114 protein-coding genes, 2 pseudogenes and 2 riboswitches (1 of these 118 running past the window's edge) are annotated in these 115,343 nt (G+C 39.2%); of the genes and pseudogenes, 83 read left to right on the top strand and 33 right to left on the bottom strand.

Going from position 1 to position 115,343, the window contains the following annotated elements:
• A protein-coding gene (gene ligA / locus ACERCF_RS00580) for an NAD-dependent DNA ligase LigA (RefSeq protein WP_373624255.1) crosses the window boundary here: on the bottom strand, window positions 1–715 show its 5' portion. The gene continues 1,343 nt to the left of window position 1, outside the view; only the first 715 of its 2,058 coding nucleotides appear in the window; its start codon is at window positions 713–715; its stop codon lies off the left edge, out of view.
• Between the two features lie 65 nt (window positions 716–780).
• A complete protein-coding gene (gene zipA, locus ACERCF_RS00575; protein ID WP_373624254.1) occupies window positions 781–1,707 on the bottom strand; it encodes a cell division protein ZipA in 927 nt (308 codons plus the stop codon).
• A 113-nt stretch (window positions 1,708–1,820) separates the two neighbouring features.
• On the opposite strand from zipA, the gene cysZ reads away from it, so the two are divergent.
• Window positions 1,821–2,699: a sulfate transporter CysZ gene (cysZ, locus tag ACERCF_RS00570; RefSeq protein WP_373624253.1), complete on the top strand. Its 879-nt coding sequence runs from the start codon at window positions 1,821–1,823 to the stop codon at window positions 2,697–2,699.
• Window positions 2,700–2,777: 78 nt separating this feature from the next.
• Window positions 2,778–3,518, top strand: coding sequence for a nicotinamide riboside transporter PnuC (gene pnuC / locus ACERCF_RS00565; RefSeq protein WP_373624252.1), 741 nt, complete (start codon window positions 2,778–2,780; stop codon window positions 3,516–3,518).
• Window positions 3,519–3,576: 58 nt separating this feature from the next.
• On the opposite strand, the gene malQ is transcribed toward pnuC, so the two are convergent.
• Window positions 3,577–5,445 carry a 4-alpha-glucanotransferase gene (gene malQ, locus ACERCF_RS00560; protein ID WP_373624316.1) on the bottom strand — a complete coding sequence of 623 codons (1,869 nt, stop codon included), beginning with the start codon at window positions 5,443–5,445 and terminating at the stop codon, window positions 3,577–3,579.
• Between the two features lie 328 nt (window positions 5,446–5,773).
• Here malQ and ACERCF_RS00555 point away from each other — a divergent pair, with 328 nt between their 5' ends.
• Window positions 5,774–6,562, top strand: a complete 789-nt coding sequence (locus tag ACERCF_RS00555) for a Slam-dependent surface lipoprotein (protein ID WP_373624251.1) — start codon at window positions 5,774–5,776, stop codon at window positions 6,560–6,562.
• 58 nt (window positions 6,563–6,620) lie between these two features.
• Here ACERCF_RS00555 and purD read toward each other — a convergent pair whose 3' ends face one another.
• The gene (purD, locus tag ACERCF_RS00550) at window positions 6,621–7,907 is read right to left on the bottom strand and encodes a phosphoribosylamine--glycine ligase (RefSeq protein ID WP_373624250.1); all 1,287 of its coding nucleotides are present in this window, start codon (window positions 7,905–7,907) and stop codon (window positions 6,621–6,623) included.
• Between the two features lie 232 nt (window positions 7,908–8,139).
• Between purD and rpsF the strand changes: the two genes are divergently transcribed.
• The 4 genes from rpsF to rplI are packed head-to-tail and all read left to right on the top strand — an operon-like array spanning window position 8,140 to window position 9,530.
• Complete coding sequence (rpsF, locus tag ACERCF_RS00545) at window positions 8,140–8,514, top strand: 30S ribosomal protein S6 (protein WP_005598107.1); 375 nt, start codon at window positions 8,140–8,142, stop codon at window positions 8,512–8,514.
• Window positions 8,489–8,863 (top strand): primosomal replication protein N, encoded by a 375-nt coding sequence (gene priB / locus ACERCF_RS00540; protein WP_373624249.1) that lies wholly within the window; start codon window positions 8,489–8,491, stop codon window positions 8,861–8,863. The genes rpsF and priB overlap by 26 nt, the downstream gene beginning before the upstream one ends.
• Window positions 8,838–9,065, top strand: coding sequence for a 30S ribosomal protein S18 (gene rpsR, locus ACERCF_RS00535; protein WP_005598105.1), 228 nt, complete (start codon window positions 8,838–8,840; stop codon window positions 9,063–9,065). The genes priB and rpsR overlap by 26 nt, the downstream gene beginning before the upstream one ends.
• A gap of 15 nt (window positions 9,066–9,080) precedes the next feature.
• Window positions 9,081–9,530: a 50S ribosomal protein L9 gene (gene rplI / locus ACERCF_RS00530; protein ID WP_373624248.1), complete on the top strand. Its 450-nt coding sequence runs from the start codon at window positions 9,081–9,083 to the stop codon at window positions 9,528–9,530.
• 60 nt (window positions 9,531–9,590) lie between these two features.
• Here the strand turns inward: rplI and dnaQ are convergent, their stop codons facing one another.
• The 5 genes from dnaQ to ACERCF_RS00505 form a co-directional block, all read right to left on the bottom strand.
• A complete protein-coding gene (gene dnaQ, locus ACERCF_RS00525; RefSeq protein WP_373624247.1) occupies window positions 9,591–10,364 on the bottom strand; it encodes a DNA polymerase III subunit epsilon in 774 nt (257 codons plus the stop codon).
• A 14-nt stretch (window positions 10,365–10,378) separates the two neighbouring features.
• Complete coding sequence (locus ACERCF_RS00520; protein WP_373610503.1) at window positions 10,379–10,657, bottom strand: type II toxin-antitoxin system RelE/ParE family toxin; 279 nt, start codon at window positions 10,655–10,657, stop codon at window positions 10,379–10,381.
• Window positions 10,658–10,664: 7 nt separating this feature from the next.
• Window positions 10,665–10,856, bottom strand: a complete 192-nt coding sequence (locus tag ACERCF_RS00515) for a hypothetical protein (RefSeq protein WP_373610407.1) — start codon at window positions 10,854–10,856, stop codon at window positions 10,665–10,667.
• A 70-nt stretch (window positions 10,857–10,926) separates the two neighbouring features.
• Window positions 10,927–12,597: an energy-dependent translational throttle protein EttA gene (gene ettA, locus ACERCF_RS00510; protein WP_373624246.1), complete on the bottom strand. Its 1,671-nt coding sequence runs from the start codon at window positions 12,595–12,597 to the stop codon at window positions 10,927–10,929.
• Between the two features lie 81 nt (window positions 12,598–12,678).
• Complete coding sequence (locus ACERCF_RS00505) at window positions 12,679–13,587, bottom strand: AraC family transcriptional regulator (RefSeq protein WP_373624245.1); 909 nt, start codon at window positions 13,585–13,587, stop codon at window positions 12,679–12,681.
• Window positions 13,588–13,686: 99 nt separating this feature from the next.
• Here ACERCF_RS00505 and ACERCF_RS00500 point away from each other — a divergent pair, with 99 nt between their 5' ends.
• From ACERCF_RS00500 to ACERCF_RS00430, 15 genes are all read left to right on the top strand, one after another.
• Window positions 13,687–14,028 carry a carboxymuconolactone decarboxylase family protein gene (locus tag ACERCF_RS00500; protein WP_373610410.1) on the top strand — a complete coding sequence of 114 codons (342 nt, stop codon included), beginning with the start codon at window positions 13,687–13,689 and terminating at the stop codon, window positions 14,026–14,028.
• A gap of 42 nt (window positions 14,029–14,070) precedes the next feature.
• Window positions 14,071–14,403 carry a rhodanese-like domain-containing protein gene (locus ACERCF_RS00495; protein WP_373610504.1) on the top strand — a complete coding sequence of 111 codons (333 nt, stop codon included), beginning with the start codon at window positions 14,071–14,073 and terminating at the stop codon, window positions 14,401–14,403.
• A 263-nt stretch (window positions 14,404–14,666) separates the two neighbouring features.
• Complete coding sequence (gene rsxA, locus ACERCF_RS00490) at window positions 14,667–15,248, top strand: electron transport complex subunit RsxA (protein ID WP_373610411.1); 582 nt, start codon at window positions 14,667–14,669, stop codon at window positions 15,246–15,248.
• Complete coding sequence (gene rsxB, locus ACERCF_RS00485) at window positions 15,248–15,865, top strand: electron transport complex subunit RsxB (protein WP_373624244.1); 618 nt, start codon at window positions 15,248–15,250, stop codon at window positions 15,863–15,865. The genes rsxA and rsxB overlap by 1 nt, the downstream gene beginning before the upstream one ends.
• Window positions 15,852–17,972, top strand: coding sequence for an electron transport complex subunit RsxC (gene rsxC / locus ACERCF_RS00480; protein WP_373624243.1), 2,121 nt, complete (start codon window positions 15,852–15,854; stop codon window positions 17,970–17,972). The genes rsxB and rsxC overlap by 14 nt, the downstream gene beginning before the upstream one ends.
• Complete coding sequence (locus ACERCF_RS00475) at window positions 17,965–18,600, top strand: trimeric intracellular cation channel family protein (protein WP_373624242.1); 636 nt, start codon at window positions 17,965–17,967, stop codon at window positions 18,598–18,600. The genes rsxC and ACERCF_RS00475 overlap by 8 nt, the downstream gene beginning before the upstream one ends.
• Window positions 18,601–18,861: 261 nt before the next feature.
• Window positions 18,862–19,473: a hypothetical protein gene (locus ACERCF_RS00470; protein ID WP_373624241.1), complete on the top strand. Its 612-nt coding sequence runs from the start codon at window positions 18,862–18,864 to the stop codon at window positions 19,471–19,473.
• Between the two features lie 103 nt (window positions 19,474–19,576).
• Window positions 19,577–19,849: a DUF1016 N-terminal domain-containing protein gene (locus tag ACERCF_RS00465; RefSeq protein WP_373624240.1), complete on the top strand. Its 273-nt coding sequence runs from the start codon at window positions 19,577–19,579 to the stop codon at window positions 19,847–19,849.
• Between the two features lie 58 nt (window positions 19,850–19,907).
• Complete coding sequence (locus ACERCF_RS00460) at window positions 19,908–20,639, top strand: PDDEXK nuclease domain-containing protein (RefSeq protein ID WP_373624239.1); 732 nt, start codon at window positions 19,908–19,910, stop codon at window positions 20,637–20,639.
• Window positions 20,640–20,655: 16 nt separating this feature from the next.
• Window positions 20,656–21,711, top strand: a complete 1,056-nt coding sequence (gene rsxD / locus ACERCF_RS00455; protein ID WP_373624238.1) for an electron transport complex subunit RsxD — start codon at window positions 20,656–20,658, stop codon at window positions 21,709–21,711.
• Window positions 21,711–22,343 (top strand): electron transport complex subunit RsxG, encoded by a 633-nt coding sequence (rsxG, locus tag ACERCF_RS00450; protein WP_373624237.1) that lies wholly within the window; start codon window positions 21,711–21,713, stop codon window positions 22,341–22,343. Before rsxD ends, rsxG begins: the two co-directional genes overlap by 1 nt.
• Window positions 22,344–22,351: 8 nt before the next feature.
• Entirely contained in the window at window positions 22,352–23,035 is a 684-nt protein-coding gene (locus ACERCF_RS00445) for an electron transport complex subunit E (RefSeq protein ID WP_373610418.1), read from the top strand.
• Window positions 23,036–23,474: 439 nt separating this feature from the next.
• Window positions 23,475–24,425, top strand: coding sequence for a lauroyl-Kdo(2)-lipid IV(A) myristoyltransferase (gene lpxM, locus ACERCF_RS00440; protein ID WP_373624236.1), 951 nt, complete (start codon window positions 23,475–23,477; stop codon window positions 24,423–24,425).
• 184 nt (window positions 24,426–24,609) lie between these two features.
• Window positions 24,610–24,903: a type II toxin-antitoxin system RelE/ParE family toxin gene (locus ACERCF_RS00435; protein WP_373624235.1), complete on the top strand. Its 294-nt coding sequence runs from the start codon at window positions 24,610–24,612 to the stop codon at window positions 24,901–24,903.
• 3 nt (window positions 24,904–24,906) lie between these two features.
• Window positions 24,907–25,209 (top strand): helix-turn-helix domain-containing protein, encoded by a 303-nt coding sequence (locus ACERCF_RS00430; RefSeq protein ID WP_373610420.1) that lies wholly within the window; start codon window positions 24,907–24,909, stop codon window positions 25,207–25,209.
• A gap of 43 nt (window positions 25,210–25,252) precedes the next feature.
• On the opposite strand, the gene ACERCF_RS00425 is transcribed toward ACERCF_RS00430, so the two are convergent.
• On the bottom strand, window positions 25,253–26,707 hold the full coding sequence (locus tag ACERCF_RS00425; protein ID WP_373624234.1) for an aminoacyl-histidine dipeptidase: 1,455 nt from the start codon (window positions 26,705–26,707) through the stop codon (window positions 25,253–25,255).
• Between the two features lie 214 nt (window positions 26,708–26,921).
• Here ACERCF_RS00425 and ACERCF_RS00420 point away from each other — a divergent pair.
• The 6 genes and pseudogenes from ACERCF_RS00420 to tdeA all read left to right on the top strand — a co-directional run.
• Window positions 26,922–27,542, top strand: a pseudogene (locus ACERCF_RS00420) (factor H binding protein domain-containing protein); the annotation flags it as partial.
• A gap of 189 nt (window positions 27,543–27,731) precedes the next feature.
• Window positions 27,732–28,460: a factor H binding protein domain-containing protein gene (locus ACERCF_RS00415; RefSeq protein WP_373624315.1), complete on the top strand. Its 729-nt coding sequence runs from the start codon at window positions 27,732–27,734 to the stop codon at window positions 28,458–28,460.
• Between the two features lie 124 nt (window positions 28,461–28,584).
• Window positions 28,585–29,994 carry a surface lipoprotein assembly modifier gene (locus ACERCF_RS00410; RefSeq protein WP_373624233.1) on the top strand — a complete coding sequence of 470 codons (1,410 nt, stop codon included), beginning with the start codon at window positions 28,585–28,587 and terminating at the stop codon, window positions 29,992–29,994.
• A 145-nt stretch (window positions 29,995–30,139) separates the two neighbouring features.
• Window positions 30,140–30,613: a xanthine phosphoribosyltransferase gene (gpt, locus tag ACERCF_RS00405; RefSeq protein WP_373624232.1), complete on the top strand. Its 474-nt coding sequence runs from the start codon at window positions 30,140–30,142 to the stop codon at window positions 30,611–30,613.
• Window positions 30,614–30,722: 109 nt separating this feature from the next.
• On the top strand, window positions 30,723–31,346 hold the full coding sequence (gene gmk / locus ACERCF_RS00400; RefSeq protein WP_373610424.1) for a guanylate kinase: 624 nt from the start codon (window positions 30,723–30,725) through the stop codon (window positions 31,344–31,346).
• Between the two features lie 110 nt (window positions 31,347–31,456).
• Window positions 31,457–32,851, top strand: a complete 1,395-nt coding sequence (gene tdeA / locus ACERCF_RS00395; protein WP_373624231.1) for a toxin/drug exporter TdeA — start codon at window positions 31,457–31,459, stop codon at window positions 32,849–32,851.
• Between the two features lie 71 nt (window positions 32,852–32,922).
• Here the strand turns inward: tdeA and ACERCF_RS00390 are convergent, their stop codons facing one another.
• The gene (locus ACERCF_RS00390; RefSeq protein ID WP_373624230.1) at window positions 32,923–33,906 is read right to left on the bottom strand and encodes an amidohydrolase family protein; all 984 of its coding nucleotides are present in this window, start codon (window positions 33,904–33,906) and stop codon (window positions 32,923–32,925) included.
• Between the two features lie 231 nt (window positions 33,907–34,137).
• Window positions 34,138–34,281: riboswitch (TPP riboswitch) on the top strand.
• A 42-nt stretch (window positions 34,282–34,323) separates the two neighbouring features.
• Between ACERCF_RS00390 and thiB the strand changes: the two genes are divergently transcribed.
• The 4 genes from thiB (at window position 34,324) to folK (ending at window position 38,108) form a co-directional block, all read left to right on the top strand.
• A complete protein-coding gene (gene thiB, locus ACERCF_RS00385; RefSeq protein ID WP_373624229.1) occupies window positions 34,324–35,277 on the top strand; it encodes a thiamine ABC transporter substrate binding subunit in 954 nt (317 codons plus the stop codon).
• Window positions 35,278–35,511: 234 nt separating this feature from the next.
• Window positions 35,512–35,961: an RNA polymerase-binding protein DksA gene (dksA, locus tag ACERCF_RS00380; protein WP_373610428.1), complete on the top strand. Its 450-nt coding sequence runs from the start codon at window positions 35,512–35,514 to the stop codon at window positions 35,959–35,961.
• Window positions 35,962–36,027: 66 nt separating this feature from the next.
• Window positions 36,028–37,542, top strand: a complete 1,515-nt coding sequence (gene pcnB, locus ACERCF_RS00375; protein ID WP_373610505.1) for a polynucleotide adenylyltransferase PcnB — start codon at window positions 36,028–36,030, stop codon at window positions 37,540–37,542.
• A gap of 92 nt (window positions 37,543–37,634) precedes the next feature.
• Window positions 37,635–38,108 (top strand): 2-amino-4-hydroxy-6-hydroxymethyldihydropteridine diphosphokinase, encoded by a 474-nt coding sequence (gene folK / locus ACERCF_RS00370; protein ID WP_373610429.1) that lies wholly within the window; start codon window positions 37,635–37,637, stop codon window positions 38,106–38,108.
• On the opposite strand, the gene ACERCF_RS00365 is transcribed toward folK, so the two are convergent.
• Genes ACERCF_RS00365 through ACERCF_RS00355 form a run of 3 tightly spaced genes read right to left on the bottom strand, consistent with a single transcriptional unit; the run spans window position 38,105 to window position 41,844 of the window.
• A complete protein-coding gene (locus ACERCF_RS00365) occupies window positions 38,105–38,308 on the bottom strand; it encodes a YnbE family lipoprotein (RefSeq protein WP_373610430.1) in 204 nt (67 codons plus the stop codon). The two genes, folK and ACERCF_RS00365, sit on opposite strands and share 4 nt — an antisense overlap.
• A gap of 1 nt (window position 38,309) precedes the next feature.
• Complete coding sequence (locus tag ACERCF_RS00360; protein WP_373624228.1) at window positions 38,310–41,021, bottom strand: YdbH family protein; 2,712 nt, start codon at window positions 41,019–41,021, stop codon at window positions 38,310–38,312.
• Between the two features lie 4 nt (window positions 41,022–41,025).
• A complete protein-coding gene (locus tag ACERCF_RS00355) occupies window positions 41,026–41,844 on the bottom strand; it encodes a hypothetical protein (protein WP_373624227.1) in 819 nt (272 codons plus the stop codon).
• Window positions 41,845–41,935: 91 nt separating this feature from the next.
• Between ACERCF_RS00355 and gloA the strand changes: the two genes are divergently transcribed.
• The 4 genes from gloA (at window position 41,936) to ACERCF_RS00335 (ending at window position 47,868) form a co-directional block, all read left to right on the top strand.
• Complete coding sequence (gene gloA, locus ACERCF_RS00350; RefSeq protein ID WP_373610433.1) at window positions 41,936–42,343, top strand: lactoylglutathione lyase; 408 nt, start codon at window positions 41,936–41,938, stop codon at window positions 42,341–42,343.
• An 81-nt stretch (window positions 42,344–42,424) separates the two neighbouring features.
• A complete protein-coding gene (rnt, locus tag ACERCF_RS00345; protein ID WP_373624226.1) occupies window positions 42,425–43,090 on the top strand; it encodes a ribonuclease T in 666 nt (221 codons plus the stop codon).
• Between the two features lie 134 nt (window positions 43,091–43,224).
• Window positions 43,225–44,982, top strand: coding sequence for a transferrin-binding protein-like solute binding protein (locus ACERCF_RS00340; protein WP_373624225.1), 1,758 nt, complete (start codon window positions 43,225–43,227; stop codon window positions 44,980–44,982).
• 87 nt (window positions 44,983–45,069) lie between these two features.
• Entirely contained in the window at window positions 45,070–47,868 is a 2,799-nt protein-coding gene (locus ACERCF_RS00335) for a lactoferrin/transferrin family TonB-dependent receptor (protein ID WP_373624224.1), read from the top strand.
• Window positions 47,869–47,972: 104 nt separating this feature from the next.
• Here ACERCF_RS00335 and fis read toward each other — a convergent pair whose 3' ends face one another.
• The 3 genes from fis to sixA form a co-directional block, all read right to left on the bottom strand.
• A complete protein-coding gene (gene fis / locus ACERCF_RS00330; RefSeq protein WP_006247967.1) occupies window positions 47,973–48,269 on the bottom strand; it encodes a DNA-binding transcriptional regulator Fis in 297 nt (98 codons plus the stop codon).
• Between the two features lie 30 nt (window positions 48,270–48,299).
• Window positions 48,300–49,262 carry a tRNA dihydrouridine synthase DusB gene (gene dusB / locus ACERCF_RS00325; RefSeq protein ID WP_373610437.1) on the bottom strand — a complete coding sequence of 321 codons (963 nt, stop codon included), beginning with the start codon at window positions 49,260–49,262 and terminating at the stop codon, window positions 48,300–48,302.
• A gap of 219 nt (window positions 49,263–49,481) precedes the next feature.
• Complete coding sequence (gene sixA, locus ACERCF_RS00320) at window positions 49,482–49,970, bottom strand: phosphohistidine phosphatase SixA (protein ID WP_373610438.1); 489 nt, start codon at window positions 49,968–49,970, stop codon at window positions 49,482–49,484.
• A 125-nt stretch (window positions 49,971–50,095) separates the two neighbouring features.
• Between sixA and pyk the strand changes: the two genes are divergently transcribed.
• The 5 genes from pyk (at window position 50,096) to ACERCF_RS00295 (ending at window position 57,320) form a co-directional block, all read left to right on the top strand.
• On the top strand, window positions 50,096–51,535 hold the full coding sequence (gene pyk, locus ACERCF_RS00315) for a pyruvate kinase (protein WP_373624223.1): 1,440 nt from the start codon (window positions 50,096–50,098) through the stop codon (window positions 51,533–51,535).
• Window positions 51,536–51,631: 96 nt separating this feature from the next.
• A complete protein-coding gene (locus tag ACERCF_RS00310; protein WP_373624222.1) occupies window positions 51,632–52,669 on the top strand; it encodes a glycosyltransferase family 9 protein in 1,038 nt (345 codons plus the stop codon).
• 37 nt (window positions 52,670–52,706) lie between these two features.
• Window positions 52,707–53,768 carry a 3-deoxy-7-phosphoheptulonate synthase gene (locus ACERCF_RS00305; protein ID WP_373624221.1) on the top strand — a complete coding sequence of 354 codons (1,062 nt, stop codon included), beginning with the start codon at window positions 52,707–52,709 and terminating at the stop codon, window positions 53,766–53,768.
• A gap of 145 nt (window positions 53,769–53,913) precedes the next feature.
• Window positions 53,914–55,035, top strand: a complete 1,122-nt coding sequence (tyrA, locus tag ACERCF_RS00300; protein ID WP_373624220.1) for a bifunctional chorismate mutase/prephenate dehydrogenase — start codon at window positions 53,914–53,916, stop codon at window positions 55,033–55,035.
• A gap of 428 nt (window positions 55,036–55,463) precedes the next feature.
• Window positions 55,464–57,320, top strand: coding sequence for a hypothetical protein (locus ACERCF_RS00295; protein ID WP_373624219.1), 1,857 nt, complete (start codon window positions 55,464–55,466; stop codon window positions 57,318–57,320).
• 29 nt (window positions 57,321–57,349) lie between these two features.
• Here the strand turns inward: ACERCF_RS00295 and ACERCF_RS00290 are convergent, their stop codons facing one another.
• The 3 genes from ACERCF_RS00290 to recF form a co-directional block, all read right to left on the bottom strand.
• Entirely contained in the window at window positions 57,350–57,883 is a 534-nt protein-coding gene (locus tag ACERCF_RS00290; protein ID WP_373624218.1) for a hypothetical protein, read from the bottom strand.
• Window positions 57,884–58,105: 222 nt separating this feature from the next.
• The gene (locus ACERCF_RS00285; RefSeq protein ID WP_373624217.1) at window positions 58,106–58,417 is read right to left on the bottom strand and encodes a hypothetical protein; all 312 of its coding nucleotides are present in this window, start codon (window positions 58,415–58,417) and stop codon (window positions 58,106–58,108) included.
• Window positions 58,418–58,763: 346 nt separating this feature from the next.
• On the bottom strand, window positions 58,764–59,858 hold the full coding sequence (recF, locus tag ACERCF_RS00280) for a DNA replication/repair protein RecF (protein WP_373624216.1): 1,095 nt from the start codon (window positions 59,856–59,858) through the stop codon (window positions 58,764–58,766).
• A 140-nt stretch (window positions 59,859–59,998) separates the two neighbouring features.
• On the opposite strand from recF, the gene ACERCF_RS00275 reads away from it, so the two are divergent.
• The 6 genes from ACERCF_RS00275 to ACERCF_RS00250 all read left to right on the top strand — a co-directional run bounded on the left by ACERCF_RS00275 (window position 59,999) and on the right by ACERCF_RS00250 (window position 63,442).
• Window positions 59,999–60,328, top strand: coding sequence for a YbaB/EbfC family nucleoid-associated protein (locus ACERCF_RS00275; RefSeq protein WP_373624215.1), 330 nt, complete (start codon window positions 59,999–60,001; stop codon window positions 60,326–60,328).
• 6 nt (window positions 60,329–60,334) lie between these two features.
• Window positions 60,335–60,940, top strand: coding sequence for a recombination mediator RecR (gene recR / locus ACERCF_RS00270; RefSeq protein ID WP_373610444.1), 606 nt, complete (start codon window positions 60,335–60,337; stop codon window positions 60,938–60,940).
• 67 nt (window positions 60,941–61,007) lie between these two features.
• Complete coding sequence (gene grxD / locus ACERCF_RS00265; RefSeq protein WP_373610445.1) at window positions 61,008–61,334, top strand: Grx4 family monothiol glutaredoxin; 327 nt, start codon at window positions 61,008–61,010, stop codon at window positions 61,332–61,334.
• 148 nt (window positions 61,335–61,482) lie between these two features.
• Window positions 61,483–62,520 (top strand): branched-chain amino acid aminotransferase, encoded by a 1,038-nt coding sequence (locus ACERCF_RS00260; RefSeq protein WP_373624214.1) that lies wholly within the window; start codon window positions 61,483–61,485, stop codon window positions 62,518–62,520.
• A gap of 69 nt (window positions 62,521–62,589) precedes the next feature.
• On the top strand, window positions 62,590–63,096 hold the full coding sequence (locus ACERCF_RS00255; protein WP_373610447.1) for a hypothetical protein: 507 nt from the start codon (window positions 62,590–62,592) through the stop codon (window positions 63,094–63,096).
• 1 nt (window position 63,097) lies between these two features.
• Window positions 63,098–63,442 (top strand): RidA family protein, encoded by a 345-nt coding sequence (locus ACERCF_RS00250; protein WP_373610448.1) that lies wholly within the window; start codon window positions 63,098–63,100, stop codon window positions 63,440–63,442.
• Window positions 63,443–63,520: 78 nt separating this feature from the next.
• Here ACERCF_RS00250 and ACERCF_RS00245 read toward each other — a convergent pair whose 3' ends face one another.
• Together ACERCF_RS00245 and ACERCF_RS00240 are read right to left on the bottom strand one after the other, a co-directional pair.
• Window positions 63,521–64,090, bottom strand: coding sequence for an elongation factor P hydroxylase (locus ACERCF_RS00245; RefSeq protein ID WP_373624213.1), 570 nt, complete (start codon window positions 64,088–64,090; stop codon window positions 63,521–63,523).
• Between the two features lie 9 nt (window positions 64,091–64,099).
• The gene (locus tag ACERCF_RS00240; RefSeq protein WP_373624212.1) at window positions 64,100–65,845 is read right to left on the bottom strand and encodes a protein-disulfide reductase DsbD; all 1,746 of its coding nucleotides are present in this window, start codon (window positions 65,843–65,845) and stop codon (window positions 64,100–64,102) included.
• 207 nt (window positions 65,846–66,052) lie between these two features.
• On the opposite strand from ACERCF_RS00240, the gene artP reads away from it, so the two are divergent.
• From artP to artM, 4 genes are read left to right on the top strand one after another with little or no spacing between them, the layout of a single operon-like run.
• The gene (gene artP / locus ACERCF_RS00235) at window positions 66,053–66,784 is read left to right on the top strand and encodes an arginine ABC transporter ATP-binding protein ArtP (RefSeq protein ID WP_373610451.1); all 732 of its coding nucleotides are present in this window, start codon (window positions 66,053–66,055) and stop codon (window positions 66,782–66,784) included.
• 19 nt (window positions 66,785–66,803) lie between these two features.
• Complete coding sequence (locus ACERCF_RS00230; RefSeq protein WP_373624211.1) at window positions 66,804–67,532, top strand: transporter substrate-binding domain-containing protein; 729 nt, start codon at window positions 66,804–66,806, stop codon at window positions 67,530–67,532.
• A 4-nt stretch (window positions 67,533–67,536) separates the two neighbouring features.
• A complete protein-coding gene (gene artQ / locus ACERCF_RS00225; RefSeq protein ID WP_373624210.1) occupies window positions 67,537–68,208 on the top strand; it encodes an arginine ABC transporter permease ArtQ in 672 nt (223 codons plus the stop codon).
• A 1-nt stretch (window position 68,209) separates the two neighbouring features.
• On the top strand, window positions 68,210–68,893 hold the full coding sequence (gene artM / locus ACERCF_RS00220; protein WP_373610454.1) for an arginine ABC transporter permease ArtM: 684 nt from the start codon (window positions 68,210–68,212) through the stop codon (window positions 68,891–68,893).
• A 105-nt stretch (window positions 68,894–68,998) separates the two neighbouring features.
• On the opposite strand, the gene pgi is transcribed toward artM, so the two are convergent.
• On the bottom strand, window positions 68,999–70,639 hold the full coding sequence (pgi, locus tag ACERCF_RS00215) for a glucose-6-phosphate isomerase (protein WP_373624209.1): 1,641 nt from the start codon (window positions 70,637–70,639) through the stop codon (window positions 68,999–69,001).
• Window positions 70,640–70,678: 39 nt separating this feature from the next.
• Window positions 70,679–70,927, bottom strand: a complete 249-nt coding sequence (gene ubiK / locus ACERCF_RS00210) for a ubiquinone biosynthesis accessory factor UbiK (RefSeq protein ID WP_373610456.1) — start codon at window positions 70,925–70,927, stop codon at window positions 70,679–70,681.
• Between the two features lie 176 nt (window positions 70,928–71,103).
• A riboswitch (PreQ1 riboswitch) is annotated at window positions 71,104–71,148 on the top strand.
• A gap of 3 nt (window positions 71,149–71,151) precedes the next feature.
• Here ubiK and queC point away from each other — a divergent pair.
• From queC to ACERCF_RS00195, 3 genes and pseudogenes are all read left to right on the top strand, one after another.
• The gene (queC, locus tag ACERCF_RS00205; RefSeq protein WP_373624207.1) at window positions 71,152–71,820 is read left to right on the top strand and encodes a 7-cyano-7-deazaguanine synthase QueC; all 669 of its coding nucleotides are present in this window, start codon (window positions 71,152–71,154) and stop codon (window positions 71,818–71,820) included.
• Window positions 71,813–72,235 (top strand): 6-carboxytetrahydropterin synthase QueD, encoded by a 423-nt coding sequence (gene queD / locus ACERCF_RS00200; RefSeq protein WP_373624206.1) that lies wholly within the window; start codon window positions 71,813–71,815, stop codon window positions 72,233–72,235. Before queC ends, queD begins: the two co-directional genes overlap by 8 nt.
• Window positions 72,235–72,860 (top strand): annotated as a pseudogene (locus ACERCF_RS00195) (7-carboxy-7-deazaguanine synthase QueE). Before queD ends, ACERCF_RS00195 begins: the two are co-directional and overlap by 1 nt.
• A 98-nt stretch (window positions 72,861–72,958) precedes the next feature.
• On the opposite strand, the gene ACERCF_RS00190 reads toward ACERCF_RS00195, so the two are convergent.
• Together ACERCF_RS00190 and ACERCF_RS00185 are read right to left on the bottom strand one after the other, a co-directional pair.
• Window positions 72,959–73,942: a hypothetical protein gene (locus tag ACERCF_RS00190; RefSeq protein WP_373624205.1), complete on the bottom strand. Its 984-nt coding sequence runs from the start codon at window positions 73,940–73,942 to the stop codon at window positions 72,959–72,961.
• A gap of 229 nt (window positions 73,943–74,171) precedes the next feature.
• Window positions 74,172–75,476 (bottom strand): isochorismate synthase, encoded by a 1,305-nt coding sequence (locus ACERCF_RS00185; RefSeq protein WP_373624204.1) that lies wholly within the window; start codon window positions 75,474–75,476, stop codon window positions 74,172–74,174.
• A 186-nt stretch (window positions 75,477–75,662) separates the two neighbouring features.
• On the opposite strand from ACERCF_RS00185, the gene ACERCF_RS00180 reads away from it, so the two are divergent.
• From ACERCF_RS00180 to priA, 4 genes are all read left to right on the top strand, one after another.
• Window positions 75,663–76,880, top strand: coding sequence for a pyridoxal phosphate-dependent aminotransferase (locus ACERCF_RS00180; protein ID WP_334238778.1), 1,218 nt, complete (start codon window positions 75,663–75,665; stop codon window positions 76,878–76,880).
• 226 nt (window positions 76,881–77,106) lie between these two features.
• Entirely contained in the window at window positions 77,107–78,006 is a 900-nt protein-coding gene (rarD, locus tag ACERCF_RS00175; protein WP_373624203.1) for an EamA family transporter RarD, read from the top strand.
• Window positions 77,999–78,619 carry a LysE family translocator gene (locus ACERCF_RS00170; protein WP_021280142.1) on the top strand — a complete coding sequence of 207 codons (621 nt, stop codon included), beginning with the start codon at window positions 77,999–78,001 and terminating at the stop codon, window positions 78,617–78,619. Before rarD ends, ACERCF_RS00170 begins: the two co-directional genes overlap by 8 nt.
• Window positions 78,616–80,829, top strand: a complete 2,214-nt coding sequence (priA, locus tag ACERCF_RS00165) for a primosomal protein N' (protein ID WP_472853088.1) — start codon at window positions 78,616–78,618, stop codon at window positions 80,827–80,829. Before ACERCF_RS00170 ends, priA begins: the two co-directional genes overlap by 4 nt.
• Before the next feature lie 75 nt (window positions 80,830–80,904).
• Here priA and ACERCF_RS00160 read toward each other — a convergent pair whose 3' ends face one another.
• A complete protein-coding gene (locus tag ACERCF_RS00160; protein ID WP_373624202.1) occupies window positions 80,905–81,651 on the bottom strand; it encodes a YdcF family protein in 747 nt (248 codons plus the stop codon).
• A 142-nt stretch (window positions 81,652–81,793) separates the two neighbouring features.
• On the opposite strand from ACERCF_RS00160, the gene ACERCF_RS00155 reads away from it, so the two are divergent.
• Genes ACERCF_RS00155 through ACERCF_RS00110 form a run of 10 tightly spaced genes read left to right on the top strand, consistent with a single transcriptional unit; the run spans window position 81,794 to window position 91,816 of the window.
• Window positions 81,794–82,438, top strand: a complete 645-nt coding sequence (locus ACERCF_RS00155; protein WP_373624201.1) for an acetyltransferase — start codon at window positions 81,794–81,796, stop codon at window positions 82,436–82,438.
• Window positions 82,438–83,475, top strand: coding sequence for an N-acetylneuraminate synthase (gene neuB, locus ACERCF_RS00150; protein WP_373624200.1), 1,038 nt, complete (start codon window positions 82,438–82,440; stop codon window positions 83,473–83,475). Before ACERCF_RS00155 ends, neuB begins: the two co-directional genes overlap by 1 nt.
• 58 nt (window positions 83,476–83,533) lie before the next feature.
• On the top strand, window positions 83,534–84,793 hold the full coding sequence (locus ACERCF_RS00145; protein ID WP_373624199.1) for a cytidylyltransferase domain-containing protein: 1,260 nt from the start codon (window positions 83,534–83,536) through the stop codon (window positions 84,791–84,793).
• Window positions 84,794–85,954, top strand: a complete 1,161-nt coding sequence (gene neuC, locus ACERCF_RS00140) for a UDP-N-acetylglucosamine 2-epimerase (RefSeq protein WP_373624198.1) — start codon at window positions 84,794–84,796, stop codon at window positions 85,952–85,954.
• A 33-nt stretch (window positions 85,955–85,987) separates the two neighbouring features.
• A complete protein-coding gene (locus ACERCF_RS00135; RefSeq protein ID WP_373624197.1) occupies window positions 85,988–87,193 on the top strand; it encodes an oligosaccharide flippase family protein in 1,206 nt (401 codons plus the stop codon).
• Window positions 87,190–88,128 (top strand): glycosyltransferase family 52, encoded by a 939-nt coding sequence (locus tag ACERCF_RS00130; protein WP_373624196.1) that lies wholly within the window; start codon window positions 87,190–87,192, stop codon window positions 88,126–88,128. Before ACERCF_RS00135 ends, ACERCF_RS00130 begins: the two co-directional genes overlap by 4 nt.
• Window position 88,129: 1 nt before the next feature.
• The gene (locus ACERCF_RS00125) at window positions 88,130–88,906 is read left to right on the top strand and encodes a glycosyltransferase family 25 protein (protein ID WP_373624195.1); all 777 of its coding nucleotides are present in this window, start codon (window positions 88,130–88,132) and stop codon (window positions 88,904–88,906) included.
• Between the two features lie 18 nt (window positions 88,907–88,924).
• The gene (locus tag ACERCF_RS00120) at window positions 88,925–90,139 is read left to right on the top strand and encodes a hypothetical protein (protein WP_373624194.1); all 1,215 of its coding nucleotides are present in this window, start codon (window positions 88,925–88,927) and stop codon (window positions 90,137–90,139) included.
• Window positions 90,132–91,016 carry a glycosyltransferase family 2 protein gene (locus ACERCF_RS00115; RefSeq protein WP_373624193.1) on the top strand — a complete coding sequence of 295 codons (885 nt, stop codon included), beginning with the start codon at window positions 90,132–90,134 and terminating at the stop codon, window positions 91,014–91,016. The genes ACERCF_RS00120 and ACERCF_RS00115 overlap by 8 nt, the downstream gene beginning before the upstream one ends.
• On the top strand, window positions 91,016–91,816 hold the full coding sequence (locus ACERCF_RS00110) for a glycosyltransferase family 2 protein (RefSeq protein WP_373624192.1): 801 nt from the start codon (window positions 91,016–91,018) through the stop codon (window positions 91,814–91,816). Before ACERCF_RS00115 ends, ACERCF_RS00110 begins: the two co-directional genes overlap by 1 nt.
• 43 nt (window positions 91,817–91,859) lie before the next feature.
• Here the strand turns inward: ACERCF_RS00110 and msrA are convergent, their stop codons facing one another.
• Window positions 91,860–92,366, bottom strand: coding sequence for a peptide-methionine (S)-S-oxide reductase MsrA (gene msrA / locus ACERCF_RS00105; RefSeq protein ID WP_373610473.1), 507 nt, complete (start codon window positions 92,364–92,366; stop codon window positions 91,860–91,862).
• A 191-nt stretch (window positions 92,367–92,557) separates the two neighbouring features.
• On the opposite strand from msrA, the gene ACERCF_RS00100 reads away from it, so the two are divergent.
• The 13 genes from ACERCF_RS00100 (at window position 92,558) to napF (ending at window position 104,834) form a co-directional block, all read left to right on the top strand.
• Window positions 92,558–93,820, top strand: coding sequence for a NupC/NupG family nucleoside CNT transporter (locus tag ACERCF_RS00100; protein ID WP_373610474.1), 1,263 nt, complete (start codon window positions 92,558–92,560; stop codon window positions 93,818–93,820).
• Window positions 93,821–93,967: 147 nt separating this feature from the next.
• Window positions 93,968–94,744 (top strand): deoxyribose-phosphate aldolase, encoded by a 777-nt coding sequence (deoC, locus tag ACERCF_RS00095; RefSeq protein ID WP_373610475.1) that lies wholly within the window; start codon window positions 93,968–93,970, stop codon window positions 94,742–94,744.
• 26 nt (window positions 94,745–94,770) lie between these two features.
• Entirely contained in the window at window positions 94,771–95,490 is a 720-nt protein-coding gene (deoD, locus tag ACERCF_RS00090; protein WP_373624191.1) for a purine-nucleoside phosphorylase, read from the top strand.
• Between the two features lie 183 nt (window positions 95,491–95,673).
• The gene (gene argC / locus ACERCF_RS00085; protein ID WP_373610477.1) at window positions 95,674–96,615 is read left to right on the top strand and encodes an N-acetyl-gamma-glutamyl-phosphate reductase; all 942 of its coding nucleotides are present in this window, start codon (window positions 95,674–95,676) and stop codon (window positions 96,613–96,615) included.
• A gap of 76 nt (window positions 96,616–96,691) precedes the next feature.
• Entirely contained in the window at window positions 96,692–97,546 is an 855-nt protein-coding gene (argB, locus tag ACERCF_RS00080; protein ID WP_373624190.1) for an acetylglutamate kinase, read from the top strand.
• A 33-nt stretch (window positions 97,547–97,579) separates the two neighbouring features.
• Complete coding sequence (locus tag ACERCF_RS00075) at window positions 97,580–97,708, top strand: hypothetical protein (protein ID WP_373624189.1); 129 nt, start codon at window positions 97,580–97,582, stop codon at window positions 97,706–97,708.
• Between the two features lie 117 nt (window positions 97,709–97,825).
• The gene (locus ACERCF_RS00070) at window positions 97,826–98,422 is read left to right on the top strand and encodes a hypothetical protein (RefSeq protein ID WP_373624188.1); all 597 of its coding nucleotides are present in this window, start codon (window positions 97,826–97,828) and stop codon (window positions 98,420–98,422) included.
• 8 nt (window positions 98,423–98,430) lie between these two features.
• On the top strand, window positions 98,431–99,612 hold the full coding sequence (locus ACERCF_RS00065) for an aspartate aminotransferase family protein (protein WP_373624187.1): 1,182 nt from the start codon (window positions 98,431–98,433) through the stop codon (window positions 99,610–99,612).
• Between the two features lie 166 nt (window positions 99,613–99,778).
• Window positions 99,779–102,193 (top strand): DmsA/YnfE/YnfF family dimethyl sulfoxide reductase, encoded by a 2,415-nt coding sequence (locus ACERCF_RS00060; RefSeq protein ID WP_373624186.1) that lies wholly within the window; start codon window positions 99,779–99,781, stop codon window positions 102,191–102,193.
• 9 nt (window positions 102,194–102,202) lie between these two features.
• Window positions 102,203–102,820 (top strand): DMSO/selenate family reductase complex B subunit, encoded by a 618-nt coding sequence (locus tag ACERCF_RS00055; protein WP_373624185.1) that lies wholly within the window; start codon window positions 102,203–102,205, stop codon window positions 102,818–102,820.
• Between the two features lies 1 nt (window position 102,821).
• A complete protein-coding gene (locus ACERCF_RS00050) occupies window positions 102,822–103,658 on the top strand; it encodes a DmsC/YnfH family molybdoenzyme membrane anchor subunit (protein ID WP_373610483.1) in 837 nt (278 codons plus the stop codon).
• A 52-nt stretch (window positions 103,659–103,710) separates the two neighbouring features.
• Window positions 103,711–104,310 (top strand): Tat proofreading chaperone DmsD, encoded by a 600-nt coding sequence (gene dmsD / locus ACERCF_RS00045; RefSeq protein WP_373624184.1) that lies wholly within the window; start codon window positions 103,711–103,713, stop codon window positions 104,308–104,310.
• 5 nt (window positions 104,311–104,315) lie between these two features.
• Window positions 104,316–104,834 (top strand): ferredoxin-type protein NapF, encoded by a 519-nt coding sequence (gene napF / locus ACERCF_RS00040; RefSeq protein WP_373624183.1) that lies wholly within the window; start codon window positions 104,316–104,318, stop codon window positions 104,832–104,834.
• 47 nt (window positions 104,835–104,881) lie between these two features.
• Here the strand turns inward: napF and rho are convergent, their stop codons facing one another.
• The 4 genes from rho to thrA form a co-directional block, all read right to left on the bottom strand.
• Window positions 104,882–106,144, bottom strand: coding sequence for a transcription termination factor Rho (gene rho / locus ACERCF_RS00035; RefSeq protein ID WP_373610486.1), 1,263 nt, complete (start codon window positions 106,142–106,144; stop codon window positions 104,882–104,884).
• Between the two features lie 180 nt (window positions 106,145–106,324).
• The gene (gene cysK, locus ACERCF_RS00030; protein WP_373624182.1) at window positions 106,325–107,272 is read right to left on the bottom strand and encodes a cysteine synthase A; all 948 of its coding nucleotides are present in this window, start codon (window positions 107,270–107,272) and stop codon (window positions 106,325–106,327) included.
• 175 nt (window positions 107,273–107,447) lie between these two features.
• Window positions 107,448–108,395 carry a homoserine kinase gene (thrB, locus tag ACERCF_RS00025; RefSeq protein WP_373624181.1) on the bottom strand — a complete coding sequence of 316 codons (948 nt, stop codon included), beginning with the start codon at window positions 108,393–108,395 and terminating at the stop codon, window positions 107,448–107,450.
• A complete protein-coding gene (thrA, locus tag ACERCF_RS00020) occupies window positions 108,395–110,851 on the bottom strand; it encodes a bifunctional aspartate kinase/homoserine dehydrogenase I (protein WP_373624180.1) in 2,457 nt (818 codons plus the stop codon). The genes thrB and thrA overlap by 1 nt, the downstream gene beginning before the upstream one ends.
• A 396-nt stretch (window positions 110,852–111,247) precedes the next feature.
• Here thrA and sodA point away from each other — a divergent pair, with 396 nt between their 5' ends.
• Window positions 111,248–111,889 carry a superoxide dismutase [Mn] gene (sodA, locus tag ACERCF_RS00015; RefSeq protein ID WP_373624179.1) on the top strand — a complete coding sequence of 214 codons (642 nt, stop codon included), beginning with the start codon at window positions 111,248–111,250 and terminating at the stop codon, window positions 111,887–111,889.
• Window positions 111,890–111,967: 78 nt separating this feature from the next.
• Here the strand turns inward: sodA and alr are convergent, their stop codons facing one another.
• Entirely contained in the window at window positions 111,968–113,092 is a 1,125-nt protein-coding gene (alr, locus tag ACERCF_RS00010) for an alanine racemase (RefSeq protein ID WP_373624178.1), read from the bottom strand.
• 115 nt (window positions 113,093–113,207) lie between these two features.
• Between alr and recD the strand changes: the two genes are divergently transcribed.
• Window positions 113,208–115,175, top strand: coding sequence for an exodeoxyribonuclease V subunit alpha (gene recD, locus ACERCF_RS00005; protein WP_373624177.1), 1,968 nt, complete (start codon window positions 113,208–113,210; stop codon window positions 115,173–115,175).
• Window positions 115,176–115,343 lie beyond the last annotated feature (168 nt).

The raw sequence follows: 115,343 nt of genomic DNA, 5'->3' as shown, positions 1-115,343 counted from the left end.
CATTTAGCACAAGTGGGCGTTGGCGAGTAATTTTCGGATCTAACTGGCGTAACGACCCAGCAGCCGCATTACGAGGGTTAGCAAAAACTTTCTCACCTTTGGCTAAGGCTTTTTCATTTAACTCATTGAAACCAACTTGGGGCATAAACACTTCGCCACGAATTTCTAAGCGAGCTGGTGGATTAAGCGTATTGAGTTTTAACGGAACATTACGAATGGTGCGGATATTTGCCGTAATGTCTTCGCCTGTTGTGCCATCGCCTCGAGTTGCCGCACGGGTAAGCAAGCCATTTTCATACAAAATACTCACGGCTAGGCCGTCTAATTTTGGCTCGCAGCAGAAGACTAATTCGTTTGGATTAGCCGTAATATAGCTCTCCATTCGGCGTAAAAAACCGTCTAAATCTTCATCGCCAAAGGCATTATCTAACGAAAGCATTGGGATTTCGTGCGTAACTTGAGCAAAACCAGCTAATGGTTTTGCACCCACTCGTTGCGTTGGAGAATCGGCGGTAATCAGCTCTGGGTGTTGCCATTCAATATTTTTCAGCTCGTTCATTAAGCGATCATATTCTGCATCTGGCACACTTGGATTATCTAAAACGTGATATTCAAATTCGTATTGACGTAATTTTTGGTGAAGTTGTTCGATTTGTTCAACTAACGTTGGCGTTGTATCTTCTTCAAATAAAGAGCCTTGACTAAATAAAGACATTGGTAAAATTCTCTACAAAAAAGACCGCTTGTAACAAGCGGTCGGAAAAACAATTATTTTTGCAATTAGTGCATTACTTGTTGCATATAACGTTGGCGAGATTCTTCGCTAAATGGCTGCTGAGCATCGTCATATAAATAACCGCCGAGCGATGATGCCAAGTGTTCCGCATTGCTTAGTAATAATTTCATATTCACAATATCATTGCCTTCAGTTGGTAATTGCATAAATAGCACCAAGCCTGCGGTCGAGAAGTTAGCAATATTGTGTAAATCAAATGTACCCGGGTTCATTAAGTTTGCTGCACTGAAAATAATCGGGCTGAGCGAATCGTCAATGTGTTGATGGCGGTGGAAAATTTGGTGTTCGCCAAAACGCAATCCAACTTCTTCCAAGTAGTGAACCACATAGTCGCCACGAAATAGCTCATTTTGCGGTGCATAAACATAGAGCGTTACAAATGGATTTTCTTCTTCTGTTGCTTGCACTGCATCGGTTTGTTCTACCGCTGAAACTTGAGCTTCTTCCTCAGGCACAAGTTCAGGGGTTATTGAGACATTAATCGTTGGGTTCGCAAAATCAGGCGTATTTTGAATATGTTGCTGATTAGAAATTTGCTGACCATAAGTACTACCGGCAGGTTCTGCCATAAGTTGCTGGATAGGCTGCTGAAAAGGCTGTACGGGCTGAATTTGAGGCTCTCCCGGTAAGCTGATTTTGATATTTTGCAATGAGCTTTCCACTTCCTGTTGGATTTGTTGTGGATTTTCTTCTGGCACAGACATTGCTTGATATTCATTCGCTTGTGGTTGCAATGAAGCAGGAATAGGGCTATTTAGCTCATTACTTGGTGGAGGCACAACAACAGGTCTACTTGAAAATGTATTTGAGAAAATGTTCGATTTTTCACGGCGGGCAGACCAAATACTAAAGCCGATTAAGATCGCAATCAATAATCCGGCTAGAATAAAGAAAATAATATGTAGTTCCATTGTGTCCTCTTTATTTTAAATAATTAGTAAAAAATACATTTTCATATTTGCGAAAATAATGTGCGTAGCTTACCATATTCTAACAAATTTTTGATAAAAAATAAGGAATGATTATGTCTTCTGCTTTTTCACAGCCACAAACCCAAGTAGGGCTTGGTTTCCACTACTTTATTTATGGCTGGAAGTTGTTACTACAACGTGAATTTTTACCCTTTGTAATTTTTCCGATTTTGATTAATACGGTGCTAATGGTGGGGTTAATATGGGCATTTTTTGCCAATATTGGGGGCTTATTGGCAATGTTATTACCTGCTTGGCTGGATTGGCTAAGTTTTATTTTAATTCCGCTGATTTTTTTAATGATTTTAGTTGGATTTTATTTTGCCTTTACCACATTGGCAAACTTCATAGCAGCTCCTTTTAACGGTTTACTGGCTGAAAAAGTAGAGCTGCAACTTACGGGCGAGCCATTGGGCGATATGTCTTTCGGAGCAATGCTAAAAGATGTGCCACGAATGCTAAAACGTGAATGGCAAAAAATGATGTACAGCATTCCAAGATTAATTGCCCTTTTTGTGCTTGGATTTTTGCCTGTGGTAGGGCAAACCATTGTGCCTATTCTTACCTTTATGTTTGGGGCGTGGTTGATTGCAATTCAGTATTGCGACTATCCGTTTGATAACCACAAAATCAGCTTTCAACGTATGAGAAATGCACTTGCACAATATCGTACCCTTAATTTTACCTTCGGTGCGTTAGTGAGCCTATTTACGATGATCCCATTTGTGAATTTAGTGGTAATGCCTGTGGCAGTTTGTGGAGCAACGGCGTTATGGGTAAATGAATATCGCCGTTTCTTCTTAAATAATCAAACAGGCGAGTTTAGCAAAGCCGACTACACTTTTAAACGCTCAGGAACGGCAGTCAGTACAGAAACTCGTTCAGGCGAGGTAAGTGCAGAGGTGAGAAAAGGCGATATTCAGCCTAAGTAAAATTCCCTTTACTTAATTTTGCTTTTTTGGTTTTTATGCTCTATGATTTGAAATGTATTTTTTACATCGGAGGCAGGTATGCACGACTCATCATTTTCAACAAAATTAAAACAAGAATTTTTTGGTGGCTGGACTAAATTTGAAGCGGGGTGGTTATTAACTTTCCTTGCGATACAAATTGCCATTTTTATTTATCAACCAGATAGCTGGATTGCCACCATTGCAGCAATCACTGGTATCTTGTGTGTTGTTTTTGTGGGTAAAGGGAAAATCAGCAACTACTTTTTCGGCTTAATCTCTGTTTCTCTTTATGCTTATATTTCATATACTTTTCAGCTTTATGGAGAAATGATGCTAAATTTACTGGTTTATGTGCCAGTGCAATTTATCGGCTTCTATTTCTGGCGTAAAAATATGACCAGCCAAAATACGGTAAATAACGCAGGGGTAGAGGAAGTGATTGCAAAAGCCTTAACCGCTAAGCAATGGGGGATTGTGATTATTTCCGCTATTGTTGGGACTTTCCTGTATGTTGAATTACTGAAATACTTAGATAGTGCTTTACCTGTGCTTGATGGGGCAACGGTAGTGATTTCAATCGTGGCTCAAATCTTAATGGTGCTACGTTACCGTGAACAATGGGCATTGTGGATTATCGTGAATATTATGACGATTTCACTTTGGGCGGCAATGTACTTCCAAAACGGCGAAACCAGCTTGCCATTGTTAGTGATGTATGTGATGTACCTGTGTAACTCCATTTACGGTTATTACAACTGGATTAAACTACATAGAAATCATCAGAAAGAGATTAGATGATGAAATACAAGCGGTTGTTTTTTGGTAAAAATTTACGAAAAAACAACCGCTTGTTACACTATTTCTTGCGAATGGCGTTGATGTCCGTAAGCAATTTTTGGATATCAGAGTTTGCAAAAATCTGATCGGTTGTTGCGGATAATTTTCTTCGCCAGTTTGGATACTCTGTACTTGTTCCCGGAATGTTCACAGGCTCTAACATATTCAGCCAATCTTCGGGCTGCGTGCCAAATAATGCACTGTTGGTGTGAGCCACATAGCGTTGTAATTGATGAGTAAATTTCATTGTTACCCCCACTTCATTCGGCTCAAGTTCCATTATCTTTTCCACTGCGGTGCGGATATTTAAACGGTCATAAGAGCGATCTTCTTTCAGCTTTCTCACCACTGCTTTACTTGGGTAAGTATCAAATTTTTCGCCTAACTCAAAATCATAACCTTTCCAATAGCCTTGAATAGTGGGTAAATCGTGCGTGCTAAGGGTAGTCATTGCTTGATAAGGGTAATCTTCCAGCGGTTTGACAGCATTTTCTGCTTTTTCAAAATAGAAAATGTTATAAGCAAAAATGCCTTTTTGCTCAAGAGCCTCTAAAATCCCTTCCGGCACAATGCCTAGTGCTTCAGCAATCACTAAACATTGGTGGCGTTGGCTCTCTAACGCCAAAATGGAAAGCAGAGCATCTAACGGGTAGCGAACATAAATCCCTTCTTTAGCCGATTCGCCATTTGCTACCCACCACATACGGGCAAAGCCAAGAATATGATCGATGCGTAACGCACCACAATATTTCATATTAGCACGCACTAAATCAATAAATGGCTGATAACCACGACTTTGTAAAATATGCGGGTGCATTGGCGAAAGCCCCCAACCTTGTCCATTCGGAGCAAGCATATCAGGCGGTGCTCCGATGGAAGCCTCTTGCACAAATAATGCCTTATCTGCCCACGTTTCTGCTCCATTATTGGTTACGCCCACCGCTAAATCACGGTAGAATCCAATCGGCATATTTAATGATTTGGCGAAACGATCACATTCGGCTAATTGCTGAATAGCGATGAATTGTAGCCACATATAAAAACGGACAAGTTCGGCTTGAGTTTGCTGAAATTCGGCAACTTTAGGCGCGTGATAATCTTGATATTCCTCCGCCCAATCAGCCCAACCACCGTGCTGACCAAGTTGTTCCGAAAAGTGTTGATGTAAGGCATCAAAAGTGGCTTGAATTTTTAACGATTCTCCCGATTGCTCAATAAAATCATCAAATTTTGCTTGGTTTTGGGTTGAAAATTGCTCAAAAGCAAAACGTAATGCGGTTAATTTGAGCTTGGTTACTGCACTATAATCCACATAATCTTTAGCCCTTAAGCTGGCAAGTTGCTGTTGAATATCCGTAGAGTTAAACCATTCTTGGGCTTTTTTTGATTGCTTGAATGCCTCAACGGCGTTGATATCAATATAGAGAATATTTTGCCATAAGCGAGAAGATGGGCTGTAAGGGCTTGCCCCTTCAGGATTAGCTGGAAAGAGAGCGTGAATTGGATTAAGCCCAACAAAATCTGCACCGTAATTGGCAATATTCGCAAGAAATTGCTTTAAATCGCCAAAATCACCCACGCCCCAGTTTTGGGCAGAGCGTAGGGTATAAAGCTGTAAAAACGCTCCCCATAATTTTTTCTGCTGCTGTAATGGAGCAGGTTGGAAAGCTTTTTCAGGAGTAACAATTAGAGAGCAATTTTCCTCTGTATTTGCTATTTTAAGGGAAAGTGTGTGATAGCCCAAAGGAAGATCTTTTGGTAGAGCTAAAATCGCGTCTTCACTTGTTTCAATTTCGCCTGTTAATTGGTCGCCATTTTCAAGTGTGATTGTCCAATGTGCTTTATCACCTGCAAAAGAAAGTGGAATTTCGACCGCTTGTTCCTCCATTGTTTGTGTAATCACTTTTACAAGCGGTAGGATTTTGTTATTTTTTGCAAATCGGGAACGTTATTTAGAATTTGCTCGATTTTTTCAAATACGGCAGGGGTAGCTTGTTCCTTAATGTTAGGGTCGTAGAAGTATTGGGTTATGGTAAGATTTCCCATCTTATTCCTCAGTTATTTATTATTTTTTAATGACTACTCATAGCATAATAAAAATTTGTGAAAGAATAAATCTTAGTGAACTAAAAAAGAATGTTTATAAGATTGTTATTTAATATTTTTTATGCTATTACTTCAACTAATAGAGTATCTTTAATAACTAGAGGAAATTTATGATGAAAATGGCTAAATTTAGTTTAAGTCTTGTTGCTTGTGCAATGATCGCGGCTTGTGGTAGTAGTGGAGGCTCGAGTGAAAAATCGGCTCAACTACCAAGTGTAGGTGTTAATAGCTCTCCATCAACAAATGTAAGTGGAGCGCTGACTACATCACCATATACGGGAAATGTTCTTGTTATTAAAGCCAAAGGCGATGAAGATAGCGTAAGTATTTCAAAATCAAGATTATTGGATCCTAATTTGAATAAAATTAGCGTAGATGGGAAAGATATTCAAATTAACTATCCTGGTATTAGCAGTGGGGGCTGGAGTGATATTTTAGTTCGTGATACAGCATTACATAGCTGTTGTAGTACATATAGCGATGTGAAGTTTGGAGCTTATGAAGGTGGAGAAGATGGCAATGCTTATTTCTTCCATAATGGTAACCCAACCAAAGATATGCCAACAGCAGGTACAGCAAGTTATAGTGGGCATGTAATTATTGCAGGGCAAACAGAACATTTTGAAGATGAAGATTATTTAAAAGGGCATTCACAATTCACAGCAGATTTCTCAAACAAGAAATTATCAGGCACGCTGAATGTTGATACTATGAAGCCAATTAATGTGAATGCAAATATTAGTAATAATAATTTCACAGGAACGGCATCATCAAGTGATTTTGCAAAATCTGCCTCTGTGGATGGTAAATTCTATGGAGATAATGCGAAAGAATTAGGTGGTGTGTTTACTGATAACGAAAGTTGGGCAGGTTCATTTGGCGCTGCTCAAGCTAAGTAATTAAGTAGCTTAAAATATTTAAGGCATATAACAATTATATGCCTTAATTTTTTATCATTTATTTTACTTGCTCTCTCGCAACAGCCCGATAACCAATATCTCTACGGTAGAATTTATCTTGCCATTGAATTTGCTCGGCAAGCTCTAAGGCTTTTTGTTGAGCCTCAAACACGCTGTTTCCTAAAGCGGTGGCACAAAGCACACGCCCGCCATTAGTGAGCAATTTGCCCTCTTTTTGTTCCACGCCGGCTAGGAATACTTTTTTATCTTGCGTAGCAGTTGGAATACCTGTGATTTCATCGCCTTTGCGGTAATCAGCAGGGTAGCCTTCGGCAGCTAACACAATGCCAAGAGCGGCTTGTTCACACCATTTTGATTGAATGGTATCTAATTTGCCCTCACAGGCTTTCAAGCAAAGTTCGACTAAATCTGATTCTAAACGCATCATAATCGGTTGGGTTTCAGGGTCACCAAAGCGGCAGTTAAATTCAATCACTTTCGGCTGACCATTTGGCATAATCATTAAACCTGCATATAAAAAGCCGGTGTAAGGATTATTTTCGCTTGCCATACCACGCACTGTTGGGTAAATAATTTCTTCCATTACACGGTTATGAATTTCAGCGGTTACAACTGGAGCTGGAGAGTAAGCCCCCATTCCGCCTGTGTTCAAGCCTTTATCGCCTTCGCCCACACGTTTATGATCTTGCGAGGTTGCCATTGGCTCAACATGTTCGCCATCAACCATTACGATGAAACTAGCTTCTTCTCCATCTAAAAATTCTTCAATTACTACACGGCTTCCAGCCTCGCCAAAGGCGTTGCCTGAAAGCATATCACACACAGCATCTTCGGCTTCTTGTAATGTCATTGCAACAATCACGCCTTTGCCAGCAGCTAAGCCGTCCGCTTTAATCACAATAGGCGCACCTTTTTCTTTCAGATAAGCAAGGGCAGGTTCAACTTCGGTAAAGTTTTGGTATTCAGCGGTTGGAATATGATGGCGAGCCAAGAAATCTTTGGTAAATGCCTTTGAACCTTCTAATTGTGCGGCAGCTTGGGTTGGTCCGAAAATCGTTAAACCGTTGGCACGAAAAGCATCAGCCACGCCTACAACTAATGGGGCTTCAGGGCCGACAATGGTTAAGCCGATATCGTTTTCTTTGGCAAAAGCGACTAATGCGTTTAAATCTGTACCTGAAATCGCCACATTTTCAATGCCGTTTTCGGTGGCTGTTCCTGCATTACCTGGTGCAACAAAAACCTTGTCTGCTAATGGAGATTGGCGGACTTTCCACGCAAGAGCGTGTTCACGCCCACCATTGCCGATAATTAAAATGTTCATATAATTCCTTGATAAAATGAGAAAGCAAACGTTTGCGTATTGTACTTTATTTATTTGTTTGATGACAAGCGGTCGTTTTTTGCCAAAATTTTGCAAAAAGATGAATTGTTGCTTGCAAAATAGGCTTTTTCCAGTATAATTCCGCCGTTCAGTCACATCCGTTTTTTAATCCTTGCTTCCACAAGTTGGTGACTGGCTAAAGTTGGAGGCTGCTAACCCGTAAGGATAGTCAATGCGTCACTACGAAATCGTTTTTATGGTTCACCCGGACCAAAGCGAACAAGTACCAGCAATGATTGAGCGTTACACAGCATCTGTTAAAGAAGCTGGCGGTCAAGTTCATCGCTTAGAAGATTGGGGTCGTCGTCAATTAGCATACCCAATCAACAAACTTCACAAAGCACATTATGTGTTAATGAATGTAGAAGCACCTCAAAGTGTAATCGACGAGTTAGAAACTAACTTCCGTTATAACGATGCTGTTCTTCGTAACTTAATCGTTCACACTAAAGCGGCAGTAACTGAAGCATCACCAATGGTGAAGGCAAAAGAAAGCAAAGTTGCTGAAGCGGTAGCTGAAGTTGAATCAGAGGAAGCAGGCGAATAATTCGCCGATTGATAATTGTTTAACCTTAAGTGGCACAGTTTCCACAATGGTTAAGCAAAGCCTAAGCCCTCTTGGAGTTCCACATTACAGCTTTTGGTTGGAACATCGTTCAAATCAAATAGAAGTGAATTTAGAACGCCAAGCGTGGTGCAAAATCAAAGTGGTTTTGGCAGGCAGTCAATTTAGTTATTTAACCCAACAAATTAAGCTCGGTAAGCAAGTGAGAGTTAAAGGTTTTATTCATACTCACAAAGACTTTAACGGTTTAAATCAGTTAGTCTTACACACCGAACAGATTGAATTTATAGATCAGGAGAAGCCAAATGGCACGTTATTTCCGTCGTCGTAAGTTCTGCCGTTTCACAGCGGAAAATGTTGTTGAAATCGATTACAAAGATATCGCTACATTAAAGAACTACATTTCTGAAAGCGGCAAGATTGTTCCTAGCCGTATTACTGGTACTCGTGCGAAGTATCAACGTCAATTAGCTCGTGCAATCAAACGCGCTCGCTACCTTGCGTTACTTCCATATACTGATAACCACCAATAATCAGGAGAGAGTACAATGCAAGTTATTTTATTAGATAAAGTTGCTCACTTAGGTTCTGTGGGCGACCAAGTAACCGTTAAATCTGGTTTTGCTCGTAACTTCTTAATCCCACAAGGTAAAGCAGTTATGGCAACTGCAGCAAACATTGCTCACTTTGAAGCTCGTCGTGCTGAATTAGAAGCGAAAGCAGCTGATGCGTTAAACGCAGCTCAAGCTCGTGCAGCTAAAATTGCTGAAATCGCATCTGTATCAGTATCTGCAACAGCAGGTGAGGATGGTCGTTTATTCGGTTCTGTTTCTGCGAAAGATATTGCTGAAGCATTAACAGCAGCTGGTGTTGAAGTGGCTAAATCTGAAGTTCGTTTAGGCGAAGGTCCACTTCGTACAACTGGCGAACACGAAGTTAAAGTACACTTACACCCAGAAGTGAATGCAAAAGTAACTGTAAACGTAGTTGCTGAATAATCAGTAAAGATGTTAAAAAACCCAGCTTATGCTGGGTTTTTTGATTTCTAACTCAGTCAGTTAGTGAAGTTGTTCGGCTTCTCCAGTGGCTTTCGCCCACAAACAATTCCCTTTAGATTTCTTTTCAATGATCTTTAATAAAGCTAAGTGTGATTCTTCCTCTTCATCGCTGGCTCTGAGAATAATTGCCTCATCAGGATTTAGGGTGATTACTGAAAATTCTTCTTCAATTTCAATAACTTCTGAAGTTGTTTCTACTTCTTCCTCGCCTAATAATGAAATCTGACCGCCTGTCATCATTAAGAAAACATCAGCAAGAATTTCCGCATCCAGTAACGCCCCGTGTAATACACGTTTGCTGTTATCAATGCCTAAACGATCACACAACGCATCTAAATTGTTTCTTTTGCCCGGGTACATCTTCCGAGCCGTTTGTAGGCTATCAGTAACAGTACACATCTCAGCCGTTTTTGCAGGCGGATTTGGCAAGTAGGAAAATTCTTGATCCATAAATGCCACGTCGAAGGGAGCATTGTGGATAATCAGCTCAGCCCCTTTGATAAATTCCAAAAATTCATCGGCAATTTCAGCAAAAGCAGGTTTATCTTGCAGAAATTCATTAGTAATACCATGAACCGCAATCGCTTCTTCATCAACTTCACGGGGTGGCTTGATGTAAACGTGATAAGTTCTACCTGTTAATCGGCGGTTAATTACTTCAACCGCCCCAATTTCAATAATATTATGTCCTATCTGTGGAGGCCCGCCTGCCATATTCATACCTGTGGTTTCGGTATCCAGAACCACTTGGCGGACAATTTTTTCTTCTGTCATTTTAGTTTAATAAATTATGAATTTTCTAGACGTGGGTAAAGCCTAGATGAGTGAATGACGGTTAAAATATAAACATCATCGCCATACAAGCGGTAAATTATGCGGTAATTTCTGCAAAAAGTTTCAAAACGTTCATTATCTCGCCTTTTACCAATAGTTGGCATATAGGCAATTAAATCAAATTTTTCGTTCAGATCTTGCCACAGCGATACAGCACTAGTCCAGAAACCCGTAAAGTTTGAAACATCTCGTAAAATCTGTTCCACTTCTTTTTCAGCTTCTGGTGAAAGTATTCAATATCTAGCCATATACAGTCTCTGTGGAAAAAGATTTATACTGCTCGTTTTGTTCCCTTTCTAACTCTGAAAGTAATTTTTGCATTTTGAGTTGCATTTGGGCTTTACTTACACCTTTACCCTGTTCCATTGATAATTCTGCTTGGCGAATTTTTTCTGCTAAAAATTCATCATAGCCTTTTTCTTTGAAAATCATCGCTGCTCCTTTTTGCAAAGTTTTTCGATTATTTGACCGCCTGTATAAGGTGGGATAAGCTCCCACCTACCTATTTAGCAATCCGTTTATATTTCACACGGTGCGGTTGAGTGGCTGTTTCGCCAAAGGTTTTCTTCTTCCACCCTTCGTAGTCGGAGAAGTTACCCTCGTAGAAAGTGACTTTGCCTTCATCGCCGTAGTCTAAAATGTGGGTGGCGATACGGTCTAAGAACCAGCGGTCGTGAGAAATCACCATTGCACAGCCTGGGAATTCTAAGATCGCATTTTCCAAGGCTCGTAGGGTTTCCACGTCTAAGTCGTTGGTCGGTTCGTCCAGTAACAGCACGTTACCGCCACGTTGTAGTAGTTTCGCCAAGTGTAAACGACCACGTTCACCGCCTGAAAGCTCGCCAACACGTTTTTGCTGATCTACGCCTTTGAAGTTAAAACGCCCTACATAAGCACGACTTGGGATCTCAAAATTGCCTATGTTGAGAATATCCTGCCCGTTAGAGACTTCTTCCCACACGGTTTTCTTATCGTCCATCGCATCACGGAACTGATCCACGCTTGCCAATACAACCGTTTCGCCCATCACGATAGAACCGCTATCTGGCTGTTCTTGCCCTGAAAGCATACGGAATAGGGTAGATTTACCCGCACCATTCGCCCCGATAATACCCACGATCGCCCCTTTCGGAATGCTGAATGAGAGATCGTCAATTAAAGTGCGGTCGCCGTAAGATTTCGTCAGGTTTTGCACTTCAATCACTTTATCACCTAGGCGTGGGCCCGGTGGAATAAAGAGTTCGTTGGTTTCGTTGCGTTTTTGGTATTCGCCGCTGTTAAGTTCTTCAAAGCGAGCCATACGAGCCTTGCTCTTCGCTTGACGACCTTTCGGGTTTTGACGCACCCATTCCAATTCTTTCTCAATCGATTTTTGACGAGCCGATTCCGCCGCTTGCTCTTGGGCTAAGCGTTTCTCTTTCTGCTCTAACCAAGAAGAGTAGTTACCTTCCCAAGGAATACCCTCACCACGGTCAAGCTCTAAGATCCAGCCTGCGACATTGTCTAAGAAGTAACGGTCGTGGGTAATTGCCACCACAGTGCCTTCATAGTCGTGTAAGAAGCGTTCTAACCACGCCACTGATTCCGCATCTAAGTGGTTGGTTGGCTCATCTAATAACAGCATATCCGGTTTTTCAAGCAATAAACGGCAGAGTGCCACACGGCGGCGTTCCCCTCCGGATAAATGCTCGATTTTTGCGTCCCAATCCGGTAAACGAAGAGCATCGGCTGCTCGCTCTAATTGGTTTTGCAAATTATGACCGTCGTGAGCTTGGATAATCGCTTCCAGCTCTGCCTGCTTTGCAGCAAGTTTATCAAAATCTGCATTTTCATCGGCATATTGAGCATAAACTTCATCAAGCTGAGTTAAAGCATTTTTCACTTCGGCAACCGCTTCTTCTACCGCTTCACGTACGGTCTGTTGCGGATCGAGTTTTGGCTCTTGCGGTAAATAACCGATTTTAATTCCCGGTTGTGGACGAGCTTCGCCCTCAAATTCTTTATCAACACCTGCCATAATGCGAAGTAAGGTTGATTTACCTGCACCATTTAGACCAAGTACCCCGATTTTCGCCCCCGGGAAAAAGCTCAGGGAAATATCTTTAAGAATATGACGCTTTGGCGGCACAACTTTGCCGACTCGGTGCATCGTATAGACAAATTGACTTGACATTGTTTGTATTCCTCACAAAAAAATTCGCCCTATTTTACTTGAATTTTAGCGTGAAATATAGGGTAAAAGAGAGCCCGGCAGTTAATCTATACCATTTCTTCGATAGCGGCTTGGTGTAGTGCCATATAGGTTTTTAAAGGCTTTGCTAAAATGTGTCTCTGATAGAAATCCGCAGGAAAGGGCAATCGTCAATACTGATGATGAGGAATTTTTTAACATCATTGCTGCTAATTGTAAGCGGATATTATGGACAAAGGCGTGAGGCGTTATTCCTATTTTTTGCTTAAATATCCGCATTAATTGCGCTCTTGAAATATGTGATATTTCTACCATTTTTTCAATAGTCCAATCTTGTTCAGGGCAAGATATAATTTGGCTGACAAGTGTACTGAGACGGTGATCTTGAATACTTTTGAGTATGCCTGAAACTGCTTCAGGTTTCTGTATCAAATAATTGCGTAGAAGATGAATTAGCAGCACATTAGATAGACTGTCTATAGCTAATTGTGAAATTTGTTCAGCTTTATCTACTTCTTGATGTAATAAATTAAGGATAGGCTGTAAAATTTGGTCAGAAAGATGAATGTAGATACAATCGGGTAAATTCATAAAGAGATCTGAATGTGGCTCATAGTAAAAATGTGCACAAAATAATTTAAGCTCATTGCCTTGACCATTAAAAATTTTGCGAATTTGTATCCCGCCTTTTTGCTCTATATCCGGCGAGCTCGGAAAAGGGTTAACATCTTTTGAGCTACTTAATTGATGAGCCGCTGAACGGCTAAGCAGTACAATATCGCCTTTCTGTAATTGCCGGCTTTCTCCATTTTCTAATTTCAACCAACCACAGCCTTCTGTAACGATATGCACTACTGCTTGATTGGCATGGTCGTGATGCTGAACCGCCCATTTTCCTTGAAAATGGCATTGTACATTCACTCCTCCTCGAATTTGTGCTAGCTGAACTAATTTATCAATATTTCCAATCATACGATTTCACCATACATTGAGACTTTTTAATAAAAAATACATTCTAAAAATAGCAATAATAGCATTGCATTTTATTTAATCTAGAGGAGAAATGAGATAATGCAACAATTTACTGATTGGAAAGCCCATACTACTCACGTTAAAAAATCGTTTGGCAAGCTTGCGCAAGAACACCCAAAAATGTTTGAGGCTTATCGAGCATTAAATACCGCAGCAGCGGCAGAAGCTCTTGATGCGAAAACTCGTGAATTGATCGCTCTTGCTGTTGCAATTACCACCCGTTGTGAAAGTTGTATCAGTGTTCATGCAGAAGAAGCGGCAAAAGCTGGGGCGACAGAGAGCGAAATTGCCGGTGCATTGGCTACAGCTATCGCTCTGAATGCAGGTGCTGCTTATACTTATGCACTTCGAGCAATGGAAGCCGTCGAAACACAAAAATAGAATGGAGGAAATATGCGAAAGATTCGATTACTCTCTGTATTAATGGCGTTATCCGCTTTACCTTTTGCCACTTTTAGCTATGCGGAGAAAGCACAAATTCAGCAACAGCAAACCAAAGCTGCAGGAGTATGGATTGATGTGCGTTCTGCTGAAGAATTTGCTCAAGGGCATTTGGAAAATGCAGTAAATATTCCGCATACAGAGATTTCAACACAAATTACTAAACTTAATTTGAGTAAAGATGAACCTATTCACGTTTATTGCCGTTCAGGCAGACGTTCTGAAATCGCATTAGATGAACTGAAAAAACTTGGTTATACGAATGTTACTAATCAGGGCGGATACAATGATCTTATCAAGAAAGGGTTGAAATAACCCCATACTCTAAAGGCAGGTTTTCATTTTCAGTTGATTATACTAAAAATGGAACCTGCTTTTCCTAATCTTAAGCCATAACCACCTACCTATTTGATCGATAACATTCTACCTCTGATTTTTTATTGTGAATGATGTAAAAACAGGGGATAATATCACGTTATTTTTTATTGAAATTTTCATAGCAAGCGGTCGAATTTTGCCAATTTTTTGCAAAAAATCACTCAAATTTAACCGCTTGTTCTCTTTATGTTGTGGAATTTATGGTCGATTATATTCTGTTAATCATCAGCACGGCACTTATTAACAACTTTGTTCTAGTGAAATTTCTAGGGCTTTGTCCGTTTATGGGCGTGTCGAAAAAAGTGGAAACCGCCATTGGAATGGGGTTGGCAACAACTTTTGTACTAACGGTTGCCTCACTCTCTGCCTATTTATTGGAAACCTACTTACTTGTGCCGTTAAATGCACAGTTTTTACGCACACTCGTATTTATTTTAGTGATTGCGGTGATCGTGCAATTAACCGAGATGATCGTACACAAAACCAGCCCAACTCTTTACAGATTACTAGGCATTTACTTACCGCTAATTACGACTAACTGTGCCGTACTTGGAGTGGCATTGTTAAACGTGAATTTGGCGAATAATCTCGTGGAATCTGTGCTTTATGGCTTTGGTGCCGCAGCCGGTTTCTCCCTCGTTTTAGTATTATTTGCAGCACTGCGTGAACGCTTAGCGGCAGCCGATGTGCCTCGCCCGTTTCAAGGGGCATCTATCGCCTTAATTACCGCAGGCTTGATGTCGCTTGCCTTTATGGGTTTTACAGGATTGGTGAAACTCTAATGCTCGATTTACCAATTATCGCTTATATTCTTATTGCTATTGCTGTTATCGCACTGATTTTCGGGGCGATTTTGGGCTATTCCTCGATTAAACTGAAAGTTGAAGCTGATCCCATTGTTGAGCAGATTGATGCTTTATTGCCGCAAAGCCAATGCGGACAATGCGGCTATCCGGGCTGTAAGCCTTACGCTGAGGCGATTGCCAATGGCGATGTCATCACAAAATGTGTGCCGGGTGGGCAACCTTTGGTGGTTAATCTTGCCGAACTGTTAGGGGTAGAAGTGCCGCCGATGGAAGGAATGGAAGAACCCGAAGTCAAAGTGGCTTTTATCATTGAAGATCTTTGCATTGGCTGTACTAAATGTATTCAGGCTTGCCCTGTTGATGCGATTATCGGCACAAATAAGGCAATGCACACCATTATTCCAGATCTGTGTACAGGCTGTGAGCTTTGTGTTGCTCCTTGTCCGACAAACTGTATTGAAATGATCCCTGTTAAACAAACCACGCAATCGTGGAATTGGAAGTTCGACCAAAATTTAATTATTCCTGTGGTAAATACAACCGAATTACAGAAAAAATTACTTACCGGCGGAGGCAAAAATGAGCAATCCTAATTTAGTGATTGAACGAATCCGCCAAAATAAAGAAACAGGTAAACTGTGGGATTTCCCGGGTGGTATTCACCCAATGGAAAACAAAGATCAATCCAACAGTAAGCCAATCCGTACCCTTAATTTACCTCGCTTTTTCTATGTGCCAGTTGTGCAGCATTCAGGTGTGGCGGGCGAGCTATTAGTCAAAGTAGGCGATTTGGTACTAAAAGGGCAACCGCTCACTAAAGGTGATCATTACCGCCAACTGCCCGTACACAGCCCAACGTCAGGGCGAGTGATTGGCATTGAGCCTTATGTATCTACCCACGCTTCAGGCTTACCTGAAACGACGATTATCATTGAAACCGATGGCAAAGATGAATGGATAGAACGCCAGCCGATAGAAGATTTCTTAAGCCTTACAAGCGATCAAATTATCCAAAAAGTTTACCAATACGGCATTGCTGGCTTGGGCGGAGCGGTGTTCCCAACCGCAACAAAATTAAGTCTTGCGGATAAACGCTGCAAATTGCTCGTGATTAACGGGGCGGAATGTGAGCCTTACATTACTTGTGATGATCGATTAATGCAAGATTACACCCACGATCTGATTGAAGGCATTCGGATCTTGCGTTATGTACTTCGCCCTGAAGAAGTAGTGATTGCGATTGAGGACAACAAACCGCACGCCATTAAAGCCCTAGAAGATGCTCTAAAAGGCTCGAATGATATGTTTGTGCGAGCCATTCCGACTAAATATCCGTCAGGGGCGTCTGATCAGCTAATCCAAGTATTGACCGGGCTTGAAATCCCCGCAGGGCAACGCACCATTCAAATGGGCATTGTAATGCATAATGTCGGCACAGCTTATGCGGTTAAACGTGCGATTATTGATGACGAGCCGTTAATTGAACGAGTGGTTACGCTTACGGGCGATAAAATTCGCAATAAAGGCAATGTATGGGCAAGGCTCGGCACGCCAATTCAACACTTATTAGAGCAAGTGGATTATCAAGCTGACAAGCGTTTCCCTGTGTTTTTAGGTGGGCCGATGATGGGATTTATTCTGCCTTCATTGCAAGCACCTGTTACCAAAACGGTAAACTGTTTAATTGCCCCAGATCATTTTGAATATGCTCCGCCAGAGCCTGAGCGTAACTGTATTCGTTGTTCAAACTGTTCTGATGCTTGCCCAGTTGGTTTATTGCCACAGCAGCTTTACTGGTTTGCTCGTGCAGAAGATCACGATAAGTCTAAAGAATATAATCTTGATGCCTGCATTGAGTGTGGCGTTTGTGCTTACGTTTGCCCAAGCTATATTCCGCTTATCCAATATTTCCGCCAAGAAAAAGCAAAAATCAATGAGATTGAGGAAAAAGCTCGCAAGGCAGAAGAAGCAAAAATCCGCTTTGAGGCAAGAGAAGCCCGTTTACAAAAAGAACGAGATGCAAGAACGGCTCGCATCACACAAGCCGCTGAAAAACGTCGTGAAGAAGTGGCAAATGCAGGTGGCGTTGATCCTGTAAAAGCCGCTCTGGAACGTTTGAAAGCGAAAAAAGCGGCTGAAACAGCCCAAGAAAAACCAACAGAAGTAAAAGCAAAACCTAACGGCGAGCCAGATAACAGCGATTTAATGGCACAACGCAAAGCCAGACGTTTAGCCAAACAGGCAGAACAAGCGGTCGAAAAATCAGAAAATATTACAAATGTAGGGGCGAATAATCATTCGTCCGAACCAACAGGAAATGTGGAAACAGACCCACGCAAAGCGGCTGTTGCCGCAGCATTAGCACGAGCTAAAGCGAAAAAAGAAGCCCAACAAGCGGTCGAAAAATCGGAAAATATTGCAACTGTAGGGGCGAATAACCATTCGCCCGAACCAACAGAAAATACAGAAGCCGACCCACGCAAAGCCGCCGTTGCCGCAGCATTAGCACGAGCGAAAGCGAAAAAAGAAGCCCAACAAGCGGTCGAAAAATCGGAAAATATTGCAACTGTAGGGGCGAATAACCATTCGCCCGAGCCAACAGAAAATACGGAAATCGACCCACGCAAAGCGGCTGTAGCCGCTGCTATTGCAAGGGCAAAAGCCCGTAAGCAAGCTCAACAGGAGCAAAAAGATGTTTAGCGAGCTAATTCCACCGCTGCCGTGGTCGTTCCTGTTTATTCAGGATTTAATCGGCACAATCGTGTTTGCGATTTCAGGGGCGATTGCGGCTCGCCAACACAAAATGGATATTTTCGGCATGTTTATTTTGGCATTTGTAACGGGCGTAGGCGGTGGCACATTGCGGGATATGATGATTGGCTCAACCCCTGTATTCTGGATGAAACAGCCGATTTATGTGTTGATGATTACTTTGGCAGTTGTGATTACTGCTATTTTCCGCAATCAAATTTCCCGCAAAAGTTGGCAAACTGGTTTGCTTGTGTTCGATGCGATTGGGCTTGGCGTGTTTACTGTCATCGGTGTGCAAAAAGGTTTAGATTTTGGGCTTCACCCACTTATTTGCGTAGCACTTGGCGGTGTAACAGGCTGTTTTGGTGGTGTAATTCGAGATATTTTACGAAACGAAGTACCGATTGTGCTACAAAAAGAGGTTTATGTCACTGCAAGCCTGATTGGCGGTGTGATTTTTGTAATGGCAAATTCATTTGGACTAGATAGCGATTGGGTTTATCTCGCTACTGTTTTTACGGTGATTATTATCCGTTTACTGGCGATTAGATTTAATTTGAATTTACCGAAGGTGTAACAAGCAGTCACAAAAAGCATCGCTTTTTGAACGTTGGCAAAGCCAACGGCAGCGAAGCTGTGAACAATCCTTCCAAGGATTGTGAATAATTTTTATCTGATTTTTGCAAACTGGATAAGTAAACGAGATGAAGAAATACCTTTTTCTAATTGCAATATTTTTTAGTGCTTCTAGTTGGGCGGAAAGTTGCGAGCAACAAGATAGTCATCTTGCTCAGATCTATAAAAAGATGGAAGAGTTTGGTAGCTATGTAAGAATGAATTGGAAAAATTAGATGTGGCTACTGAACAGCTCTATCATTACACCGAGCATTATTTGAGCAAGAAAAATTCATTTGAGTGTGATTTTCCGTTAGCTAAAGAAGTAGGGCTTACAATAAGCCAAAGTGTAGATAAAAAAGTACGAACCTTCTCTTGGGATTTAAAGAGTGGCGGTACATTGCACGAGTTTGATTCATTATGGCAATATCAGGATCAGCAAGGCAATGTGAAGTTGAAATCAGGAGATGGACATAACATTATTGATATTTTTACCGCTCACTTAAATGATAAAACTTACTATTGGTTAGTGGATTACCAAATTGGCTATGGGCGACTACACGGCACGACAGCAAGAGTTTATCAGCTTGAACAAAGAATAAAACCTGTAAAATTACTTAAAACATCAAGTTTGACTGATGAAATTGGCTATGAGTTTGACCCATCCTCAGAATATGATTTACCAATGGAAAAACGAAATCGCCTCATTCAATATGATGATAAGTTAAAAATACTGAGCTTGCCTGTTGTTGTTCAAACAGCGGAATATCCAAACGGAAAAGTAACCAATAAGCGAATTGAGTATAAATTTGACGGGCAATATTTTGTTCGGTAGTAAGTTTTGCAAATAATCAGATAAAATTGTTCACAGCTCTGCTGTTGTTAGCAAACCAAGATTCAAAAACGATACTTTTGTAACCACTCGTATGGGAGAAAAGATGACAGAATTAGTTAGGAATAAACTCTTTGAACAGATTGCTATATTGTTAGATATGGCTCGCCAAAAAGTGATGACTACTGTTAATCATACAATGGTGCAGACTTATTTTGAAATCGGAAGAATGATTGTTGAAGATGAATTACAAGGCAATGAAAGAGCAAAATATGCACAAAGTCAGTTGAAAGGATTATCTGAAAAACTCACAGAGCAGTTTGGGAAAGGATTTTCGGTTTCTAATTTGAAAAATATGCGTCAGTTTTATTTGACATAGCGAACAATCCCAATTTTTAGAGAAAGAGTTTGCTAAATTAGAGCCAATTCGCCAGACAGTGTCTAGCGAATTGATTAAAAAAGATACTGAAAAACAGACTTTTCCATTGAGTTGGTCGCATTATCAAAAGCTAATTCGTATTTCTGATCCCTATGAGCGTCGATTTTATGAAATTGAGGCAGAGAAAAATCATTGGAGTTTACGAGAGTTAGAAAGGCAATATGATTCAGCTCTCTTTACTCGCTTGGCATTAAGTAAAAATAAAGATGAAATTCGGGCTTTAGCTTTAGAAGGGCAAAAAATAGAAAAACCAGCAGATTTAGTTAAAGATCCTTATATTTTAGAATTTCTTGGTTTATCAGAGATGCCTAGTTATTCTGAAAATGAATTAGAACAACACTTAATTGATAAACTCGAACATTTTTTATTGGAACTTGGTTCAGGTTTCGCTTTTGTCGGACGGCAGAAGAGAATTAGTTTTGATGAACAACATTTTTATATTGATCTAGTATTTTATAACCGATTATTGCGTTGTTTTGTCTTGATTGATTTGAAAATAGGAAAGCTCAAACATCAAGATATTGGACAAATGCAGATGTATGTGAATTATTATGATCGTGAAATGCGGTTAGAGGGCGAAAATCAAACAATTGGCTTGATTTTATGTCAGGATAAAACTGAATCACTTGTTAAATATACATTACCAGAAGATAACGATCAGATTTTTGCCAGTAAATACCAAACTGCTTTACCAAGCAAAGAAGCATTATTAGCACTGCTTCAGGAATAGAATTTAAGGAAAATTAATGTTCAAAGTTGTAAGTTCCCCTCATATGCACTCAAGCAATCTCACCGCTAATGTGATGCTATGGGTAATTGCGATGATGCTGCCCGCACTCGGGGTTCAGTTTTATTATTTTGGTTTTGGGGTGCTCATCCAAATTGTAATTGCGGTGGGGTTGGCAATTATCATTGAGGTTGGAATTGCAAAATTACGCAAAAAAACGACCGCTTTCTATTTAGCGGATATGTCGGGTATTTTAACCGCCTTGATTTTAGCAATGTCGATTCCACCTTATGCTCCTTATTGGATTATTGTGATTGGCGTTATTGCCGCTCTGCTATTGGCAAAACATAGCTATGGTGGTTTAGGGCAGAATTTGTTTAACCCTGCGATGGTGGGCTATGCGGTGCTGTTGGTCTCTTTCCCTGTACAAATGACTTCGTGGATTGTGCCGATTGATTTATTAAACGAACCACCTACATTGAGCGATGCGATTTCATTAATTTTCAGCGGGGTAACTAGCGATGGCTTTAGTCTTCATCAACTGGTTAATAGTGTTGATGGCATTGCACAAGCCACACCGCTAGACAGTATGAAAAGCAGCCTAGCTAAATCTGGCTTTGAGGCGGTAATGAATACGCCGATTTTTAACGGATTATTCGCAACAGGCTGGCTACAACTGAACATTGCCTTTTTATTAGGTGGACTTGTGCTGATTTATAAACGCATTATCCATTGGCAAATTCCTGTTTCAATGCTTGCCACCTTTATCGTGTTAAGCGGTATTACTGATCTGGTAACAGATCAAGCACATCTTCATTTTGTCAGCCATTTATTCAGCGGTGCGATGATGTTCGGGGCGTTTTTTATCGCAACTGATCCTGTCAGTGCTTCTATTACGCCAAGAGGCAAATTGATTTTCGGAGCATTGGTCGGCACTCTGCTTTATGTGATCCGCTATTACGGCAATTACCCTGATGCGATTGCGTTTTCCGTATTATTGGCAAATATCTGTGTGCCGCTAATCGACCACTACACACAACCAAGACTTTACGGCACAAAATTGGATAGAAAATAATGAATACCTCAAAAATCACGTTAAAATATGCCCTAATTTTGGGTTTGATTGCATTGTTAAGTACCGCCGTTTCTACCGCTGTGTATCTACTTACAAAGGGCAGAATTGATGATGTAACCGCAATGCAACAGCGTAAATTATTGGAAGAAGTTGTGCCGAAAACCTATTTTGATAATGATGTGTTAGCCACTTGTAAAATGATTGATTTAGAAAATCACGCTTACCTAAATCGTCTTTATTTTGCAAAAAAATCAGAAAAAACGACCGCTTACTTAATTCAAAGTACCGCACCAGATGGTTATTCGGGTAACATCATCTTATTAATGGGGATTGAGCCAAACGGTAATGTGTTAGGTGTTCGTATCCTTGAACATAAAGAAACGCCGGGCTTAGGTGATAAAATTGAAACTCGTGTGTCAGACTGGATTTTATCTTTCACAAACAAACTATTTAGCTTAGAAAATGAAGCAGAGTGGAATGTGAAAAAAGATGGTGGACAGTTCGACCAATTTACTGGTGCGACCATTACGCCTCGTGCAGTAGTGAATAATATTCGCCAAAGTGCCAAATGGGCGATCACAGAGCTTGCACAAAATCCGCAAATGATTGACCAATTTAACGATTGTAAATAGGGCATAAAATGGAAAGAAAAAACCAAATCCCTGTCACCAATATTGAAGTAGAGCCAAAACAGGCAACAGTGTGGAAAGATCTGTTTACCGATGGCGTGTGGAAAAATAACGGTGCGTTAGTCCAACTTTTAGGGCTTTGCCCATTGCTTGCGGTTTCAAACAGCGTAACCAATGCGTTGGGTTTAGGTCTAGCGACAATGTTTGTGCTGATTTGCACCAATGTAACGGTATCGCTTTTCCGCAAAATTACACCGCACGATATCCGCATTCCAATTTATGTGATGATTATTGCAACGGTTGTAACGGCGGTACAGCTTCTAATGAATGCCTTTGCATTCCCTGTGTATCAATCGCTCGGTATTTTTATTCCGCTGATTGTAACCAACTGCATTGTAATTGGGCGAGCTGAAGCCTACGCCTCGAAAAATGAAGTCAAATTCTCCGCCTTTGATGGATTTTCAATGGGGCTAGGTATGACATTAAGCCTTGTGGTGCTAGGTGCATTGCGTGAAATTATCGGCAATGGAACGCTTTTCTACGGTTTAGATTTACTGCTCGGCGACTGGGCAAAAGCGTTATATATTAACGTATTGCATATTGATTCAGGATTATTACTAGCCATTTTACCACCAGGGGCGTTTATAGGGCTGGGGATAATATTGGCGGTGAAGAATATTATTGATAAGAGATGAGATGGTATGTCACTTTCTTTGCTTCGCCAAAGAAAGTAACCAAAGAAAGGCGACCCTACTTCACCGCTGTCTTCGCTTGGTTTGAATTTGCTTAACGAAAAAATTCCAAACTCGCAGCTTCGCTGCTCAAACAAGGAATTTTTCCTACAAATTCAAAGTCGCTCAGGCGGTTCAGAAGGGAACCCAACAAAGCATCATTTTGCAAAATTTTTCAAAAAAATCACCGCTTGTATGGTCGGATCGGGGCCCCTTCTGAGTTGTCCGAGCGACTTGAAATTTTTAGGAAAATAACCCGAGCGAGAGCGAAGCGAACATCAGGGTTATTTTTCGTTAAGAAAATTTCAACCAAGTGAGGATAGCAACGAAGCAGGGTGTGCTTTCTTTTGGTTACTTTTCTTTGCACAAGCAAAGAAAAGTGACAAACAAGAGGAATTATATAATGACACGAATTACCGCCCAAGACGGTTACACTCACAAATTCCGATGGTCTTTCTTTCACCCAAAGTATTGGGGCGTGTGGTTAGGCGTATTGGGGCTTGTGATTTTGGCGTATGTGCCAGCAAGGATAAGAGATAAATTTGCTACTTTTGTGGGTAAAACTGCCTATCAATACCTCAAAAAGAAAAATAAAAAAGGCTATCATCGTGCAAAAGTTAATTTACGCTATTGCTTCCCTGAGTGGAGCGAGCAAAAGCGTGAAGAGGTGGTGGAAAAAATGTTCATCACGGTGGCTCAAACAATGTTAGCGATTGGCGAAACGGCAATCCGCCCAGTGTCGTATTTACAAAAACGTTGTGAATTTACGGGTTTTGAGTATGTGATAAAAGCTAAAGAGAGCGGAAAAAACGTGATTATGCTTGTGCCGCATACTTGGTCGATTGATATGGCTGGGGTGGCGATGTTCTCTTTGGGCTATCCGATGACATCAATGTATAATCCACACCGTAATGCATTGGTGGATTGGCTCTGGAACATTACCCGTGAGCGTTTAGGTGGGCGAATGCACACTCGTCAAAACGGCATTAAAGCCTTTTTAGCCGATGTAAGAAAAGGCGATGTGGGTTACTTCTTGCCAGATGAAGACTTTGGCGCAGAATTAAGTGTGTATGCAGATTTCTTTGCAACTGAAAAAGCAACACTGCCGGGCTTGAATAAAATGGCGAGAGTGGCGAATGCGGAAGTGATCCCGATGTTCTCGATTTATAATGCGCAAAAAGCAAAATATGAAATGGAAATTTTGCCACCGCTTGAATTTTCAGGCGATCCAATTCAATCCGCCCGAGAAATGAACCGAGTGATTGAATATTTTGTGGAGAAAAACCCAGAGCAATATGTTTGGATTTTACGGCTACTCAAAACCAGACGAAATGGGGAAGATATTTATAGATAATGAAAGGCGGAGATTTATCCGCCTTTATTGTATTTAAGAAATTATTTAATTTACAGTTTATTGCTTATTAGATAAAATCATCATAAATGATTATTTTGAGGTTGCTATGGTTGAGATAAATGAGGACGTAAAGCCTAATTTTACAGTACATATTTTAGCTCAAACGAAAAAAGCGATCTCTAAAATGCCTCTATCATTACAAGAGAAAATCTATTTTGATTTAGATGATCTTGCAGTTTATGGCAATGATTTACAAGAGCCTAAAGTAAGAGATTTAGGAGATAGTCTTAAGGAATTAAGAACCTCTGCTAAAGATGGCATTGCTCGCAGTTTCTTCTTTTTTCATGTTGGTAAACAGATTTATGTAATCCACGCCATACAAAAGAAAACGCAGAAAACCCCAAAACAAGATTTACAGCTAGCCAAAGAGAGAATGCGGCAAGTTAAATTACAGCTTGCTCAGCAAAATAAGGAGTAACGAATGGAAAATGAAAAATTAGAGTTTGTGTCTTTAGAGGAATTTAAACAGGAGTTACTAGAACAAGATCCAACTTTTATAGAGCGTTTGAAAGTGCATAAATTGCAACAAGCGATGATTCAACAACTAAAACAAGATCGCCTAGCTCAAAAACTTTCTCAACAAGAAATTGCACAACGAACAGGTATTAAAACCCAAAATATCAGTCGTCTTGAAAGAGGTTTGGTTATTCCGAAAGCAGATACTCTAATAAAGTATGCTCAAGCTCTAGGTGGGTCATTCCAATATATTCCAAGCCGTAGCTAGTGAAATGCCCTCCAGTTGAGGGCATTTTTTAATATATCTTAGATTATTTCTTTGGAGTTTGTGCCAAAATCTGTGTTAATAATTTCCAATACGTTTCCACCGCCGGAATATGCACTTTTTCGTCCGGAGAATGAGCGTTGAGAATAGTTGGTCCAATCGAGACAAAATCCATATTTGGGTAGATTTTGTTAATTAAGCCGCATTCTAAGCCCGCGTGGATAACCTTAATTTGAGCTTCATAGCCTAAAATATCGTCATAAATCGCTTTGGTTAATGGAGTGATTTTTGACTCTGGATTTGGCTCCCAGCCCGGATAATTGCCGGAAAAATCAACCTCCGCTCCCACAAGGGTAGCTAATGAGCGGATTTTACTGCGAATATCGGCTTTACCGCCTTCAATTAATGAACGAGCGAGAATGGTCGCTTTTACATCGTTCTCTTCAGTGGTTAGTACACCAATGCTTAATGAGGTTTCCACCACATTTTCTACTACATCGCTATTACGCACCACGCCATTTGGCAGAGCATTAAGGAAATGAATAACACGAGTAGTGCTTGCTTGGTCGAATGCTTGTTCAGGCAATTCCGCCTCTTCAATGAAAAAGTTGAAGTTTGGCTCTGCAATGCGAAGTTCTGTTTTTAATTGTTCGGCAGTTTGAGTTAAACAAGCGGTCAATTTTTCTTTATTTTCTGCAGAAACAACCAATGTTGCGTGTGCTTCACGGGGAATAGCATTACGCACAGAGCCACCTTGAACGGTTGAAATTTGAAATTCTACTTTGTTATAGGCTTCTTCCAAAATACGAGCGAACACTTTAATCGCATTGGCACGATTAGTGTGAATATCACAGCCTGAATGCCCGCCTTGTAAGCCTTTAAGCGTAACAGTAAGTGCAGCGTCTTGTTGATGTGGCACTAAGAAAACAGGTAGTGTGATATTCACATTTTCACCACCGGCACAGCCGATATAAATTTCGCCGTTTTCTTCGGTGTCGGTATTAATCATAATATCGGCAGTCAGCCAGTTTGGACGTAAACCAATCGCCCCTTCCATTCCTGCTTCTTCTGTCATAGTCAGTAGCACTTCAATGTTTGGGTGAGCTAAATCATCACTATCCAACACTGCTAAGCACGAGGCTAAACCAATGCCGTTATCCGCCCCAAGCGTTGTGCCTTTAGCTTTTACCCATTCGCCATCAATATAAGGCTGAATTGGGTCTTTGGTAAAATCGTGAACTGTGCCTGCGTTGGCTTGTGGCACCATATCTAAATGAGCTTGTAGGGCGACGGTTTGGCGGTTTTCCATACCTGCGGTTGCAGGCTTACGGATTAATACATTGCCCGCTTCATCACGTTCTACGAAGAAATTTTTTGATTTTGCCCAATTTACAATAAATTCAGCCAGTTCATTTTCGTGGTAAGACGGGTGCGGAATAGCACAAACTTTATCAAACCATTGCCAGAGCAGTTGAGGGGCGAGAGTTGAAATTTCAGACATAATAAGCTCCTTTTGTAAAATTTTAAGAAAAAATAACCGCTTGTATTCAAGCTGGATAGCTATCTCTACCATTGTAGAATAATTTGAGATGAATTTAATAAAAAAATCTTAAAAAAATGAAAAAAGAACTTGATGACTGGTTGTTTTTTTTTTGTACAATCTGCGTGTGTTTTAAACACAAAAATCATCTTTTATCTTACAAAAGGAACATTCTATGTCTATCAAAAAAGTAACTTTAGCCAGTTTGATTTTATTGAGTTTAACGGCGTGTAGTAGTGGTGGTTCGGACGGAAGCTCAAACAATGTAGCAAAACCGAATACTAAACCGCAAACTACTCAGCAACAAACCGATAAAGCGGCAGCAGAAAAAGCAGCAAAAGACAAGGCAGCGAAAGAGAAAGCGGAAGCAGACCGTTTAGCAGCGGAAAAAGCAGCGAAAGAGAAAGCCGAAGCAGAACGTTTAGCAGCAGAAAAAGCAGCTAAGGAGAAAACCGAAGCGGAACGTTTATCGGCAGAAAAAGCAGCTAGAGAGAAAGCCGAAGCGGAGCGTTTGGCAGCGGAAAAAGCAGCTAAGGAGAAAGCAGAAGCAGAACGTTTAGCAGCAGAAAAAGCAACGAAAGAGAAAGCAGAAGCAGAACGTTTAGCGGCGGAAAAAGCAGCTAGAGAGAAAGCAGAAGCGGAACGTTTAGCGGCAGAAAAAGCAGCGAAAGAGAAAGCGGAAGCAGAACGTTTAGCAGCGGAAAAAGCGGCGAAAGAGAAAGCGGAGGCAGAGCGTTTAGCGGCAGAAAAAGCAGCGAAAGAGAAAGCGGAAGCAGAACGTTTAGCAGCGGAAAAAGCGGCGAAAGAGAAAGCGGAAGCGGAGCGTTTAGCGGCAGAAAAAGCGGAGAAAGAGAAAGTAGAAGCGGAGCGTTTAGCAGCAGAGAAAGCGGAAGCGGAACGTTTAGCGGCAGAAAAAGCAGCTAAGGAGAAAGCGGAAGCGGAGCGTTTGGCGGCAGAGAAAACTCGTTTTGATCAATTAGTTGAAATGGCAAAATCAGAAGGATTACCAGATTCAAAAGCTCAGATTTTTGCAAAAAATAATCTAGAAAGTGCTAGCGATATTGCAAAAGCAAATCTTGGTGTAATGGTCATTGATAATGCTAAAGGTATTACCAGTGCAAATTGGCAGAATGGTTTGACAGAGTACAATAAATCATTTTCTCCAATTAGTAGTTCTAGTACAAGCTGTAGTAGCAATCGTGGATGTACAACTTACACCGAAGATACTGTAAATACATCCGGCTCATTACTTTATAATCAACAATATTCTGTAGTAGTTGGAAATTATTCTTCTAAAACAGGCACTATTAATGGTGGATTTGTATCTGAGAATTCATTTAATCCTAGTGCTAGAGGTTTAAAAACTAAAGTAGATTCTATCCCTACTGAAGGTAATGCAACTTATTTAGGACACGCCTTCAATGCTTATCATACAGGTAGCGAAGGGCAGGGTAAATTGAGTTATAATGTAAATTTTGATACTCGTACTGGCTCAGGTAAAGTAACTGGCTTAGCATTTGAACCAAATGTTGTCTTAGCACAAGGAAAAATTTCTAAAGGGGGAATTAGTGGAAATGCTTCCTCAAGTTTTGATTCAGATGGCTCTTATCGAATTGAATTCTTTGGACCAAATGCAGAAGAAATTGGCGGCAAAATGACATTAGGTAAAGATAATTACGGTCTTGCCGGCACTCGTGGCGATATCCAACAATAATCTTTTCTAACGTTCAATGCCGTTTAACGAAAAATTAAGTGGCATTTTTATTAATACCTAGCACGCTAAGCGTACTAGGTTAAGCATAATTGAGTGGCTCTGCCACTCTGTTTAATCTGATACTATGAAAAAATATCCCCTTTTATTTTCGCTTTTCAGCCCTGTTGTATGGGCAGAAACGGTAATTGAACACAACACTGACCCGATTTCCTTTGAACGCCATTCACAAGCGGTCAAATTTGAGCAAAATGTTGTAAAAAATTCACAAAAACCGACCGCTTATCAGCCTGCATATTCATTCAATCAAAATGTTGAACAGCAAATTAACCAAGCGATTTTAGCTCAAGATTGGCAAACGCTAGAGCCACTTTTAAGCCATTATCAGCAAAATGCGAATTTTGATCCTTTACTTTGGCATTACGCTCACGCAGCACTTGCTTATGCGAAAAAAGATCATCACTCAGCCATTTTTCACTATCGCCAATTACTCGCCAGAAATCCCAATTTGGTTTATCCACGTTTTGATTTAGCGTTGATTTTGGCGGAAGATCAGCAATTTCGTGAGGCAGTGCGTGAATTTAGCCATATTCAAGCCGGTTTACCGCCTGATTTACGCCAAATTGCCGAGCAAACACAAATGCAAATTGCAGAAAGTGAGCGCTGGCAGCCTGATTTTTATCTGCAATATACGCAAACAGATAATGTGAATAATGCTTCATCTTCGCCAATTGTGAATGTAAATGGGCGTATCTTCCGCAAAAATGCAGATAGTTTGCCACAATCGGCAAAAGGCGTGCGTTATGGCTTAGGATTGAGTAAATTGCACAACGTGAAAGGCAATCATTTTGCCGGTTTAACGCTCAATTATAGCGGGATTTACTATTGGGATAACCGAGATTACCGTGAGCAATCCGTGTCCGTTTCGCCGAATTATAGCTACCGCACCGCCGCTTATCGGCTGACTTTTTCGCCTTTTATTGAACAAAATTGGCTGGGGAGTAGCCGTTATAATTACCAATTTGGAGCAACTGTAAGTGGCTTGCGTTATCTCAATTCGCAATGGTTGATGTCAGGTAGTGTTACCCATTTGCAAAAACGCTATTTTGATGAGTTAACAGCCAGTCGTTATAACAGTTATCAGAACCAAATCAGTGGCGGATTGCAGTGGCAAGCGGTCAAAAATTGGCGATTTTTTGCAAATTTAGACGGCAGCCGTGAGATTGCTCGTGAGAAAGCTCAAACTTCAAATAAGTGGTTAGTAAGAGTTGGAGCGTTTTATCAGGGAGAAAAATGGGCAACTCAGGCAAGTTTAGGTTTTGGCAAACGTTATTTTGCCGATAAGCACTATTTGTTTGGCTATAAACGGCAAGATAAGGAATATCAGGCTAATCTGTCGGTTTGGAACCGCACTTGGCATTGGCGGGGCATTGTACCGAAGCTTAATTTCCGTTATCAAAAAATTGACAGCAATATTGCCGATTTTTACTCTCGCCAAAACAAGGAAGTCTTTTTTACCTTAGAAAAGCTATTTTAGTGTTGGTTTTTTATGCTAAGCATACGTTTGCGTAACCAGCCGCACAAAAAAATAAATGAAATGATAGCGAAAAAAGCATTTTCGGGTTATCCTAGTGCAATTTTTTATATCGGGGTAGCCCCCAATTTTATATTAGGTTGTTTCTATGAGTGAAAAATACACAAATGAAAAATATGTCGTGACGTGGGATATGTTCCATATGCACGCTCGCAAGTTGGCAGAAAATTTATTACCTGCCACACAGTGGAAAGGGATTATTGCGGTGAGCCGTGGCGGCTTGTTTCCGGCAGCCGTTTTAGCACGTGAGTTGGGTATTCGCCACGTAGAAACAGTGTGCATTGCCAGTTACGATCACGATAGCCAAGGTGAGTTAAGCGTATTACACGCAGCCGATACCGATGGCGAAGGCTTTATTGTGGTTGATGATTTAGTGGATACCGGCAACACAGCAAAAGAAATTCGCAGAATGTACCCTAAAGCCCGTTTTGTAACGGTGTTTGCGAAACCGCAAGGTGCCCCGTTGGTTGATGATTATGTGATTGATATTCCGCAAGAAACTTGGATTGAACAACCTTGGGATTTAGGCATTACCTTCGTTCAACCTTTGGCTCGTAGATAATTTTGTGTAATGGACAATGAAAGTTGTCCATTATTTTTATTTATTCCTATGTAAAAATGTAGGTCGGATTATTATTCGCCCTACTCTAAAAAACAAATAGCTATACACAATGAGTTTAGGCAATCTTTATATTATTTCTGCCCCAAGTGGTGCAGGAAAATCTTCCTTAATTAACGCCTTATTGGCGGATTTACCCCGTTCGGAAGTACAGCTTTCGATTTCACACACTACCCGTCAGCCTCGTCCGGCAGAGCAGGACGGCGTGCATTATTATTTCACTTCGCACGATGAGTTTAAACGGCTGATTGAGCAAGGGCATTTTTTAGAATGGGCAGAGGTGTTTGACAATTATTACGGCACATCATTACCGATGATTGAACGTAGCCTAGAGCAGGGCATTGATGTCTTTTTGGATATTGATTGGCAAGGGGCTAGACAAATTCGGGAAAAAGTGCCGAATGTGAAAACTATTTTTATTCTGCCACCGTCAAAAGCCGAGTTGGAAAAACGCTTAATCGGGCGTGGGCAAGATTCCGCTGAAACCATTGCCAAACGTATGGCAGAGGCGGTGTCGGAAATGAGCCATTACAATGAGTTCGATTATGTGATTATTAATGATGATTTCCAACAGGCATTGAAAGAGCTAAAAGCGATTTTAATTGCTGAGCGTTTGAGCTTAGGCTCGCAACAAATTCGTCATCAGCATTTGATTACTGATTTGTTAAATAATTAAATGAACAGTCGTTCATTTAACTGGAAAGGCAATCTGTTTTTGGGTAGAATACGCCAGTTTTCTACCCAAATTTTTTCCCAAAATTATTTTATCCTAAATAAGGACATAGAATGAAACTCTCAAAATTAGCCTTTTCTGTGGTGTTAGCCTTAACGGTAACGGCTTGTACCACAGGAAATATGAGTAATGATGGCACTTTGCAACAAGCACAAGCAACCTACCAAAGCTATGATGAAATCACAAAGCAATATCAAATTAATGGGCAATGGTGGCAAGGTTACAATGATGCAGAATTAAACCGTATTGTGGATTTAGCCATTAGAAATAACCTTGATTTAGCGAAAAGCGGTATTGCAGTAAATAAAGCGCTTTATAACGCTAATTTAGTGGGGGCAAATTTAGTGCCAACCTTTAGTGGCTCAGGCTCAGCTTCTGCGGCAAAAGGCATTGGCTCTTCGTCTAATGATATTTCAACAGGTGTTTCAACTACCGCAGCTCAAGCTGCATTTAATTTAAGCTATACCATTGATTTGTGGAGACGTTTAGCCGATACCGCAAGTGCCGCAGAATGGGCTCATAAAGCAACAATGGAAGATTTAAAAGCGACCCGTTTATCTATTATCAACTCTGTAGTAACCACTTATTACCAATTGGCTTATTACCGTGATGCCATTCGTATCACTGAAGAAAGCATCAAAAACTACGAGCAAATCAGCCGTATTTTAACGAACAAGATGAATGCAGGTGCAATTGACCGTTTAGCAGTAGATCAAGCTCAACAAGCCGTTTTAACTGCTCGTAATAAAGTGATTGAGCTACGCACTATGCAAAAAACAGCAGAACAAACGTTACGCAATTTGCTAAATATTCACCCAAATACACCGCTTAATATCCGTTATCCGAATATTATGAATGTGAAATTACAAGGCGTAGATTTAAATGTGCCTGTTTCAGCTATTGCAAATCGCCCTGATGTAGTAGGTTCATTACAACGTTTACAAAGTGCGTTTAAAACTTTAACCGCAACAGAGAAGAGTTGGTTCCCAACTTTAACTATTGGTGGTTCAATTACCGGTAGTGGTGCTAACATTGGTAATGTGGCCGATAATCCGGTAGGAAGTGGTGTTGTATCACTTGCGTTACCATTTTTAGATTGGAATCGTGTAAAAAATAACGTGAAAATTTCAGAAGCGGATTATGTAACGACTCGTTTAAATTATGAGCAAAAAATTACTGCGGCATTAAATGAAATTGACCGTTATTATTATGGCTATACGCAATCAAGAAGCTCGTTAAAAGTGCTACAAGATGCGTATAATCAAGATAAACGCATAAGTACATACTATAAAAACCGTTATGAACAAGGTGTTTCAGAATTCCGTGAATGGATAGCAGCAATGAATACAGAGCGTAATTCCCAATTGGCAATTTTAAATGCCAAATACACCATCTTAGCGAATGAAAATGCGGTTTATCAAGCAATGGCGGGTAAATATAGAAGATAAGGTAGCACTAAAAAAGAGTTGATATTTAGCATATCAACTCTTTTTTGTTTTTGCATAAATAAAGCTATTAATTATAAGCCTAATACTTTTCGTCCATTAATACTGGCGATATTTGCCATTTCTTCTAAGTTAGTAAAACGGCAGCCCGCAGAGAGCAGACTTAACTCCTGCCACATATCGCCTTCACATAATGGCACCATATAATCGCAGATGTTGTCTGTACCAATTGCAACAGTAATACCTTCAGGAATTAGTTCATCAGCAGGAGTTAGAGCATTATGGAAAGGTTGCAAATCTTCTTTACGACCACTATCAATCCACGCCATCGGGCAAGCAATGACCATCATTTGACTATTACGCATTTTTTGATACAACATTTTACGGTAATCTTTTGGGTGGGCCCCAATTGAAATACCGTGAATTGCCACAACACGTCCTTGCATTCCGTGTTCTACCGATTTATCACAGAGTTGCTCGGTTTCTTTTTCTTTTGGCGAGTTAAATTGATCGACGTGAACGTGCAGCATTTTACCTTGTGACTTAGCTGTCTCCATTAAAATATCCATCGCCTCTAAGCCTTTGCCGTAATCTACTTCATCACGGTAAGGTAAGCCGCCGATAATATCTACCATTTCAGAGCCAATATCGAACCATTTTTTCGCCGTTGGTTCAATCACACCTTTTAACGTTTGGTTAGCAAATTTTAAGACAATATCATTTTTATACACTTCACGGGCTTTATGAGCGGCAATAATCGCTCTGTCTTCACATACCTGATCGATATCCACAAAAGTCCCGAATGCGGTAACCCCTTGTGAAATCATCAATTCAATGGCTTGCGAGAAGCGGCGGTAGTAATCTTCTACGCTTGAATTGCGTTTTACTTCATCTACCAAGTCCCATTTTTGTTGTAGATTCGCATTTTGGTAAACAGTGATTTTCTCTGGCGTCATTGTAAATGCACGGTCTGCGTGAGCGTGTGCATTTACCCAGCCGCCTTGCTTGATGATTTCATCACGAATATGACCTTTTAGGGTACGAATCAACTGGCTCATTTGTTATTTTCCTCTTTAATATTCTTGCAAATTTAAGTCTGTAAAATAAATAAAAAAACAGCTACGCATCAGAAAACGATGCGTAGCTGTTATTTAGAATTCGGTTTAAGGGATTTTATCTGTTTCATCTCTAGTTCCTTGTTTGGACTAGGGCGATAGTATAATGATTTTTTAACTAAATAGCAAACGTTTGCGAATATTGAAATTCAGCAACAAACTTTTTACAATAAAGCGTTCTCATTGGGGTGCAACAAGCGGTCTAATTTGCCTAAAAATTTGCAAATTTTCGCTAAAATCCAACCGCTTGTAGCTGAGAAATACCCATAGAACCTGATCTGATTAATATCAGCGTAGGGATTTGAGATAGCAAACTTGCCTCTTAAATCCTTCTATCAACGTAATTTAGAAGGGCTTTTTATGAAACTGATTTTATCTTCATTGGCACTACTTACCGCCACCGCTTTTGCCAACCAACCAACACTTACCGTTTACACTTATAGTTCGTTTGCCTCTGAATATGGTCCGGCTGCAAAATTAGAGCAAAATTTTGAGAAAGAGTGTAACTGTGATTTAAAATTTATGCCGTTTGATAATGGTGTAACAATGTTCAACCGTGTGCGTTTAGAAGGTGAAAAAACCAAAGCCGATGTGGTGTTAGGCATTGATAATTTCTTGCAAGCCGAAGCAGAGAGTTCAGGGCTATTTACTGAGTTTGATGCAAAAACCAAATTAGAGATGAAAGATAAAATTTTCTTTCCGTATGATACAGGCTCTTATGCCTTTATTTACGATAAAGAAAAGCTCAAAAATCCACCTAAAAGTTTGAAAGAACTGGTTGAACGCCAAGATTTAAAAATTATTTATCAAGACCCAAGAACCAGTAGCGTTGGGCGAGGCTTCTTAATGTGGGTAAATCAAGTGTATGGTGATGAAGCTCCAACTGCTTGGAAAACATTGGCAAAACATACCATAACGGTAGGTAAAGGCTGGTCTGAAACTTATGGAGCTTTCTTAAAAGGGGAATCGGATTTAGTATTAAGTTATACTACATCGCCTTTATATCATACGTGGCACGAAAACACCGATAAATATATAGCAGCTCCATTCGAGGAAGGGCATTTAGTTCAAGTGGAAAATGCGGCAATTGTAAAAACGACTAAACAAAGAGCGTTAGCAAATCAATTTTTAGCATTTTTGCATAAGCCGGAGTCGCAACATATTATTTCTTATCATAATGTGATGAATCCTGTTTTAGCGGAAGGTGTTGATTCTGCTTTTGCAGAAATGCCAGGCTATAAAACATTAGAATTTAACCCACCATCTAATGACACCATTCAAAAATGGCTCGCAGATTGGTCAAAAAGCTGGTAATAAATAAGCAGAATGATAGCCGAATTGTAATTCGGCTATCATTTTGTACAAATAGATCAGTATAAATGCAAAATTTTTGCAAATTTATTTGTTAGTCATTCAATTTTGTGTTATTTATAGCCGCCATTACTAAAAACCCGAAGATGTTGATTTTTTCGTATATGCAGTTACAAGGAAGTTAGGTCGTATTCGGGATATAATTTTGACAATAAAATTCCAAACAAGGAGTAATCTATGACTGAAGCGGCTAAAACCACCTCTCTTGGTTTATTAGCATTAGCAGGTGTTGAGCCTTATGAGCCGGCAAAAGATGAAGAGTATATGAATGAAGCTCAACGTGAGCATTTCAAAAAAATTCTGACAGCGTGGCACGGTCAAATTATGGAAGAAGCAGAACGCACAAAAAGCCAGCTTCAAGAAGATATGACAAACTTTGCTGACCCTAACGATCGTGCAAGCCAAGAGGAAGAGTTCAGTTTAGAACTTCGTAACCGTGATCGTGAGCGTAAATTATTGAAAAAAATTGAGCAAACGTTATATAGAATTCAAGAAGACGATTACGGCTTTTGTAACGCTTGCGGCGTAGAAATTGGGATCAAACGCTTAGAAGCCCGACCAACCGCAGATTTATGTATAGATTGCAAAACGTTAGCTGAAATTCGTGAGAAGCAGTTAGGTTTATAAGCAAATTACATAATGCCTCTTTTATAAGAGGCATTTACTATTTAGAGGTGTATTATTTTTAATTATATTAAGTCATTATTTTCCAAACCGAAAAAGCAAGAAAAGGAAAATAAGCCAGTAGTTGAACCAAGAGCAGAGAAAACAACTAAATCTACTCGTCCTAAACGTTCAGCCCCTAAATTAACAGAGCAAAAAAGCCATAAAAAAGGCAGTAAAGGTCATCAAACAGATGTGCCTTCTCATCTCCTACATAAAAAATTTACGTTAAGTGCTGCTCAATACGGCATTAGTCCGAAGGATTTCCCTAAAAATGCCCTTTCTATTGTAGATAAATTACATCTTGCAGGATTTGAAGCCTATATTGTTGGCGGTTGTATCCGTGATCTATTACTTGAGAAAAAACCAAAAGATTTCGATATTGCCACTAATGCTCGCCCAGAAGAAATTCAGCGTATTTTTGGCAGACAGTGCCGATTAATCGGTCGTCGTTTCCGCTTAGCTCACATTGTTTACGGGCGTGAAATTTTTGAGGTGGCAACCTTCCGAGCAGGGCACGCTTCCCACAGCAATGACAAAATCTCGAAAGTAAGCGATGAAGGAATGCTATTGCGTGATAATGTATACGGCACATTAAGAGACGATGCCGAGCGTCGTGATTTTACCGTTAATGCGTTATATTACGATACCAAACGTAACTTGATTTTTGATTTCTTTAAGGGCATTGAAGATTTACGGGTGGGTAAATTATCGCTAATTGGTGAGCCTGCTATTCGCTACCAAGAAGACCCTGTGCGTATGATTAGAGCCATTCGTTTTATGGCGAAGCTGGATATGTTCCTTGATAAAGCAACAGAAGCTCCAATTCGTGATATGGCGGTGCTTTTAACCAATATCCCGGCAGCTCGTTTGTTTGATGAATCGCTCAAATTATTACAAACAGGAGCAGGGCTGAAAACCTATAAATTACTGCGTGAATACGATTTATGGCAATTCTTGTTCCCTGTTTTAACGTCATTTTTCACGCCAAAAGGCGATTCGAATGCGGAGAGAATGATTACCAAAGCATTAAATTCCACAGATGAACGCATTGCAGATAAATTGCCTGTGAATCCTGCGTTCTTATTTGCGGCTCTACTTTGGTATCCATTGCGTGAAAAAATGGAACAACTTAAAAATGAAGGCGGTTTTAACAGCCATGATGCAATGATGTTAGCAGCAAACGATATCTTAGCCGATAGCTGTAAAGCCGTTGCTCTGCACCGCCGTCATACTTCAGTTATTCGTGATATTTGGGCGTTACAGTTCCAAATGATGAAACGCACAGGCAACCGCCCACAGCAAACGTTAGAGCATATCAAATTCCGTGCAGGTTTTGACTTACTGGTAATGCGTGCAGAAATTGAAGGGGGCGATTTAGTTGAGCTTTCCGCTTGGTGGCACGAATACCAATTCAGTAATGAAGGACAACGCAATGAATTGTTAAAATCGGTTCGCCATTTACCAAATGTACAGGCGGAAGTGAAGAAAAAACGTCGCCGCAGAACGTTTAAGAAAAAACCGAAAACTGCTAAAGCAGAATAATTTTGTAGGGGCGAAAAATCTTCGCTCATATTTTCAATATATTATTAAGGGCGAAAGATTTTTCGCTCCTACTTTTTTAGGAAAGGAAAATTATGCAAACTGTCTATATCGCCTTAGGCTCAAATCTAGATAATCCGCTTAAGCAAATTAAACAAGCGGTCGAAAAATTGAAAAAATTTGCAATTCATTTTGAGGTTAGCCCATTTTACGGTTCAAAACCTGTTGGGCCGCAAGACCAGCCCGATTATGTGAATGCCGTAGCGAAATTTGAAACCGAGTTATCGCCAACCGAATTGTTGGATAAGCTCCAAAGTATTGAAAACGAACAGGGCAGAGTGCGTTTACGTCGTTGGGGCGAACGGACGTTGGATTTGGATATTATTTTGTACGGAAATGAGCAAATTCAAACCGAACGTTTGAATGTGCCGCATATCGAGATGAAAAATCGGGAATTTGTGATTGTGCCGATGTTTGATTTAAGCCCCGAATTAGTGCTGCCGACAGGGGAAAAATTAGCCGATATTTACCGGCAATTTAAAGATCATCAAATGGTAACGTTTAATTAATTTTTCGTTTTATTTTCACTTTTCGTGATCACCGCACGGGATTTCTCGTCCATCTTCACATCAATGCGGTGATCTACTACCACATTCATATTAATCGTAATCCCTTCCGCTGGTGTTTCGAGCTGTACTTTAGGGGTACAGGCGGTTAAATTTAGCAAAAAAATTGCAAAACCAAGTTGAGCGATGTTTATCTTTTCCATATTACTTTTCTAATTTTTGATAGAGATAATTTTCTAATTTTTGTTCAAATTGTGAGCCATAGTTAATTAAGTGCCACAAATCAAACATATTTTCTCGATGATTATAGTTTAAATTCACTTTTGATTGATTTTGATTAGAAGATAATTTTAATTTTCCGTCCAGCACTAAATCGCCTTTCGGGCCGACATTAATCAGACTACGAAAATCATTAATCGTGCTTTTATCCACCAAATGTAACAAAATTTGTTCGGTGTAACCACTTTTCTGCATTTCAGACAGCAATTCAGGGGTAAAGGTTAGATAAGAGGTTTCCGCTTGTGTAAGTAAGCCATCACAGATATAGCAAGGCTTACCGCTTAACCAAAATGGCAAGGTTGCGTTGGCTTTACCTTTCAGATCGATTTGTTGATACTGCATAAATTGCAAAATTTTCTCAAAATCTAACTGCTCTAAATTCAAATAAGCCAGTTCGGTTTGCGGTAGAGCAAAGCGTTTTACATTGAGTTTACCGCCAAATAAATCAAAGGATAACTGATTTAAATTCAATGGTTTAGCTTTAGTGTAGGGGTAGTAGCCATTAATTTTCATTGAGGCATTATCAAGGGCTAAATCGCCTAGTTTGATTTGTGCTATGTTTACATCAATCGGTTGTTTTACCCCGAAATGAAAACGTCCATCTCGGTAACGATAAGGTAGAGCAAATTCAATGCCTTTTATCTCGCCATCTGGTAAGGATAATCCTCCGTTGCGAATGGCTAAGTGTCCGCCTGCAATTAAGCCTTTTTCTGCACTGGTGGTAAATGCCGTTTCGCCACGAATTGTACCGCTATTAATTATCCATTGACTCCGAAATGGGAAAAGTGGCTGAAAGCCTTGTGCAGACTGCTCTAGCCAATAGAGTTTACCGATGATTTTGCTGGCATCTGCGGTTAATTGGCGACGAGCAAATAATCTAAGCGGCCCGAGTTCGGTGGTATTGACGGTTCCTTTAAAATTAAGATTTTCCAACTCGCCGTTAAAAGCAAGTTTTGTTTGCGGTTTTGGTAGTAGCCCACCGTAATCAAACTTAATTTCAGGTGATTTGAGCTGAATAGCTCCGTCAAGTGAGAATTTTTTGATATTAAATTTAATCGCTTGGGTGTTAGTTAGCTCTGTTTTAGGAATGGTTATGCCGTCAAGCCTTACAGAGGATAAATCCCCCTTCAGCTCATTAAGCTGTACTGTATTTTTATGCCATTGCCCTCGACCGCTTAAAGTCACTTTGCTGTTCAAAGCATCAAGCTTAGAGCTTCCCCAAATTCGCCATTTCCAACTATCTTTAACGGCTTTTGGGTCTCTTGGATCTTGGAAAAAATCTAACGCTCCTGCTTTAAAATTTTGAGCTTGTCCATCTAAATGGAATTCAATATTTTTAAAGTCAGGACTTTGCCCTCGAAGAATAGCGTGTAATCGCCCGTGAATACCCTGTTTATCTATTTTGATTCCCGCCAGTGGAAAACGTAAATCATCAATCGTTAAATAACGCTCTTTACCTGTCAAACGAAGCAGGGAAGTAGGTAGGAATTTCAGGGTTAAATCATCGTAAGTACCCTGAAAATCCAGCGGAATACTGCTGTAAAGAATAAAATTGCCATGTTTGATATTACCTGTTAAACGCAGTGGTAAATTCAGCCCTTGTTCGGTCATTTCTCCCTCAGAATTGGAGATAACAATATTGCCTTTTCCCCAACTGTTTTGGGAGAGTAGGCTGATGCGGATAGCAGTTTTTAGAGGAAAAAATGGCTCGTTAGTAAAGGATTTTGGCGTAAATTTTGCACTAACAAAACCGTGAAGCGGAAAACGTTCGGTTAAACGCCAGTCGAAACGTCCTTGTTTGATTTCTAGGTTTTTGCCATCAAACAAAAAAGGGAAATCGAGTTTATCATTTTCAGCTTTATTAAGGCTTACCACCCAATTTCCTGCAAGCTGGTCTTCAGTATTTTTCTGCCAGTTGAGGGTGGAGTGTCCTGTTTGTAAGGCTTTTGTTGTAATGACTTCATCAGGAAGCTGCCAATGATATTCTGCTGAAAGGGCTGGCGGGAGAGTAAGGAAATTATCCTCAATGTCAGCAGAAAGCGTGAGTTTATGTTGCTCTTTCTCGCTCGGCTGATAAGTTAAATCGGCATTCAATTTGCTATTTGCAAGAAAGGCAGAAAAATTGACCGCTTGTTGAGCTAATGTAGCCTTGATTTCCCCATTAGACAATGAAAGTTTTAAAGCGGCTTGTTGTTCTAATAACTGGATAATTCTTGGGTTGAAATTCGCAGGCAGATTTTTCCAATTAAGCGAATGAATGGTCGCTTCACCATCAGGAATTACCGCCAGTAATGCTTTTAGCGACGTATAGGTATCACTATTTTCTGATTGAGGAAAAAGCGATAAACAGCGGTAGTCAATATCTAATTGTTCAACAAACAGATGGTTTTGCTTAATCCAAGTAAGATCCGTTTTATCCGCACTAATCAGCGGGCAATCTTGATAAGAAAGTTGGAATTGTGAAACGGATGAGCCTTGCCAATTCAGGTGTAGCCCTTGTGGAAGTTGCACTTTCCAATCTTTCGGCAAAATCCAGTTAATAGGAATAGCAAGTTGGGCATTAGGTACAAATAAAAAGGCAGTAGCCGCAATCAAGATTGCGGTAAGTATGCCGAAAATGTGTAACGCCCATCTCATAAAATCAGGCTACTACATTCGCAAAAGGGTATAACATTGCAAGCAGTGTGGCGACACTCCAAGCGGTCGGATTTTTAATATTTTTTCCAAGTAGTAACCACGCTAACATCAATAAAATCACAAATTGTGTGGCAAAATAAAGAATAAATGAGAGCAACGGCATCTCTGGCATAATTTGCAAATGTTGATATAGCACAAATGCAGACCAGCAGTAATTAAGTATTAAGGCAATTAACGCCGCTTTTACCAATAATTTTAAGAACACCTCTAAACGGCTTTTTGCCAGCATTAAATACCAGCCAGCGAGTAAAATCCCAAGTAGCACTTGGGCAAAATTATTGGCACGAATGCCGTTAAATAATGAAGGCAATTCAATCCAATAAATCGCCAAATATTGAATAGTGCCGATTGCCACAATGCCAAAACCACAATAGATTAAGGTGTTGTAGAGCGTTTCATCTTCGGGCAAACGAAAATAGATCAAGCAAGATAAAATAGCAGCAAAACTTGCAATCGCCATTGGGTTATATTTAGGTGTGAAGCCAATCGAATAAATGAAATTCCCAACGGCAAAAATCAGTAAAAAAGGCAGAATAAAGGTTAAACGACTGGTTTGTCCACGACAAATTTCGCCTTTCCATAATACTAAAATGGCAATGAAAGAGGTAACAAAAAACGCCAATAAATAAGGAGAGATGAAAATGGTGTTATCCGGAGCGGCGTAAAAATTAAGTGCCATTTCAATAAATAACATTAACACCATCGGCAGAGCTGCGTGTGTGGCAATTTCAAGTTTTGATGGGCTGTCGTGATCGTGAGCCATAAATAATCCTAAAAAATGGAAAGAAAATGATTTTAGGCTCAAATTATGCCATAATACGCAAGACTTTTTAACTTCAAGGGGGAAAGAAAATATGCGAATTTTACACACAATGTTACGCGTTGGAGATTTAGAGCGTTCAATCAAATTCTATACCGAAGTGTTAGGTATGCGTTTGTTACGCAGAAGTGAGAATGAGCAATACAAATACTCTTTAGCTTTTTTAGGCTATGCCGACGAAAGCGAAAGTGCAGTGATTGAGCTAACTTACAACTGGGGCGTGGATAGCTACGAGCTAGGCACAGCTTATGGTCATATCGCATTAGGCGTTGATGATATTTATCAAACGATTAAAGATGTGCGTGCCGCAGGCGGTAATATTACGCGTGAGCCAGGCCCTGTATTAGGCGGCACAACCGTGATTGCATTTGCTGAAGATCCCGATGGTTACAAAATCGAATTTATTGAAAATAAAAACGCACAAGCCGCATTAGGAAACTAATTCCTTTCACATAGTCACAAGCGGTCGGATTTGTAAAAAATTTTGCAAATCAGACCGCTTGTATTTTTAAGTTGAAATAAAATGGAAAATATAACTGAATCTATCCCTCAATCGACTACACCACCAACCGATTATAATCTATTAAAAAATCGCTTTCGTGGCTATTTGCCTGTTGTGATTGATGTTGAAACGGCAGGGCTAAATGCTCAAACCGATGCGTTATTGGAGCTGGCGGCAATTACAGTTAGAATGGACGAAAACGGCTATTTAGTTGAAGATCAAAAATGCCATTTTCATATCAAGCCATTTGAAGGGGCAAATATCAACCCCGAATCTCTTAAATTTAACGGCATTGATATTGATAACCCCCTGCGTGGTGCGGTGGCAGAGAATATTGCGATCCCTGAAATGTTTAAAATGGTGCGTAGGGCGATGAAAGAACAAGGTTGCCAGCGTGCGATTATTGTGGCTCATAATGCCACATTCGATCAGAGTTTTTTACAAGCAGCAATCAAGCGGATTAACGCTAAACGTGATCCATTCCACCCTTTTGCAATGTTTGATACCGCAACACTTGCTGGTTTTATGTATGGGCAAACCGTGTTAGTTAAAGCCTGCCAAGCTGCCCAAATTAACTTTGACGGGCACCAAGCGCATTCAGCATTATACGATACCGAAAAGACCACAGAGCTATTTTGTGCTATGGTGAATAAACTAAAAGATTTGGGCGGCTTTCCACACATTTAGTGTAGAGGAAGATGGGCGTTATTTTTCAATTTTTATTATTTAAAAGATGGCTCTCTAAAAAAATATAATCTAGCTATTTACACAGTCCTTCTATATAAATAAAATGGTAATCATTTTTAATTAAGGAGAAAATTGTGTTTAAAATAAAAAATAGCGTTATTTTATTGAATGCTGTACTACTTTCGGCTTGTACTTCAAACGGTGGTAGTTTTGATACCAATTCAGTTAAGGCAAGCTCATCTTATTCTAGCTCTTCTAAAGACTCAACAGCCCAACCTAAATCAGAACGTAGAACGATATCTTCGACTGAAAGCCCGGCTCAACCATCCTTAGGATTTCAAACTAAAATTCCACGTCGTAATTTCTTTGGTGGCACTGGAGAGGAAAATGGGGCGATTGAGGCGATCACGCCTATTGTAGGTGAGTCGTTAGATATTGAGAAAGAAGTAAAAAAACTTTTTGAAGAAGTGAAAAAGCTTGGTGGTGATGAAGACCTGATTATTCATACTCACGATGGAAAAAAATTACATCGTAAGCGAGAGATGAAATTTGTTCGTTCGGGTTATTTCCTTCATTTAGGTGCTGCAGCCGAGACAAGTAAACGAGGAGAACCTCGTCTTCTAAAAACAGGCCATACAGGGTATGTTTATTATTTAGGCACTCAACCATCTAAAGCTTTCCCAACCCAAGTAGCAACTTATGAAGGAACTTGGGATTTTACTACTAATGCATCTACAAAAAATAAAAGTAAGTATTTTGAAGGAGGTGCTGGTACGAATGTTGGGGCTACGCCAGAAAACAACCAAGCAAATACAGAGGTGGAAGACAATCCTGTAGGGCATAGTAGTAAGTTTGAGGTTAATTTTAGCGATAAAACGCTTAAAGGTACTTTAACTAAAAATGGCTATGTAAATCCAAGGAAAAAGGACAAGCAGGAAATTACTGATCATTATAAGATAGAAGCGAATATCCACGGAAACCGCTTTAATGGTAAGGCAAAGGCTTTAAAAACAGACGATCCTTACTTTGGTAAAGATAGTAATACAGTAGAAGGCGGTTTTTATGGCGATAAAGCTCAGGAACTTGCGGGAAAATTTTTGGCAGATGACAAATCAATTTTCGTTGTATTTGCGGGTAAGCGTGATGAAAAAGGTGAAGACAAGGTCGAAAAGAAATTTGATTCAGTGCAAGTGAGTTTGAAAGATTTGGCTAAATCAGATATGGATACTTTTGGTCTGGCAACTCATTTAGTTATTGATGGTGTTCAAATTGCTTTATTGCCAGAAGAAAAAACACGTTTTGCTGATATGGATTTTTATCAAGCATTAACAAAAAATATAAATGGTAAAGATTACAAAATTACAGTCTGTTGTAATAATTTAGACTATGTCAAATTCGGTACATTTGAGCAAGTGGGTAAAGACGGGCATCAATACCTAGTGGGTGAACGTACGGCAGTTGCTGATTTACCAAAAGAGGCTCGTATTTATCGTTATACTGGCACTTGGAATGGCATCATTCGTAGTAAGGACGAGCGTGTAGGTGGCGATTCGCCAAGTGATAAAGCTCATGGTACTCGTTCTATATTTAATGTGAATTTTGCTGATAAGAAGATTGAGGGCAAATTAATTGCAAATGATGGTTTAGAGACAAATCCGATGCTGACATTAGATGGAAAGATTGAAGGCAATGGTTTTAGCGGTACAGCAAAAACGGGTGAAAAAGGCTTTAATATTGATAATAAGAGTACAACTGGTGGTACAGATGTTCATCTTAATGCCAAATTTGAAGGTGGTTTTTATGGTCCGCAAGCTGCTGAATTAGGCGGCATTGTGCATAGTGCAGAAACTAATAAAGATAAAGTGAGTATCACTTTCGGTGGAAAACGCTAGGTAGAAAATAAGCCAAGACTTACCCGCTCTAACAAGCGGGTAATTTTCGCCAAAAAAATGCAAAATCTAAAGGAGATAAATAAAACAATGAAAGAACATACTTTCCATTATTCGCCGATTGCTATAGCAGTCATTTTTTCCGTCTCACACTCTCAATTATTTGCTAATGAACATCAAATGACAAACGATCATTCTGTAGTTCTCGATGAAGTTATTGTGACAGAGAGCCATTATGCTCACGAACGTCAAAACGAAGTAACTGGCTTGGGGAAAGTAGTGAAAAATTATCACGAAATGAGTAAAAATCAAATTCTTGGTATTCGTGATTTAACTCGCTATGACCCTGGTATTTCGGTGGTGGAACAAGGTCGCGGTGCAAGTAGTGGCTATGCCATTCGAGGTGTAGATAAAAACCGTGTCAGCTTACTTGTTGATGGGCTACCACAAGCGCAGCATTATCATACGCTAGGTTCAGATGCTAATGGTGGTGCAATTAATGAGATTGAGTATGAAAACATTCGTTCAATTGAGTTAAGCAAAGGAGCAAGTTCTGCGGAATATGGTTCTGGTGCGCTAGGTGGTGCTATTGGTTTTCGTACTAAAGATGCGCAGGATATTATTAAAGAGGGGCAGCATTGGGGCTTAGATAGTAAGACCTCTTATGCCAGCAAAAATAGCCATTTTTTACAGTCTATCGCAGCGGCTGGTGAGGCGGGTGGTTTTGAAGCACTTGTTATTGCAACTCACCGACACGGTAAAGAGACCAAAATTCATTCCGAGGCAAATAAATTAAAACATAATATTCGTCGTATAACCGGCTTTGAAAATCGCTACGATCTTTACCCAGATTCCGCACAGAATGCTCCCGGAGGATCTTTTTTTATTGTGGAAGATACTTGCCCAACATTAGATTGTACTCCTCGTGCAAGGCCTAAGTTGAACCGCGATAATTTCCCAGTGAGAACATCTCCGGAATATACGCCTGAAGAGCGCAAACAGCTTGAGCAGATTCCTTATCGCACTGAGCAGCTCTCAGCCCAAGAATATACCGGTAAAGATCGCATTGCACCAAACCCTTTAGATTACAAGAGTAATTCTGTTTTTATGAAGTTTGGCTATCACTTTAACTCGTCTCATTATCTTGGCGCAATCTTAGAAGATACGAAGCAGCGCTATGATATGCGTGATATGCAAACGCCAGCTTACTATACAAAAGACGATATTAATATCAGGGTAGACGACTTATCACGTAAGAACTCTTCTGTTTATGAAGGGGATAATATTTTAGATGGCTTAGTGTTCAATAAAAGGATCCCTTATGGGGTGCGTTATAGCCATGTGAAGTTTTTTGATGAACATCACCACAAACGTCGTTTAGGATTCACCTATAAATATAAACCAGAGAATAATCGCTGGTTGGATAGCATTAAACTCAGTGCGGATAAACAAGATATTGAACTATATAGCCGGCTACATCGCTTGCATTGTAGCGATTATCCTGTGGTAGATAAAAATTGCCGTCCGACTTTGGATAAATCTTGGTCGATGTATCGAACTGAGCGTAATAATTACCAAGAAAAGCATCGTGTCATTCATTTAGAATTTGATAAAGCGCTAAATGCTGGTCAAGGCGTATTTAAGCAAACCCACAAACTGAATTTAGGGTTGGGCTTTGATCGATTTAATTCGCTTATGGATCATGGGGATATAACTGCCCAATATACCAAAGGCGGTTATACCAGCTACCGCGGTAGAGGGCGTTTAAATGACCCATATATTTATCGTCGCAATCCACGCAGTATTGAAACGGTATCTTTGTGTAATAATACACACGGCGACATCATAAACTGTGAACCGCGTAAAATTAAAGGCGGTAGCCATTTTGTTAGCTTCCGCGATCTGATAACGAGCGAGTATGTGGATTTGGGATTAGGGGTGCGTTTTGATCAACATCGATTTAAATCTGATGATCCGTGGACACTTAGCCGAACTTATCGAAATTGGTCTTGGAATGGTGGGATTACGCTTAAACCAACAGAGTTTGTATCGCTTTCTTATCGCATTTCAAACGGTTTTAGAGTGCCTGCATTCTATGAACTTTATGGTAAACGTGATCATATTGGGCTTAAAGATAACGAATATGTGCAACGCGCGCAACGTAGCCACCAGTTAGAGCCAGAAAAATCGACTAATCATGAGATTGGAGTTAGCTTTAAAGGTCAATTTGGTTACCTTGATGTGAGCTATTTCCGTAATAACTATAAAAATATGATTGCGACAGCATGTAAAAGAATAATACAAAAATCACACTGTTTCTATAACTACCATAATATTCAAGATGTAGCACTAAACGGGATAAATTTAGTCGCTAAATTTGACTTACACGGTATTTTATCTATGCTGCCAGATGGTTTTTATTCATCAGTTGCTTATAACCGTGTAAAAGTAAAAGAGCGGAAACTAAACGACTCAAGACTCGATAGCGTAAACGATCCTATTCTAGATGCGATTCAGCCAGCACGCTATGTGCTTGGATTCGGCTACGATCACCCAGAAGAAAAATGGGGAATTGGCATTACTACCACCTATTCTAAAGCCAAAAACGCCGATGAGGTGGTAGGCACACGTCATCACGGCATATATCGCGTTGATTTAGGTGGCAAACTTACCGGTTCTTGGTACACTCACGATATCACCGGTTACATCAATTATAAAAACTATACATTACGAGGTGGCATTTATAATGTGACTAACCGTAAATATTCTACTTGGGAATCAGTGCGTCAATCCGGTGTGAATGCGGTAAACCAAGACCGAGGTAGCAATTACAGTCGATTTGCCGCACCGGGGCGAAATTTCAGTTTAGCATTTGAAATGAAGTTTTAGACGGCAAAATAAAATAGAAAAACGCTGAATAGTATATTCAGCGTTTTTTGTTGGCTCTAACTAATTACATACGAATTAAAATCGTGTTTTAACGGTCGGTTAGACTAACCCATACCGTATTTTTTTAATTTTTTGCGTAATGTGCCACGGTTAATGCCTAGCATTGTGGCAGCACGGGTTTGGTTGCCACGGGTGTATTGCATTACCATATCTAGCATTGGGTGTTCGATTTCAGATAATACTAATTCGTATAATTCTGTTGGATCTTCACCATTTAATTGAGATAAATAGTTTTTTAATGCTGCTTTAACGTTATCACGAAGAGGTTTATTAACCTGTTGTGCTTGTGCATTTAACATTGTTACTGTTAATGGGTTTTGTGTAGGTTGTTGTTCTAACATTTTTTTCTATCCAACTTTATTATTAAGATTCTAACGAATCGATTTAACAAAATCTTCTAATGCGTTTAATTGCTCTTTGGTTGAGCTTAACGTATTAAAAGTGCGTTTAAAATTTGATTCCGGTTGTAATTGTTCCACATACCAACCAACGTGTTTACGAGCAATTCGATAGCCTTTTTCTTCCCCATAAAAGTGGTGTAAGTCTTCAATATGCTTAAACATTAGTTGATATTTTTCATTTTCGGGTAATGTGGAATATTGCCCGGTTTCAAAAAAATCGTTGATTTCCTTAAATAGCCAAGGATTACCAAAACTTCCTCGCCCAATCATTACTGCATCAGCATTGGTGTAATCTAAAACAGATTTCGCTTTTTCAGCCGAAATAATATCGCCATTAGCAATAATGGGGATTGATACAGCTTGTTTAACGGCTTTGATGCTTTCATATTCCGCCTCGCCATTGAATAAACAACTGCGGGTGCGTCCGTGAATAGTAAGGGCTTTAATGCCGGATTGTTCTGCAATTTTGGCTATTACCAGACAATTTCTATTTTCAAGATCCCAGCCTGTTCTAATTTTTAGCGTAACAGGCACATCAACGGCATTAACCACAGCATCTAATATTTGAGCGACTAATTCAGGTTCACGCAGCAGAGCAGAGCCTGCCATTTTTTTGTTTACCTTTTTAGCGGGGCAACCCATATTAATATCAATAATATTGGCACCATACTCAACATTCACTTTTGCGGCTTCTGCCATCTCTATTGGATCTGAACCTGCAATTTGTACAGCATTAATGCCGATTTCTTCGTGATGAGCTAAACGCAATCTCGATTTTTCGGTATGCCATACATCAGGATTTGTGGACATCATTTCTGAAAACGTCAAACCTGCACCAAGTTGGCTACATAATCGGCGAAAAGGCTGGTCGGTAATACCTGCCATCGGTGCAAGGAAAATACGGTTTTTAATTTCATATTGTCCTATTTGCATTTTTAACCTTTTATTAACAAATTTGAAGTAATTTTAACCAGAGGGATATCCAAATAAAAAGTACGGCAAATACCGTACTTCTTTATTAATCATTTAGTTATCAGTTTTACTGATTTAGGGGGCGTATAATACGCATTTTTTAATCATTTTGGAAGTCTATAAATTAGACAATTTGCAAAAATAGTGAAAATATTTTTATTGACAATATAAAAAATAGGGCTAAGCGTGCTTTATTTCAGCAACTTCACCACGGTTTCCAACCCAATGAATTTCTGCAATGGTGGAAGTTGGGAATTGCACATTGCTTCGGTTGTTGGTTAAACGTTGGCTTAAATCGAACACCAATGGTAAATGAGATACCAACAGAATATTTTTTGCTCCTTCTTCTCTTAAAAAATGGAGATAGTCTTCAACCGTGTAGGGGTTGCCATCTGGCGTAATTTCTTCCCACTCTTCGATAAGCGTTGCAAAATTTTGGGAAAAATTGACCGCTTGCATACCTGTAATGAGATTTTCAAGGGTTTGCTTAGCTCGAAGATAAGGGCTAACCAGAATTTTATCGAGTGTTATTTGCTTATTGTTTAAATATTCTCCAAGCCATTTGCCTTGTGAAATAACATTTTTTATACCGTTGTTGGTTAAACTACGAGCAGTATCGCTTGAGGCATTAAAACCTGCTTCTCCGTGTCGCATAATCCAAATATTCATAACATTCTCCTTAACTTGTATTTAAACTCTTATCATTTAGGCGTATAATGACCCCCGTTTAACGCATAATCAAGTGCTTAGAAAGATTTTAACTTATATTTTTAAATTTATTACGGAGTCAAATAATGTCTAGAAAACTCAGAAGAACCAAGATCGTTTGTACAATGGGACCAGCAACGGATCGTGGCAATACGTTAGAAAAAATTATTGCCGCAGGTGCGAATATGGTGCGTATGAACTTCTCTCACGGTATCCCTGAAGATCATATCGAGCGTGCAAATAAAGTGCGTGAAATTGCCTCAAGATTAGGTCGCCACGTTGCTATTTTAGGCGATTTACAAGGCCCTAAAATTCGTGTTTCTACATTTAAAGACGGCAAAATTTTCTTAAACATTGGCGACAAATTTACCTTAGATGCAGATTTACCACGTGGCGAAGGTCATCAATATGCAGTAGGTTTAGACTATAAAAACTTACCAAACGATGTAGTACCGGGCGATATTTTGTTATTAGATGACGGTAACGTACAACTTAAAGTGTTAGAAGTTGATGGTGTGAAAGTGCATACCGAAGTAACCGTTGGCGGCCCGTTATCAAACAATAAAGGGATCAACAAATTAGGCGGTGGTTTATCAGCTCCTGCATTAACTGAAAAAGATAAAGAAGATATTAAATTAGCGGCGAAAATTGGTGTAGATTACCTAGCGGTTTCATTCCCACAATCAAGTGCTGACTTAGATTATGCTCGCCAATTAGCGAAAGAAGCAGGTTTAGATGCAAAAATTGTAGCAAAAGTTGAACGTGCAGAAACTGTTGCAACGGAAGAAGCAATGGACGACATCATTTTAGGTGCAGATGTGGTGATGGTTGCGCGTGGTGATTTAGGCGTTGAAATTGGTGATGCTGCATTAGTGGGTGTACAAAAACGTTTAATCCGCCGTGCCCGCAAATTAAACCGTGTGGTTATTACGGCAACACAGATGATGGAATCAATGATCAAAAAACCAATGCCAACCCGTGCTGAGGTAATGGACGTTGCAAACGCAGTATTAGATGGTACTGATGCGGTAATGCTTTCAGGTGAAACGGCAAACGGTGATTACCCTGTTGAAACCGTTAAATCAATGGCTGAAGTGTGCTTAGGTGCGGAAACAATGCCAAGTATTAACATTTCTCGTCATCGTATGGAAGGTAGATTTAAATCAATTGAAGAAGCAGTTGCAATGTCTGCAATGTACACAGCTAACCACTTAGAAGGCGTATCTGCAATTATTTCATTAACTCACTCAGGCGAAACAGCGAAATTAACCAGCCGTATTAGCTCAGGCTTGCCGATTTATGCAATGTCTCGCAACCAAAAGGCATTAAATCTTTGTGCATTATATCGTGGTGTAACACCTGTATATTACAATGAAGATAGCCGCACAATGGAAGGTGCTAGAAAAGCTATTGTCCAATTAAAAGAGCAAGGTTATTTATTAACTGGTGAATTAGTACTTCTAACTCACGGTGATGAGTTAAGAGCAGGCGGTACAAATACTTGCCGTATCTTAAGAGTTGAATAACCTACCGATTAACGCCAAAAGCCACATAAAACACTTTATGTGGCTTTTTTTATATCTTAATATAAGCCTACTCAATGTTTAACCCGTTAGATTACTATGCCAAATAAACCACTCTCGATTTGTATTTTACGCCTCTCTGCTATTGGCGATGTGTGCCACACTTTAGCGGTAGTGCAAGCTATTCAGCGACATTATCTTTCTGCTGAAATTACTTGGATTATCGGCAAAACTGAAGCCGCTTTAATGAAAGATATCCCGAATGTTACCCTCATTCCCTATGATAAAAAAACAGGGTGGAAAGGAATCTTTACGTTATGGAGTTCCCTTTCTCACAAGCGGTTCGATTTTTTACTTAATTTGCAAACCGCATTTAGAGCCTCAATGCTTTCACTTGGGATTAAAGCCGATAAAAAAATCGGCTTTAATAAAGACAGAGCAAGAGAAATGCAGTGGCTGTTTACCAATCAGAAAGTGGAGATGACAAATTCTCCCCACGTTCTTGATGGACAAATGATGTTTGCAAAAGCCATTGGCGTAACGGATTTATCAGCAAATTGGCATTTGCCAATAAGTGATGAAGATTTAGCTTATAGTAAACAATTCATTGATTTTACTCGAAAAAATGTACTAATTGCTCCTTGCTCAAGTAAAAAAGAGAAAGATTGGTTGCCAGAACGATATGCAGAAATTGCAAACTGGCTAGGTACGCAAAACATCAATGTATTAATTGCAGGTTCCCCTTCTCAATATGAAATGGATACAGCGAATAACATTCAGCAACTTGTACCTAAGTGCGTTAATATTGCAGGGAAAACCTCATTAAAACAGCTTGCAGGTGTTATTCGACAAGTGGATTTAGTGATTTCTTCAGACTCAGGCCCAGCCCATATTGCGACTACTCAGAACACACCTGTTATTGGCTTGTATGCAATCCATAACCCAAGACGAACAGGGCCCTATCAAGATTTAGATAAGGTGGTTTCTGTATATGATGAGGCAATTTTGCAATCCTACGGTAAATCTTGGCAAGAACTGGCTTGGGCAACCAAAGCCAAAGGTAAAGATTGGATGGAAAAAATCACTGTTGAGGCGGTTAAGCAAAAAATAGTTGAAACTTTAAAAATAAAGCTGTAAATTAAGTGTAATTTAAAATTTACACAAGGAAAATAAAATGAACACTGTATTCAATCAAGATAGCGTACACAATGTTAATATTCAAGATGAAAAAGTTTTACTTACCCCATACGAGCTAAAACAGGAATTTCCATTACCAGAACATTTACGAGAGCAAATTGCACGCTCACGCAAAGAGATCTCAGATATTATCCACAGACGTGATAAACGCCAGTTAATTGTGATCGGGCCTTGCTCTATTCACGATCCAGTAGCTGCTATTGAATATGGTAAAAAACTCAAGGCACTTGCAGATCAAGTAAGCGATAAGCTCTACATTGTAATGCGTGTTTATTTTGAAAAACCTCGTACCACAGTGGGCTGGAAAGGCTTAATTAACGATCCGAAAATGGACGGCTCTTTTGATGTCGAAACAGGCTTGCGTATCGGGCGTAAACTTTGTCTTGATTTAGCTGAACTCGGCTTACCGCTGGCAACTGAAGCCCTAGATCCAATGACCCCTCAATACCTTGCCGATTTATTCAGCTGGTCTGCGATTGGGGCAAGAACCACCGAATCCCAAACCCACCGTGAATTGGCTTCAGGCCTATCAATGGCGGTTGGCTTTAAAAATGGTACAGATGGTGGCTTAGCGGTTGCGTTAAATGCAATGCAATCTTCCGCCCAAAGCCATCGTTTTATCGGTATTAACCAAAAAGGGCAGGTGACGTTACTCAAAACCAAAGGCAATGCGGACGGACACATTATTTTGCGTGGTGGCAAAACGCCAAACTATGAAAAACAATATGTTGATGATTGCGAGTGGGTACTTAAACAAGCGAATTTGCCTACGGCGATTATGATCGATTGTAGTCACGGCAACTCAAATAAAGATTACCGCCGCCAGCCGATTGTGGCAGAAAATGCCTTGGAACAGATTCTTGCAGGCAATACCTCGATTATCGGTTTAATGATTGAAAGCAATTTACACGCAGGTAATCAATCATCAGAATTGCTGTTCGAGCAGATGAAATATGGCGTTTCCATTACAGACGCTTGTATTGACTGGCAAACCACAGAAGAGCTTTTAACCCATTTTGCCGCAAAATTGCGAGATTAACTATTTGCAAAAAATGAGATAAAAATTATTCACAATCCTTGTAAGGATTGTTCACAGCTTCGCTGCCGTTGGCAAAGCCAACGTTCAAAAAGCGATGCTTTTTGTGACCGCTTGTTTTACCTTGATAAGAGCATTGATAACAAATATGAACCCATTAGCCCCATTACGCGAACAGATCGACCAAGTCGATCAACAACTTATTGCATTACTTTCCAAACGCTTAGCTCTTGTGGCTGAAGTAGGGAAAGTGAAATCAGAACACGGTATTCCAGTTTATGCCCCAGAGCGAGAAAGTGCAATGATTTCCGCTCGCCGAGAAGAGGCGGAAAAACAAGGCATTCCAGCCGATCTGATTGAAGATGTGCTACGCCGTATAATGCGTGAATCCTATGCTAATGAAAATAAACACGGTTTTAAAAGAGTGAATGACACCATTCAAAAAATCGTGATTGTGGGCGGTAAAGGGAAATTGGGTGGGCTGTTTAGCAATTATTTAACCTTATCTGGCTATAATGTGGAGGCGTTAGGGAGTGATGATTGGGGCAATGCCGAGCAGATTTTAGCCAATGTCGATGTGGTTATTGTGTGTGTGCCGATTGCTAACACCCTAGAAACCATCGAACGCTTAAAACCTTATTTAACCGAAAATATGATTTTGGCGGATTTAACCTCCGTTAAACATCAGCCATTACAAAAAATGTTGGAAGTGCATAATGGAGCGGTAGTTGGTTTGCACCCAATGTTTGGGCCAGATATTGCGAGTCAGGCAAAACAGGTGATTGCTTGCTGTAATGGGCGTTTCCCTGAGCGTTATGAATGGCTGATTGAACAAATGAAAATTTGGGGTGCGAAAATTGAACCGATTGAGGCAAAAGCACACGATAACGCAATGACTTACATTCAAGCCTTACGCCACTTTTCCACCTTTGCATTCGGGCTACACCTCTCTCGCCAGCCGGTGCAACTCTCTCAATTATTGGCTCTATCTTCGCCGATTTACCGCTTAGAGTTGGCAATGATTGGGCGTTTATTTGCCCAAGACGGCAGCCTATATGCCGATATTATTGCCGATAAACCGGAAAATTTAGCCACCATCGAAACCTTGAAAGAGAGTTTTGAACAAGGGCTGGATTTCTTTAAACGCAATGACAAAGCCGGTTTTATCAAGGCTTTTGAGGAAGTTCATCACTGGTTTGGCGATTATTCCGAACAATTCTTAAAAGAGAGTAGAGTGCTGTTGCAACAGGCGAATGATTCAAGACGTTAGTTATTGAGGGTATTTTTGACAACTATATTGATACAATGTAATATAAAGAAGTTGGGGCGATTACCAGTCGCCCCTTGCGAGTGCCACTTACGACACCAGTCTCTCGACTAATTGAAGTAGGGTAAATACTTCAATCGCTGCGCCAACAGCGGCAAGAAGTAGGAGTAAAATCCAAAACTTCATCGTAAGCCTCCTTAACGCTACTAAGGATGATTTAGGCTCAGATGCGCTACCGTTAATAGCTCATCACAATGAGCCTACCAGTAGCGTGCAAGAATTATATCACATAAAGACTGTCTGTATAGACAGTCTTTTGTTTTTATACCGCCCCTCTTGACCAAATGCACAAAGCCGTTATTCCTTGCTTGAACTTGTTTTCTCTGTTTTTTATTTAAAATAAAACAAAGTGATTTTTCAAGAATAAAGCAATGAATAATATCAAAACCTACCTCAGCAACCTAACCAAAGCAGACATTGAAAACGCCACTAAAGAAGAGCTTGCATTAATCATTGATTATATGGGGCAAGTGAAAGGGGATTTGGATTTTTCCGCTTTAATTAAAGATAAAGTCGAGCAATTTAAACAGTTTGCGACAGAGGCGAATAATAAAATTATTTTAGAAGCCGCATTGCAAGAGCAACAAGAAAAACAAGAGCTTTTGCGTGAGCGTGTGCGTTTTATGCGAAACCTTGATTATATTGAGAAAACGGTGCAGGTTCAAAATACTCGTGAGGAAGATAGTAGCCGTATTCAACGTAATATAGATAGACAACAACAGCAAATTCAATCTCATTTAGCTGCGATGGCGATATTTCAGCAACGTTTTGATAGAGTGGAAGCGTTTTTTAAATCTCAAGAATATAAAGAAATTGAGAAAAAAATGGATGATTTTGTTGCTAAACGTCCAGAATTTGCTGAGATTTGGAATGAGACTAAACCAACAGAAGAAAAGCTTATTGCGGCTAAAGAACTTCTTGAAATGGCTAGAAATTCAACTCCCCCTTTGCCAAATGTAGAAAAAATTGCCGAAACAAGCGTTTCATTTATGGAAAATAGTCGGCAAATTTTACAAAATGATAGTTTAAGTGAAAAACAAAAATTAAAAGAATTATTGCTTTTGCAAATTAAAAGTATATTAGAGCTTAAATCTTATTTAAAAGAGAATGGCGATAAATTAACCCCACTTAAAGCGAATGTGATTAGAGGGTTTGCTCGTAAGATAGGGAAAAGTGAGCTTTCAGAAGAAGATTTGTTGGAATTATATAAAAATATCGAAAGTGGCAAAATGAAGATTCAAGATATAAAAAGTCAAGTTTTTTATTTTGATGCTTTTGTTGCTGAATCAAATATTAATGAAACCATTCAAAAACGTAAGGAATTGCAAGCAAAAATCGCCACCTATAAAGAAGATGAAATCCCAGCCCATTTAAAAGGTCAGCTTAATAATTTAATTTATACTGAAATTACCGTAGGGGTGACGAATCATATTCTTGCAAAACAAAAAGATGATGAAAATCTCAAAGGGTATCAAATTAAAATCAGTAGCTTTGGCTCCGATATGGGGGTGATTTCATTAAAATCCAAAGATGGCGGACAAGTTATGTTGGATTTTACCGAAGCGATGTTGAAAGTGGGGTTGAAAAATTTAACTTCGGAAAATAAAAAAGATATTAACTCAATTGATGACTTCTTAAAAGATTTCACCAACACCAATACAAAATTTACCCTTGTGAATGAAGAAGAGGGAAATGAGGCAAAATTTAACGGTATTAATGAGCAATATGCGAAGTTAAGAGCATTGGTGAGCTATAAATTAGAAAATCAGGATAATGCTGAATTAATGGATGTGTTAAAAGGGCATATTATGACGATGAAAAAAACATTAATTTCCGCTTATGTTAATGACCCTCATCTAAGAATGAATCGAGAAGAAGCAGAGCGTTTTATAAACCGTATGACCGAAGAAGAAATTATGGCGAATAACGCTTATGGTGCATACAATAATGTTTATAAAAAAGAAGTTCAATTAACGCCCGCTTATTCTTTGGGGGTTATTTTACAGAAAATAAAAAATAAAGAACCTGTTAGCGAGGAAGAAAAACAGTTCGCCCTAGATGAATTATCTAAACAGGGAAAACCGTTAGGAGAAATTAAAGAAGAATATCCACAATTAGATAAGCTTGTCGCAAAAGAACACGAAGCGGTCGCATTTAATCAAGAAAATGCAAATGAGCAAACGAAAGAGGCTCAAATACAGCAAAAAGGATTTGGCTTTGAGGCATAAAAAACAGCGGGATTATCCCGCTGTTTTATTTATTCTTCATATAATTTTAGATTTCTTATGATTTGAGAAGAAAAGTTGATTTCATCTCTTAATTGATTAAATTCAGGCGTACCCTCAATTTTCATTAAGTAATCCCAAAATTGATATTTCACCGCTCGCTGAATGTTTTTAATATTGCCATCATATTGGAAAACCATTTCAGGATTATAGCCGTCCAAATAAATCGTTTTACGCATTGGTTTTAAGGTTTGAAAACCCTCAATAAAGATTTTCGTCATCTTAACAATATCGCTTTCAGATTTATTCTCTTGTTTTAAGAATTTCTTTAATGCTAATTCAACGGTAGTGTCTGCACTTGTTACTTTTCTAACAAATTTCCATTGGGGCGTTAAAATTGCTTTTCGTTCACCATTGACGATTTCATATTTAGTTTTACCATCATCAGGAAATGCAGGGGCTTTCACCGTAATCTTTCCAAATTCAGGGTCGGTAAAAGTATCACCAATTTTAGCGTGTGCGGTAGTGGCTAATGCAAGTAGTGCAATCGTAATTAGTTTTTTCATAATAGGCTCCATTTTTAATGGGTAATCTTTATTTTAATAAAAAATTTTTGTGCATTTAGGGGATATGGGGGTGTTTATTTTGTTAATGAATTCTATAATTTCATTAGAAGCCTGATTTAGTATTAAGGCTTGCTCTTCTGAAAGAACTGGTGAATTTCCCATATTTTACTTCTCTATATAACAATAGCCAACTGAAAATAAAGTTGGCTATTAATATTTAATTTAAATGTAGCATTCAATTTCTTCTGTAAGCTCGTCCAGTGAGGTTATTTCTTTTCTCTCTATTCTACCTAAAATATAATCTAGGGAAGATAATGCTTCATCGTAATCTGATAAGATTTCACTTTCTCCATTTAATAACCCATTATTCTCATCAGCGAAGTCGCTATATAAATCTACTGCCTGCTCACTAATTTCATTTAACTCCTCTTTTTTTTGTTCAAGGAATTTGATGTCGTCAGAGGTAAGGGCTTTTCTATTTTCAATGTGTTCTAAAATGTCTGCCTTAATTTGAGATAGTCCAGTGTCTAGCATAGATTCTCCTTATGTTTGGATAGATATTAGTTTTTATTCTAAGTGATTCTTTTTTTGTGTCAATATCTATTCAAAATAATTTTTATAAAATCTAACAACCTCAAGTACAAACTCCCCCAACGTAAATATTGAAAGAAATCGCGAGCGGTTTCTTCATTAATATTTTTAATCGATTTTATGGTTAATTTTGAGTTTTCTTTATTTAATCCTAATAATTGGTAAAGCATTTTTAAAAGTAAAATAGCGTCTTTAGACATTACAATTTATTTTAAAAATGCGATAGGGAGAAAACCAAATAGATGAGAAAATTTTTTTTAAAATATTTTTTGCAAATTTTTGCCATAAATTAACTGCTTGCAAGTGGCTGAATATCGCCGTTTTTCACTTCAAACAAGCAATCATCTTGCCTATCTTGCCACTGCATTTGATTGAGCTGATCTTGGGTAATGGCAGTAACGAATACTTGCGAGCCGCTTTCTCTTAAACGATGAGCCAAAAGTTCACGCTTGGTGGGGTCGAGTTCGGAGGCAAAGTCGTCAATTAAAAACAGGCATTGGCGTTGTTTTTGGGCAACCAAATGCTCGCCTTGAGCCAGTCTTAAGGCACACATCAATAGCTTTAATTGCCCACGGGAAAGGACATCTTCCACCGGCAAGCCATTTGCTTTAAACCGGAAATCAGCTTTTTGTGCCCCAATCATTGTATAACCAATGGCTTTATCACGCTCAAAGCCTTGTGCCAAAATCTCGGCATAATCTGTTCCCTTTTCCCAACCTTGATGAAAACTTAAGCCGATTTCTATTTCAGGTAAGAAAAATTGGCAGGTTTTCTCAATTTCAGGGCGGAGAGCTTCGGCATATTCCGCTCGCATTTGGCTGACTGCATAGGTGGTTTTAACCAGTTCGATATCCCACGCTTTCAGCTCTTGGTAAGAGCGAACTTGCTGGAGTGCGGAGTTTCTTTGTTTGAGCAAACGGCGAAGATTGTTCCAATGAGCGTAGAAATCACTGTGTTGGTGGAATAATCCCCAATCTAAAAAGGCACGACGAAAGCTCGGGCCACCGTTTAGTAGTGTTAAGCCTTCAGGAGTAATTACTTGCATTGGCAATAAATGGGCGAGATCAGCAATTTTATTGCCATCTTCGCCATTGATTTTGAGGCTCGTATCGCCACTTCGATATTTTTGAATGCCCACCGACCAGCTATGTTGAGCTTCATCGATTTTGCCGTGTAGCACGAAATCATCTTTATCGTAGTGAATAATGCGGTTACTGATATGGCTTTTAAACGAACGCCCGTGTCCTAAATAGAAAATCGATTCCAACAAGCTCGTTTTACCGCTGCCGTTTGCACCCACTAAAAAGTTAAAGTGGGGGCTAAAGCCCAAATCGGCATTTTGGATATTGCGGAAATGATTAATCAGTAAACGGGTTAAAGCCATAAAGTTAAATGCAAGCGGTTAAAAATGAGCGATATTTTACCAAATTTGCAAACTTTTGGGAAAAATTAACCGCTTGCAGATTAGAAAAGCGTTCAGTAAAATGAACCGCTTATTTTATCGCTAAATTTAGAGGAAAAATTATGTTTGGAAAAGGCGGTTTAGGTGGCTTAATGAAACAGGCTCAGCAAATGCAAGAGCGTATGCAAAAAATGCAAGAAGAGATCGCACAATTAGAAGTAACAGGCGAGTCTGGTGCGGGTTTAGTGAAAGTAACCATCAACGGGGCTCATAACTGCCGTCGCATTGAGATCGACCCATCATTAATGGAAGATGATAAAGAAATGATGGAAGATTTAGTTGCCGCAGCATTTAACGATGCGGTTCGCCGTGCAGAAGAAATGCAAAAAGAAAAAATGGCAAGTGTAACCGCAGGAATGCAATTACCACCGGGTATGAAATTCCCATTCTAATTGAGTATGCAAACCAGTCCTTTACTTGAAAATTTAATGGAAGCCCTGCGAGCCTTGCCGGGCGTTGGTCCAAAATCGGCTCAGCGAATGGCATATCATTTGCTACAACGTAATCGTTCCGGCGGTGTGGCATTGGCTAAGGCATTAAGCGAGGCGATGAGCCATATTGGGCATTGCCAATCTTGCCGTACCTTTACGGAAGAAGAAGAATGCACGATTTGTAAAAATCATCGCCGCCAAATGAGTGGGCAGCTTTGTGTGGTTGAAATGCCGGAAGATATTCAAGCCATTGAGCAAACAGGGCAGTTTTCAGGGCGTTATTTTGTGCTAATGGGGCATTTATCGCCGATTGATGGTATTGGTCCGCGTGAAATTGGATTAGATTTATTGCAAAAACGTTTAGAGGAAGAATCTTTCCACGAAGTGATTTTAGCCACTAATCCAACCATTGAGGGCGATGCAACGGCAAATTACATTGCGGAAATGTGCAAAATGTACAATGTAAAAGCAACCCGAATTGCACACGGTGTGCCTGTTGGGGGCTCGCTAGAAATGGTTGATGGCACAACACTTTCGCACTCATTTGCAGGGCGACGTGATATTACCTTTTAAACTATTTCGGTATAGGCTTAATTCTGATATAATTACTCAACTATTTTAAATTCTATTGAGGCTAAAAATGGAAACTATCGACAAAATCAAACAACAAATTAGCGAAAACCCAATTCTACTTTATATGAAAGGTTCGCCAAAATTCCCATCTTGTGGTTTCTCTGCTCGTGCGGTAGAGGCAGTAATTAACTGCCAAGTGCCTTTCGGTTATGTGGATATTTTAACTAACCCTGATATCCGTGCTGAATTACCAAAATTCGCAAACTGGCCAACTTTCCCACAATTATGGGTAGAAGGCGAGCTAATCGGCGGTTGTGATATCGTATTAGAAATGTACCAAAAAGGCGAACTTCAAGCATTATTAAAAGAAACGGCTGAAAAACACGTAGCATAATTGTTTCAAGTTAATTATTAAGGCTCTTAAGTAAATTAAGAGCCTTAATTTTTTCGCTCAATTTCGCTGAAAACTCCTTACTTCAACCGCTATTTTGTTTTAGAATGTCGAAATTATTTTCAACATAAAAAAATAAAAGGACACAACAATGGCATTAAAAGAGTTAGATTGGGCAAATTTAGGCTTTTCTTATATAAAAACAGATTATCGTTTCATTGCACATTGGAAAGAAGGTAAATGGAATGAGGGCGAATTAACACAAGATAACACATTACATATTCACGAAGGCTCAACGGCATTACATTATGGGCAACAATGTTTTGAAGGCTTAAAAGCCTATCGCTGTAAAGATGGTTCAATCAACCTATTCCGCCCTGATCAAAATGCAGAGCGTATGCAACGCACTGCAGATCGTTTATTAATGCCACGCGTGCCAACCGAATTATTTATTCGTGCTTGTAAAGAAGTGGTGAAAGCCAACCAAGATTGGCTAGGCCCTTACGGCTCTGGTGCAACTTTATACTTACGCCCATTTTTAATTGGCGTGGGAGAAAACATTGGCGTGAGAGCAGCGCCTGAGTTTATTTTCTCGGTGTTCTGCTGCCCAGTAGGGGCTTATTTCAAAGGTGGTGTAGCTCCGTCTAACTTCATCACTACAGAATATGACCGTGCAGCTCCTATGGGAACCGGCGGGGTAAAAGTAGGTGGTAACTATGCGGCAAGTTTATTACCACACGAATTAGCAGTGGAAGAAAGCTCGGCGACTCGTAAATTTGCGGATGCCATTTATCTAGATCCGAAAACGCATACCAAAATTGAAGAGGTTGGTGCTGCAAACTTCTTTGGTATTACCAAAGATAACAAATTCATTACGCCGATTTCAGAATCAATTTTACCGAGTATTACTAAATACTCATTGCTTCATATTGCCAAAGAGCGTTTAGGTATGGAAGCAATTGAAGGCGATGTGTATATCGACCAACTTGATCAATTTATTGAAGCAGGTGCTTGCGGTACAGCAGCAGTGATTACTCCTGTTGGCGGTATTCAACACAAAGATAACTTCCACGTTTTCCATTCTGAAACCGAAGTTGGTCCAATTACTCGCCGTCTATATGCAGAATTAACAGGCATTCAATTTGGTGATGTGGAAGCGCCAGAAGGTTGGATTGTAAAAGTAGAATAATTTTCGTATTTAATGGTGGGGCGAAATATTTTTCGCCCTTTTGTTTTTTGAGATTATACTTTTTATAAAATGAAAAAATTACTTTTTTTAGGCTTATCAGCACTTGCGTTAGCAGGCTGTTCATCAGCCATTTCTAATTCAAATCAGTTAGTCGGAAATTGGCAATGCACGATAGATTACAATGATTTTGACATTCGAACTGTCGATCACTTTAGATTTTCTGGCAATGGGACTGTGAACAATAGGGGAGATATTCACTACCCGATTAAAAAGCCGATTTTTGTTTATAACTTACAGCAAAACGGGAATTGGACGGTAAAAAGCGGCAAAATTATTTATAGGGTGATGTCAGAATCTCTACAACGTACGCATCGTTCTGAGATTTGGGCGGAATTACAGCGTGATAGTGAATTGCAGCAATTTGAGGAAAACTTGTTCGATTCTCTTTCAAATAGTGAAAATCATAAGGTGATAGAGTTTACCGTTACGGATTTTGATACAAATAAAATGGTGATTAAACACGAGATTAAAGGGCATAAAGCCTATAAAGGACAATGTGTAAAAACGAGAGGATAAAATGATTCAACGTATTGAAGTCGGACAACGTTTTTCGGAAGTTGCAATCCACAATGGTGTGGCTTATTTGGCAGGACAAGTGCCAGTTGATGAAACAGCCGATGCTTACACCCAAACTCAACAAGTGCTTTCTGAAATTGACAAATGGCTAGCAAAAGCTAATACCGATAAAAGCAAAATTTTAATGGCAATGGTGTATTTAAAAGAGATGTCAGATTATGCTGAAATGAACCGTGCGTGGGACGAATGGGTTGCCCCAAATAACGCTCCACCTAGAGCCGCTGTTGAAGCAAAACTAGCCAACCCAAATTGGAAAGTGGAAATTGTGGTAAAGGCTGCGGTTTAAAAACTGATATTTGCTGATTCTTATTAGGAAATAACCGCTTGTAAAGACAAGCGGTCATATTTTTTCAGATTTTTGCAACTAAATCCGTTCAATATTAAATTGTTTTAAATCAATTACATAAGGCGTACCATAGAATGCACATAATGCTTTACGCAAGGTTTCTGCTCGTTTAGAGAGATAACCACGTTCTGCATAAATTTTTACTTGGTCGTACACAGCCTGTTTGAATGAAGAATTATCGCCCGGGTTGCCTGAAAGGTTATCGGCACTTGCAAAATAGCGGAAACCTGAGGCTGTTGCCAGCACCCATTCAATCGCTTGGGGTTTTACTTCTGCACTTTCAAATTCACGTTGGCGTTCGGCTGATCTACCGTCCGGTTCATACCAATAACCGAAATCTTCTAATTTTCGGCGTTCTTCACCAGCAACCAGCCAATGAGCAATTTCGTGCAATGCACTGCTGTAGTAACCGTGAGCAAATAAAATCACGTTGTAAGGGCGTTCGCTTGGTACACCGTCTTCGTTTAAAAAAGCAGGTAAATAAATTGGATAATCGCCGCCTCGTTCTAAGCGAGTATTGTATTCGTCGGCAAAGCATTCATCAAAAATGCGAATAATATCTTCAATTTGATGGTTTTCTTGGTTCATTTTGTTCCTTTATAGTTTATTTAACCAGTCTAAGAATTTGTCTGCTTCTAAAAAGCCGGTAACACGAGATTGGCTCATTTCATTGCCGTTTTCATCAAAAAACAGAATGGTTGGCAAACCTAATACATTAAAGTGTTTCATCAGCTCGGTATTTTCAGTCGAGTTTTTCGTCATATCAATTTGTAGTACCACCATTTCATTCAGTTTTTGCTGAACATTTTGGTCACTAAAGGTGTATTTTTCAAACTCTTTGCAGGCGACACACCAGTCTGCATAGAGATCGAGCATCACTTTTTTACCTTTGGAAGCGGTCAATTTTGTCTCTAAATCTGCAAGTGATTGAATTTTTTCCAACGCTAAGTGCTGTGTATTTTGTTGTTGAGCAGTTGAGCCGTTCCAAGCTAAATCTGCCCAAGGTTTAGCGGCGATGGCTAAAGCAAGTAATAATAAGCCTTTGATGATTTTTTTGATGATCGAATTAGATGGAATGGCATCCACCAACCAGATCAAAAACGCAATAGCAAGGGCTGACCATAAAAACGGCTCATAGTGGCTTGGCAGCACACGGCTTAATAAGAACACCGGTAAGGCAAGCATAACAAAGCCGAAGGCAGCTTTCACTTTTAGCAGCCATTCGCCAGATTTTGGCAGAATTTTGTTGCCGAATAAGGTAATTAAAATCAATGGTAAGCCCATTCCGAGTGCGAGTAGATAGAGAGCTAATCCACCGGTGACTAAATCACCACTTTGTGCCACATACAGCAATGCACCTGAAAGCGGAGCAGAGGTGCAAGGGGAGGCAATTAAGCCTGCGATCATCCCCATTAAAAACACGCTACCCAACGCACCGCCTTGCTGTTTTTGGCTCATTGCATTGAGTTTTTGTTGCCAGCTGTTTGGCAGCCGGATTTCGTATAAGCCAAACATTGAGCAGGCAAGCAGAATAAAGACGATAGATAAACCTATCAACACAGGTGGGCTTTGTAAGGCGATTTGGAAAGGCAAGCCGATAGCCGCCACAATTAAGCCGAGTAAGGTGTAAGTAACCGCCATCCCTTGCACATAGGCAATACTGAGCATTAAGGCTTTGGTATTTGATGGGCGGTTTTTATTGCCAATTACGATTGCAGAGAGCAATGGTAACATCGGCAGCACACAAGGTGTGAAAGCTAAACCGACTCCTAATACAAAAAACCAGAAAATTGAAAAGCGATTATTGGCTAGATTTTCAGCTAGCTGATCTTGCTCTGCTTTGGTCATATTATCGGCGTTTGCAAAATTTTCGCTATTTTCGACCGCTTGTGTTCCCTGTTGCTCAAGCTCTTCAGGCGTGGCAGAAAGAATGCTGTCAAATTTCAGTTCTACCCGTTCCGGCGGATAGCAGAAACCTTTGGTACAGCCTTGATATTCCACTTCGATTGAAGCATTGTCTTTCACCTCTTTAAACGGCACGTTGAGTGCTAAGTGGTTGCGATAGATCTCAACCTGCCCGAAAAATTCATCGTTATGTTGCTCGGCAGTAGGAAATGCGATGTCGCCCAGCTCAATATTGTGAGGCGTGATGCGGATTTCTTTTTTATAAAGATAATAATTGTCTGCAATATCCCAATTTAACTGTAATTTTTCATTTTCGTTTTGGATTGAAAAAACAAAGGCTTCTTCAGATTTTAGAAATTTTGGCTGAGAGAAGAGATTAGCGTGAGATGAGTTTATCATCAATAAACTCAAGAGAAGTGCGAAAAAGTATCTAATCATATTGAAATCCTATCTTATATTATCTTGGAGAACATTATAGCGTAATCAGTATTTGTATTCCGAATAAATTACGTTATTTAATGATGTTAGACGATGTAAGTGTTATTTTATTACAAAAATTTTGTTGGAAAAGAAAAAAATATTGCATATTTATGCAAAAATAATTATTATTCATTCATTATTTTAAATGTAGTAGGATTTTCACGAATGGCAATTCGTATTCAAAATGTCAATTTCTTTTATGGCTCAAATCAAGCCTTATTTGACATTAATTTAGAGATTGAAAAAGGCGACACCGTCGTCTTGCTTGGCCCAAGTGGGGCGGGCAAAAGTACTTTAATTCGTACCTTAAACTTAATGGAAGTGCCGCAATCAGGCACATTAGCCATCGCAAATCATAAATTCGATTTGGCTGCCAAAACTAATAGTAAAGAAGTAAGTTTATTACGCCGTGAAGTGGGAATGGTGTTTCAGCAATATCATTTATGGCCGCATTTAACGGTAATGCAAAACTTAATTGAAGCACCGATGAAAGTGCTTGGGTTAAGTAAAGAAGAGGCAACAAATCGTGCGAAAACACACTTGGCACGTTTACGTTTAAGCGAGTTTGCAGATCGTTTTCCATTGCACCTTTCTGGCGGTCAGCAGCAACGTGTAGCAATTGCTAGAGCGTTAATGATGCAGCCGCAGGTGTTACTTTTTGATGAACCGACAGCGGCTCTTGACCCTGAAATTACCGCCCAAGTAGTTGATATTATTAAAGAACTTCAACAAACAGGCATTACACAAGTGATTGTAACTCACGAAGTTGGCGTTGCCAGAAAAGTGGCGACCAAAGTGGTTTATATGGAACACGGTAAAATTATTGAACAAGGCGATGCAAGTTGTTTTATGCAACCAAAAACAGCAGCGTTTGCAAATTATCTTTCACACTCCTAATAAAAATAAGGACACAACAATGAAAAAATTATTTTTAGCAACTTTAATTGCTACCTCTGCAATGGCAAATGCACAGCAAGAAATCACTTTTGCGATGGAGCCAAGCTACCCACCTTTTGAATTAACCAATGAGAAAGGCGAAATTATCGGCTTTGATGTGGATATCGCCAATGCAATTTGTAAAGAAATCAATGCAACTTGTCATTTCAAAAGCCAATCATTTGACTCATTAATCCCAAGTTTAATGAAAGGTCGTGGTGGTTTTGATGCGGCAATTTCAGCGATTGATATTACAGAAGCTCGTGCAAAACAGGTGTTATTCTCTGACCCATATTATGAAAGCTCAGCAAGTTTCATTGCGGTAAAAGATAAAGGTTTAACTCTTGAAACGGCGAAAAAAGTGGGTGTACAGAACGGTACAACTTATCAGCAATATATCGCAAATGAAGTGAAACAATACACGGCTTCATCTTACGCAAGTTTACAAGATACGATTTTAGACCTGAAAAATGGACGTATTGATATCATCTTTGGCGATACTGATGTAGTAAGAGAAATGTTCAACAAAAATCCTGAATTAGGTTTTGTTGGCGACAAAGTTACCGATAAAAAATACTTCAATAATGGTTTAGGTATTGCGGTAAACAAATCTAAAGCTGAGTTAGTTGAAAGCTTAAACAAAGGTATTAAAGCGATTAAAGAGAATGGCGAATACCAAAAAATCTACGATAAATGGATGACAAAATAATCTGATGTTTACTGATTATCTTCCCTTAATTTATACCGCAACCCTAATGACCTTAGGGTTAGCGGTTTGTTCTTTATTGCTTGGCTTTGTGCTGTCTATTGTTTTTGTTTCATTAGAAACGAGCAAATGGGCGGTTGTGCGTAAAGCAACAAGCACTTTTTTAACATTATTGCGTGGTTTACCGGAAATTCTGGTTGTCTTTTTAATCTATTTTGGTACACCTGAAGTATTGGAATTGCTGACAGGGCAATATGTTGAAGTTGGACCGTTTGGCTGTGGTGTTGTAGCACTCTCATTTATTTTTGCCTCTTATGCTTCACAAAGTTTGCGTGGTGCAATTCAAGCTATTCCGCTTGGGCAATGGGAATCTGGAGCGGCTCTTGGTTTAAGCCGCAGTTATACCTTTATTAATATTGTGATGCCTCAAGTATGGCGACACGCTTTACCGGGTTTGAGCAACCAATGGTTAGTGTTACTTAAGGATACGGCATTGGTTTCTCTTATTGGTGTTCACGATTTAATGCGTCAAACAGAGCTAATTAACACCCGTACTCACGAGCCATTTACTTGGTATGGCTTAGCTGCCTTGATTTACTTGGCTATTACCTTAATCAGCCAAGTTGTTATTCGCCGTCTTGAATTACGTTTTACTCGTTTTGAAAGAGGAGGCAGATAATATGTGGCAAGAATATTTAAGCGTAATTGCACAGGGTATTCCAACCAGCCTTGCGTTAATGGCAGTGGCGTTGGTGATTGGTTTTGTGTTAGCGGTAAGCCTTACTTTCCTGCTCTCAATGGAAAATCGACCAGTAAAATGGCTTGTGAATGGTTTCTTAACGCTATTTACAGGAACACCATTGCTCGTTCAGTTTTTCTTAATTTATTATGGGCCGGGACAATTTGAGTGGATTACTCAAAGTGCAGCGTGGGGATTATTTTCAGATGCTTGGTTCTGTGCGGTATTGGCATTATCACTAAACAGTGCTGCATATACCACATTACTGTTTCACGGTGCGGTAAAAGCTATTCCTAAAGGGCAATGGGAAACCTGTGCTGCATTGGGTTTAAGCCGTTTAGATACGCTCAAAATTTTAATTCCTTATGCACTAAAACGTGCTTTACCCTCTTACAGTAATGAAATTATCTTAGTTTTCAAAGGCACATCGCTTGCTTCAACCATTACGATTATGGATATTATGGGCTACGCTCGCCAATTATATGGCACGGAGTATGATGCTCTTACCATTTACGGAATGGCTGGTGTGATCTATTTAGTGATTACAGGCATTATGACGGTGCTTTTAAGAAAATTAGAAAGTAAAGTATTAGCCTTTGAGCGACTTGAAGTAGAAAAAGCCTAATAAGCTAATATCAATAATAAAGCGGACAAATCAAATACAGATTTGTCCGCTTTTGTTTTATGGATTGCTCATTGCAAAATTTTAGCGAAATTTAACTGCTTGTTGTTATCTCCAAGCCTTAAACTGATTAATCAAGCCATTGGTTGAGCTGTCGTGGCTGGTAATTTCTTCATTATTTTCTAGCTCTGGTAAAATGCGATTAGCCAGTTGTTTACCTAATTCCACACCCCATTGGTCGAAGCTGTAGATATTGAAAATTACACCTTGTACGAAAATTTTGTGTTCGTACATTGCAATTAAGGTACCTAAACTATAAGGCGTGATTTTTTGTACCAAGATTGAGTTAGTCGGTTTATTACCTGTAAACACTTTAAATGGGACAATTTCAGCGACTTCCTCAAGGGTTTTGCCTGCCTCTAAAAACTCTTTTTCTACCATTTCTTTTGATTTACCAAATGCCAGAGCTTCGGTTTGGGCAAAGAAGTTAGAGAGTAGTTTGTTGTGATGATCGCTTAACGGATTATGCGTTTGAGCTGGAGCAATAAAATCACAAGGAATTAATTTAGTGCCTTGATGGATTAATTGATAGAATGCGTGCTGTCCATTCGTACCCGGCTCGCCCCAAATAATTGGTCCTGTTTGATGGGTAACTGGTTTACCATCACGTCCAACAAATTTACCGTTTGATTCCATATTACCTTGTTGGAAATAAGCCGCAAAGCGGTGCATATATTGATCGTAAGGTAAAATCGCTTCAGATTCTGCCCCTAAGAAGTTGTTATTCCAAATTCCCACTAAAGCCAATGTGGTTGGAATATTTTTCTCAATTGGTGTTAATAGGAAGTGCTGATCCATTGCGTGAGCACCCGCAAGAAGTTGCTCAAAGTTTTCAAAACCAAGAGAAAGGGCGATAGATAAGCCAATCGCAGACCAAAGTGAATAGCGACCGCCTACCCAATCCCAAAACTCGAACATATTTGCGGTATCAATACCAAATTTTTCAACCTCTTTCGCATTGGTTGAAAGTGCCACGAAATGTTTTGCCACCGCTGATTCATCTTTCGCTGAATCTAATAACCATTTACGGGCAGAAAGGGCATTGGTCATTGTTTCTTGCGTGGTAAAGGTTTTTGAAGCGACTAACACTAAAGTGGTTTCAGGGTTTAACTTGCGTAATACCTCTGCTATGTGAGTACCATCAACATTCGACACAAAGTGCATATTCAGATGGTTTTTGTAAGGGCGTAGAGCCTCTGTTACCATATAAGGGCCTAAGTCTGAGCCACCAATACCGATATTAATCACATCAGTAATTGCTTTGCCCGTGTAACCTTTCCATTCTCCTGAAATAACACGCTCACAGAAATCTTTCATTTTAGCTAATACGGCATTTACTTCTGGCATTACATCTTTACCATCAACAGCGATTGGCGTATTAGCACGGTTACGCAACGCAACGTGTAAAACAGCACGATCTTCTGTGCGGTTGATTTTCTTACCCGAGAACATCGCATTTTTAGCTGAATCCAAACCGCATTCATTTGCTAATTGGCGAAGTAGGGTAAGGGTTTTGTCATTAATCGCATTTTTAGAAAAATCGACCAGCAATTCGTTTTCAAAACGAAGGGAATATTTATCAAAACGGCTGGCATCTTCAGCGAAAAGTTGAGGAATGGAGAGGTTATCTGCTTTATGCTGAGTTAAAGCATTCCAAGCAAAGGTTTGAACAGGATTGATTTTCTGCATTTTTTATTTCCTTTTACGAATTTACAAATTCAAATCGGTTTAGGATTGAGCATCTTTAGTTAATTCATCAAGACGCTTTTCTAATTCATTTAATTTCTCGCGCGTGCGAAGTAAAACTTGTGATTGAACATCAAACTCTTCACGGGTTACTACATCAAGGCGAGCAAGCTGAGCTTGTAGAATTTGTTTGAATTTTTCATCTAGATCGTTACCTACATTTTTTAGACTTTGGGGTAACGCATTGTGTAATTGTTGAGCAATGGCTTCTAAATTTTTCGGTGAGAGCATTTTAATCTTCCTTTTAATAATCACTTGCTCAATTCTAGTTAATTTTAGGTACAAGAGAAAGTAAATTCTGCAATTTATTGCGATAGTTTATGTGATTTAAATAGCCATTTTACCTAATTCTTTGTAAAATGCCGCCTTTCGCAAAATATAAGCAAAATACAACCGCTTGTATTTGTTATTCCGTGGTTCGAAAACCTCCCACGCAAAAAAACTAAGGACACAAAATGACATCTCAAAACAAAAAAGCCGTTGTGATTTTTTCAGGCGGTCAAGACTCCACCACTTGCTTATTTCAAGCCATTGCAGAATTTGGTAAGGAAAATGTGGAAGTGCTTACTTTCCAATATGGGCAACGCCATTCTATTGAACTTGAAAAAGCTGAATGGATCGCAAAAGATTTAGGCGTGAAACAAACGCTCATTGATACTTCTGTGATTAAAGCGATTACCACCAATGCGTTAATGGATGATAATGCTGAAATCAAACAACAAGGCGATACGCCAAATACCTTTGTTGATGGGCGTAATGCACTCTTTTTACTCTATACTGCTATTTATGCTAAAGGGCAGGGCATTCAAACCATTTTTACAGGTGTATGTGAAACGGATTTCAGTGGTTATCCTGATTGCCGTGATGTGTTTGTGAAATCAATGAATGTAACACTAAATTTAGCAATGGATTACAACTTCAACATTCGTACACCATTAATGTATCTGACTAAAAAGGAAACTTGGGTATTAGCCGATAAATTAGGGGCTTTTGATTATATTCGTGAGCATACCCACACTTGTTATTTAGGAATTGAAGGCGGTTGCCACGACTGCCCGAGTTGCATTTTGCGAGAAAAAGGTTTGAATGAATATTTGGCGGAAAGAGGACAATCCAATGTTTAAAATTGCAAAAGAATTTAGTTTTGATATGGCACATATGCTTGATGGACACGATGGAAAATGCCAAAACCTGCACGGACATACTTATAAATTGCAAGTTGAAGTAGCGGGAGAGCTGTTCCAAGAAGGAGCAAAACGTGGAATGGTGATGGATTATTCGGATCTGAAGGCAATAGTGAAAACCCATATTTTAGATTCAATGGATCACGCCTTTATCTACGATTTACACAACGAACGTGAAAGCCAAGTGGCACAATTGCTTATCGATTTAAAATCGAAAGTTTACGGTATTCCAAGCCGGACGACAGCAGAAGAAATGGCAAAATATATGTTTGAAAAGCTCGAGAAAGTGGGGTTGCCGGTAAGTTTAATTCGCCTGTGGGAAACGCCAACGTCTTATTGTGAGTACAGCAAATAATGGCAGAACTGATTTCTAACCCAAGCTTTCCGATTGTTGAAATTTTGAGAGTTTACAAGGCGAGGGTTTTAACACCGGAATGCCTTCAATTTTTGTGCGTTTTGGCAAATGTAATCTCACTTGCCCGTGGTGCGACACCAATTACAATCAATTTGAGCAATGGACGTTAAATGAGATTCTTGCCAAAGTAAGAAGTTATTCGGCAAAAAATATCATCATCACCGGTGGAGAACCAACTATTCAGCCCAATTTATCGCTATTACTTAATCAACTAAAAAAAGAAGGCTATTTTTTAGCGATTGAAACTAACGGTTTAAAAGAAATACCACCGCAAATTGATTATATAGCAACTAGCCCAAAACGAATGTATCAAGAAAAATATCAACGCCGTTGCATTGAATTTGCTAATGAAGTGCGAGTGGTGGTGGATGGTGAGGTTCAAACGTTTTGTGAGCAATTGGAAAATAAAATTAAAGCAGAGCATTATTACCTTTCGCCTTGTGAAAAAGAGGGAAAAATGAATTTGTTGGAAACCATCACCCAGATTGGGTTATTAAATCAGCGTCCAAATAAGCCTAGATGGCAGCTAAGTATCCAAACGCATAAAATTGTGGGGATTGAGTAAGCAGAAGTTAGAAGATGATTTTCTACAATTTAAAAGACTGAGCCGGTATTATCCAGACTCAGTCTTTTTATTTCAGTTTTAAGCAGAAGATAACTTTTTTATTGTTTCTCGCTAACCATTATAGCTTGCCAGTTCTCGCTTTTTGCTTCACCGATAAAGTATTTTTGGTCGGAATTACCAGCCTTTGAATCAATAAACTTAGTTTTCATAATTGCTTTTTCCATTCCTGGAGTATAGCTTTTTTGATTTTGGGTTAAAATTGCCATAATAATTGGGTTACCCTCTGTTGGTGCAATTTCTAACTGCTTGGTGTTACCAGTAATATTAAAGATATCTGAGTTTCCATCTTTCACTCTTCCAGTTGCTACACCATCTTTAAATTGGATTTCTACATCACCCAATTTGCTGATACGTGCGGCAAATTCTTTAGTATGTGGATTTGAACCATATACAAATCCTTCTTTTTTATGGTAAGTTGCTGTTAATTTATCAGAGATATTATTATTTACTCGTTTCTCATCATACACGACAAAATATTGACTGAATTTATCGGCAGCATCGACAAGCTTTTTGCTATTTGTATCGTTATAGTAGCCATAGAATAGCTCATCGCTACTGCGGATAAGAAAATCGCTAGAGAGTTGTTCAGCATTAATATCAGCCAAATTTAATACGAGAAAATCTTTTTCTTCAATAATTTGTTTACCGCTTACCACATCAAATTTTGGCTTTGTACCGGCTTTATCCACCAAAGTGAATCTACTAAGCTCAAGAGTTTGAGCGTCTTTATTAAGTTTTACTGAACCAATTTTCTCAAAAGAAGCGTCAATTTTTTGTGATTGTGGCTTTGGTATGGGCGGAGCAAGCTCTGTTTGAGGAGCATTTTCTACCTGAGGAGCATTGTGTGCCTGAGGTGCATTTTGTGCCTGAGGTGCATTTTGTGCCTGAGAAGCATTTTGTGTTTCTAGTACTGGTTTGGACGGGCTCGGTGTTGAAGACGAACCTCCGCTACCGCTCGCTCCGCAAGCACTTAAAACTAAGGTTGCAGCAAATGTTAAAATTAATTTTTTATTGAATTTCATTCAGTTATTCCTTAAATATAAAAACGAAACTGCGAGGAGTCTATCACATTTTTTATATAAAATAAGAATGAGTGGTCTGAGGAGTCTTACGTAAACGTTTCTCTAATGAAAATTTTTTAATTATGGGAATATCCACTACTAATTTTGTAGCGATAATGTATTTTTTTAGGAAGATGGAAATGAAAATAGAGAAATAAATAATTAAGAGCTTAAGTTCTGAAAGTCTGCCTTACAGATCCCCTTTTGTTACTAAATCAATATTCAATAATTTAGCGATACCTTGTGATTTACGTTTAATTTCCTGCCATTCCGATTGTGGATCTGACGCCTCTACAATGCCAGCCCCTGCATAAAGCGTAATTGAATTTTGTGAAATTAAGGCAGAACGGAGTGTTACGCAAAATTCGGCTTCATCATTACTCATTACCCCTAAAGTGCCAGCGTACCAATGGCGGGTAAAGGGTTCATTTTCAGTGATAAATTGTTTTGCTTTTGGGCGAGGAAGCCCAGCTACAGCGGCAGTGGGGTGAATACGACTTAAGCAATCACTATCAAAAACACCTTGTTTTAGCGTAGCTTGAATTTGGCGGCGTAAGTGCTGGACATTGTGCAACCGTTTGATTTTCGCTTCAGATACTTTAAATTCAGTAACACAATCGGAAAGATTGCTCTCAATATCATCAACAACTAATTGATTTTCGTGGATATTTTTCGGGTCGCTTAATAGCCATTGTGCATTCAGTTCTGTTTGGGTTTCACTTGGTGTAACTGCTACTGTACCGGCGAGAGCTTCAGTAAAAAATTGCTTGTCTTTGCGTTGATATAAACGCTCCGGGGTTGAACCAATGAACGCAACCTCTGCACTTTCAGCCCAGAGGAAATGGTAGCAACCTTGATTGATTTGGCGACTTTGTGCAATCAGATCATAGCTGCAAATCGGATTTTCAAAATGCAGACGGATGGCGTTTGCCAATACCACTTTTTGAAATTCGCCTTGTCCAATAGCACAAATCGCTTTGTTGATATTGCTTTCCCATTGCTCAAAACTGCTGGCTGCTGCAACGGATTGCAACGGATTATCGGGCAAGCTCAATTCTTCAATATGCTCAAAATTTGCAATAAATTGTGCAAAAACAACCGCTTGTTGCGCCATATTATCGCTATCGAAATAGAAACAAGCGATCAAATTTTGCTGATTTTTTACTAATGTGAATTGAGGCAAAATAAACTGAGTGTAACCTTCAAATTGTAATCCACCGATTAGAGGCAAATTATGTTGTTGAATAAAGGCTTGTGCGGTTTCTAGGGTATGAAATTGACGAATTGCTCCCACAGTTGCAATTGTCTCATCTTTATCACGATATTGTAGAAAAAAGTGTGGATAGTGCTGATTTTGTGCTTTTAACCAACCAAGTAGCGGTAGATTTTCTTCAAATAGTGGTACGGAGGCTTGAATGCTGATTAAGCCTTCTCCTTTTCCTATTTTTGAATAAATTTTTATAAGCTCTTGTTTTAATTGGTTAAAAATAGACATTTGCAAAAGAATGAAAAAATTATACCGCTTGTTTTTAGCTGATTTAAAAAAAGGCCATCATTTTAACGTATTTCCTCTTTTTTTTCCTCTCAAATTAGAGTAATGTTTGCAAATTCATTACAAAGTATCGATTTTTTAAACAATCGTATGCGGAAATAGCAGAATTAATCATATAGGAAGTTAGCAATGGAACGTTTTCCCAAGTCAGATAAATTAGCACAGGTTCGTTACGATATTCGCGGACCAATTCATAAAGAAGCTCTCCGTTTAGAAGAAGAAGGGCATAAAATTTTAAAATTAAATATTGGTAATCCTGCTCCATTTGGTTTTGAAGCACCGGATGAAATTTTGGTGGACGTTATTCGTAATTTACCGAAAGCACAAGGTTATTGCGATTCAAAAGGTTTATATTCAGCTCGTAAGGCGATTGTGCAGTATTATCAATCAAAAGGTATGCGTGGAATGGACGTGAACGATGTTTACATCGGTAATGGTGTTTCTGAGCTGATTACGATGTCGATGCAAGCATTACTCAATGATGGGGATGAAATTTTGATTCCTATGCCTGATTATCCGTTATGGACAGCCGCCTCAACTTTGGCTGGCGGTAAAGCGGTGCATTATCTGTGCGATGAAGAAAATGAATGGTTCCCGGATATTGAAGATATTAAATCAAAAATCACTCCTCGTACAAAAGGGATTTTAGTCATCAACCCAAATAATCCAACGGGTGCGGTGTATAGCCGTCAAATTTTACTTGAAATTGCAGAGCTTGCTCGTCAGCATAATCTGATTATTTTTGCAGACGAAATCTATGAAAAAATTATTTATGATGGTGCGGTTCATCACCACATTGCAGCACTTGCCCCTGACTTATTAACCGTTACTTACAACGGTTTATCAAAGGCTTACCGTGTGGCGGGTTTCCGTCAAGGTTGGATGGTGTTAAGCGGGCCGAAACATCAAGCTAAAGGTTTTATTGAAGGCTTGGATATGCTGGCTTCAATGCGTTTATGTGCGAACACGCCAATGCAGCACGCGATTCAAACTGCATTGGGTGGTTATCAAAGCATTAATGAATTTGTATTGCCGGGCGGTCGCTTATTAGAGCAACGTAACAAAATGCACGATTTATTAGTGCAAATTCCAGGTATTAGCTGTGTGAAAGCGAAAGGGGCGTTGTATATGTTCCCGAAAATTGATACCGAAATGTACGGCATCAAAGATGACCAAAAATTTATTTACGATTTGTTGCAACAAGAAAAAGTCTTATTAGTACAAGGCACGGGCTTTAACTGGCATAAGCCAGATCATTTCCGTGTGGTAACCTTGCCTTATGCACATCAAATTGAAGAGGCAATCGGTCGCCTTGCGAATTTCTTGAAAACCTATCGTCAAGACTAAGTCGAATCTCCCTTTACCCCACTTTATAAAAGCAGGGTTGTAAGTTCTATAATATCAGTAGGGACAGGTCCCGTGCCTGTCCGCTAACGATATTAATTTGGGGGCGGGCACTGGACCCGCCCCTACCTCCGAACATTATTCATTTATTTAGAACTCGACAATCCTCTTTAGAAAAGAGGGGGAGGGGAGATTTGAAAAATTAAAAAATAATTACTTTCTTATCACTATGTTAAAAGGCATTCTTTTATCTCTTTCAGCCTCTGTGTTATTCGGCTGTATGTACTATTTGGCGATCTTTCTAAAACCGCTGGCAGGTGTGAGCATTTTCGGCATTCGTATGCTGGTTACGATCCCTTTTCTTTTCCTTGCCTTATACCTTTTTAAAAAACAAAACGAATTTATTGAATTTCTCCAAAGGCTCAAGCGAGAACCCCATTTATTGCTTGTTATTTTAATTACAGCATCTATTGTGGGCGGGCAGATGTGGCTGTTTTTATGGGCTCCTAATAGCGGCAAAGCGATTGAGGTTTCAATAGGCTATCTATTAATGCCGATTATTATGGTGGCATTTGGCAAAGTGGTCTATAAAGAAACGCTTTCCTTTAATAAATGGTTGGCTATTATTGTGGCTTTCGTTGGTGTGGCGAGTAATATTTTGTTTACCGGAAAAATTTCGATAGCAAGTTTATTTGTTTGCACTGGTTACCCAATCTATTTTTACCTTCGCCGAAAATTTGGCTTAAGTCATTTACATAGTTTTGTGGTAGAAATTGTATATTTGCTCCCTATAGCGTGCTATTTTATCTCTCAAACTGATATGCAATATGTTGAAACGCAAAACCCTAATATTTACTATTTTATTGCATTACTGGGTTTAATTAGTGGCACTGCACTGATTAGCTATACGCTAGCCAGCATGATTTTACCCTTTAATTTGCTTGGTTTATTAGGCTATGTTGAGCCTCTATTGATGTTGGTGGTTTCTTTCTTAATTGGTGAAAGACTTGCAAGTGAATCGTATATCTTAATGATCTGCCTACTCATTTCGATTTTATTTTTGGTGTTAGATGGTATGTTTGCTCTTCGTCAGCAGCGTAAACGTAAATTGAGTGTGAACAATGAGTGATATTGTAAATTATTGGGGATTCTTGACCGCTTGTATTCTGCTAAATCTTACCCCGGGTTCGGATACAATCTATATTTTAACTCGCACTATTGCTGAGGGGAAAAAGTCGGGCTTAATGTCTTCATTCGGCATTCTAGCGGGTATTTTGTGCCATATTCTTGCGGTTTCACTCGGGCTTGCAGGCATTGTGGCACATTCGCCCACTTTATTTAATTTTCTGAAATACGCAGGGGCAATTTATCTCTGCTATCTCGGCATTAAAATGTGGCGAGAGCCGTTGGTGTTAGAGAAAATCAATCTAGACAAACTTCCTCTATGGAAGATATTTCGTCAAGGGTTGATTACCAATCTATTAAACCCGAAAGTATTGCTCTTTTTCTTGGCGTTATTGCCGCAGTTTGTATCCAGTAATTTGGAAAATACCTTTTTACCTTTTATGCTGTTGGGGCTAACGTTTTTATCTACCAGCATTATTTGGGTAAGTATTTTAGTCTTAGCCGCTGCACCTGTTGGGCGTTTTTTACGGCATAATCAAACCTTTGGAAATTGGTTAAATAAAATCTGCGGCTCGATATTTATCGGGCTTGCAATCAAAATTGGTTTAGAGAAGTGAGATTAATCAGAGTGGCACTGAATGTGCCGTTGCATCGTTTTTTTGACTACTTACTGCCTGACGAGCTGAATGCCGGTAAGGGCAGCAGGGTTGTTGTACCTTTCGGCAGGCAAACTAAAATCGGCATTGTGGTTGATTTTCCGCAAACGAGTGATGTGCCAATTGATAAACTTAAACCGATTAAAAACGTATTAGATTTAGATACTCTTTTCGATGATGAAATGTGGCAGCTGCTTACTTGGGCTGCTCGCTATTATCACGCCCCAATAGGCGAAGTATTAAACAGTGCTTTGCCCGTCAAACTTCGTAATGGCGATTCTACCGAACGCTCCCAGCCTGATTATTTTGTGGTAACGGAACAGGGGAGGAAATCCCTAATTATCGGCGAAAACAAAAAAGCGAAAAAACAGGTTGAGCTTTTAACTGAACTTGCCGAATATGCAAAATTTTTTGAAAAACCGACCGTTTGTAGCCCTTCTGCGTGGAAAGGATTATTAGAGAAAGGTTATGTTGAGAAAATTGATGTGCCTTTTATTCCGCAATTGTGGCAACAATCGCTTGGCGAATTGCCGTTAGTGAATATGCAAAATCGTCTCACCTTGAATAAACAGCAAACCTTAGTAGTTAGCCGTTTAAATGTGCAAAATGAGTTTGCTACTTTTTTACTGAATGGGGTAACGGGTTCGGGTAAAACCGAAGTTTACCTGCAATTTATCGAAACCGTGCTAAAACGCAACCGGCAGGTGCTTGTGCTTGTGCCTGAAATTGGACTAACACCACAAACGGTACAACGTTTTAAAGCTCGCTTTAATGTGGAAATTGACGTTTTACATTCCAATATGAATGAAACTGAACGTCTGAATGCGTGGCTTCGAGCTAAAAATGGCGAAAGTGCGATTGTTATCGGTACACGTTCCGCCCTCTTTACTCAATTTAAGAAATTGGGGGCGATTATTTTGGACGAAGAACACGACAGCTCATTCAAACAACAAGATGGCTGGCGTTACCACGCACGGGATTTGGCGGTGGTTAGAGCCAAAAATGCCAATATTCCCATTGTGCTAGGCTCAGCCACACCAAGCCTTGAAAGTCTGCAAAATGTGCAGAATGGAAAATTTACTGAGTTGGAACTGACCGCCCGAGCAGGGAATGCACAAATTGCTCATCAGCACATTATTGATTTAAAAACTCAAAGAATTACCGCAGGCTTGTCTGAACGCTTACTTTCAATGATGAAACATCATTTAGAGCAAGGCAACCAAGTGATGTTGTTTTTAAATCGAAGAGGCTTTGCCCCTGTGCTGCTTTGCCACGAATGCGGCTGGATTTGCGAGTGTGAGGCGTGTAACAAGCCTTTTACTTATCATCAAAAACAGCGTGTGCTACGTTGTCATCACTGTGCGACACAAAAAGTGATCCCTCGCCAATGTGGGCATTGTGGCTCAACCAATTTGATTACCACAGGTGTTGGTACAGAACAGCTTGAGCAAGTGCTTAATGAGCAATTCCCCACTTATCAAGTAACCCGAATTGATCGTGATTCCACTTCACGAAAAGGCTCATTAGAAAATCATTTGACTGATATTCGAGAGGGGAAAAGCCAAATTTTAATTGGTACGCAAATGTTGGCAAAAGGGCATCACTTCCCAAATGTTACGCTGGTGGCGATTGTCAATGTGGATTCAGCCCTTTTCTCCACCGATTTCCGGGCGGAAGAAAAACTGGCTCAACTTTACTTGCAAGTAGCAGGCAGAGCAGGGAGAGCAGAGAAAAAAGGCGAAGTGGTACTACAAACGCACTATCCAGAACACCCATTACTCAAAACCTTGCTAGAACAAGGCTACAGCGAATTTGCCAAAGAAGCCCTAAAAATGCGACAAATAATGGCATTACCACCGTTTTCTTCCCAAGTGCTATTTAAAGCGACAGGAAAAAATAACGAGCAAACGTTAAAACTACTTGAACAATTGGCGGAGTATTTTCAACAGAAAATCCAGCAACAAAATTGGCAAGGTTTCCAACTTATCCCCCCATTTTCTGCTCCAATGGCAAAGAAAGCAGGGTTTTACCGCTGGTTGTTGTTACTCCAACACCCAACCAGAAATGCTTTGCAACAGCTACTTGATTGGTTTGATCAAGAAAAAGAGGGTTTAGATATTCCTACGAATATTAGACTAAGTTTGGATATTGATCCGCAGGAGATTGGGTAAAAAGAAAATAAGCAAGCGGTTGATTTTCTATGTTTTTTACAAAGTGATAAGGCAGGGTTTAACCTGCCTTATTTGTTATCTACCCTCCTTCCAATACCCAATCCATTCTTTCAATGCCAGCATATTGCTATTCATTGCCCCTGCTTGTGGGATAAAGAGCATAAAGTTGAGCTTGTAATGGTTGGGAGTATCGCCTGAGCCAACACTTGCAGGTAACACTTCAAACCCTTGTTGGGTAAAGAGCATTTTTGCTCGTTTCATATGCCATTGGTTGGTTACTAGAATAATTTTATTGATGTTCTCTTTTTCTAAAATTTCACGGCTGAAAATCGCATTTTCTTTAGTGGTTTTCGCCTCATTTTCCAGCCATTTGGTTTCAATATTAAAGAATGTTTTAAATTCCTCTGTCATCACTTTTGCTTCAGAAGTACCGTTTGGGCTGCTGCCGGTGGCTAAAATGGGTAAGCCGGTTTCTTTATGTAAGTAGGCAGCATAACGCATTCTTTCTAATGGAATGCCTGTAATTGCGAGTTTACCAAATAACTCTTGGCTATCTCGCAATCCTCCGCCTAATACCACGATGGCTTGGGCTGTTTTGTATTTCTCGATAGTTGGCTCTTCCCCTTCAAGTAAGGAATAGCCTAACTTTTGTGAGGTATAAGGAATACTGAAAATATATAGAATAGCAATGCCAAGAAAGGCAAAAAAATAGGCTGAATATTTATAGCCTATAGCGAAGAGAATTAATGCCAGCAGCCACAATAGAATAATATTAAATGGCGGTAGGATCATTGCAGTAATGAGTTTAATTAGTTCAAACATAAAATTGATTTATCGTAAAGATGGGTAAATAAGTATTTATTTTCCTAGATTATCGGCAAATTGTCTATTTTTCCGTATGGAAAAGTATTAATACACTCCATTTGGAGAGTGTTCCTGATAGATAAAGAAGAGAGGAATTAATATGCAACAGCGATCTACAAAAGAAAAAGTGATTTTAATTGGTGCGGGTGGTTATGCAAAATCGGTACTAGATTCACTCGATTTTGAGCAATATGAATTCTGTGGTTTTATTGATAATTTTAAGCCTGAAGGCAGTAAGCATTTAGGGTATCCTGTTCTCGCATCAGCAATACAAGATTTTGCAGAACATGAGAATTATAGTTATTTTATTAGTATTGGCGATAATGCACACTGTTTGGAGAAATTTTTTAAATTGCAACAACTGGGATGTAAAATTATTAATGTGGTAGATAAAACTGCATTGGTATCAAAAAATTCTACTCTCGGAATTGGCGTATTTGTCGGCAAAATGGCGATTTTAAATAGTGGCGTAACAGTGGGGGATAATGTGATTATTAACACCAAATCGCTGGTTGAACACGGCTGTTTTATCGGCCATCACTGCAATATTTCAACCAATACGACACTGAATGGCGATGTGATTGTCGAAGATTATGTGTTTGTAGGTAGTTCGTCTGTGATCAACGGTCAGTTAAGAATTGGTGAAAGTGCATTAGTTGGCTCTGGTGCGGTCGTAATTAGAAATGTAGAGCCTCGCACTGTGGTGGCGGTTGTTCCTGCAAAATATATTAAGGATATAAAATAATGGCAAATGTATTTATTGTGGCAGAAATCGGTTGTAACCATAATGGCGACCCTGCTTTAGCCAAAAAAATGGTGGATGTAGCAAAAGAGTGCGGTGTTGATGCGGTTAAATTCCAAACTTTCAAAGCAGATAAATTGATTTCTAAATATGCCCCTAAAGCAGAGTATCAAAAAGTAACTACAGGTACGGCAGATTCTCAGTTAGAGATGACGCGTAAATTAGAGTTGCCTTATGATGAATTTGTAAAATTAGAAGCCTATGCTCGTTCACTTGGTTTAGAAGTGTTTTCTACGCCATTTGATTTTGAATCGATTGATTTCTTAGCAAGCCAACAACAAAAAGTTTGGAAAATTCCATCAGGTGAATTAACCAATTTGCCATATTTAGAAAAAATTGCTCGACTCCCGATTGAAGGTAAAACCATTGTGATTTCAACGGGAATGGCAACCATTGAAGAAACTAAAGCCTCACTAAAAGTATTAGAAGGTAATGGTGTGGCGAAAAAAGATATTACCATTTTACATTGTAATACTGAGTACCCAACCCCTTACGAAGATGTGAACCTAAACGCCTTCCATCAACTTAAGCAAGAGTTCGGCGAATATAGCTTAGGTTTTTCCGATCACTCAGCGGGCTATTTTGCAGGCTTGGCGGCAGTGCCTTATGGCATTACCTTTATTGAAAAACATTTTACGTTAGATAAAAACTTTGAAGGCCCAGATCATAAAGCTTCTGTTACGCCAGATGAACTGAAATTATTATGTGAAGGCATTCGTGCGGTAGAGAAATCACTTGGTTCTTCCGAAAAGTTAGTAACAAACTCTGAAGCTAAAAATAAAATTGTGGCGAGAAAATCCATTATTGCGGCTCGTCCAATTCAAAAAGGTGAAATTTTTACAGTAGATAACATTACAACCAAACGCCCAGGCAATGGCATTAGCCCGATGTTCTGGTATGATGTGTTAGGAAAAGAAGCGCAACACGATTTTGAAGAAGATCAACTTATTCAAGATTCTCGTTTTGCAAATCAGATGTAATGGCATATAGTGATGGGGCGAAAGCTCCATTATTTTTAGATAACAAGCGGTCAAATTTATGAAAAAAATTGCAATTATTACAGCCCGTGCTGGCTCAAAAGGCTTACCAAATAAAAATGTATTGTTGGCAGATGGTAAACCCCTAATGGCTTATTCGATTGAAGCGGCGATTGAGTCTAAGCAGTTTGATAAAATCATTGTGAGTACAGATTCGCAAGAATATATTGATTTACTCTCTCATTATCCGATTGAATTTATCAAACGTGCCGAGCATTTAGCCAGTGATAAAGCGAGTTCGTTTGTGGTAATCGAAGATGTATTAAATCAATATAAATACGTTGATTTTGACTATTTTGTGCTACTTCAGCCAACATCGCCGTTAAGAACCGCACAGCATATTCAAGAATGTTGCGAGAAGTTTGAGCGTAACTTTGATAAGTTTGATTTCATCGTATCGGTATCTGATGCCCATAAACCGACTACGCTTACCCGTGTGATTGAAGAAGATGAAAGTTTAAAACACTTCCAGCTGGATTATTCAAATTATGCACGCCAGCTTTATCGCCCTGAATATTCGCCAAATGGTGCAATTTTTTCGGCAAAACCGACCGCTTACCTAGAGCAAAAGCACTTCTACGGAGCGAAATGTCTTGCCTATTTTATGGATAAAGATGTTTCGATTGATATTGATGATCGCCAAGATTTTGAGTGCTTCTACTTTATTCTGCAACAACGCAATAAAGAAAAAATCTTGCTTGAAACCATCAAGCGTTCAATTTTAATGAAAAAAGAGAATTTCAACGAAGTCAAAGAAATTGCACTTATCGGTCACTCTATTATTGAGTATTGGCATATTGAACATTTAAACGGCAAAGCAGTCAATAATTTAGGCATTGCAGGTATTTCAACAAAAGAATATAACGAGCTGATTTTAGATAAAGGTTTAATTTCGGCTTTACCGAAAGAAGTGGTATTGATGTTTGGTACAAATGATCTTGTTCGCCAAGGTTGGAGCGATGAGAAAATTCTTGCGGACATCAATCATTTAATTAATCGATTAAAAGCAATCCGTGCCGATATTGAGATTTCATTCTTAGAAATTACCCCAACGGCATTTAGGGCAGATCGCAATAACAATGACATTCGCTTGTTAAATCAATATCTGAAAGATAATTTATCGGTAAAATGGATTGGGTTGGATAAAGCCTTTAGTGATAAATACGGCAAGTTAGATCTCAATTACAGTGATGACGGCTTACACTTAAATGCAAAAGGTTACGAAAAATTAACCGCTATTTTGGAAGAAGAATTAAAGTAAATGAAAAATATCGCATATATTACAGGCTCGCGTGCAGAGTACGGCATTGTTAAGCGTTTATTAAAAAAATTAGAGCAAGATCCCGAGCTTAATTTCTCGCTTGTGGTAACCGCAATGCACCTTGCTCCGCAATATGGCAACACAGTTACTGTGATTGAACAAGATGGATTTGAGATAGCCGCTCGCATTCCGCTTACCTTAAATAGTGAAAATAATCAAACGATTATTCACTCTATGGCGGAATGTTTGGATAAATTCGGTGAGCATTTTCAACAACATAAATATGATGCGGTTATTGTGTTAGGTGATCGCTATGAAATGTTAGCTGTGGCAACAGCGGCGGCAATGCATAATCTGCCTCTTATTCATTTGCACGGTGGCGAGCAAACTTTAGGCAATTATGATGAATTTATTCGCCACTGCATTACCAAAATGTCTAAATTGCATTTAACTTCAACGGAAGAATATAGACAGCGTGTGATCCAAATGGGTGAATTGCCAGAAAATGTAGTGAATACTGGCTCGCTTGGGGCAGAAAATAGTTTAGGCTTAGTGCTGCCAATCAAAGCGGAATTAGTTGAGCAGTTAGGCATTCCAAACACACCGTATTTCTTGGTGGTTTTCCACCCTGAAACTTTAACGGATGTATCAGTATTAGATCAAATTGAGGCACTTTTAAATGCCTTTGAGCAGTTTAAAGACAAATACCAATTTGTGTTTATCGGCTCAAATTCAGATACCAATTCTGAGCAAATTTACGCCCGTTTTAAAGCCTATACCGACGAAAACCAATTTAAGTTTTTCACCTCTGTAAAACCAGAGGAATATTTAGCCTTGATTAAATATTCTCAAGGCTTAATTGGCAATAGTTCATCAGGCTTGATTGAAGCTCCGAGCTGTGGTGTGGGAACACTTAATATTGGCAATCGCCAGCAAGGAAGAGTGCGTGGCGAAACAGTTATTGATGTAGAAAGCAATGAACAGTCCATTGTTCAAGGCATTGAAAAATTAATTTCTGCAGAGTTCCAAAACCGCTTGTCTGAGATGACTAATCCATATTTTCAAGACAACGCAATGGAAAAGGCTTACAATGCCATCAAAAAATTCTTGGCGGATAGCAAAAACAGCCAGCCGAAAGGATTTTATGATGTGAGCTTTTAACAAGCGGTCAAAAAATTAGAATAATTTTCAATTATGAAAGCAGTTAAAGACAGCGTTATTTACTTAATCGGGGAATTGGCTTCTAAGTCAATTCCTTTCTTGCTCTTACCCTACTTCTCCCGAAAATTAGGGGTGGAAGGCTATGGGGAGCTTTCTTATTACCAAACGTTCTCCGCCTTGTTTGTGATTTTTATCGGGCTTAGCCAAGATGGAGCAGTAGCCCGCTATTTCTATTTCTATGGCAAACGTTCGCTCAATTTAGTACTGACAACGGGATATTTATACACGCTTTTTGCAACGAGTATTATTCTATTAGGCTGTTGGTATTTTAAATCTGAAATCATTGCTTATGTGGCGATAGGGGCGATGTTTCAATCCTTTTTGAATGTGCAATTAAGCGTTAGGCAGTGCCAAAAACAGGCGGTTTCTTATACAACCATTCAGTTAATATCCGCTGTTTTTTCAGCAGTTATTACTGTTGCGATGATGGAGTATTTTAAAACAGATTTGGTTGAAAAGCGGATTTTGGCGATTTTAATCAGCAATGCGTTAGTCTTTTTCATCGCTTACCTGCTTTATGCTAAAAAAAGCAAAATAAAAAAATTAAGCATTACTCGCTATAAAACCGCCCTATTTTATTTAATGGGCTTTGGTTTGCCGTTAATTTTGCACCATTCAAGCATTTTCTTAAAAGGGCAGCTAGATCGTATTTTTATTTTCCATAAATTTAGCGAAGCAGATTTAGGCTTATACGCAATGGGTGCGCAAATTGCATTTATTTTAGCTATTGTCATTCAAGCCTTAAATAAAGCAACGCTCCCATATTTTTATGAGGCATTAAAACAGAAAAGAATTAATGTGAGCCATATTCATAAATGGGCGTTTTATGCGTTATTTATTGTGCCAATTCCTGCACTTGTGGTGTGGCTTATTCCTGAAGAAGTGGTAGTATGGATTTTAGGTAACCAATTTGTAGGCACAAAATATTATATAATTCTCTTTTTAATTGCGACAATGCTTGTTGTGCCTTATTTAATTTTAGTAAATTACTTATTCTTTTATGGCAAGAATAAGCTTATTTCGCTTTGCTCTATTTTATCGACCATTTTCTATTTGGTCGCTTTATTTGCTTTAACCTTTACCCAAATAGAATATATTCCTTCTGCAGCCATTATTGGAGCAGTGGTAATTATTCCAATTCTCTATGTAATGACTGCGAGAGTAGGAAAAACAGTATGAATTTAATTATTTGTTGTACCCCTTTGCAGGTGTTGATTGCAGAGAAAATCATTGAAATACACCCGAATGAGCCATTTTTCGGCGTAATGCTCTCAACGGTTAAAAATGCGAAATTTGATTTCTACCAAGCTCGCTTGGAGAAAAAATGCCAACAATTTTTTACAATGCAACAACATAGCGAGCGTATTCAGCTATTAAAAGAAATTCTTTATCTAAAATCGAACTTTGGTGGTAAACAATTTAATAAAGTATTTCTAGCGAATATTAATGAGTTAGAAATTCAATTTTTGCTTAGTGCGATTAAATTTAATGAGCTAAATACCTTTGATGACGGCACAGCAAATATTGTAAAAAGCAGCCTCTTCTATAAAGAAGAAAATATAGGGCTAAACCGTAAATTAATTAATCTGTTTTTAGGGAATAAATACAGTTTAGAAAAACTGAAAAATTTATCTAAAACACACTATACAATTTATAAAGATTTTTCCAATATTATTGAAAATACAACTTACCTTGATCTAATCAGTTCAAATAAAGTCGCTAATATAGATACTGAAAATGGTAATGCAATAAACATTTTGCTCGGTCAGCCAATTTTTGAGCGAGAAGATGAGAAAAACATCGCTTTAGCAGAGAAAGTGATTAAAAAGTTTGATATTGATCTCTATCTACCTCACCCAAGAGAAAAATATAAACTCAATAATGTAGAATACATTAATACTAATCTAATTTTTGAAGATTATATTATACAAGAATTTAGCCATAAAAAATGTAGAGTCTATACTTATTTTAGTAGTGCGGTGATCAATATTTTAAATAAAAGTAACCATATTGAAGTGGTAGCATTAAGAGTGAATGTAGATAATCCTGCTTATATTGAGAGCTATGAATTGCTTGAAAAATTAGGCGTTCATATTGTTGATATTAGAGAATAAAATGAAGAAATATTTAATTTCATTAGAAAAAGATGAAAAAAGACGAGAGCTTTTTTTCTCTCAACCTAATACGGCAGATTTTGAAGTCTTTAGTGCCATTAATACGATGAGTAGTGATTGGGAAGCCTTAAATACCCGTTTTGATTTAGCAAAATTTGAGCAACATTATGGGCGTAAAACCACGAAAGGCGAAGTAGGCTGTACATTAAGCCATTTATCTGTTTATCAAAAAATAACAGAAGATAGTACAATTCAAAATGATGATTACTGCCTTGTGTGTGAAGACGATGTGTTATTTGCGCCAGACTTTCAAAAGCATATTGACGCTTTATTAGCACAAAATTTAAAAGCCGATATTATTTTAGTTGGCCAATCTAAAATCCCTAGTTTCAATGATGTAGAATTAGAAATTAATTATCCAACCACCTTTGGTTTTTTACAAAAACAGATTGGTAATAGCCAATATAAATATGCTTACCCTTACCGTAATTATTTTGCCGGCACAGTTGCATATTTAATTAAAAAATCGACAGCTTGTAAGTTTTTAGCACAATGCTTAACAACTCGCCCTTACTGGCTTGCTGATGATTTTATTTTATTTGGTAATAAATTCAAATTAGATGTGTTAATTGTTCGCCCATTAATGGCGATTGAAAACCCTGTTTTAATCAGTAATTTAGAAGATTTACGCGGTTCACTCAATAATAATTTATTTAAAAAAGCAATGAAATACCTGCTTAAAAAGTTATTAGCGATTAAACGTAATCTTAGCTCATAAAATTCATAATAGGTTAATATGTCAGTACTGTTTAATTTATTTTATATTTACGACCCTTGGTTTTTCCACTTTCTGCGAATGGCATTTGTGGTAGGTTTATTGGCTTGTGGTTATGTAGCTTTTCAAGTGATGAGAGGAAAATCTAACGGCATTATTATTCCGAAAGATAGTTTAATTGCCATTATTGCTTTAATTGGCTTTAGCATTATTCCACTATTAATTAACGGCACAAAAGAAATAGGCGTATTGGCAATGTATGTCAAAATGCTGATTTTATTTGTGTTTGGCACTGCTATTTATAATATTTTTTACCGAACTGAAAACGGTAAAGCTTTATTTGTTCGTGATCTCAAAATAGGTATTGCTATTCAATGGATCTGCGGTGTAGTTGCCTTATTAGGCGTGCCGTTTATGGTTGATTTTCTATTATCCAGCAATGCAATGATGCCACGTTTTTTGGGTTCTGAACAGGAATATAGGCTTTATAATATTACCTCGTCAGCGTTTTTCCAACTAAGTATTTTCTACTTAATGTTACTACATTTTTTATTAGCCTATAATAAAAAAACAGACTCAATCAATGAGTGGTTTTTATTTTTAATTTTATGTATTGGGCTGATTTCAGGTAGAACATTTTTATTAGTATCGGTAATTAGTATCGCCCTTTATTTTAAATGGAAATATCTATTTCCACTTATTGCTTTTACGGCATTAATTCTATTTTTAGCCATTGTTTTCCCTGAAAATCGTTATATAGGGCATGCTTTAGAGCCGATAATTAATATTGTCAATATAGTTTCATCAGAACAAAATGTGGCTGATATTTCTCAAATTAGTTCATCCAGTGAGAATTTAGTGAAAAACCATTTATTTATTCCAACCTTGGGTCAATTTATTTCCGGTGATGGTTTATATTATACAGAAACGGGTGGCTATTACGGCGGTTCAGACTCAGGCTATATTCGCCAAGTATTATATGGCGGTTTAAGTTATATGCTAGTTTGTTTTGCATTTACAGCCTATTTTGTGCGAAAAGTGGCGGTAAATTGGTTTGAGGGAAGCTGGATTTTTACCTTATCAACACTCGGCATTTTGGCTATTTTAAACATTAAAGCAGATACTTTCGCTTTCCCAGGATTGATGATGTTGTTTTTAATGTTCTTATCCTTATTTGGAACAAGCGGTCGAAATTTAATCTTATTTTGCAAAAATAAAGAGGCAAAAAATGTTTAGTATTATTGTGCCTTCTTATAATCGTAATGAAGAAATTAAAGCATTATTAGAAAGTCTAAAGCAGCAAACGGTTTATAATTTTGAAGTTGTGATTGTTGATGATTGCTCTAAAGAGCCTGTGGACGTGAATGATGATTATCCTTTTGAGGTAAAAGTTATTCGTAATAATCCCAATGTTGGGGCAGCTCAAAGCCGTAATGTTGGGGCGAATAATGCCAGCCGAGAGTGGTTGCTATTTTTAGACGATGATGATCGCTTTATGCCTGAAAAATGCGAGCGATTAGCACAAGAAATTGCAGAAAATCCAACCGCTAATTTTGTGTATCACCCTGCAAAATGTGAGATGGTAAATGAGGGTTTTACTTATGTAACCTCGCCATTTAAGTATAAAAGTGAATTGACGATAGAGAACATTCTTAAAGCGAATAAAATTGGCGGAATGCCGATGATTGGCTTGAAAAAAGCACTCTTTTGCAAAATTGGCGGATTACCTGACCGCTTGCGTTCCCTTGAAGATTATGATTTCTTACTGAAATTATTGGAAGAGCCAACTTTTGAGCCACTTTATGTGGACGAGGCTTTGACCTATTGCACCTTCCATACTAAACGTTCAAGTGTTTCAACAGATACCAGCAACACCGAAAAGGCAATTGAGTATATAAAACAAACCTATATTCAAACCCCTGAACAGGCGGAAAATTTTAAATTAAACTCACTTTATATTTTAAGTTATCCGCATATTATGAATTTATCCCGCAAGGCAGCAGGTTATTATTTTGAAATGTTCAAACAGACAAAAAATATCAAACAGCTGATTATTGCCCTTGTGATTTGTGTTTCGCCGAAGTTGGCGATTAATTTAAAAAGGTTTATTTAATGAAATTTTCCGTTTTAATGTCGTTATACATTAAAGAACAGCCTCAATATTTAAGAGAATGTTTTGAAAGCCTAAAAGCTCAAACTCGCCAAGCAGATGAAATTGTTGTCTGTTTTGATGGGGCTGTTACCCCTGAATTAGAAGCGATTGTGGAAGAATATAGTGCAATTTTGCCGATAAATGCGGTGAAATTTCCACAAAATCGGGGTTTAGGAAAAACCTTAAATGATGGCTTGACTCATTGTGCCAATGAGTGGGTTTTCCGAATGGATACCGATGATATTTGTTTGCCTGACCGTTTTGCAAAACAGGTGGCATTTATTGAGAAAAATCCAGAAGTGGTGATTTTTGGCGGGCAAATTGCGGAATTTGGGCAAGATATTAATGATATTGTGGCTTACCGCAATGTGCCAACCACAGCAGAAGAAATTATTAAATTTACTCGTACCCGTTGCCCGTTTAACCATATGACGGTAGCCTATCAAAAATCAAAAGTGTTGGAAGTAGGTGGATATCAAGACTTACAAGAAGATTACTATTTGTGGATCAAGCTCATCGCTCAATTCAAACAAGTCGCAAATTTACCTGATTTATTAGTCTATGCGAGAGTGGGAAACGGAATGGTAGGCAGACGCCGTGGAAAAGCCCAAGCAGAGGCAGAATGGCGTTTATATAAACTCAAAAATCATAGCCAAATCCACGACCCGATTTCCGGTTTTGGTATTTTCTTAATGCGGGCAATTCCACGATTATTGCCGCTATCTATGCTTAAAGCCATTTATGGACTATTGAGAAAATAAAGCAAAAAGAAACCACAGATTTTACCCTGTGGTTTTTTGTTATCTATTGATTCTTCAAAATCTCATTCATCAACTGAATATCAATATGGCAATAGCCCGTTGGGTTTTTCACTAAGTATTCTTGATGATATTCCTCAGCTGGGAAGTATTGTTCCAACATCTGATTTTCTACCGCGAGCGGTTTATCAAATTGAGATTGTAATTCGCTTAAGGCTTGGTTAATCACTGGTACATCTTGAGGATCGGTATGATAAATACCGGTGCGGTATTGAATGCCGATGTCGCCGCCTTGCTGGTTAATACTCACGGGGTCAATCACTTTAAAGAAGTAGTCTAATAGTTTTGCTAAGCTGATTTGGTTAGCATCATAAGTTACTTTCACGACTTCTGCGTGTCCACTGCCTGCACATACATCTTGGTATGTTGGGTTGTCTGTATTACCGTTGGCATACCCCGATTGAGCTTTGATTACACCTTTAATACGTTGCATAAAAGACTCTACGCCCCAGAAGCAGCCGCCCGCTAAATAGATTTCACGAATGTTTTGCATATTTTCTCTCCTATAATCCTTCAATTTTAAAGCATCAGTAAAAATTAACTAAAATTATACCTCTTGTAAAACACAATAATATATATTTTACCGATTTCAATTATAGATAATTGCATTTTTTACAAGATTTTTTACGCAAAAATAGGTATAGTATCACCACCTTTTTTAATCAATTTATAATTAGAGGTTCTATGGGTACTCTTAACAGCCTTTTAGGCATTATTGTTTTATTATTCATCGCATTTTTATTTTCGAGTAATAAACGCTCAATAAATGTGCGTACAGTATTAGGTGCGTTAGCGTTGCAAATTGCAATTGCGGCATTGGTGCTTTATGTACCGGCAGGTCGTGATGCATTAAATGCAATGGCAAGCGGTGTTTCTAAAGTTATTTCTTATGGTAATGAAGGTATTTCATTCCTATTTGGTGGCTTAGTCAGCGACAAAATGTTTGAAGTGTTTGGCGGTGGCGGTTTTGTCTTTGCTTTCCGTGTGCTTCCTGTGATTATTTTCTTCTCGGCATTAATTTCATTGCTTTATTACATCGGTGTAATGCAATGGGTAATCCGCATTTTAGGTGGATTATTACAAAAAGCGTTAGGTACATCTAAAGCTGAATCTATGTCTGCAGCGGCGAATATTTTCGTTGGTCAAACCGAAGCTCCACTTGTGGTAAAACCCTTTATCAGCAAAATGACTGAATCTGAACTCTTTGCGATTATGTCGGGTGGTTTAGCTTCTATTGCTGGCTCAGTAATGGCAGGTTATGCAGGAATGGGTGTGCCTTTAACCTACTTAATTGCAGCATCATTTATGGCAGCACCGGCAGGTTTATTATTTGCGAAAATTATGGTGCCACAAACAGAAACATTCCGTGATGAGTTAGAGGCAGTTGATTTAGAAAAACCAGCTAATATTCTTGATGCGGCTGCTTCAGGTGCGTCATCAGGTATGCAGCTAGCCTTAAACGTAGGGGCGATGTTGATTGCTTTCGTAGCGTTAATTGCCTTAGTGAATGGTATTTTAGGTGGTATTGGTGGCTGGTTCGGCTATGGCTCATTAAACTTAGGTCAAATTTTTGGCTGGATATTCAAACCACTTGCTTGGGTAATTGGCGTTCCTTGGGAAGAAGCTGAAATTGCAGGGCAGATGATTGGTCTAAAATTAGCGGTTAATGAATTTGTAGGCTACTTAGAGTTTGCAAAATATTTAGCACCTGAATCAGCCATTCAGTTAAGCGATAAAACCATCGCAATTATTACTTTTGCACTTTGTGGTTTCGCTAACTTCAGTTCTATTGCTATTTTAATCGGTGGTATTGGTGCAATGGCTCCAAATCGCCGTGGCGAGATTGCACGACTTGGTATTAAAGCCGTAATTGCAGGTTCACTAGCGAACTTAATGAGTGCGACTATTGCAGGCTTATTTATCGGCTTAGGCGGTGCAGTTTTATAATCTGAATAATGAATAAAACCACTAGAAATAGTGGTTTTATCTTTTTTTATTGAACGTAAACGGTTGCTTGGGATTTGTCTATTTACAAGCGGCCAGATTTTTATAAAAATTTACTGAATCATTCATTTAATTAAAAAGGAGAAGCTTATGAGTCTAAAAAATTCAGCTGAGATTGCACTTTCTTTGATGGATCTCACTACATTAAATGACAATGATACAGATGAAAAAGTCATCGCACTCTGTGAGCAAGCTAAAACCGATTTTGGAATACCAGCGGCAGTATGCGTTTACCCATGCTTTGTGCCAATTGCACGCAAAACGCTAAAAGCACAGGGGATTGAGCAAGTAAAAATAGCAACGGTAACTAATTTCCCACACGGCAATGATGATATTGAAATTGCTATTGCTGAAACCAAAGCGGCAGTGGCTTATGGGGCAGATGAAGTTGATATTGTTTTCCCGTATAAAGCATTAATGGCTGGGAACGAGCAAATTGGCTTTGAATTAGTGAAACAAGCTAAAGCAGTGTGCCAAGCAAGCAATGTTTTACTTAAAGTGATTATTGAAACGGGCGAGTTAAAGTCAGCAGAACTCATTCGTAAAGCAAGTGAGATTTCAATTCGAGCAGGGGCAGATTTCATCAAAACTTCAACGGGTAAAGTGCCTGTAAATGCGACCCTTGAATCAGCTCGCATTATGCTTGAAACTATTCGTGATTTAGGTGTGGCGGAAACAGTAGGTTTTAAAGCCGCAGGTGGGGTAAAAACCAGTGAAGAGGCTGCAGAATATCTATCGTTAGCTGAATCGATTTTAGGAAAAGAATGGGTAAATAGTACCCATTTCAGATTTGGTGCTTCGAGCTTATTAGCGAATTTGTTAGCGACGTTAAATGATGAACAGCAACAGACTGTTCAAGGTTATTAATTTTTATTTATTAAGAGGAAAAAAGTATGGCAACTCCACACATTAACGCACCTGAAGGTGCATTTGCAGACGTTGTATTAATGCCGGGCGATCCGCTTCGTGCAAAATATATTGCTGAAACCTTTTTAGACGATGTGAAAGAAGTAACTAACGTACGCAATATGTTAGGCTACACAGGAACTTATAAAGGTCGCCGCATTTCTGTGATGGGACACGGTATGGGTATTCCATCTTGCTCAATTTATGCTAAAGAGTTAATTACCGAATATGGTGTGAAAAAAATTATTCGTATTGGCTCTTGCGGTGCGGTGCGTAATGATGTTCACGTTCGTGATGTGATTATCGGTACAGGTGCTTGTACAGATTCTAAAGTAAATCGCATTCGTTTCCGTGATAACGATTTTGCGGCGATTGCAGACTTTGAGATGACATTAGCAGCATATCAAGCAGCACAACAAAAAGGCGTGAATGTACGAGTAGGGAATTTATTCTCAGCAGATTTATTCTACAGCCCAGATGTTGAAATGTTTGATGTAATGGAAAAATACGGCATTTTAGGTGTTGAGATGGAAGCGGCTGGTATTTATGGTGTAGCGGCAGAATTTGGTGCGAAAGCATTAGCGATCTGTACCGTTTCAGACCATATTCGTACAGGTGAACAAACAACGGCGGAAGAGCGTCAATTAACCTTCAATGATATGATTGAAATTGCATTAGAGTCAGTTTTAATTGGTGATAAGCAATAAGCGGTCATATTTCTACAATTTTTTGCAAAACCCTAACAGTGCTAACGTTAGGGTTTTTTATTAGTTTTAATGAATAAAAAATCATTTAATTTGAATTATTATGCAGAAATAAACTTGAGTTTAGAGAAAAATAAACTTAGACTACAAGCAGATAAATAAAGATTAAAGATAGAAGGATTTTCAATGAGCAAATACAAAATCTTTGTGGACGGTGCAGTTGGCACAACAGGGCTACGCATTCACGAACGTTTAAGCCAAGCAGAAGATATTGAGTTATTAATTTTGCCCGAAGAGCAGCGTAAAGAGTTAGACGCTCGTTTAGCCAAAGTGGCAGAGGCGGATTTAACTTTTCTTTGTTTGCCTGACGAAGCCTCAAAAGAATTAGTAGCGAACGCACCGCAAAATGCTCGAATTTGTGATACTTCAACCGCTCATCGAATCGATCCTGATTGGGTTTATGGTTTTGCTGAATTAACAGGACAGGCAGCAAAAATCAAAAATGCCAACCGTGTTGCCGTGCCGGGTTGCCACGCTACAGGCTATATTGCATTAGTTCGCCCATTAGTGGAAAAAGGTGTGTTGCCTGCAGATTATCCATTAAGTTGCCATTCACTTACAGGCTATTCGGGTGGTGGAAAAGCGATGATTGCGGATTATGAAAATCCAAATCGTGGAGATGCCTTGAATGCACCTCGTGCTTATGGATTAGCATTAAAACACAAACATTTGCCTGAAATGAAGGCTCTTACGCAAATGCAAAATCCGCCGATTTTTACCCCAGTTGTCGCAGATTTCTACAGCGGAATGCTAGTCACTGTGCCGTTACCAATGTCTGTATTACAAGTGGTGAAATCTGGCGAAGAAATTGCAAATCTGTTGGCAGATTATTATCAAGATAGCCAATTAATCAGCGTTCACCCTTTCCAAGATTTACCTGAAGATGGAATGCTCTCAGCCAATGCTTTTTCAGGCAAAGACAGCCTAGAGATTTTTGTATATGGCAATGAAACACAAGTTTTACTCGCTGCCCGTTTCGATAATTTAGGCAAAGGGGCATCTGGTGCTGCGGTGCAGTGTATGAATATAATGCTTGGAAGAGAGGAAATCTCTGGACTAAATATCTAAACGTAGGGACGCACTGAGTGCGTCCATTATATTGATGAGGACACACGCAGTGTGCCCCTACAAGAAGAGAAATAAAATGCAACTACAAGAAATCAACCAACTCGCAAATTTATTAGAAAAATCAACCGCTTGTCTAGCTAAATGGCAAGATAAAATCATCGTGTTGAAATATGGCGGTAATGCGATGATTAACGAAGAGCTGAAAAAGTCGGTAATGGCGGATATTTTATTGCTAAACCGTTTAGGCGTGAAAGTGGTGCTGGTTCACGGTGGTGGGCCTGAAATTTCGCAAGGGGTAAAATTATTAGGCAAAGAACCGCAGTTTATTAATGGATTGCGTGTAACAGACAGCGATACCATCAATGTCGTGCTGCAAATGTTAGCAGGTAAAGTAAACAAAAGCCTCGTTGCATTACTGAAAGGCAAAGGCATTGGCTTATGCGGTATTGATGGAGCAATGTTGCAATGCAAAAAACTAGAAGCCGATGTAGATTACGGCTTTGTAGGCGATATTGTTAAAGTTGATCCAACTGTGATTGACATTGCTCTAAACGCAGGGCTAATTCCTGTGATTTCAACGGTGGGGGTTGATGAAATGGGGCAGGCTTATAATATCAATGCCGATACCGCAGCGAGCGAAATTGCCATTGCACTAGGGGCGGCAAAATTGGTTTCAATGACGGATATTGCAGGCTTATTGCGAGATCGTTTTGACGAAAGTACCTTAATTCCAGAGGTGGAAGTTTCCGAAGTTCAAGGCTTAATTGATCAAGGCATTATTGCGGGCGGAATGATCCCGAAAATCGCTTGCTGTACTGATTTTATTAATGCAGGCGGCATTGAGGCAAATATTATTGATGGCAGAATAGACCAGGCCATTCTAGTTGAGCTTTTTGGCGGTAAAAATGGTACACGTTTTTATAAAGCCTAATTTGCAAAATAGTGAGAAAATTTAACCGCTTGTATGAAATTATTGCTTAAATATTTCGTCTGTGCTTTGTCTGTTATCGGCTTAGTTGGGCTAGTTTACTATTTCTCTTCTTATGAGTTTAGATTGAAATCAGAAGCATCAATTGGCGACGCTCAAGCTTAATATACTTTAGGTTCGGGAGATTTTGACGGGGAACCGAATGGCTTAGTATTCGACCCTCAAGAGAGCTTAGCGTGGCTTGATAAGGCGGCGAGTCAAGGTCATCAAAACGCACAATTGATGTTAGCTGAGGTGTATGCTGATTCAGATTATTATCCACAGTTTTACGATGAAACCTTAGCGTTAAAATGGCTCAAAGAATTAGAAAAAGGGGAATTGGAGAAAGCAACTGCATTTCACGCAAAAAAACTGCGATTTCATCTTTATGCCGATGGTGCAACCTTCAACAAGCGGTCAGATTTAGTCAAAAATTGGCAAATGGAAATAGAGCAAAAAGCATTTGATAGTGGAAGAAACGAGGCGGCAGACCTATTATTTCAAGTGTTTTATCAGCTTGAGGATTATGAAAGAGCTTACCAAGTTGCTCAAACGCAGTTAAATAACGAACTGAATAAAGGTTATTATTTAAATTATGTTGCAATGGCAACCATTGAGGGAAGGGGAACTGAGCAGAACTTAACCCAAGCCACTCAGCTATTTAAACAAGCGATAGAAAACCATCAAGATTATCGAATATATTACCTAGCAGAAGATTTTGTGGAAACTAATCAGCTAGATAAGGCTCTCTACTTATATGGCTTACTTTGCGAAGTGGAACATTCAGCGAATAGCGAACGTGAAAAAGCCTGCGAAAAGTTAAAATCATTACAGAAATAAGGAAAAATATGACAAGCAACAACATCAAACAATTAGATAAAGAGTATATTGCCCAAACGTACGGCAGATTTGATTTAGCCCTTTCACAGGGCAAAGGCTGCGATGTGTGGGATTTTGAAGGCAACCAATATTTAGATTTTACTAGCGGCATTGGGGTAAACAGCTTAGGTTGGGCTGATGATGACTGGCTTTCGGCTATCACAACTCAAGCAGGAAAATTACAACACACCTCAAATTTATTTTTTACTGAACCCTCAAGCCAATTAGCGAAAAAATTGGTGACTGCAAGCGGTCTAAAAAGATCATTTTTTTGCAATTCAGGGGCGGAAGCAAACGAGGGAGCAGTAAAAACAGCTCGCAAATATAGCCACGATAACTATGGCACTGGGCGTTCAACGGTTTTAACCTTAGTCAATTCATTTCACGGCAGAACGATTTCAACCTTGGCGGCAACGGGGCAAGATGTGTTTCATCAACACTTTTTCCCCTTTACTGATGGCTTTGAATATGTGCCTGCAAATGATATCGAAGCACTCAAAACACGTTTAAATGCCAATGATGTATGCGGTATTTTAGTTGAAGTAGTACAAGGCGAGGGCGGTGTTTGTGCTTTAAATAATGATTACTTGCAGGCGGTGCAGTCGCTTTGCCAACAAAAAGATTTAGTCTTTATTATCGATGAAGTACAAACAGGCATTGGGCGAACAGGCACAATGTTTTCTTACCAACAATTTGGTTTGCAGCCTGATATTGTAAGTCTTGCCAAAGGCTTAGGCGGAGGATTACCGATAGGGGCTTTTCTGTTAGGCGAGAAAGTGGAAAATATATTAGGCAAAAGCGATCACGGCTCAACCTTTGGCGGCAACCCCGTTGCCTGTGCTGGAGCAAATGTTATATTAGATAAAATCAATGCTGAATTCTTACAAGAAGTACAACGAAAAGGGCAATCTCTACAGCAAAAATTACAAGTTCTACCAAAAGTAAAATCGGTATCGGGCTTAGGCTTAATGCTTGGCGTGGAATTTGAAGAAAGCGTTTCAGCTTCTGATGTGGTGGCTAAATGTATTGACAAAGGCGTACTATTTTTAACCGCAAAAAGTAAATTAAGATTACTCCCACCGCTGATTATTTCTGATGAGCAGATTGATAAGGGGATTGCTGTCTTGAAAGAGGTGTTGGAAAGTTATTGATCCCAAATAAGGTTGCATTAATAATAGCCTTTAGTATATTGAGGATAATAGAAATACATATCATTAGCAAGTATTTGATTTTATTAGCTTTTTGATTTCAATCAAAGTTATTTGTACTCCTTTTAGGTTAAAGTTACTTTAGTTAATTTTCGTGGAGGGAAATTATATGAGTGATTTTAACCTAAATCGTCGTCATTTTCTTAAAACTGCCTCTGCAACAAGCCTAGCGGCAGCATCTGGTTTATCTCTTCCTTTTTCAGCTAAAGCTGAGTCTATTCTCGTTCAAAATACAAGCGATGAAAAAATTGTATGGAGTGCTTGTACCGTAAACTGCGGTAGCCGTTGTGCGTTACGTATGCACGTTAAAGATGAGCAAATTACTTATGTAGAAACGGATAATACAGGTACAGAAACCTATAATGTGGATCATCAAGTTCGAGCTTGTTTGAGGGGGCGTTCAATGCGTCGTCGTGTATATAATCCTGATCGTTTGAAATATCCGATGAAACGTGTGGGTAAACGTGGAGAAGGAAAGTTTGAGCGTATCACTTGGGATGAGGCCTTAACTACCATTGCGGATTCATTGAAGAAAAACATTGCAAAATATGGTAATGAAAGTATCTATTTGAACTATGGTACAGGGACTTTAGGTGGCACGATAACGCAATCTTGGCCACCAGGTTCAACATTAGTTGCTCGTTTAATGAACTGTATCGGTGGTTACTTAAATCATTATGGTGATTATAGCACAGCACAAATTGCGGTAGGACTAGATTATACCTACGGTGGAGGCTGGGCATTAGGTAATGGAATGGCTGATATAGAAAATACTAAACTTATTGTGCTATTCGGTAATAACCCAGCGGAAACCCGTATGAGTGGTGGTGGATTAACTTATTGTATTCAGCAAGCTAAAGAAAAATCTAATGCCAAATTAATTATTATTGACCCTCGTTATACCGATACCGGGGTTGGTAGAGAAGATGAATGGATTCCAATTAGACCTGGAACAGATGCCGCATTAGTTTCGGCGATTGCTTATGTGCTGATTACTGAAGATTTAGTGGATCAACCATTCCTTGATAAATATTGTGTAGGTTATGATGAAAAAACATTGCCAGCAAGTGCTCCAAAAAATGGTCACTATAAGGCTCATATCTTAGGACAAGGCAAAGATGGTATTGCAAAAACGCCTGAATGGGCTGCGAAAATTACAGGTATTCCTGCTGATCGTATCATTAAGTTGGCTCGTGAAATTGGTTCAACTAAACCTGCTTATATTTCTCAGGGCTGGGGGCCTCAAAGGCGCAGTAATGGGGAAATTCTTTCCCGTGCAATTGCAATGCTCCCGATTTTAACTGGTAATGTTGGAATTAGTGGGGGAAATACAGGTGCACGTGAAAGTTCTTATGGTCTTCCTTTTGTGAGAATGCCAACTTTAACTAATCCGGTCAAAGCTAGCATTCCAATGTTTCTCTGGACAGATGCTATTTTCCGAGCAACAGAAATGACGGATAAAACAGATGGTATTCGTGGTGTTGAGCGTTTAACTGCACCAATTAAAGTCATTTGGAATTATGCAAGTAATTGCTTAATTAACCAGCACGCTGACATTAATCGTACTCACGAAATTTTACAAGATGAGTCTAATTGTGAGCTGATTATTACCATTGATAATCATATGACTTCAACGGCGAAATATAGTGATATTTTATTGCCAGACTGTACAACATCTGAGCAGATGGATTTTTGTTTAGATGCGTTCACATCCAATATGAACTACGTCATTTTTGCGGATCAAGTGGTTAAACCACCATTTGAGTGTCGCAATATCTACGATATGTTAAGTGATTTATCTGAAAAATTAGGAGTAAAAGAGCAATTTACAGAAGGAAGAACACAAGAGCAATGGTTACGTCATATTTATGAACAATCAAGAGAGCAAATTCCTGAATTGCCGACTTTTGATGAATTTAGAAAACAGGGAATTTTCAAGAAAATCGATCCAAATGGCTTTTATATTGCTTATAAAGATTTCCGTGAAAATCCAGAGGCTAATCCATTAGCAACACCATCAGGCAAAATTGAAATTTATTCAGAACGCCTAGCTGAAATCGCTCAAACGTGGGAGTTGGATAAAGATGAAGTTATCCACCCATTACCTATTCACGTAGATAGCTTTGAGCATTATGGCGATCTGTTAATAGAAAAATACCCTCTACAGGTATGTGGTTTCCACTATAAGGCTCGTACGCACTCTACTTATGGTAATATTGATGTATTAAAGGCTTCTAATCCGCAAGAAGTTTGGATTAATCCGATTGATGCAGAGCCAAGAGGAATTAAAAATGGCGATATGCTCAAAATTTTTAATGACCGTGGAGAAGTACATATCAACGCTAAAGTTACGCCTCGCATTATTCCTGGCGTTGTTGCATTAAGTGAGGGGGGCTGGTATGCACCAGATAATAAAGGGATTGATCATGGCGGTTGTGTGAATGTACTCACTACACAACGCCCATCTCCTTTAGCCAAAGGTAATCCGCAGCATTCTAACTTAGTACAAGTTGCAAAATTATAGGGGTGAGTTATGGAACAATATGGTTTTTATTTCGATTCTGAACGTTGTACCGGCTGTAAAACGTGTGAGTTAGCTTGTAAGGATTATAAAGACTTAGGTACAGAGGTTAATTTTCGCCGAATTTATGAATATGCTGGCGGTAATTGGATACAAGATAGCAATGGTTGCTGGAATCAAGATGTCTTTACATACTATATGTCGATATCTTGTAACCATTGCGATGCCCCCGCTTGTAGTAAAGTCTGCCCAACAGGTGCAATGCACAAAAATGCGGATGGTTTTGTATTAGTTGATGATACTAAATGTATTGGTTGCCGTTATTGCAGTATGGCTTGTCCTTATGATGCACCACAATTTGATGTGAAAAAAGGATTAATGACGAAATGTGATGGTTGCTACTCCCGAGTAAAGGAAGGTAGCAAGCCAATTTGTGTAGATGCTTGCCCATTGCGTGCGTTGGATTTTGCCACTATTACCGAGCTTCGTAAAAAATATGGTGAGCAAGCCTCTATTGCTCCATTACCACCAGCAGATTTTACTAAACCGAATTTGGTTGTAAAACCGAATAAGAATGCTCGCCCAAGTGGCGATAAAAGTGGCTTCTTAGCAAATCCAAGGGAGGTGTAATATGAACGGACTACACGAATTACCTTTAATTATTTTCACCGTTCTTGCTCAAGTGGTAGTGGGTTGTTGGCTATTATTTAGTTTTGTTCTGTGTCGTGATAATTCAGAGCAAAGTCGCTCTTATTTGCATAAAATGCTGTTTATTCCCTTAGTTTTATTAGCGATTGGATTTATTGCATCAGTTATGCATTTAGGTTCGCCACTAAAAGCATTTAATAGCTTAAACCGTGTTGGACAATCAATGCTTAGCAATGAAATTGCAAGCGGAGCAGCCTTCTTTATTCTAGCAGGTTTGTATTGGATATTGGCAATTTTAGGTAAGATACCAAGAGGAATTGCAAAAATTTGGCTAATTTTGACCGCTTGTATTGGCTTACTTTTTATGTATATGATGAATAACCTCTATCATATCAATACTGTGCCAACGTGGAATACGGTATTTACCTCGTGGCAATTTTACTTAACGGTTGTTATTGGTGGTAATGCGTTAGGATATGCACTATTAAAAAGTAATCCTTATCGAGAATATCCTCTTTGCTACTGTTCTTGGATTTATTTTATTGCCGTATTTTTAGCAGCTATAGTGGTGATTTATCAAGGCTTTAGTTTAAGTCAAATCCACAGTTCAGCTATGCAAGCAACAGCTTTAGTGCCAGATTATGCGATTATGCACGCAGTTCGATTATGTCTATTAGGTTTAGCAGGTATTTTATTATTTAAGGGTAAAAATACAATGCTTTTAGGAATAGCTGTCATAATGATGCTATTTGCTGAAATGATTGGCAGAACCGTGTTTTATGGCTTACATATGACCGTTGGAATGGCTGTGGCAGGATAAAAATAAAGGGCGAATTATTCGCCCTTTGAGAATTTTTTATATTCGAGGTGGTATGGATAAAGTATTATTAGAATGGATTTCCTTAAGTGGAAGATTATTAGGAACACTATTTTATTATTCGCCAAATGAGCTACAGGCTCAGGCTGTATTATATCTATTTTCTGAGTCAGAGTGGGCACAACAATGGCCAATTCAGCATTCAGAAATACCTGCCTTGATTACTAATGGGCTGAAACAAGACATCTCTAGAGATTATCAAGCATTGTTTATTGGTCCAAATGAACTAGCTGCACCACCTTGGAGTTCTGTTTATTTAGATGAAGAATCTGTCATTTTTGGTGAATCGCTATTAAATTTAAGGGCATTTTTGCAAAAGCACCAGATTAGCTTTTCATTAGGAACGAATGAACCTGAAGATCATTTTGGATTGATGTTAATGCTATCTGCCTATTTAGCTGAAAATAAACCAGAACTGTTAGCTGAATATTTAGGTAGCTATTTATTAAATTGGGCTTATCGCTATTTAGATTTATTAAGTGAACAGCAAGATTATCCTTTTTATCAAGGGCTGGCATTACTTGCTAAAGATACACTACACTCTTGGCAAGAACAGGCGAACATAGAAGTTATCCAATCTCAACTCTATCGGTAATGAATATGCAAGCTAGAAATGAACAGTATTATGAGGCATATTTAAGCCATAAACAGATTTCAAGGCGTAGATTGTTCCGCACGTTATTTAACTCTGTAGATAAAGGGCAGAAAGAATATAATGCTCGTTTAGCTCATCGTCCGCCTTTTGCTGCGGAGGAACATCTATTTCTAGTTGCTTGTACTGGCTGTGGAGATTGCACTCAGGCTTGCCCACATAATTTAATTCAAATTCAGCAAAAAAAAGCGGTTTTAGAGCTAGATTATATGAGCTGCAGTTTATGCGGAAAATGTGCCGAAAGTTGCTCTACTAATGCTTTAAATATTGCCTTCAAACGAGATACTGGGCTTCGCCCAAGTGTCTCTAATGAGTGCTTAGTTAAGCAAAATCAGCTTTGTACTATGTGCCAAGATCAATGTTCTCAGCAAGCTATTTCTAGCAATTTGATGGTGAATAATGAACTATGTAATGGTTGTGGAGAATGTAAGATAAGTTGCTTTTTATCAGCTATTCAACTAGTTTAATCTTTCAAAAAGAAATCAGCACCTAAATGGTGCTGATTTTTTATACTCTACGAACGTTTCATTATCTCAAAAAACTCTTCGTTGGTTTTTGCCATCATTAGTTTATCAATTAACCATTCGATAGCGTCCACTTCGTCCATTGGATTAAGCACTTTGCGTAACATCCAAGTTTTTTGTAGCTCATCTGCTGCCATTAATAAGTCATCTTTACGAGTACCTGAGCGGTTGAAGTCAATCGCAGGGAAGATACGGCGTTCTGCAATACGGCGAGAGAGGTGTAGCTCCATATTACCCGTACCTTTGAACTCTTCAAAGATAACTTCGTCCATTTTTGAGCCGGTATCCACAAGTGCGGTTGCGATAATGGTTAAGCTACCGCCTTCTTCCACGTTACGAGCTGCACCGAAGAAGCGTTTTGGACGGTGTAATGCGTTAGCGTCCACACCACCCGATAAAATTTTACCTGAAACAGGGGTAACGGTGTTGTAAGCACGAGCAAGACGTGTGATAGAGTCTAATAAAATAACCACGTCTTTTTTATGTTCAACAGAACGTTTTGCTTTTTCAATTACCATTTCCGCAACTTGAACGTGGCGGGTTGCTGGCTCATCAAAGGTTGAGGCAATTACTTCACCACGCACGGTACGTTGCATTTCAGTAACCTCTTCAGGGCGCTCATCAATTAATAAAACAATTAATTCACATTCTGGATGGTTAGAGGTTATGCTTTGTGCAATATTTTGCAGAAGAACGGTTTTACCTGCTTTTGGTGGTGCAACGATCAACGCACGCTGACCTTTACCAATAGGTGCAGCTAAATCTAAAATTCGAGCGGTTAAATCTTCTTTTGAGCCATTACCACGCTCCATTTTTAAGCGGGAATTGGCGTGCAGAGGAGTTAAGTTTTCAAAGAGAATTTTGCTGCGAGAGGCTTCCGGTTTGTCATCATTAACTGAATCGACTTTCAGTAGGGCAAAATAGCGTTCACCTTCTTTTGGCGGGCGGATTTTACCTTCTACTTTATCACCGGTTTGTAAGTTAAAACGGCGGATTTGACTCGGTGAAACATAAATGTCATCAGGACCTGCTAAGTATGAGCTATCAGCTGAACGTAAGAAACCAAAGCCGTCGGGTAAAATTTCTAACACGCCTTGACCGAAAATGTCTTCGCCACTTTTAGCGTGTTGTTTAAGGATAGCAAAAACAATATCTTGTTTGCGTAAACGAGCTAGATTTTCTAAGCCCATCTGGTTTTCGCCCATTTCAACTAATTCTGAAACAGGGGTATTTTTAAGTTGAGTAAGATGCATAGTATGAATATTAAACTTGTGATTAAATAAGATTGGGTTATTTGATTAGATATGGATAAGCCATAAAAGATGTGGCGAAGAATACAGCAATAAGAGAAAAATTGCAAATTTTTTATAAAAGATAACCGCTTGTAGTAAGACAAATGCCGACATAAAGTCGGCATTTCGTTTGGGTTTGAATTACGCTTCGATACCTTCAAATAAAAGAGTACTTAAATAACGTTCTGAAGCTGATGGTAGAACAACCACAATTAACTTATCAGCAAATTCAGGTAATTTAGCAATACGGTCTGCTGCTGCTACCGCTGCACCTGATGAGATGCCACCTAAAATCCCTTCTTCTGCCATTAATCGACGAGCCGTTGCAATCGCTTCTTCGCTTGAAACTTGCTCAACACGCTCTACTAATGATAAATCTAAGTTTTTCGGAATAAAGCCTGCACCAATACCTTGAATTTTGTGTGGGCCCGGTTTTACTTCTTCGCCGTTTAAGGTTTGGGTAATGACTGGTGATTCTGCCGGCTCAACCGCCACAGAAATAATTTGTTTACCTTTATCTTGTTTGATAGCACGAGAAACACCTGTAATAGTACCGCCTGTACCAACACCTGCTACTAATACATCAATCTTACCTTCAGTTGCTTCCCAAATTTCAGGGCCTGTTGTTTGCTGGTGGATAGCTGGGTTTGCAGGGTTTTCAAACTGTTTTAAAGTTACATAATGGTTTGGATCAGAGGCTGCGATCTCTTCTGCTTTTGCAATCGCCCCTTTCATACCTTTTGCACCTTCGGTTAGCACTAAATTTACGCCTAAACCGCGTAATAAACGTTTACGCTCGGTACTCATTGTTTCAGGCATTGTTAAGGTTAATTTATAGCCACGAGCCGCTGCAACATACGCAAGGGCAATACCTGTGTTACCACTGGTTGCATCAACGATTTCTTTATCTTTAGTGAGAATACCGTCTTTCTCTGCTTGCCACACCATATTTGCACCAATACGGCATTTAACGCTGAAACTTGGGTTACGGCCTTCCACTTTCACCACGATATTTCCATTACCGAAGTTTTTTAAACGAACAAGTGGCGTGTTACCGATAGAATATGAATTGTCTGCATAAATTGTCATTGTGATATTCCTTACTTGGTTAGTTAAGATTTGAAATTATCATACTCATTTTTTTGCACTTTGCTAGTAGCTGGAATTTATTTGATATAACTAAAAGGAATATATGGAGTGTTTAAAGGCAAGAAAAAACGGTCTGTTTGCAAAAAATTCACAAAATCAGACCGCTTGTAATGGGTTATTTCAGCTCTCTTGCCCCTTGATTATCTACTTTACAAATGTGGATAAAACCCTCGTTGTTTTGTAGATATTCTTTCTCAAGATAATTCACTAAACGTTGGGTGTGTTCTAAATCAGGTGCAATGGCAAACATAGTTGGGCCTGAACCTGAAATGCCCACCGCTAATGCCCCTAAATCTTTACAGCCTTGGCGAACTGCTGGGAAGTTTGGCAGTAAATCTTCACGATAAGGCTCTGCGATTAAGTCTTTCATCATCGTGGCGGCTAATACGTCTTGATGTGTATGGCAAGCGTGTACGAAAGAGCCTAAGTAGCGAGCTTGTTGAATCATATCTTGGCGGGTGTAGCTTTTTGGTAGAATCGCACGAGCTTCCGCAGTGGAGACTTCCACACCCGGATAGGCAAGCACCCAATACCATTCATCAAAGAACGGCAACGGTTGGCAAATATTGCCGAGTGATTGTGTCATTAATTGCAAACCGCCTAAATAGCAAGGGGCTACGTTATCATAATGGATTGAGCCAGAAATTCTGCCTTCTAACTCGCCCATCATTTCCAACAATTCCATTTTTGAGAACGGCTCATCGTGGAATTTATTGAGTGCGACTAATGCAGCGACAATCGAACAAGCACTTGAGCCGAGCCCTGAACCAATCGGCATATTTTTTTCAAGCGTTAAGCGTAAATTTTTAATGTTGCCACCACGCAATTTAAAACGTTCGCTAAATAGTACATAGGCTTGATAAACGATATTTTTTTGTGGTTCTTTTGGCAATTTACGCACAAAATAACCGGCACTTTCTAGTTCAAACGGTTGAACGCAGTCTTCAATTTGAACGACATCGCCAAGTAAAGAGCCGTCAATCGGGGAGATGGCAGCTCCTAATGAGTCAAAACCCACACTAATATTTGCACTTGAAGCTGGAGCATAAATACGTAAAGCCATTAGTTTGCGCCTCCCGGTAAAGTACGCAGAATATCGGCGAAGATACCTGCGGCGGTTACGCTATTCCCTGCACCATATCCACGCAATAAAAGTGGAATTGGATTATAGTAGCGAGTTAAGAATGCAAGGGCATTTTCACCATCTTTCACTTTATAAAGTGGGTGGTTTTCATCAACGGCTTCAATTGCCACTCGGCATTTATCGCCTGTGATAGATCCAACATAGCGTAACACTTTACCTTCTGCTTTTGCTGCTTCAACACGTTTGTTAAATTCTTCGTCTAATGAAGGTAGGATTTCTAAGAACTCATCACGAGTCATACCTTCCGAGAAACCTTTTGGTAACACGCCTTCAATTTCAATATCATCAAATTCAAGCGGTAAACCTGTTTCACGGGCTAAAATCAATAACTTACGAGCAACGTCTGCACCTGATAAATCATCACGTGGATCTGGCTCGGTAAAGCCTTTCTCTTTGGCAAGCAATGTAGCTTGAGAAAGCGTTAAGCCTTCTTCTAATTTACCGAAAATAAACGAAAGTGAGCCAGATAGAATACCTTCAAATTTCTCGACTTCATCGCCAGCAGCTAATAAGTTTTGTAAGTTTTCGATAACAGGTAAACCTGCACCTACATTGGTTTCATACAGGAATTTGTGCTGGCTTTGGCGAGCATTTTCACGCATTTCTAAGTAGTAGTCATAGCCTGATGTATTCGCTTTTTTATTTGGTGTTACTACGTGGAAACCCTCTTTTAACGCACGAGCGTAAAGGTTCGCTACCGATTGAGCCGAAGTACAATCAACAAACACAGGGTTTACAACGTGGTGGAATTTGATAAATGAAAGCAATACATCAAAATCAGACGGTTGGATTGCTTTTTCTAAATCTTCTTTCCAGTTCTCTAAATCTAAGCCATTTTCGTTTAGTAACATTTTATCCGAATTGGCTAAGGCACAAATTCGGATCTCAATGTCCTTCTTTGCCAAAAATTCCTTTTGCTGTTTGACCTGCTCAATTAACTCGCTACCAACGCCGCCCACGCCCACTAAAAACATATCGACAACACGTTTGCTGTTAAAAAGTGATTTGTGGGTTGCTTTTACCGCTTCAATCGCTTTATTTAATGGCACAACCGCAGAAATTGAACGCTCTGATGAGCCTTGTGCAATTGCTACAATACTAATATTTGCTTGAGCCAGAGCAGAGAAGAAACATGCCGCAATACCTTTAGCGGTACGCATACCATCGCCTACTACAGAGACAATCGATAAATCTTTAATAATATCGATCGGATCGAGTAAATTATCTGCTAATTCTTGAGTAAATTCCGCATTCAGTGCAGCTAATGCCTTGTCTGCTGATTTAGCTGGTACACAGAAACTAATACTGTATTCTGATGAAGATTGGGTGATTAAAATAACCGAAATACCTGCTTTCGACATGGTTGAGAACACACGAGCAGCCATTCCCACCATACCTTGCATTCCTGCACCTGAAACGTTAAACATCGCCACGTTATCAAGGTTAGTAATGCCTTTGACTTTTAGGTTGTCGTTCGCTACATTGCCATCAATTAATGTGCCTTTGCCTTCAGGATTGCCTGTGTTTTTAATTAAGCACGGGATATTCAGCGGCACTAACGGCCCGATTGTGCGAGGGTGGATTACTTTTGCCCCAAAGTAAGAAAGCTCCATTGCCTCTTGGTAGCTCATTGATTCTAAACAAACAGCATCAGGTACTAAGCGAGGGTCGCAAGTGTAAACACCGTCCACGTCCGTCCAAATTTCACATACGTCCGCTTTTAAACAAGCCGCTAAGCAAGCTGCAGAGTAGTCTGAACCGTTACGTCCTAATAACACTAATTCGCCTTGCTCGTTACCCGCGGTAAAACCTGCCATTAGCACTACGTTTTGCTTTGGAATTGAAGGTGCATCAACACGTTTAGTTGATTCTGCAATATCGACAGAAGATTCTAAATAGCTACCATGTGCTAATAATTTTTCAACAGGGTCAATGCGAGTAACGGTGTAGCCTTTTGCTTCAAACCACGCTTGCATCATTGCAATAGAAAGTTTTTCGCCTCTGCAATGAATGGTTGCAGCGATTTTGTCTGATAACGATTTAGTTTGAGCGGCTTCTGCTGCCACTTGCTGAATTTGGGTTAATTCAGCCTCAACTAAAGCTAATAATTCATCTTTAGCGAAATTATTGTTTGCTTCGTATAAGCCATTAATGATGTTGTGGAAAATTTCAGTGGCTTCAGCAAGATTATATTCAAAAGATTCGCCAGCAATCGCTTTATCAACAATGGCGACAAGGTGGTTGGTAATTTTAGCTGGAGCAGATAACACACCTGCTGCTTGGTCAGCCAAATGGGCTTTCCCGATGATATCTGCCGCTTGCATAAAGCGTTCCGGGTTGGCAAGCGATGTGCCACCAAATTTAAGAACTCGCATAGTTACTCCTGATAATGTATTTGTAAATTTTTCTATAAAAAAACCCGCTTGTAGCGGGTTTTCAGTTTATTCTTTCTTTTTGTAGCCAATAAAAACCCGCATTATGTTGGCGACATAATGGTGGTAATAATCGTAGTCATTGCAGAAAAGTGATTCATCGGCTATATCTCGTTAAGAGAGGAAATAATGACTGAAGAATGCGTGAAAATAATTCCTTTGTCAATGGGATTAACAGTATTTTCTGTTACTTTTCTAAAAATTTTTCATTGGTTTTAACAATTACTACATAATATTGTTCTAGATCAAAAAAATATGCTTTTCTGTGTAATTCTTGATAAAATGAAAGCGGAGTTTAACTCTGATTAACCTATTTATTATTTGAAAAAGGAATTAACTATGTCATACACATTACCTGAATTGGGCTATGCTTATGATGCATTAGAGCCACAGTTTGATGCAAAAACAATGGAAATTCACCATTCTAAACATCACCAAACCTATATCAATAATGCAAATGCTGCATTGGAAGCTCACCCAGAGTTATTAGAAAAATGTCCTGCTGAGTTAATTAAAGATTTAAGCCAAGTGCCTGAAGATAAACGCACAGCAGTACGCAACAACGTGGGCGGACACGTAAACCACACTTTATTCTGGAAAGGTTTAAAAACAGGCACAACATTACAAGGTGCATTAAAAGAAGCGATTGAACGTGATTTCGGTTCGGTTGAAGCATTCCAAGCAGAATTTGAAAAAGCAGCAACAACGCGTTTCGGTTCAGGCTGGGCGTGGTTAGTGGTGGCAGACGGCAAATTAGCTGTTGTTTCAACTGCAAACCAAGACAACCCATTAATGGGCAAAGAAGTAGCTGGCGTTTCAGGCTACCCGATTTTAGGGTTAGACGTGTGGGAACACGCTTACTACTTAAACTACCAAAACCGCCGTCCGGATTTCATTAAAGCGTTCTGGAACGTAGTAAACTGGGAGGAAGCTACTCGCCGTTTTGAAGAAAAAGTAGCAACTTGCGGCTGTGCAAAATAGTGAGTAATTTAAAACCATAAAATACAAGCGGTTATATTTTGTAAAAAATTTGCAAATTATGGCCGCTTGTTGTTTTGGTTATTTATACTCAAAAATCACTCTTGGCGTGAGTTTAGTAATCAGCTCATAGCTAATCACACCAATGTGTTTCGCCACATCTTCAATCAGTAATTTCTCTCCCCAAAAAATGGCTTTATCGCCCACTTTATCTTGGCTTTCTGCACCTAAATCGACTGTTAGCATATCCATCGAAACCCGACCAACAATCGGCACTATTCTGCCGTTAATCAACACAGGGGTACTTTCAGGAGCATTGCGAGGGTAGCCATCGCCGTAGCCCATTGCAATCACGCCGAGTTTGGTATCTTTAGGACTAATCCAAGCTCCACCATAGCCTACAGGCTCACCGGCTTTATGGGTACGCACAGCAATCAGGGAAGAGGAGAGCGTCATTACCGGCTTAAAACCTAAATCGGTAATCGGCGTATAATGGGGAGAAATGCCGTGCATAATAATACCCGGGCGAACCCAATCATAATGAGCCTGTTTCCAATAAAGAATACCGCTTGAGGCTGAAATACTGCGGTCGTGTGCTTGATATTTTTCGGTGGCTTGCTCAAACACGGCAATTTGCTTTTCGGTATAGCCGCAATCTAGCTCATCAGCTCGGCTAAAGTGACTCACAAAGCTAATAGAGTTTACCAAAGAGCATTTTTTTAAACGCTCAACAAACATATCAACTTGCTCTGGGTGAATACCTAAACGGTGCATACCTGTGTCAATTTTGAGCCAAATATTAATAGGGAAGTAGATTTTTGTCTTACGCGTCCAAAAGCCTTTTTGCTGTTCAGCATTCCATTCTTGTGCGGCTTCTTCTAATAATTCCAGTTGCTCGATGTTATGAATAACGGTATCGAATTTGCGAGAGAGCGTTTTAAGCAGTTCTTCTCGGTCAAAAAAGCCTTCAACTAACACAATCTTTCCTGTATAGCCTGTCTCTTGAATTTCTAAGGCTTCACGCAAACGAGCTACGCCAAAGCCATCAACCATATCAGCCAAAGTGCCAGCTGCAGGCAACAAACCTTGCCCATAGGCATTCGCTTTGATCATTGCCAATAATTTTTGATTGGGTGCGAATGATTTAATCAGCTGAATATTATGGCGGAGGGCTTGGCTATTGATAGTGGCGGTTGCTGGTTTCATACTTCATCTCAGATTAAAATAAAAATTGTGTGAAATTATACGCTGAAAATGAAAAATCCCTTAGAAAATAATGCAAAAAAGATTAGTATGAGTGAACTAATGCGAGAAATTTTATATGCTAAATTTATTATTTGAACTGAAAAAAGATAAAGTAATCTCTGACTTAAACTACCAATTTGCGGTTCTTATTGAGAGCAAGCAAAGCCAATATGATTACTCTCAGCTACAAAAAGATCTGGCGGTGTTGCTTGCTGCGTTGATGTCCTACCAAGTTGGGTTGGGGCATACTGCGTTACGCTTAAGTTCGTTAGAGCTTTCCAATCTGTTTGAGCTGAGAGCAAAAGCACAATGCCACCATTTACTTGAAGCTATTTTGCAAAAAATTGGCAAAATCTCACCGCTTGAATGGCAAGAAGCGTTGAAAGATCACATTGCTTTTAGCCAATCGTCTGAAAAAATTGCCCCAATGCTGTTCCAAAACGGCTTGCTTTATTTTTATCGCTACTGGCAAGCAGAGCATAATATTGCGGCTTATTTACAACAAGCGGTAAACTTTTCAGAAAAATTTACCAATACAGAGCTAAATAAAAGCATTCTTGCTCAGCTATTTAGTAAAACTTCAAACTCCCAGCAAGAAATTGATTGGCAAAAAATCGCCGTTGCTACCGCACTGGAAAAACAATTTAGCCTTATTTCTGGCGGGCCGGGAACAGGTAAAACGACTACCGTTGTGAAGTTATTACTCGGGCTTCAACTTAAACAGAAAGAACAACATCAACCTTTTTTACAAATTGCCTTAGCTGCACCAACAGGGAAAGCCGCAGCGAGAATGAAAGAGTCGATTGAGAGTAAGTTATCTGATGAAAAAAATTTATCTTCTGAACTAATCAAAGCAATCCCAACAGAAGCGATGACAATCCACCGTTTACTTGGGGCAAGACCTTTAACCGATGAAACAAAATATAATGCGAAAAATCCGCTGCATTATGATTTAGTGGTGCTAGATGAAGCTTCAATGATTGATCTCTCAATGATGGAAAAAATTGTACAAGCATTGAAGCCAACCGCTCGCTTAATTATATTGGGGGATAAAGATCAGCTTGCATCTGTTGAGGCTGGTTCTATTATGGGCGAGCTAGGCTCATTTTTAGAGTACGGTTATAGCCAAGCTCATTGCGATTATTTAAAAGAAGTGACAGGCTATCAAATAGAGGCAGGCAATGCACTAGCAATTTGTGATTCGCTGGCTCACTTGAAACATAGTTACCGTTTCGGCGAAAAAGCGTGGATCGGCGAGTTAGCGAATGCGGTTAATGATCAAAAAATCAACCGCTCTTGGGAAATATTTGCTAAATATCAAGAGAGTAGAAAATTAGAGAATAAACTATATCCTGAAACGAAGGATATGGCGGACAAATCAAATTGGATAGAAAAAAGTGTGCAAATGGTAGTAGATAAAGCCGTAGAGCTTTACCAAGATTACTTACAAGCGGTACAGAAAAGAGAAGAAAATCCGCAAGTTGTGAGTGTAAAAGAGATTTTTGCACAATTCCAAAAGTTGCGTTTTCTTTCGGCATTGCGTGTGAGTGAATTGGGTGTTGAAAAATTAAATGTGGCGATTGCAGAGGGTTTACGTAAAGCTGGCTTAGTGAAATTTAACCATAGTCGAGATCGCTACATTGGTAAGCCTATTCTTATAGCTGAAAATATGCCAACGAACAAAGTCGCAAGCGGCGATATTGGGATTATTTTGCCGGATGAAAATGGCGAAATGAGGGTTTATTTCGATTCTCAACAAGCAGGTGGGCAATATCATAGTTTGCCACTAAGCCGAATTTCAAATTACGAAGCAGCTTATATTATGACGGTGCATAAATCGCAAGGATCGGAATTTGAGCATACGGTTTTAGTTCTGCCACTTGCGATTTCGCCTGTTTTAACGAAAGAGCTAATTTACACAGCAATTACCCGAGCGAAAGATAAATTCACCCTATTTGGTAGCGAGAAAGTATGGAAATATGGGGTAGGAGCGAAAACAGAAAGACAAAGTGGATTGAAAGAGCAATTAATTAGCGATAGTTGATAAAGGAATAAACAAATTGAATTAAATTTCAACAAGCGGTTAATTTTTTAAAATTTTTTACAAAAAACACTTGCGTTCATTTCAGATTTCTCTATAATGCACCCCACACAACGACGCGCTGTTGTGAACGGTTAGGTTTTAAGTTCAGTGCGTCGTTCTTTTTTGTTC

It is taken from the genome of Mannheimia kashgarensis, from assembly GCF_041807705.1.
GTDB lineage: Bacteria > Pseudomonadota > Gammaproteobacteria > Enterobacterales > Pasteurellaceae > Mannheimia.
The sequence above is the reverse complement of the archived record's forward strand: the minus strand, read 5'-3'. Positions and strand labels throughout refer to the sequence as shown.

Bases quoted from the DNA above. Each gene is read 5' to 3' on its own strand.
- zipA (WP_373624254.1), bottom strand. From the start codon at position 1,707: ATGGAACTACATATTATTTTCTTTATTCTAGCCGGATTATTGATTGCG.
- cysZ (WP_373624253.1), top strand. From the start codon at position 1,821: ATGTCTTCTGCTTTTTCACAGCCACAAACCCAAGTAGGGCTTGGTTTC.
- pnuC (WP_373624252.1), top strand. From the start codon at position 2,778: ATGCACGACTCATCATTTTCAACAAAATTAAAACAAGAATTTTTTGGT.
- malQ (WP_373624316.1), bottom strand. From the start codon at position 5,445: ATGGAGGAACAAGCGGTCGAAATTCCACTTTCTTTTGCAGGTGATAAA.
- ACERCF_RS00555 (WP_373624251.1), top strand. From the start codon at position 5,774: ATGATGAAAATGGCTAAATTTAGTTTAAGTCTTGTTGCTTGTGCAATG.
- purD (WP_373624250.1), bottom strand. From the start codon at position 7,907: ATGAACATTTTAATTATCGGCAATGGTGGGCGTGAACACGCTCTTGCG.
- rpsF (WP_005598107.1), top strand. From the start codon at position 8,140: ATGCGTCACTACGAAATCGTTTTTATGGTTCACCCGGACCAAAGCGAA.
- rpsR (WP_005598105.1), top strand. From the start codon at position 8,838: ATGGCACGTTATTTCCGTCGTCGTAAGTTCTGCCGTTTCACAGCGGAA.
- rplI (WP_373624248.1), top strand. From the start codon at position 9,081: ATGCAAGTTATTTTATTAGATAAAGTTGCTCACTTAGGTTCTGTGGGC.
- dnaQ (WP_373624247.1), bottom strand. From the start codon at position 10,364: ATGACAGAAGAAAAAATTGTCCGCCAAGTGGTTCTGGATACCGAAACC.
- ACERCF_RS00515 (WP_373610407.1), bottom strand. From the start codon at position 10,856: ATGATTTTCAAAGAAAAAGGCTATGATGAATTTTTAGCAGAAAAAATT.
- ettA (WP_373624246.1), bottom strand. From the start codon at position 12,597: ATGTCAAGTCAATTTGTCTATACGATGCACCGAGTCGGCAAAGTTGTG.
- ACERCF_RS00505 (WP_373624245.1), bottom strand. From the start codon at position 13,587: ATGATTGGAAATATTGATAAATTAGTTCAGCTAGCACAAATTCGAGGA.
- ACERCF_RS00500 (WP_373610410.1), top strand. From the start codon at position 13,687: ATGCAACAATTTACTGATTGGAAAGCCCATACTACTCACGTTAAAAAA.
- ACERCF_RS00495 (WP_373610504.1), top strand. From the start codon at position 14,071: ATGGCGTTATCCGCTTTACCTTTTGCCACTTTTAGCTATGCGGAGAAA.
- rsxA (WP_373610411.1), top strand. From the start codon at position 14,667: ATGGTCGATTATATTCTGTTAATCATCAGCACGGCACTTATTAACAAC.
- rsxB (WP_373624244.1), top strand. From the start codon at position 15,248: ATGCTCGATTTACCAATTATCGCTTATATTCTTATTGCTATTGCTGTT.
- rsxC (WP_373624243.1), top strand. From the start codon at position 15,852: ATGAGCAATCCTAATTTAGTGATTGAACGAATCCGCCAAAATAAAGAA.
- ACERCF_RS00475 (WP_373624242.1), top strand. From the start codon at position 17,965: ATGTTTAGCGAGCTAATTCCACCGCTGCCGTGGTCGTTCCTGTTTATT.
- ACERCF_RS00465 (WP_373624240.1), top strand. From the start codon at position 19,577: ATGACAGAATTAGTTAGGAATAAACTCTTTGAACAGATTGCTATATTG.
- rsxD (WP_373624238.1), top strand. From the start codon at position 20,656: ATGTTCAAAGTTGTAAGTTCCCCTCATATGCACTCAAGCAATCTCACC.
- rsxG (WP_373624237.1), top strand. From the start codon at position 21,711: ATGAATACCTCAAAAATCACGTTAAAATATGCCCTAATTTTGGGTTTG.
- ACERCF_RS00445 (WP_373610418.1), top strand. From the start codon at position 22,352: ATGGAAAGAAAAAACCAAATCCCTGTCACCAATATTGAAGTAGAGCCA.
- lpxM (WP_373624236.1), top strand. From the start codon at position 23,475: ATGACACGAATTACCGCCCAAGACGGTTACACTCACAAATTCCGATGG.
- ACERCF_RS00435 (WP_373624235.1), top strand. From the start codon at position 24,610: ATGCCTCTATCATTACAAGAGAAAATCTATTTTGATTTAGATGATCTT.
- ACERCF_RS00430 (WP_373610420.1), top strand. From the start codon at position 24,907: ATGGAAAATGAAAAATTAGAGTTTGTGTCTTTAGAGGAATTTAAACAG.
- ACERCF_RS00425 (WP_373624234.1), bottom strand. From the start codon at position 26,707: ATGTCTGAAATTTCAACTCTCGCCCCTCAACTGCTCTGGCAATGGTTT.
- ACERCF_RS00415 (WP_373624315.1), top strand. From the start codon at position 27,732: ATGGCAAAATCAGAAGGATTACCAGATTCAAAAGCTCAGATTTTTGCA.
- ACERCF_RS00410 (WP_373624233.1), top strand. From the start codon at position 28,585: ATGAAAAAATATCCCCTTTTATTTTCGCTTTTCAGCCCTGTTGTATGG.
- gpt (WP_373624232.1), top strand. From the start codon at position 30,140: ATGAGTGAAAAATACACAAATGAAAAATATGTCGTGACGTGGGATATG.
- gmk (WP_373610424.1), top strand. From the start codon at position 30,723: ATGAGTTTAGGCAATCTTTATATTATTTCTGCCCCAAGTGGTGCAGGA.
- tdeA (WP_373624231.1), top strand. From the start codon at position 31,457: ATGAAACTCTCAAAATTAGCCTTTTCTGTGGTGTTAGCCTTAACGGTA.
- ACERCF_RS00390 (WP_373624230.1), bottom strand. From the start codon at position 33,906: ATGAGCCAGTTGATTCGTACCCTAAAAGGTCATATTCGTGATGAAATC.
- thiB (WP_373624229.1), top strand. From the start codon at position 34,324: ATGAAACTGATTTTATCTTCATTGGCACTACTTACCGCCACCGCTTTT.
- dksA (WP_373610428.1), top strand. From the start codon at position 35,512: ATGACTGAAGCGGCTAAAACCACCTCTCTTGGTTTATTAGCATTAGCA.
- folK (WP_373610429.1), top strand. From the start codon at position 37,635: ATGCAAACTGTCTATATCGCCTTAGGCTCAAATCTAGATAATCCGCTT.
- ACERCF_RS00365 (WP_373610430.1), bottom strand. From the start codon at position 38,308: ATGGAAAAGATAAACATCGCTCAACTTGGTTTTGCAATTTTTTTGCTA.
- ACERCF_RS00360 (WP_373624228.1), bottom strand. From the start codon at position 41,021: ATGAGATGGGCGTTACACATTTTCGGCATACTTACCGCAATCTTGATT.
- ACERCF_RS00355 (WP_373624227.1), bottom strand. From the start codon at position 41,844: ATGGCTCACGATCACGACAGCCCATCAAAACTTGAAATTGCCACACAC.
- gloA (WP_373610433.1), top strand. From the start codon at position 41,936: ATGCGAATTTTACACACAATGTTACGCGTTGGAGATTTAGAGCGTTCA.
- rnt (WP_373624226.1), top strand. From the start codon at position 42,425: ATGGAAAATATAACTGAATCTATCCCTCAATCGACTACACCACCAACC.
- ACERCF_RS00335 (WP_373624224.1), top strand. From the start codon at position 45,070: ATGAAAGAACATACTTTCCATTATTCGCCGATTGCTATAGCAGTCATT.
- fis (WP_006247967.1), bottom strand. From the start codon at position 48,269: ATGTTAGAACAACAACCTACACAAAACCCATTAACAGTAACAATGTTA.
- dusB (WP_373610437.1), bottom strand. From the start codon at position 49,262: ATGCAAATAGGACAATATGAAATTAAAAACCGTATTTTCCTTGCACCG.
- sixA (WP_373610438.1), bottom strand. From the start codon at position 49,970: ATGAATATTTGGATTATGCGACACGGAGAAGCAGGTTTTAATGCCTCA.
- pyk (WP_373624223.1), top strand. From the start codon at position 50,096: ATGTCTAGAAAACTCAGAAGAACCAAGATCGTTTGTACAATGGGACCA.
- ACERCF_RS00310 (WP_373624222.1), top strand. From the start codon at position 51,632: ATGCCAAATAAACCACTCTCGATTTGTATTTTACGCCTCTCTGCTATT.
- ACERCF_RS00305 (WP_373624221.1), top strand. From the start codon at position 52,707: ATGAACACTGTATTCAATCAAGATAGCGTACACAATGTTAATATTCAA.
- tyrA (WP_373624220.1), top strand. From the start codon at position 53,914: ATGAACCCATTAGCCCCATTACGCGAACAGATCGACCAAGTCGATCAA.
- ACERCF_RS00295 (WP_373624219.1), top strand. From the start codon at position 55,464: ATGAATAATATCAAAACCTACCTCAGCAACCTAACCAAAGCAGACATT.
- ACERCF_RS00290 (WP_373624218.1), bottom strand. From the start codon at position 57,883: ATGAAAAAACTAATTACGATTGCACTACTTGCATTAGCCACTACCGCA.
- ACERCF_RS00285 (WP_373624217.1), bottom strand. From the start codon at position 58,417: ATGCTAGACACTGGACTATCTCAAATTAAGGCAGACATTTTAGAACAC.
- recF (WP_373624216.1), bottom strand. From the start codon at position 59,858: ATGGCTTTAACCCGTTTACTGATTAATCATTTCCGCAATATCCAAAAT.
- ACERCF_RS00275 (WP_373624215.1), top strand. From the start codon at position 59,999: ATGTTTGGAAAAGGCGGTTTAGGTGGCTTAATGAAACAGGCTCAGCAA.
- recR (WP_373610444.1), top strand. From the start codon at position 60,335: ATGCAAACCAGTCCTTTACTTGAAAATTTAATGGAAGCCCTGCGAGCC.
- grxD (WP_373610445.1), top strand. From the start codon at position 61,008: ATGGAAACTATCGACAAAATCAAACAACAAATTAGCGAAAACCCAATT.
- ACERCF_RS00260 (WP_373624214.1), top strand. From the start codon at position 61,483: ATGGCATTAAAAGAGTTAGATTGGGCAAATTTAGGCTTTTCTTATATA.
- ACERCF_RS00255 (WP_373610447.1), top strand. From the start codon at position 62,590: ATGAAAAAATTACTTTTTTTAGGCTTATCAGCACTTGCGTTAGCAGGC.
- ACERCF_RS00250 (WP_373610448.1), top strand. From the start codon at position 63,098: ATGATTCAACGTATTGAAGTCGGACAACGTTTTTCGGAAGTTGCAATC.
- ACERCF_RS00245 (WP_373624213.1), bottom strand. From the start codon at position 64,090: ATGAACCAAGAAAACCATCAAATTGAAGATATTATTCGCATTTTTGAT.
- ACERCF_RS00240 (WP_373624212.1), bottom strand. From the start codon at position 65,845: ATGATTAGATACTTTTTCGCACTTCTCTTGAGTTTATTGATGATAAAC.
- artP (WP_373610451.1), top strand. From the start codon at position 66,053: ATGGCAATTCGTATTCAAAATGTCAATTTCTTTTATGGCTCAAATCAA.
- ACERCF_RS00230 (WP_373624211.1), top strand. From the start codon at position 66,804: ATGAAAAAATTATTTTTAGCAACTTTAATTGCTACCTCTGCAATGGCA.
- artQ (WP_373624210.1), top strand. From the start codon at position 67,537: ATGTTTACTGATTATCTTCCCTTAATTTATACCGCAACCCTAATGACC.
- artM (WP_373610454.1), top strand. From the start codon at position 68,210: ATGTGGCAAGAATATTTAAGCGTAATTGCACAGGGTATTCCAACCAGC.
- pgi (WP_373624209.1), bottom strand. From the start codon at position 70,639: ATGCAGAAAATCAATCCTGTTCAAACCTTTGCTTGGAATGCTTTAACT.
- ubiK (WP_373610456.1), bottom strand. From the start codon at position 70,927: ATGCTCTCACCGAAAAATTTAGAAGCCATTGCTCAACAATTACACAAT.
- queC (WP_373624207.1), top strand. From the start codon at position 71,152: ATGACATCTCAAAACAAAAAAGCCGTTGTGATTTTTTCAGGCGGTCAA.
- queD (WP_373624206.1), top strand. From the start codon at position 71,813: ATGTTTAAAATTGCAAAAGAATTTAGTTTTGATATGGCACATATGCTT.
- ACERCF_RS00190 (WP_373624205.1), bottom strand. From the start codon at position 73,942: ATGAAATTCAATAAAAAATTAATTTTAACATTTGCTGCAACCTTAGTT.
- ACERCF_RS00185 (WP_373624204.1), bottom strand. From the start codon at position 75,476: ATGTCTATTTTTAACCAATTAAAACAAGAGCTTATAAAAATTTATTCA.
- ACERCF_RS00180 (WP_334238778.1), top strand. From the start codon at position 75,663: ATGGAACGTTTTCCCAAGTCAGATAAATTAGCACAGGTTCGTTACGAT.
- rarD (WP_373624203.1), top strand. From the start codon at position 77,107: ATGTTAAAAGGCATTCTTTTATCTCTTTCAGCCTCTGTGTTATTCGGC.
- ACERCF_RS00170 (WP_021280142.1), top strand. From the start codon at position 77,999: ATGAGTGATATTGTAAATTATTGGGGATTCTTGACCGCTTGTATTCTG.
- ACERCF_RS00160 (WP_373624202.1), bottom strand. From the start codon at position 81,651: ATGTTTGAACTAATTAAACTCATTACTGCAATGATCCTACCGCCATTT.
- ACERCF_RS00155 (WP_373624201.1), top strand. From the start codon at position 81,794: ATGCAACAGCGATCTACAAAAGAAAAAGTGATTTTAATTGGTGCGGGT.
- neuB (WP_373624200.1), top strand. From the start codon at position 82,438: ATGGCAAATGTATTTATTGTGGCAGAAATCGGTTGTAACCATAATGGC.
- ACERCF_RS00145 (WP_373624199.1), top strand. From the start codon at position 83,534: ATGAAAAAAATTGCAATTATTACAGCCCGTGCTGGCTCAAAAGGCTTA.
- neuC (WP_373624198.1), top strand. From the start codon at position 84,794: ATGAAAAATATCGCATATATTACAGGCTCGCGTGCAGAGTACGGCATT.
- ACERCF_RS00135 (WP_373624197.1), top strand. From the start codon at position 85,988: ATGAAAGCAGTTAAAGACAGCGTTATTTACTTAATCGGGGAATTGGCT.
- ACERCF_RS00130 (WP_373624196.1), top strand. From the start codon at position 87,190: ATGAATTTAATTATTTGTTGTACCCCTTTGCAGGTGTTGATTGCAGAG.
- ACERCF_RS00125 (WP_373624195.1), top strand. From the start codon at position 88,130: ATGAAGAAATATTTAATTTCATTAGAAAAAGATGAAAAAAGACGAGAG.
- ACERCF_RS00120 (WP_373624194.1), top strand. From the start codon at position 88,925: ATGTCAGTACTGTTTAATTTATTTTATATTTACGACCCTTGGTTTTTC.
- ACERCF_RS00115 (WP_373624193.1), top strand. From the start codon at position 90,132: ATGTTTAGTATTATTGTGCCTTCTTATAATCGTAATGAAGAAATTAAA.
- ACERCF_RS00110 (WP_373624192.1), top strand. From the start codon at position 91,016: ATGAAATTTTCCGTTTTAATGTCGTTATACATTAAAGAACAGCCTCAA.
- msrA (WP_373610473.1), bottom strand. From the start codon at position 92,366: ATGCAAAACATTCGTGAAATCTATTTAGCGGGCGGCTGCTTCTGGGGC.
- ACERCF_RS00100 (WP_373610474.1), top strand. From the start codon at position 92,558: ATGGGTACTCTTAACAGCCTTTTAGGCATTATTGTTTTATTATTCATC.
- deoC (WP_373610475.1), top strand. From the start codon at position 93,968: ATGAGTCTAAAAAATTCAGCTGAGATTGCACTTTCTTTGATGGATCTC.
- deoD (WP_373624191.1), top strand. From the start codon at position 94,771: ATGGCAACTCCACACATTAACGCACCTGAAGGTGCATTTGCAGACGTT.
- argC (WP_373610477.1), top strand. From the start codon at position 95,674: ATGAGCAAATACAAAATCTTTGTGGACGGTGCAGTTGGCACAACAGGG.
- argB (WP_373624190.1), top strand. From the start codon at position 96,692: ATGCAACTACAAGAAATCAACCAACTCGCAAATTTATTAGAAAAATCA.
- ACERCF_RS00075 (WP_373624189.1), top strand. From the start codon at position 97,580: ATGAAATTATTGCTTAAATATTTCGTCTGTGCTTTGTCTGTTATCGGC.
- ACERCF_RS00070 (WP_373624188.1), top strand. From the start codon at position 97,826: ATGTTAGCTGAGGTGTATGCTGATTCAGATTATTATCCACAGTTTTAC.
- ACERCF_RS00065 (WP_373624187.1), top strand. From the start codon at position 98,431: ATGACAAGCAACAACATCAAACAATTAGATAAAGAGTATATTGCCCAA.
- ACERCF_RS00060 (WP_373624186.1), top strand. From the start codon at position 99,779: ATGAGTGATTTTAACCTAAATCGTCGTCATTTTCTTAAAACTGCCTCT.
- ACERCF_RS00055 (WP_373624185.1), top strand. From the start codon at position 102,203: ATGGAACAATATGGTTTTTATTTCGATTCTGAACGTTGTACCGGCTGT.
- ACERCF_RS00050 (WP_373610483.1), top strand. From the start codon at position 102,822: ATGAACGGACTACACGAATTACCTTTAATTATTTTCACCGTTCTTGCT.
- dmsD (WP_373624184.1), top strand. From the start codon at position 103,711: ATGGATAAAGTATTATTAGAATGGATTTCCTTAAGTGGAAGATTATTA.
- napF (WP_373624183.1), top strand. From the start codon at position 104,316: ATGCAAGCTAGAAATGAACAGTATTATGAGGCATATTTAAGCCATAAA.
- rho (WP_373610486.1), bottom strand. From the start codon at position 106,144: ATGCATCTTACTCAACTTAAAAATACCCCTGTTTCAGAATTAGTTGAA.
- cysK (WP_373624182.1), bottom strand. From the start codon at position 107,272: ATGACAATTTATGCAGACAATTCATATTCTATCGGTAACACGCCACTT.
- thrB (WP_373624181.1), bottom strand. From the start codon at position 108,395: ATGGCTTTACGTATTTATGCTCCAGCTTCAAGTGCAAATATTAGTGTG.
- thrA (WP_373624180.1), bottom strand. From the start codon at position 110,851: ATGCGAGTTCTTAAATTTGGTGGCACATCGCTTGCCAACCCGGAACGC.
- sodA (WP_373624179.1), top strand. From the start codon at position 111,248: ATGTCATACACATTACCTGAATTGGGCTATGCTTATGATGCATTAGAG.
- alr (WP_373624178.1), bottom strand. From the start codon at position 113,092: ATGAAACCAGCAACCGCCACTATCAATAGCCAAGCCCTCCGCCATAAT.
- recD (WP_373624177.1), top strand. From the start codon at position 113,208: ATGCTAAATTTATTATTTGAACTGAAAAAAGATAAAGTAATCTCTGAC.